Origin of the sequence: Desulfosalsimonas propionicica (assembly GCF_013761005.1) — a bacterium.
GTDB classification, from domain to species: domain Bacteria; phylum Desulfobacterota; class Desulfobacteria; order Desulfobacterales; family Desulfosalsimonadaceae; genus Desulfosalsimonas; species Desulfosalsimonas propionicica.
On the sequence record NZ_JACDUS010000011.1, the window covers coordinates 1 to 115,343 of the forward strand.

Genomic DNA, 115,343 nt, shown 5'->3' on the forward strand with positions numbered 1-115,343 from the left:
CCATTCTCGGGCCGCCGCCGGTCCGACCGATGTGCTTGAGTCTTCGATCAACTATCTGGGAATTTCAGTCTATCCCGGCATCTACCGGATGACCCTTTAAAAAGCTTTTTCGGATTGTTGTTTTGACTTGATTTATACCAGAATTCCATTCCTTGTGCATTCGGTTTTGTCATATCTGATAAAAGTTATAGGAAGGAAGGCCTGCGGTCGGGGTCAGTTTTTTCGCTCCTGACCGTTTTTACGGATTCATCAAATGCCTTCGCTGAAATTTCAAAAACTCGGCCTATCGGCCTCAAACAGTTTGAAATTTTCACGCTTCGGCATTTGCTGAATTTTTCCGTAAAAACGCTCAATGTCGCTTCAAAAACCGACTCCGACCGCAGGCCTTCCTTGGCAGCGGTTTTCCCTGGCCGAACCCGGGACCAATAAGGTAATAGGGAAATAAAAACTTTAAAAATTTGAAACTCCCGGTTTATTGCTTGAAAAACCGGACAGGGGTGGTTTTTGCTGGCGATTTCTGCCCGGCGGGATTATTTTATGGGTTTGCTGGCAGCGGTTTTGGAAAGCAACCAAGGATTGACGCAAAGGGGAGAAGAAAATGAAAATTGGCAGGATTGTGGGGATAGCAGTTCTGGTCTTGTTTTGGGTGACATTGACAACGGCTTTTGCAAACGAGTCTGCGGTGCGCATCGAGGCCCCGGAGTCGGCGCAGCCCGGCCAGGAGGTGGAGATACTGGTGCATGTGTCGCATTCCGGCAATAATTTCATGCATTACACCGAGCTGGTGGAGCTGGAAATCAACGGTGAACTGGTTGAAAAGTGGGAGTATTCCAATTTCAGCAAGCCTCCTGAGGAAGAGTTTACCGTGCGCTATTTTCACGCCGCAGACCAGGATTTTACGATCAGCGCCCGTGCCGTGTGCAACATGCACGGCAGTCGCAACACAGATGTCGTGAACGTGACCGTGGCATCTGATGCGGCCCCAACCGAAGCAGCCGAATAGATATGAACCCAAACCGAGCGTTTCAAATTTTTACGGCACCATCTGAAATCAGACTTTTTACGGGGCCATCAATTTTTAACAATTGAAACGTTTAGGACAAGATTTTGGAGAGGTGGAAATGATCCTGGCTTTGGGAATTGTCAACCTGGTGCTGGTGGCCTGGCAGCTGACAACCGGACTGCATATCATCCGAATATCGCCGCGCACCCACCGGAAAACCGGGATTCTGCTTGCGGTGACAGCGGTTTTGCACGCGTCTCTGGCCCTGCTGGTTTAAATAGTGCCTGAACGAAAACCGTCTTTTTCGCCAATCTCTGCGTCCGGCTCAAATTTTAATCCTCAAAATACGTCGCGTATTCCTGCGGTTAAAATTTTCGCCGTCCTTGCCCTTGACGAAAAATCATGGTTTTCGTTCGGGCACTAAGGGTTCGTCACAAAATAAGTTGGGCAAATTTGGCGCCGGAATTTTTTCCGTCTTCGAGGCGCGAGGAGGGAGAATAGCAAGCTATTTGACCGACGCAGCAACAAAGAAGACGGGAAAAAGGACAAGCCAACTGTTCAAGTTATTTTGTGACGAACCCTAAATACGGAAAAAAAGTTTACGGCTTCTGGTGCGGATCTATCGTTTCACCGGCCGGCCGAATGCCTGGTCGATCAGGTTGCGGTCCCTGGGCTGAAACGTGCCGCTTGCCTTTTCCTTGCGCATAACCTTTTGGAAAAGCTCAAACATGCGCATCTGCTGGGGTTTGCCGGCGTAAAAGGTATCCCAGGCGTAAAACAGCAGTTCCTGCAGGCGCTCGGCGCTCATCTGCTTTGGGTGATAAACCACCTTGTCTGCGGTGTAATCGTCCCAGTCATAGGAGAAAATCCGGTTTTCTCCGTGGAGCCGGTCCCAGGCCCGGGTGTGGGGAAACGGGGTGAGCACGGTAAATTCGGCCAGGTCCAGTTCAATTTCCAGCAGAAAATCCACCAGTTCCTTGATAAAATCCTCGGTATGCCGGTCAAGGCCCAGCAAAATGGTGCCTTCCACGGCAATGCCGTGATCGTGATAGCGCCGGATGCGCTCCCGGATGTAATCCGAGGTGTCAAACACCGCCTGGTAAACAAACCAGGCCCCGGCTTGGGCAGCCAGGTCCAGGACTGCGGGGTCGTCCTCGATGGGATGGCTGCACCAGTTTTTTTTCAAAGGGATCATTTCGGCAAACAAGTCCTTTTCCCATTGGGTGTCCTGGGCAAGGGAGTTGTCCACCAGAAACAGGCGGTTGTTGTCAATGCCGGCGATTTCCCCGATTGTCCGGTCAACGGGCCGCGGCCGGAAACGGCGGCCGCCCAGGTAGGCAACCGCGCATGGATAGCAGTTAAACCGGCAGCCCCGGGAGGCGTGCACCAGGTCCACCATCTGGATGCCCCGGTAATTGTAGAGGCTCTTGTTTAAAATATCCCTTCGGGCCGGGCCCACGTTTTCAATGGCCGGGGGCGCTTCCAGGGCGTTGTAGAATTTCTGCAGCCGGTTGTTGCGGAAATCATCAAAGACCTGGTCCATTTTTCCTTCGGCCTCGCCCAGAAACACGGCATCCGCGCGCTGCGCGGTTTCCTCGGCATGAAGGGTTGCGGCAATGCCGCCGAAAATCACACAAATTCCCTTTTTCCGGTAATGGTCGGCGATCTGCCATCCCCGTTTGACCTGGATGGTCAGCATCATGGAAATGCCCACCATGTCCACGGATTCATCAAAATCAATGTCTTGGAGGTTTTCATCCACGAATGTGACTTCCACGTCGTCGGGAAGGCTTGCGGCAAAGACCACCGGCCCGTGGGGGGGAAGGTGAAATTCGGTCTGACGGGCCAGCTTGGCCCATTTGGGATAGATAAGTTTGAATTTCATGGCTTGGTTATCCGGTGATGTCTGCTGTCTGAGGCCGGTTGTCCCGGATATATTCGGCCAGGGCGGCAACAGAGGCAAAAACTTTTTCCCCGACCTCCTTGTTGTCAATGACAACGCCGTAGTCCTGCTCCACCATCATTACCAGTTCCAGAATGTCAATGGAGTCAATGCCCAGATCGCCGCCTACCAGGGGCGCTTTTTCGTCGATTTCTCCGGGCGTGATATCCTCTAGATACAGTGTATCAACAATCTTTGTCTTGAGTTCGTCAATGAGCTGCTGCATTGAAATGACCTTGTCAAACCAGTAAATTTATTTTATGTTGAAAAATCAGGCGAGTCTAAAATATCACTTATTACCGTATTCTGAATTTCTCCGGAACCCTGAAATGACCAAAAATACCAGCCGTCCCCTGCAAAGTCAATCTTCTTTCACATATGAATGGTTTCTGCCCGTGCATCCATGCCCGTGCCGTGTCATTGGTGCCTGTCCATGAGCCAGGATTTGTCAGATACCGAAAAATATTTGATCCAGCGCGATGCCATGAAGCTCGTGGACAGCATCGTGGCCGCAGACGCGCAAAAGGCAGTGGCCAGGTCCAAAATTTCCGCGGGGTGGCCCATGCAAATGGACGGTTATGTTCATCCGGTGGTGTTAATTGAGCTGGTGGCCCAGACCTCGGGTATCCAGATCCGGTGGAGGGAGCTGGAAAAAGACCCGGCGAGCCATTCCGGCGGCGGGTTTATCGTTGGCATCAAGGATGCGGAATTCTTCTGCCCGCAAATCCCCCTGAATGCGGAGGTTGAAACCTGCGCGGTCAAAGTGGCCAAGCACATGAACTATGCGGAATTTGAAGGCACCTGCACAATGAACGGACAAACTCTGGGCAGGTCCTTTATCCAGGTGCTGCGCACCGGGTGATAGTGTTAAGTGTTAAGTTTTAAGTGTTAAGTAAAGTCAGGAAGTTATTTCTTTATTTGAAACGCTCAGTTTAGGAGAAAGCAGATATATGGATCAGCAAACAGCGATTGTAACCGGCGGCGGACGCGGCATCGGGCGGGCGATTGGCCTGGAACTGGCTGCCTGCGGCTATTTTGTGATCCTCAATTACCGATCCGGTCGGGATGCGGCCGAGCAGACCAGGGATGAAATCCGCAGCGCCGGCGGGTCCGCGGAAATAATGGGTTTTGATATCACGGATGCCGCTGCCGCCAAAGAGGCGGTGGCAGAGATTGCCGCAGGCCATGACATCGGGGTGCTGGTCAACAATGCCGGGATTACTGCAGACGGGCTGTTTGTGATGATGCCGGAAAAAGACTGGCATGACGTGATCACCACGGCCCTTTCAGGATTCTACAATGTCACAAAGCCGGTGTTAAAGCAGATGATGCGCAAAAAACGGGGATCGGTGGTGACCCTTTCCTCGGTTTCCGGCATCCGGGGCAACCGGGGCCAGGCCAATTACTCGGCGGCCAAGGCCGGACTGATCGGGGCGAGCAAGGCGGTTTCGGCCGAAGTGGCACGCCTGGGCATCCGGGTTAACGTGGTAGCCCCGGGCCTTATTGAAACTGAAATGATCCAGGAGGCGCCCGTGGATTTTATCAAGCAGATGATTCCCATGGCCCGCATCGGCCGGCCCGGGGAAGTGGCAAAGGTGGTGCGGTTTTTGTGCTCAGAGGATGCCTCTTATATCACCGGCGCGGTGATCAGTGTGGACGGGGGGATGGGCTGATGGCCGGCATTGTCTTCGCGCGCAGGATTTTTTCCCGGTTTGGACTTTTTGCTGCGCTGATGTGTGCCGTGCCGTTTTTTACCGGCTGGGCCGACACCATGGAGGAGATCGGAGATCAGGCAGCCGGTATCCGGGCGGTCAAAGCGCGGTTTGTCCAGGAAAAGCATTTGGAAATGCTCGACAATCCCCTGATATCCAAAGGCGAGCTGTATTTCCGGGCCCCGGATTCGCTGCGCTGGGAATACACCGATCCCGTAAAAAGCATCCTGCTGATGAACCGGGACCGGATCCGGCAGTACGCCATGGGCGAAGACGGCATGGCCGCCCGGCAGGGCAGGGATCTGGAGGCCATGCGCGTTTTTCTGGAGCAGGTGGGCCAGTGGCTCCGGGGCGGGTTTGACAAAAACACTGCTTTTGCCGCGGAACTCAAAAAAGGGCAAAGGGTGGTGCTGACCCCTGTGGACAAAAACATTTCCGGGGTAATTGAAAAGATCGAACTTCAGCTTACAGATACCCCGGGTGTGATCGAGTCGGCTTTTATTTACGAGGATGAAACCTCTTATACCCGCATTGTGTTCCATGACACAAGGATCAACCCGAAGATTGCCGACAGCGTGTTTGAACAGGCCCCATAGGGGCCGGCGGACAAATCGCTTGCACCCGGCTGATTTGGAATAATATTTTATTTCAGCAGTCCGTGCGAACTTTTTGTTTGCAACAGGCAATACTTCAATTTATCCGCAAAAGGGGGTTGATGATGAAACATTGGATTTACAGCGGTTTTCTGGTGTTGATGGCCGCGGCACTGATTTCCTGTGCCGCAGGTTTGACAAGAGACGGCATTGATCCCTGGCTGGCCGATATTTCCGGGGACAGGGCGCCTGCCATAAACGTGGAAGGCAAATGGCAGGACGCGGATGTGGATCCCAATACCCCGTTTGGATGGGGCAAGGGCGTGCTTGAGCAAACAAACGGCAGAATCGAGGGCCACATCGGCCATTACAACGTTACCGGAAGGGTCAGCGGCAACGAGGTTTACCTGGTGTTTCTCTCCGGGGGATCGGTCTATTACACGGCCCGGCTGGAAATGAAGGAAAAGGGCCTGCTGCGGGGTGATTATTTCTATGACGACGATCTGGAACAGGAAAGCGGTATGCCCATGAGTCTGGAAAAAGTTGAATAACGGAAAATATCCCCATTGCAGGGGCTTTCGGCCTGTCCGGCCGGCATTTATCCTGGTTTTCCTGGTTTTCATGGCAGCCGGATGTGCCGGGCTGCCGGAAATCAGGCTGGAAGGCCCTGTTTTTCAATCCCGTGTGAAAGCGGGCTGCCGGCAGGTATTTGCAGACACCCCCCGGCAGATGGTGCATTCCATGACCGCCCGGATGCCCAATAATGAGACTTACCACGGCATTTCCGTCACCCGGGTGATGCCGCAATCCGCCCGCATCAAGTGCGTGATCATGAGCATCCAGGGCCTGGTGCTGTTTTCAGGGCAGGCCAATGGCGAGATCCGGGTTGAGCGCGCCATTGGGCCATTTGACAGTGAACAATTCGCCAAGCGCCTGTTTGCCGATATCCGGCAGGTGTTTTTACCCCCACGGGGCCTGATGGTCGCTGCCGGGAAAAACTCCGACAACCACCCGGTGTGCCGCTATTTTCTCGATGAGGGGGGTTTTCTGGACGTGGTGCAGGTTGCCGCAAACCATGCCCAAATCATTGAATACAGTCAGGGCAAAAAAAAGCGCCAGAGCGTTTCCCTGACATGGGAGCAGATGCCGGAGGCATCGGGCAGTCCGCTCAAAAACGGGCCGCCGGATAAAATTGTTCTCCGGCGGCACGGAGCCTTTGGCTATCGGCTGGAGCTGGAGCGCATTGAGCAGAATCCGGATTTCGCAAATTTGCCGTGACCGGGGGTTTTTCAGATCCGGGTTTCTTGGGGGGCTTTGTCCTCGGTGTCTTCCAGCGACCGCTGAAAATCGCGCCATGCCCTGGAAAATCCCTGCTTGGTTTTTTCCCAGGTTTCCTCTGAACTGTTTTTGAATTTTTCCGCCCATTTTTGAAGATCTTCGCGTTTTTGTCGAAGGGTTTCGAGGGTGGATTTGCTTTTTTCCTTCATCTCTTTGCTCATTTCCGATTTTTCCTTTTCATACCGGCGCTCCAGCTCATTGATGCGCTCGTCCATCCGCTGGATTTCCTCTTTTGCCTTTTTGGCCATTTCTTCCTGTTTGGCGGCTGAGTACTGTTTCAGGCTTTCAATGGCCTCGGCAATGTCCTGCTTGACTTTTTCGCCGGAAGTTTGATCGTTGGATTCAGCAGCGGCCGGCCCGGCGCCGATCAGAAATGCCAGGATCAGGAGCAGGGCGGCGGGCAGACATTTGAGACGATTGTTCGGGTTCATGGCAAAGTCCTTTCATTTGTTTTGTGGTGGCCGGCTTTTTTCAGCCGGCTGGATTGGTGCATCACGGGCAGGCCCGTGAGTCCGGAGACCGATCGGATCACAAGGCCTTGTTTAGAAAGGATGATAAGAATTTTCTCCATTTCAGCAAGCCATTGCCGCGGATCAAACCGTGCGGTTCCCGGGTGGCCGTCATGGAGCAGGAGAATGTCTCCGCTTTGTACCTTTCTGCCGATGCGTGCGGCCAAGCCGTTGATTTTCCGGTTTCCCATGTCCGGTCCCCGGCATGAATAAAGAATACAGGACATTTTGTATTTTTCAAGTATGGTCTTGAGCTTCGGATTGACCACCCCGGCCGGGGGCCGGAACGCAGTTGGCCGGATATTGAACCGGGCCAGGATGTTTTGGGTTTTGGCGATTTCCGCGTCCAGTTTTCCGGCGGGCTTGAGCATGACAAACACGTCGTGGCTGTAAGTGTGATTGCCGATGCAGTGGCCGGCGGCAAGGATTTGCTGGATAATTTCAGGATGTTTTTCCGCCTTTTGGCCGGTGACAAAAAATGTGGCTGAAGCATTCCAGCGCCCCAGCAGTTCCAGCAGGGCCGGGGTGGTTTCCGGGTGCGGGCCGTCGTCAAATGTGAGGGCAACGCTGCTGCTGGTTTTGGGTCCTTTGCAGATCACCGGCAGAAAAAACCTGGACTGGCCGTAAACCGCCCCAGCCGCGCACATGATCACAAAGGCGGCAAGCACGGCCGCGCAAAAATACGGGTGGAGGAAAAAGCCAGCGCCGGCCGCGGCAAAGGCCACACCTGCGGCAAGCCAGGCAGGGACTATGCCAAAGCCGGCCTTCATCTGATCAGGTACTCCCACAGGGGGCCGGTATGGCCCCGGGCATGGAGCCGGGAGATGATCTGCGCGCTTTTGTCCCCACCACTGCCAACAATCCAGTTAATGCGGTTTTGGGCCTTTTCCAGCACCCGGGCCTGTATCTGTTCGGCGCTGATGTGTGCAGGCGGGTAAAACACAGGTTCAAGCAGATCTGCATCTGTCTGGATCAGTCCCCGTTCCACGGCTATTCGCCGTACCCGGGTGCCCGGATAAATGCGGATACCGGTGAAAAAAAAGCAGGCGGTTTTCTCCAGGGCTGCGGCGTTGTCCAGCGTGATTTCCAGTGTATTTTCGGATTCGTCCGGGGCGCCCAGCAGAAAAAAATGGGCGGCATGGATTCCCGCATCCAGGGCGGCCTGGTGGGCGGCAAAAATATCTGTGCAGGTAAAGGGTTTGCGGTATTGGGACAGGATGGAATCGCAGAACGCGTCTGTGCCGAATTCTGCATGGGTCATGCCGGCTTTTGCAAGGGCGGCAAAATAGCCTGCCGGCATCCGGGCCGGTGCGATGTAGGCGCCCCAGGGAATGGTGATCTGCGCGCGCTCAAAGGCCCGGGCCACGGCCAGGCTGTGATCCGGGTCTGCATTGAAGGCCGAATCCGTGATAAACAAAAATGCGGCCCCGGCATCCTGGAGCTGTCGGGCCTGTCTGGCCACTTCTGCGGGGTCAAACAGGCGCATGCGCCTGCCCTCGATGTCGGGATAGGTGCAGTAGATGCACTGAAAACAGCAGCCCCGCTTGGTCTGCAGGTTAAGCATCCCCCCGTGGCGCAGATAATAATCCACGTGCGGACGATCGGCCAGAAACGAGCGTTTCGTTAAGTTATCCAGGGGCCTCGGCGGCGTGAGGGCCCCGGCCGGGCTGTTTGGGCTGATCACCCCGGGCAGATCGGTTACGGGTTTGTTTTGGGAAAGCCGGTCCAGAAACGCGGCCAGGCGCTCGCCTTCGCCGGTCAGGGCGTAATCCGCCCCCAGGTGCGTCAAAATGGCCCTGGGAAACATGTTCAGCCCGCTGCCGCCGATAATGATCGGCGCCCGGGAAATTTTGCGGATTCGGTCCACAAGTTCCCGGCTCTGCCAGAGATAGGTGCCCGGGTTGACCGCATCAGTGGTGTCCACGTTGCGGATGGAAATCCCGATGATATCCGGATCGGTTTGGACCACCCGGGCCAGAACGGTGTCTGCACCGCCGGGCTCATTGATGTCTGCAATCCATACCTGATGGCGGTCTTTGACAGCCCCGGCCACGTAATCCAGGCCCAGGGGGTAGACCGGGTAGGGTCGGGTTTCAGTGTTGGGCGAAATCAGCAGGACCTTCATGTGTGAACCATTTCCACTGCCGTAACGGTTTTTCCGGCATTGATCATCAAAATTCCCCTGGAGCGCAGATCGATTTTTGTGTCTCCGGCCGGCCCGGCCGGGAGAAATCCTTTTTCCATGGACCCGGCAGCAATGCCTGCTGCTGCGGCAGAGGCCGTGGCAAACTCGCCGGTATATTTCCGGTAATCCACCATTGGCAGGTCAATGTCAATGGCTTGGCAAAAGGCGTTGATCACCTGGCGGGAAAAGTCCGCCCGGGCCGCAGGCATACCGGCAAAGATCACACCGATTCTTTCGGCCGCGGCCTTGGCCCCGCCCAGCTTTTCCACCAGGGCACTGGCGGTTTCGGCCGGATCGCCGCTGCCAAGAACCAATACCCGGCCGATGCCGATGCCGGTGTTGGCGGAGGTGAGCATCAGTCCGCCCCCGCCGTCGGCCGGGGTGGCGGCCAGGGCCGAGGACGGGTCAAACAGGCGGACCAGCGGATCATGGGCTTCGTCTGCGCCCATGACCAGACACGGCCCCTGGTTTTTGGCCATGAGCCTTGCTGCGATCAGGGCCTGCTCAAAAGCGTCGTCCTGTCCTGTCAATGTCATGTTTGCGCCCCTGGCCCCGAGCATGAGCGCAGCCTGGCCGGCAGGGGCGTTGTGTACGGATCCGGCAAAATCCATGGGGCTGGAAAGCTGCTCCTGGTTGGCAAACAGCCGGGTGAGAAAGTCATGGGTTTCTGTGAGCGCCCCCCAGCCGGTGCCGAAAAACAGATCCGAGATCTGATTTTCCATATTTGTGCGGCAGACCGCCTGGCCGGCCATGTTAACTGCCATTCTCGAAAGCCGCTTTAACCGCCGCACCGCTTTTGGATCCAGGCCTGCAGAAAGATCTTTGCCGGACAGCACCCCGGCGCAGGAAAGATTGTTGTAAAATGCCTGCAGACTGGCTTCTGTGTCCCCTGCGCCGGTGACGCACACGCCGGTCAAAACGCCCATGGCATCGGGGTATTCTGTAAAATGACCCGGGTTTTTCCGGATGTCGCTCCGGATGCCGCCAATGACCAGTGCGGCATTGTTGCCCCCGAACCCGAAAGAATTGGACAGCACCGTGTTGATTTTTCTGTGCTGCGGCCGGGTCAGGGGGTGGATGTCGAGATCCGGGTCCGGGGTGCGCATGCCGGCGTTTGCGGGCAAAAAGCCGTCTGCCGCGGACCGGGCGCAGATGCCCGCTTCCATGGCCCCGGCCGCTGCAAGGCTGTGGCCGCAAGCGCCCTTGATTGAGGAGAGCGCCGGTGGGTTGTCTCCGAAAACAGCGTGCACGGCCCGGGCTTCGGCCGCGTCATTGCCGATGGTGCCGGTGCCGTGCAGATTGATGTAGTCAATGTCTTCAGAACCCAGCCCGGCATCTTTTAAGGCGGCTTTTATGGCCCGGGCCGCGCCCAGGCCTTCCGGATGCGGGGAAGTGGCGTGATGGGCGTCACAGGAAAGACCGGCGCCCAGAATTTGGGCAACTGCATTTTTTGGGGGTGTTTGACCGCCTTTGAGCAGAACCAGGGACGCGGCCTCGGAAAGGTGCATGCCCTTTCTGTTTGCGTCAAAGGGCCGGGAGCCCTCCGGGTCGATGAGCTGAAGGGCGGCAAACCCGTGGCAGGTAAGTCGGCACAGGGCATCAGCTCCCCCGGCCAGCACGGTTTGGGCCATGCCGCTGCAAATCATCCGGGCGGCCAGGGCAATGGCCGCAGCCCCTGAGGAGCAGGCAGTGGAGACCGTCAAAACCGGGCCGGTGCACCCGCAGAGACCGGCCGCATGCCGGGCCACCGTGTCCAGACCGTGGTCGGCATAGGCCCGGGGGTCTGTGACCTGGTTTTTGATCAGCACCTCGGATTCCGGCATTCCGCCGGTGGTCACACCCATGACCACTGCGTCGGGAACCTCTCCCGGACATTGGTCCATGATTTGTCTGACCGCCGCATCTGTGAGCGCATGGGTCCGGCCGGCATCAATGACAGGCAAGTCCATGCTCACCTGTCCGGCCACGGGCGGGTCTGGATGGGAAAACAGGGTCAGGGGGGCGGCGCAAATCCGGTTTTCTTCCAAAGCGGCCATGGTTTGTCCGGTATCTCCCATGGGCGTGATCATTGCAATGCCGGTGATGTAAATGCCTGTCAAAATCCCGGGTCCTTAGCGGATAAAGGGTTCAAAATGATGCCACTGGCAGGGGTGTGCCAGTACCGCCTGCTCCAGCAGGCGGGTGTATTGCCGGGCGGCATCCGCTATCTGCCGGTCGCGCCCGGGGCCTTTTTTCCCGGCCGGCGCAATGGGCGGGTGGATGATAAAGCTGTAATGGTGCTCGCCCGTGCGAACGGCAAAAAACACGTAAATCGGTGCTTTGGTGGCCGCAGCGAGGGCAAAGGGCGCCCTGGGCAGCCGTACCGGCCGGTTGAAAAACGTGGTTTCCACATATGCCTGGATTGCGTCCCGGAACCGGTCGCCGGCCATGGACAAAATCCAGCCCTTTCGCAAATATGCCATGGCCTCGATGATTTCCATGGGCGAGCCCTGGCGGTTTTGGCCCGCAATCACCCTTACCCCGCTTTTTCGCAGGCTTTGTTTCTGTGTGCCCTCGATTTGTTCGTTCTGTTTTTCCCCCATGACCAGAAGCAGGGGCACGCCCTGCTCTTTTAGCAGCCGGGCGGCCACCTCCCAGTTGCCCACATGGCTCATGAGCAAAATCCCGCCGGTGCCGGCTTTTATGCAGGCCTTCAGATGCTCCAGGCCTTGGGCGGTGTAGGTGATACGGTTTTTATGTTCCAGCAGGTAGCGGTCCACGTAAAGATGGGTAAAGCTGTGAAACTGCCGCCACGCACACCAGATATGATACCATGCCGGCCGGCCGGGAAAAAGGGTTCTGTAAAAGCGCACGCTAACGGCCACCCGGGGCGGGAAAAACAGAAAATAGCCGGCTGCAATGGTGCGCACGGCTGCATAAAAGACCCAAAGCCCGTATTTTTCAGAGCAGTATACCAAAATCCGATAAAACAGGCGGATCATCGGGTTTCACCATAACTTTGGGGTTTTCGGGCGGCAAACCATTTTTCTTCCCGCCCCTGGCCCGAGTCCTGCACATGGCGGATTTCAAAGCCCGTAGATGTCAACAGATCCCGGATTTGGGCCTCGGTTCGGTCATGGCGCGCAATTCCCCGGATTTTTAAGCGCAGGATTTCAACCCGCCGCAGAAATGAATCTTTTGCTTCTCTGAGCACGGCCGCGCGCATGATCAGCCGGCCGCCCGGCTCCAGGCGGTCTTTTGCAGCGGCCAGGGTTTGGGCGGCGGCGTGGTCTGAAAGGTAATGGAGCATGTCGATCATCAGGGCGGTGTCTGCGGGATGGTCCGGTGCCGGCAGGTCCGGGGCTGCAGCCTGCCATATGGTTCCCTGATCAGCCGTGATGCGGCGGGCAAACCTTACCCGTTCAGCATCCGGGTCCATGCCGGTTATCCGGATTTTCGGGTCCATGGCCAGCAGCCACCCGGCGGTGATGCCATAGCCGCACCCGATATCCAAAACTGTTCCGGGCTTGTCCAGAAACCCGGGCAGCTCGGTAAACATGGGATCCACCCGGCGCTTGATTGCCGCAAAAATCCGGGGAAAGACCTCGGTGTGCCGGTATATGCGGGCAAGGCGCTGTTTGTGTTCTGCAGACCCGGGCGCTGCCACACCCTGGCCCAGGACCGCGGGCTGAAACAGGAAATCCAGAATGGCCGGCAGCAGGCAGAAAGTGCCGGCCACCACGAACAAAACCGCAGGGGCCAGAATCAGGCCCAGGCTTTTCATGAGCAGGTGTTCTCCCGTGGCCAGGGCGGCAAACCCGATAAACGTGGATGCCGCAGCCAGAAACACGGCCATGCGGATATGGGCGAAATGCGGATGGGCAGGTGTGCCGTAGCGCTGGTAAGCCCGGACGAAATAAAGGGAATAATCCAGGCCCATGCCGAAAACCACCACCGAGAGCATCAGCCCGGGGATGTTTAACGGCTGGCCCAGCAGGTGCAGGAGGCCCAAAGTGCAGACCATGGCAAATCCCAGGGGCAGAAGCGAGACCGCTGCAAGGGTGAGATCGGCAAAAAACAGCACCAGCAGCACGGCTACGCCCGCGGCCACAACGGCAAACATCCGCACAAAGGTATCCGATAGCAGCACGCCCAGGTTTTGGGCGTAATAATTGGGGTCCAGCACGGAGATCTCCGGCCGGCCCGATGAAATCGTGTCAAAAAACCGGGCCGGGTCATAGTTTTCTCCGGGCACAAGGGAGGCAAACAGGATGCGGCCGTCTCCGGTCTTTTCAGAATAAATGCTTAGAAAATCAAAAAAACGTTCATCAAAGCGCATCTGCCCGGAATCGCAGTCCGTGGTTTGGCTTTCATAAACCTCGGCAAAATTCTCCGGGTTTATCCCCAGGGCCGCGGCCTGATCCATGATGCGGGAAACCACTTGCTTTTGTCCGGCATCCTGCCAGAATTGCCGCCATGCTTCCAGGTTGGTGCGGCAGCGCTTTGGGCCGGGAAACAGCATGGAGGGCAAAAATGCCTCTGAAATGCGGTTTTCAGCCATCTGGTCTTCGATTTCGGCGGCAAGCCGGTCGCTTGTCTGCTGGAGCTTTTTTTTGTTTTCCGCCCGGGCCATGACATGAACCCGGTCAAACATTTGGTTTCCCCAAGTGTCTGCGATCTTTTGTTCTGCGGCAAGGGTGTCTTTGCTCACGGTATTGATGGCGGAAATATCCACGCAGAAATCCGGCCGGGCAAAAAAGGCCAAAACTCCGGCCGCCAGAACGGCCAAAACCAGCTTGGGTTTTTTTCCGGACAGCACCGCATGGTCCACTGCGGTTTGCAGCAGCAGCCGGTGCTTGCGGCGGGCGCCTTTAAGCCCGGGCATCAGCAGGGGAAATCCGGTATGCACGAACAAAAAGGAAAACAAAATGCCCAAAGCGGCAAACTGCCCGATTTCCGCCAGTATGGGAAATCCGCTGAAAACCAGCAGGAAAAAGGCCCCCGCCGAGGTCAGCGCCGCTGCAAGGGCTACTGCCCATACCTCCCTGGAGGCGTGTTTGCCGGTTGTTTCATGTGGGCGGTCTGCAAACAGCAGATAGGAAATGCCGTGGTCAACTGTAATGGCCATGATGGCCCCGCCGAAACCCAGGGCCATGATGGTGATGGATTCGTGCCACAGGGCGTAAAACATCAGTGCGGCCAGGGTGCCGAACACCGCGGGCACAAATGCCAGAAGCCCGATTACGGGTCTGGGAAAGGCCATTATGAGCAGCACGGCAATGCCCAGGGCCGAAAGAAAAACAGCCTGCCTGGCGTCGTTTTTGGCCGCGGTTTCATTGTCGATCACCGCCCGGTAAGCGCCGGCTGCGGTCAGTGTCAGGTCCGCGCCCCGGGTGTCAACGTCCCGGGAAAGCGCCTGCCGGGCCTGGCTGATGGCCGTTGCGATTTCTTTGGCGGCTTCAGATCCGGTTGCGGCCCGGCCGGGATCGGCAATAATTAAGACATGGCCCAGGTCCCTGGAAAATAGCCGGCCCTTGTGAAATTCGATGTTTTTTGCCGGCATCAGGGCCCGGGTTTTTTCCAGGACCACGTCGCGCAGGCCAGCGGGATCAGCCAGGATGGCCCGGGCCCGGCCGGTGCTTTCCATGGTGTATAACCGGGACAGGTTTTGCCTGACCCGTTTTTCCAGCACCCCTTTTTCCAGCAAAGGGGCCGCCTTTTTTTCCAGGTCCCGGTCAGTGAGCAGGGCCGGCAGGTGTTGTGCCGCATAAAGATCCAGGGCGGAAAAAATCTGCCCGGCGTCTTTGAAACCCACGGCATCAAACAGCCCGGTGGCCTCCAGATACGCTTCCAGCCGGCCGGCAGCTGCAGAAAGCACCTCCGGGTCTGCGGGTTCAAGGCCCAGGTCGATCAATACCCGGTTCTGGTAGGGGTGGTTTAAAATGACTTCATGGCCGTCTGCCATGACCGGGTTGCCAGCGGGCAGGGAATGCAGGATGTTGGTTTCAATGCGGAGATCTGAGGCAAAAAATGCGAAAAGGGCCATTGCCGAAGCCAAGGCAAGGAGAAAAACACCCCGGAGCAGTGTTGATTTTTTTGTCAGCCCCGCTTGTGTCAATTTAGACCTTCCTTTGCGGACTTTCGCAGAAAATCCGCAAACCGTCGTGCCATTAGCCGGGTGAAAATTTTTGCGTTTCGAAGAAAGTCCAGTCCGGGGCGGAAATGGGAGATGCGCTGGTCAGCCGGCAGATAATGGACGCGAACCGGCACTTCAATTATGGCAACATCCTGGCAGCGGGCCCGCACCAGGATTTCCACCTCAAAGTCAAACCGGGTGCACACCGCCCCCCAGTGCAGGACCCCGGGCAGGGGATAGGCCCGGAATCCGCTCTGGGAATCGGACAGTTTGGGCCCGCCGCACACCCAAACCCAGAAGTTGGAAAACCGGCGGCCCATCCGGGAGCCGTATCGGATATGGGATTGCTCCATTCCCGTGCGGCAGCCAACGATCAGGGCGCGGCCGGAATCAGCCGCAGCCGCCATCAGGGCCGGGGCGTCGGCCGGATCATGCTGGCCGTCAGCGTCTATGGTCACGGCATAGTCGGCCAGTTGCGCCGCCGCTGCCAGACCGGTTTGCATGGCCGCCCCTTTGCCGGCATTGCGGGCATGGGTGATCACACAGATATCCGCAATCTGCCCGAGCCGGGCGGCGGTGTCATCTGTTGATCCGTCGTTGACCACGATAATATCTGCATCAAGCCCTTTGGCCCGGGATATGACCGCTTCTACGGAAGTGCCGTGATTGTAGACCGGGATCACGATGGCAAACCGGTGCTTTTGCGGCCCATTGTGCGCCGGGTCGGTTTTGGGGCCGGGTTTAGGATTCATGGACATGCAGGGGGTTTTGGGGGTTGTCCGCCCGCGGGTTGTCCCGGCACCAGGAAATAGCCCAGGCCCCCGGGCCGATGTGGACCCCGGAGGTCATGGACATGGGCTGGAGCAGGATTTCGGCTTCCGGAAAAAGTGCGGCGATCCGTTCCTTGACCGGGCCGGCCACCCATTGCCGGTTATCGGAATATTCCAGCAGCAAAAGCGGGTGTCGGGCGTGGTTTATGTCCTGCTGCAGCCTTTGTTCGGCAAATTTGATCTGGGCTTCGGCGTTGCGCACGATGCCGACTTTCTCCGCCCCGTGGGAAAGGGGGCTGATGACCGGTTTCATGTGGAGCATGTCGCCGAAAAAGGCCCCGGTTTTCGACATTCGGCCCCCTGCGGCCAGGTATTTGAGCTCGTCAAGAAAGATGTATTCCCCGCAGCGCTCAATAATGTGTTTTGCAAATGCGGGCACCCGGTCTGCGCTTTGAGCGCCGGCTGCATAGCGTGCAGTGGCCGCGGCTATGGCTGCCAGCCGGCCCGAGGCAGCGCCGGTGTCAATGACCCAAAACCGGTCTTCCGGGTCGTTTTCCGCCTTCCAGTCCATGGCCGCCTGGTAATTGCCCGTGTAGACCGAGCCCACGCACAGGTAAAGCACGCGGTCGTGCTGGGACAAAAGCCGGGCGTAATGCTGATGGCGCTCAAAATCAGAGGCCTGGGAAGTGGAGGCCCGCACGCCCCGGCGCATTGCTTTGTAAAGTTCCTCCGGGTCCAGGCATGTTTCCGGGATGCAGCGCTCACCCACGGTGACATAGCTTTCCAGCAGGGTAATGCCGAGCAGGCCGGCCAGGTGACGGGATATGGAGCCGGCCGCATCTGTGACAACATGCACCGGCGCAGCGGCGGCAGGAAGCCGGAAGGCGGCGGCCTGCTCGGCCATGTCGTCTTCGTTCCAGGAAACAATGCGGCCCATCTGCCCGAGCTGTTTTCGCGCAGCACTGCGGTCTGCGGTGTGCAGGTGAATTTTGGCGTACCCGCCGGTGTGAAAAACCGTCAGACTGTCGTGGTCTTCTGCGGCCGACGGCTCCTGTGCCCCGGCCCCGGGCTCCTTGTTTACTTCCACCACTGCATCCACACAGAAGCCGTTTTCCGCGGCCGCAGCATAATCCGGATCAATTTTGAGCCGGCCGGTAAATATTTCGTGGATGGGGAGAAAGCGGCGGCCTTGTCCGCAAAAATCCGTAAAAAAGCTTTCCAGAAACACGAACATGCCAAGGGCCCCGGCATCCACCACTTTGGCGGCGCTCAGTTCCCGGATTTGCCCGGTGCTGCTGTCAACTGCGGCCTGCATGGCATCTGTGACGGTTTTCAGGCCGCTTTGGGGGTTTTTCGGGTCTGGAAGATCAGCTATGGCTTCGGCAAAAGCGTCAATGACGGTGAGCATGGTGCCGGCCCGGGGCCTGGAAATTGCGCTGCGGGCATTCTGCGCCCCGGTTTGTGCGCACTGGTAAAGGGTTTTTACGCCGTTTGCGGCCAGAAGATCATAGACAAAACGGGCTGCGATGTTTCCGGAATTGCCCCTTGCAGCAAACAGAATCTGGTGCCCGGTTTTCTCCGGGCCCTGGTCTGCAACATTTCTGAGCGGGGCCAGGGTGATCATGAGGTTTCGGCCCGTATCCCCGTCTGCCACGGGAAACACATTGATCCGGTCAAGTACCGCCGACCATGCGGCCAGCCGCTCATAGCCGGTTAAAAGCGCATGGTGAAAGTCTGCTGTCATGTTATTCAAATCCAAGTGCATGCCGGATGGGATCCGGGATTTTAAACAAGGTCTCCATCTCCGGGATTTTTACGGCCGCCTGCTGGCTTTTGCCCTTGGCAATAACCCGGTTGTCTTCTGTGAGGCGGATGATAAAATCCACGCCGATTTTGTAGTCCACTGCCGTGAGTTTGGCCCGGCAGACAAACTCGTCGCGGAACCGCAGGGGAAACACGTGCTTGATGCTGGTGCGGATGATGGGGAAAATGTGTTGGGTGTCTGTGTAGACCCGGTAGAGGTCCACGCCCAGTTTCCGGAACAGGGCATCGCGGGTGATGTCAAAGTATTTGAAGTAATTCCCGTGCCACACCACTTCCATGGGGTCCAGGTCATGGAAGGGGACCGTGAATTTCACTTCACAGATTCTGTCGGTGTTTTCTGATTTCATAAATCCTGTCCGGCTGCATAAAAATCCCGTCTCCGGTCAAACGCCCGAGAGTGCGGGGATTGCTGTTACGGCGATTTGGCCAATTTACCGGCACAGGGGGCGGCTGTCAAGAAAGACGTTTACAAAGGTTACTGATCATTTCTTCGGCTTCGGCTGCAGGGCTTTCTTCCTTTAGGCCACCATGATTTTCAACCTGGAACAAGCCACAGCCGCATTATCCCAACGTCGGCATAAGCAGGGCATAATCAGCTTGGGGCGGTTTTCGCATGGGGTCGGGGCGGGGTGTGGTTTGTTTGTCTGCGGCGTGCTTTCGGCGATCGTCCCGGGGCTTTGGCTGGAATTTTAAAAACTCGGGCTGGTCGCCCTCAGACAGTTTAAAATTCCGGACGCCAAAGCCCTGGTCCGATCTTTGCCGAAACCGCGCCAATGCAGCCAAACAAACCACCCCCGCCCCTCCCCATGGCCAGGGATCTGGAAATATGCGTCAGCCAATATCTTCGGAAACCGGCCGCAGGGCTTTCTTCCTCCAGGCTGCCACCAATTTCAAGCTGGAACAAGCCACAGCCGCATTATCGCGAGGTCGGCATAAGCAGGGCATAATCAGGTTGTGGCGGTTTTCGCATGGGGTCGGGGCGGGGTGTGGTTTGTTTGTCTGCGGCGTGCTTTCGGCGATCGTCCCGGGACTTTGGCTGGAATTTTAAAAACTCGGGCGGATCGCCCTCAGACAGTTTAAAATTCCGGACGCCAAAGCCCTGGTCCGATCTTTGCCGAAACCGCGCCAATGCAGCCAAACAAACCACACCCCGCCCCGCCACATGGCCAGGGATCTGGAAATATGCGTCAGCAAATATCTTCGGAAACCGGTCTGGGGTTGATAGATTTGGAAAGGGGTCTCCATTGTGTTTTACTGAGCTGTCGAATTTGGGCGTGGGCCCCAAGGAAGCCCGAAGGGCGGGGGCGGGTTTTTGAAGCGACATTGAGAATTTTTGCGGGAAAATTCAACCGATGCCGGAGCCAAAGAAATTTCAAACTGTTTGAGGCCGACAGGCCGAGTTTTTGAAATTTCGGCGAAGGCATCGGCTGAATCCGCAAAAAGGCTCAGGAGCGAAAAACCCGGCCCCGGCCGCAGGGCTTTCTTCCTGACGGGGCTGTTAGTCCTGTTGGAAAGAGAAAAAAGAGCTTTATCAACTTTATTTGCGGTTTTTCAGGCGCATGACAGGTATTGGACAGGCTCGGCATCCGTGTCTTTTCCCCTTGATTTTTTCGGCCTGTTTTTCCTATAAAATAATTTGGAAAGCGAGTTGATGACAAATCCAAACAGGGATAAAGGAGATCCGTCCATGGCTGTATTCGCAGATGAACTCAAGCGGTTGAGACAGGCAAAACAGGTGAGCACCGCAGAGGCGGCCCGGGCTGTGGGAATCCCTCAGTCACGCTACAGTGAACTGGAAAGAGGCGTGCGCGTGGCCGGCGAGGGCCAGATTGAGCGGCTTGAAAAATACTATGAAGTGGATGCCGGAACCCTGGCAGCCCTGATGCAAAAGCAGTGGGACGAGCTGATGCAGGCAGTGGCGGCTTAACTGCCGTCTGCTGTTTGCTGTTTTTCTATATCGTCCAGTTCATGGATGATTTTTTCCCGCACCATTTGAGCGGTTTCCTCAGGGGAGAGGCCGGCGAATTCTTCATAGGCGATTTCGGGCATGACTCGCACCCGGATGTCGCATTTTCCGTGAAAATTGATGCTGTGCTTGGGCAGGGCTTTGTTGGTGCCAGAGATCACGATGGGCTGAATCGGGGCCTGATGTTCTGTAGCCAGGATAAAGGCGCCCGGCTTGAAATTTCGGATATTGCCGTCCGGCGACCGGGTGCCTTCCGGGAAAATCAGCACCGAACTTCCTTCATCCAGGGCTTTCTTGCAGTCCTTCATCATCCTGGCAATGCTTCGCTTGTCCCCGCGTTTTAATTCAATGTAGCGGTTAAACCGCATGTTCCACCCGATCAGGGGAACCTTGAAAATTTCGCTTTTGGACACAAACTTGAAGTGGCAAAACAGGTTAAACAGCACCAGGATATCGAGCAGGGACTGATGGTTGGAAACCACCACCCGGGCCTTTTTGGAATCGATGTGCTGCCGGCCTTCAATGCGGATTTTCCATGCCGGGATAATCCAGGTGTAGAGCGCCCCCCAGAAACAGGTAAACTGCTGGAGAATCACCAGCCGCCGGTCAAAGGCCACGGTGGCGACCTTGATGACAAGCGCGGCCAGAAAAAAGATCACAGAGGTGATGCCCACAAAGCTGAACCAGGCAATTGCAATCAAACGGTTTTTCATAAAAATTTCCGCCGGATTTAGGGTTCAAAGGAGGAAAATCATTTGGATGAGGTTATAAACGCGGATCAGCGGTCATTTCAAGGAAAAAATAGGGGCGGGAAATGGAAATAGCCGGCATGATGGCGCTTTTTGTGCTGATTTTGTGCTGCATTGCCGGCATTGTGCTTGTGCCGCTGGGCATGCCCGGCACCTTTGTGATTCTGGCCGGGGCGGTTTTCTACAACCTGATCCAAGGTGCCATGGTGTTTTCCCTGCTAGTTCTGGCACTGCTGCTGGGTCTGGCCATAGTCGGAGAAGTGCTGGAATATATCCTGGGGGTGAGCATGGCCACCAAGCGGGGGGCTTCCCGGCGGGCCGCATTTGGCGGCATTGTCGGCGGCATTGTCGGGGCTTTTGCAGGGGTCCCGGTTTTTTTGATCGGACCGGTCATTGGTTTGTTTGCCGGGGTTTTTATCGGTGCCTTTGTTGTGGAGCTGGCGGTGAAAAAAGATGCGGCCGCATCTTTTCGTTCGGCCACGGGCGCATTTTACGGGCGGGTAGGGGCCACGCTGGTCAAAACCCTGATCGGCATCACCATGGTTGTGGTTCTGTGCATGCAGGTGTTTTGATGGTTTTGCCGGAAAATCCACAGGTATTTTTTTTGGGGTTGACAGGCGCAGATAATAGGCATAATGATTTGAATATAATTTTTTGATAAAGGATTTTTTTCATGCAGCTGCATCATTGTACCGGCCATCAAAATAAATTTTTTACCGGACGCTTCTTTTTTGGTTTTAGAAGCGTCCATCCGGCGGTGTAGCTTGCAGTAAAAATCAACAGGCGCACACAACCCCGGGTGGACAGATCATGTCCGCCCGGGGTTTTTTGTTTAAAAGACCCCGGGGGATGCTCCCCCGGGGTCTTTTCGTCTGGCACCAGCCCGGGGCCCCGGCCAATAAAAATGTCATGTTTGAAACACAGGAGGTCAAAGATGTTAATCGTACTGGAGCCCGACATCACGCAGAAACAGAAAAATCACATTTACCGGATTTTGCGCGAAGGCGGCTGCATTTCCCGTGAAATTACCGAGGCGGGCCGGCAGATTATCGGCTCCACCGGTGATGCCGGCCGATCGCCTGATTTTTTTGAATCCCTGGAGGGCGTGGCCCGGGTGGTGCCGGTCAATACGGCCTTTAAGCTCGTCAGCCGGCAGATGCACCCGGAAGACACCCGCGTGCAGGTGGGTGATGTGTCTGTGGGCGGCGAGCGCATCGTGGTCATTGCCGGGCCCTGTGCGGTGGAAAACCGGGAACGGAGTCTGGCCATTGCCGGGCAGGTGCGTAAGTACGGGGCCGTGTTGTTCCGGGGCGGGGCGTTTAAACCCAGGACCTCGCCCTATGCCTTCCAGGGCCTGGGCGAAGAGGGGTTGAAAATCCTGGCCGAGGTGCGCCAGACCTTTGGCATGCCGGTGGTCACGGAGATCACCACCCCGGCCCAGGCCGACCTGGTGATGAAATACGTGGACGTGATCCAGATCGGTGCGCGCAACATGCAGAACTTTGAGCTTTTAAAGTGCGTGGGCCGGTTGGGAAAGCCGGTACTGCTAAAGCGGGGGCTTGCGGCCACCATCGAGGAGTGGCTTATGTCGGCCGAATATATTGTTTCCGAGGGAAACGATAACGTGATTCTCTGCGAGCGCGGCATCCGTACCTTTGAGCCCTATACCCGCAACACGCTGGATCTTTCAGCCATTCCGGTGATCAAAAACCTCACCCACCTGCCCGTGATCATTGACCCCAGCCACGCCACCGGAATCCGGGAAAAGGTCAGTCCCATGGCCCGGGCCGCCATTGCCGCAGGTGCAGACGGCCTGATGATCGAGGTCCACGATGATCCGGACCACGCCCTGTCAGACGGGGCCCAGAGCCTTTATCCGGAGCAGTTTTCCCGGCTCATGCGGGATTTGTACGTGATCTCCCCGGTGGTGGACAAGCAGCTGGATTTTGGATATCTTGACAAGGCCCGGGCCGTGGACCGCATGAAAAAAGCCGGCAACGGCCAGGGCCGGCGGGCAGCTTTTCTCGGCGAACCGGGCACCTACAGCCACAAGGCCTGCATGCAGTACTTCGGCGGCCAGGTTCAGCCCGTTCCCATGAACTCCTTTAAGGAAATCTACGAAACCGTCAGGGAAGGCGGGGCGGATTTCGGTGTGATCCCCCTGGAAAACTCCCTGGCCGGAAGCGTTCATGAAAATTATGATCTGCTGCTTGAATATGATCTGCGGATTGTGGGTGAAATCCTGCTGAGAATCGAACATCACCTCATCGGCCATCCCGGCGCACGGGTGGAAGACATCCGGCGAGTTTATTCCCATCCCCAGGTGTTTCAGCAGTGCCGCAGCTATATTGACCGTCATCAATGGGAATGGATTCCGGTTTCAGACACGGCCCGGGCGGTCCGGCTCGTCAAAGAGCAGAACAATCCGGCTGAAGGTGCCCTTGCCGGCCGGGACGCGGCCCGGATCCATGAAATGCAGATCCTGGAGCAGGGCATTGAAGCCAACGCCCGCAATTACACCCGGTTTGTGGTGATCGCCAGAGAGCCCATATCCGGCGGACAAAAAAACAAGTCATCGCTGATCTTTTCCACTGGAAACCAGCCCGGGGCCCTGTTTGAGGCCCTGAAAGTGTTTGCCGACAACGGCATCAACCTGGTCAAGCTTGAATCCCGGCCCATTCACGGCAAGCCCTGGGAGTACATGTTTTACGTGGACCTTGAAGCGGATGTGGACAGTGATGAACTGGCGCCGGTGATAAGGCAGCTGGCGCAAAAGATTGATTACTTAAAGATCCTGGGCAGCTATTGACGCGCACAAAAAAAAGCGGGAGCCCGGGGGTGAATCGGGCTCCCGCAGTGCCAAAGGGAGGGTGTCTCATGGCAAAAGCTGGAAAGAAATGGCCTGCTTTTCCGCTTTTGATCAGGAGTTGAAATAGCCCCTGATGAATTTACAATAACCACGAAAATCGCCGGTGCAATCCCCGAAGACCTACTTTCCAAACGGGCACTTGGGAAAGGTGCAGGCCTTGCAACTCAGGCAGAATCCACCCTGGGCATAGGCGGCCATGTCCTTTCGGGTCAGGTGCTGGCCGGCCAGCAGTCTCGGCAGAATCAGGTCCAGGCTCGTGGTTTTGTGAAACAGGGCGCACGCCGGAACGCCCAGAACCCGGGCGTGATTGATCCGGCCCACCAGGGTCATGGCCCCGGGCAGGATGGGCGCGCCGTAAAGCACATCTTCCAGGCCCGCGCGGATCAGGCCCGTGTGGGTCTGGTCATCCGGGTCCACGGACAATCCTGCGGTGGTGATGATCAGGTCCGCGCCGCAGGCAAGCAGGTTGGAGACCTCTTGTGCGATCTGGTCTGCCTCGTCTGCTGAAACCGCCGCATGCACCACCTGGCAGTTGAAGTATTCCACCTTGCGCCGGATCACCGGCTCGAATTTGTCTTCAATCAGGCCCCTGTACACCTCGGTTCCCGTGACCAGAATGCCCACTTTTGCCGGTTTGATGGGAAGAACCGTAAACAGGGGCGGTTTTTCAATGGTTTCCAGGGCATGTTCGAAATGGCTGCGGTCCAGATATAGGGGGATGGCCCGGGAGCCGGCAAAGGGCTTGTCCTTTTCCACCAGGATGTTGTTTTGCCGGCTGGTGCACATGACATTGGGCACCAGGTTGAAATTCTCCAGTGCGGCTGTGTCAATGGAAAGAAGCCCGGTCACCGAGGCGTGGAAATTGATTTTGCCTTCAGCAGGAGGGGCCGGGTAATAGACATTGGGCCCGGCCATTTTTTCGGCAAAGGCCAGCACAGCGTCGTTTTCATGGATCCAGCGATCTGAGGAAACCGGCGCGTCCTCGACGTAAACCCTGGACCGGCCCATCTGCTGGAGGCGGCACAGATCCCCGGCGCTGATTTCCTGGCCCGCCTTGAATTCCGGTCCTTTGGAAACCCCGGGCACGATCCGGGTCATGTCATGCAGGGCTTTTTTCCCCACGGCTTCCTCCACGGGAACAGCTGCGATTTCCGGTGCCGGCTGTTCGGCCAGGCAGTCATGATCCAGCACATGGCGGTACGGGGCCTCTCCCTGGCATCCCCGGCAGATGGAGCCGTCTTTTTTGGGATAGGCCTCCCCGCAGGCGGCGCATACGGCAATATCCCCCATTTCAGGCTTTTTGACCAGCCGCTGGCGGACATTGACCGGCATCACTGACAGGTATTGGTCCCCGGCTGCCTCGATTTCGGCAAAAAGCCGGTCTGTGTCCTGCTCCTGCTTGGTTGTGCGCTTTAAAAACCAGTCCCGGATTTCCTGGAAATCTTCAAGCTTGTCAAGCTCAATGCTCACCCGCCAGCCCGCAAAGGTGTACTTGTCATACAGGCTCAGGGCGTATCTGCCCAGGTTGATAACTTTCATCCAGCTGTTTCCGGTGCTGCACAGGGTCAGCAGCTGCACTGCGTCTGGCAGGCATTTGCCGGTTTCCACAACAGCTTCAAACAGGGTGCCTTCAGGCAGCTTCTCTTTGGCCGCCTCCACCATGTAGCCGCCGATGAGCAGGCCCGGGGCCGGGTATCCGTGAAACCGCCGGGCCAGTTCCATAAATTCCGAAAATGAGTATTGGCCGATGTTCATGATATAAAAGCCTTTCTTTGAGTATAAGTTCATTTGCCGGAATCGTTTATACTCCTGAAAGGCGCAGAGATAAAGTCAAAAATCAGGACCCGGCTTTTTCCCAGTCCTCAACCGCCTCTGGTTCCTCAAGATCCTCCCATCCCGTGATCATGGCCTTGAGATGCGCAAACACGGTTGCCCCGGTGGTGGTCATGTACACGTGAATGATGACAAAAACCAATATCGCATACGCCATGGCCGTATGAACAAAGGCCACCTGGGAAAGGGTCAGAAAATCCAGTCCCCAGGCCGCCCATGAATTGTAACTCCAGTACAAAAATCCGGAGATCATCTGTATGGGAAGCATCACCGCGGCCAGCGACAAATAGGTCAGCCGCTGGAGCGGGTTATGCTTGGCTTTTTTGCTTTTTGGCACCGGGTGGGTTTCGCCCCTGAAAATGCCGTAGCTGTAATAGCGGATCACAGTGAGCATCTTGCGCGTCGTGGGTATGTATTGTTTCCATTCCCCGGTGGTAAACATCCAGAAGGTGAAAAAGAAAAAAGCGATCAGCCATGCCAGGCCGGTAAAGTTGTGGATGTTCACCGCATCCTGAAACCCGCTCAGGACAAACATGCCGTGTACTTCCAGCCCGGTGGCCAGCAGCACCGCAATCAGTGCCATTTGCAGCCAGTGCCAGAAACGCTCGTAACGTGAATACAGGTAAATGCGCTTTGGTTGCCCGGTCATTTTATCAGTTCTCCTTTCTGCTGCCGTTTGCCACTATGCGGCCGATGGCGTGCAGGCCCACGGCCGCCAGCGCGCCAATGGCCAGAATCCATGCCGCAAAGTCCATTAAGGCAAAATGGTCCCTTCCAGGCATGTAGAAACCGGCCAGATTGGACAGACGCCCGTTTTCAGGGCGGTGGCAGGCGCGGCAGGAAAGCGTGTTTTCCTTTGGGGCCACCATGTGGGTTGTGGGAAACACGTAAGTGGTTTCCACAAATCCCATTTCCCCGGAATAGGGCAGATCCATCAGGGCCATGCCCCGGGTGTTGGCGTTCTGCCAGTCAAAGGTTTTCCAGTACCCGTTGTTTTCCTCTGAAAGAAGGGGGGTGATCAGGGTGTTGTGTACCTTGTCATAGGGCTGCATGGCCCAATGGACCTTGAACGGAAAAATCCGTGACTGACCCTCTCCGCGCTCGCCTACAGGATGGCTGACCCGAACAACCCCGGAGGGATCGATGACATCTTTTGCGGTCAATGCGGCAACCGAGCCGTTGTACCAGAAATATTGCGGCTCCACGTTTTTCTCCCAGCCGAACTCGCCCTTGATGGATTTGTATACCGGCCGGCCAAATTCTCCTTTTTCGATATAGGGCTTGCCGTCTTTGAGTTTGCCGGCCTTGGACCAGTCCCATGTCATTTCCGTGGCATGGGCCCGGGCAAATTCAGGAATATGGCAGCTCTGGCAGGCCACCATGTCGGTGTGGTCGTTGAGTTTGCCCTCCTTGTGCGGGCTTGCTGTGTGACAGGATTCACAGGAGATTTTCGGGGCCAGGTCATCTTCCACAAGGCTTTTGCGCTCCGAGACCGCAGGCGTGGAATAGACCCGGCCGGCCACCTGATGTTTGCTGGTGGTATGGCAGCGGGTGCAGGAAAAATTTTCGCCGTCGATTCCCATATGCACATCCAGGGTTCGCCTGGGGTTGATCAGGGAGGCATCCAGATCCCCGTGCTTGACTGCTTCACCGCCGCCGCCGTTGAAGTGGCAGGAGCCGCAGTTCTGTCGGTCCGGCCGTATGATCCGGGTGACGGCCGATGAAATATCGTCCTGGATTTCCGCCACCAGTTCGGTCTCTCCCATTTCCTTGAAAAACTGGTAATCCTTGAACTGGGCCTTCCAGTCCATATCTTCTCCGCCGTGGCACACCAGGCAGTTAATGCCGTCTTCCTTGCCGTTCCAGCCGATATGGCAGCTGCTGCATTTTTTGTCGTTCATCTTGTTGGTGGAAATGCAGAAGTTGTTGATGGAATAACCCGCCTTGCCCACCAGGTCGCCGTCTTCGTAGGGCGAAAGCCATTTCCAGTGGATGGTGTGAAACAGCTGATCATCTGCCAGGGAATGGCAGGACAGGCAGGTTTCAGTGATCTGCTGTCCGGATTCAAATGTTTTTTTCATGGCCTCCATTTTGGAATGATCGGCTGTTGTCCAGTCCCCGGACAGGACACCGGCCTGCCGGGCCATGGCCCGGCCCGGGGCGGGAGGCGTGTCCCGGGCTACGGCCCCGGCCGGTAAAAAAGCAAGGCATGCGGTTATTGCCAGCAGGAAAAAAATTTTCGTCCTTTTTTGCAAAACAACCTCCCTCGGGGTTGATTGGGTTTGTGCTGTCAGGGCCTTGCACGGCCCGGTTTTTTATTCACAGGTTGCCGGAGACGGTGAGTCAAAGGCATGGTTATAGAGATAAGTCAGTATGTCGTTTTTGTCTGATTCAGCAAGGTCCTCCCACTGATCCGCGCACTCGAAGCGTTCATATCGTTGAAAGGCGCGTTCCCATTGGGCCTGGGTTTTGGAGACCGGGTTTAACGGTTCGGCGGATGCGCCTTCTGTGTGACAGGACCGGCAGTTTTTCCGGAACATGTATTTGCCTTTTCTCTCATTGCCCTGTTCAAATGCCGCAGCCGTTCCCGCAAGGGCCACAACAAATCCGGCTGTGAGAAATAAACACAATAGTTTTCGAAACATGGCTGTCTCCTTAATGGTTATATTTAAAATTGTACGGTTGCAGACAGATAATAATTCCAGACGTCGTCGACCACCGGGTTGATGGTGTCAAGCGCGGTGGTGTCGGCAATTTTGACAGGTTTTCCCAGCGGATTGCCGCTGCCGGTGTACTTGTAATCATAGAATTGCCCGCCGAGCTTGACAAAGAAGTTGTTTCCAAAAATCGGCTGAATGTAATAGGCCTCGTAAACCTCGCCCCGGGCGGCCAGTTTGCTGCCGATCAGCGAATCTTCAGCGCCGGTAAAGTTAAACCAGTACTTGGATCCCCAGTTGTACTCCAGCCCCAGACGCCCGCTGACAATCGGCACCGGGAAAATGGCGCCCGCATATATGCTGTATCCGTCCCGGTCTTCGAGCTCGCCGTTGGAACTCAGCAACCCCATGCCCATCAGCTCGTAAAAGGGATTCTGCGAAATCCGGGAAGGGTTGGTATGGGTCCAGGAACCGGCCAGAAACCAGTCGATGCGGTCGTTTTCGGTGGGGATCTGCGATCTGATCAACAGGGATGCCGCATCCCAGTCGCCGATATTGGTTTGGGGCTCCAGGCGGGAAATAAAGCCGCCGTTGTTTTGTTCAAATGTATATGTGCCATCATTGTTTTTCGAAACAATAAAGGGCATGACCGCCAGGCCCGTAAAGCCGTCTGTGACATCCCAGGCGTGGGCATAACTGAATTTGAAACTGGTGGTGCCGTTGTCGTATAAATCCGAAATAATGCCCAGCATGTGAACATCATCGAGTTCGGCCTGGCTGTAATTCAGCGACGCGGCATTTCCCCAGTCGCTTTCATAGCCCACACCATAGCAGAGTTTAAACGATGCCCCGGGTATGCCGGTGACGTCCTCTAAACCAAAGCTAAGCGATGCGCCGTCAAATTGCCAGTTAATGATGGTGGCCAGCGGAGATCCCCCCTCGAGGCTGTAATTGCGGTATTCCAGCGGAGGTCCGTCCGTGGACGGCCTTCTTCCGGCAGAAAAGCTGTAAGGGATATCCCCGAGCTGATTTTTATAAACAAAATAGGCCCGCTCTACCCGGAGCGTGTCCCCGTGGGGCAGGCTTGCGCTGTTGCCGTCAAAGGTGACATCCCCGAGGCTTCCCTGGTTGAACTTCACACCTGTGCTGTCGCCGAATACCTTGTATGCGGCCAGCCGGCCCCGGAATTCCAGGTGCTGGTTATACCGGCCCATCATGTTTAAGCGGATGCGGTTGGTGTAGATAATATCATTGTCTGCGTCATATTTTTCCGGTTCGGGGATCGTCCCGGCGGCTGCCATGCCGGCCACGGTGTCTTGGAACTGCTGTTTTGTGGCCCCGTTGAAGCCGCCGGGCTCAGTCACAGTCGTGAAAAAACTCTGGATCATCGAAGATGGGGCCATACGGATGTCGTTGTAATGGATGGATTCGGCCCGGGTCCTGAAATCCACGCCCCAGGAAATCTTATCAGTGGCCGTGTGCAGTTCGGTCTTGTCCACCCGGTCCATTAACATATCAATATCCTCTGTGTTCCAGTCCTGGCTTTTCTCCATTTTCTCAATTTTTTCCTGAAGTGCTTCCACCTGTTTTTTCAGGTCGCTCAGACTTTCCTGGGCGCATAATACAGGGGGCAGAAATAAGGTGAATGCCGCCAGCACCGCAAGGATTGCTGGAAAGCATAAAAAATTGGTTTTTTGCCGCATGTTGGCCTCCGTGGGTTAAGGGTGAATTGTGCGCATTCCAGTCCGGTGCAGCATGATATGGCAATGTTTGTGCCAGTTTTTTATTTTGATATAACGCATTGATAAAACGTTTAATTTAAAATTTTTCATGGCGTTTTCCGGATAAAATTGTTATTATCTTATTAACATGTGTTAATTAACCATTAACAATTGCGGTAAACAGGATAAGCAGGATAAGCAGGAAAAGTGCTGTGAAATGAATATCGGGGACCACTGGAAAACCATTTTTGACACCCTCCACGACGGGTTGATTGTCGTGGACACCTCCGGCTGCATTGTTGCGCTCAACCCCGCGGCCGAGGAGATTACCGGTTTTGCTGCAGAGGAGCTTCAGGGCCGCTCCTGCAGGATACTGAACTGCACAGGATGTAAGTTTGTGGGCAAGGGCAGCGGGGATAAGTGGTGCAGGCTGTTTGCCGTGGGCGGGGTGAGGGACAAGCAGTGCATGATCACCAAAAAAGATCGCCGGACCGTGCATATTCTAAAAAGCGCCAGGGTCCTGCGCGATGCATCCGGGGAGATGATCGGGGCCGTGGAGACCCTTACTGATATTTCCCAGCTCGTTCGGCAGCAGGAGGAAATCAAATCCCTGAAACAGACCTGCCAGCCCGGGGATTCTTTTTACGGAATCCTGGGACAGGCTCCGGTAATGCTCAATCTGTATGGAATGATAGACAACGTGGCCCGTTCGGATGCACCGGTGATGATCACCGGGCAAAGCGGAACAGGCAAGGAAATGGTCGCCCGGGCGGTCCACCAGGCGGGCGGGCGCAGGGAAAAACCCTTTATCAAGGTCAACTGTGCGGCTTTAAACGAAAGTCTTCTGGAAAGCGAGCTTTTCGGTCATGTCAAGGGGGCGTTTACAGGTGCGGACCGCTCCCGGATCGGGCGGTTTGAAGCCGCCGACCAGGGCACCATCTTCCTTGACGAAATCGGCGATATCCCGCCTTCCACACAGGTGAAGCTGCTTCGTGTGCTGGAGGAAAAAAAGATCGAACGGGTGGGGGATCACAATCCCATATCCGTGGATGTGCGCATTGTCACGGCAACCAATAAGGATTTGGAAAACCTGGTCCGGCAGGGGACATTTCGGGAAGACCTGTATTTCCGGATCAACGTGTTTCCCCTCCAATGCCCGCCCCTGGCCGCGCATCCCGAGGATATTCCACTTCTGACGAGCCATTTCATCAGCCGCAACATGATCCATTCAGATAAGGATATTGCCGGCATCAGCCCGGCGGCCCTGGATCGGCTTATGGCTTATGACTGGCCCGGCAACGTCCGGGAACTGCGCAATACCGTCGAGTATGCCTTTGTCCTGTGCCCGGGCGGCACAATTGATGAAATTCATCTCCCCGCCCGGGTCAGGGGTTTTGTCCGGCCGCCTTCGGCCCCGCCGGCTGTCAATGGCGATGAGACCGGGCAGCGGGGGTTGCTGGAACAGACCCTGCGGCAAACCGGCTGGAACCAGTCCGAAACCGCCCGGATTCTGGGCGTCAGCCGGGTGACTGTCTGGAAGAGAATCCGGAAATTCGGAATTGAGCGTCCCTGGGCAGCCGGTTCCAGGTAACGGCATCAATTGCGGGCAATTGATGCCGCCCTCAACGATTTTTTATCTGTGCACGGTCATGGCCACGGCTTCGCCGCCGCCCAGGCACAAAGAGGCGATGCCGTTTTGAAGATCCCTGCGGATCATTTCATAGAGCAGGGTGGTCAGCACCCGGGCCCCGCTTGCGCCGATGGGATGGCCCAGAGAAACGCTGCCGCCATTGACGTTGACCTTGTCGGTGTCCAGGCCCAGTTCCTTGATCACCGCCACGGTGGAGCCGGAAAACGCCTCGTTGATTTCAAGCAGATCCATGTCTTTTGCGGTCATGCCGATTTTGTTCAGGCACTTGGGAATGGCCAGAATCGGGGCCACCAGTACGTATTTCATGTCAATGCCGGCAGAGGCCTGGGCGCCAATGCGGGCCATGGGGGTCAAGCCCAGTTCCTTTGCCCGGGTGTCGCTCATGACAACCACGGCCGATGCCCCGTCGCTGATAATCGACGCGTTTCCGGCCGTTCCCTTGCCGTCTTTGCGGAAAGCCGGCTTCATTTTCGACAGGGTTTCAAACGGGGTGGGCTTGGGGTTTTCATCCACGGCAAATTCCGTTGTGTTGCCCTTGCGGTCCCGGATGGGCACCGGTGCGATTTCCTGCTTGAAACGGCCCGATTCCACAGCCTCTATTGCCCGGTTATAGGACATTTCTGCGTACCGGTCCTGGTCTTCGCGCGAAACATTGTATTTTTCAGAGCACAGCTCGTTTGAAACCCCCATGTGAAAATCATTGACAATATCCCACAGACCGTCGTGGATCATGTGGTCCTGGAGAGTGCCCGCACCCATGCGGTAGCCGAATCTGGCTTTTTCCAGGTAATAGGGGGCCATACTCATGTTTTCCATCCCGCCGGCCACCACCACCTCGGCATCTCCGGCGCCAATGGCCTGGGCGGCGAGCATCACGGATTTTAATGCAGATCCGCATACTTTGTTAAGGGTCAGGCATTCCACCTCCCAGGGCAGTCCGGCCCTGACTGCGGCTTGGCGGGCCGGGTTCTGGCCGTAGCCGCAGGGAAGCACCTGGCCCATGATGACCTCGTTGACCGATTCTTTGGAAATGCCCGCCCGCTGGATGGCTTCGGTGATCACATGGGCGCCCAGATCTGTTGCGCCGGTGTTGCCCAGGCTGCCGTTAAAGGCGCCCAGGGGGGTTCTTGCTGCACTGACGATAACGGCTTGCGGCATATTGCCTCCTTATTGGTTAAATTTTTTTTACGGTTCAACTTAGGGCGGTGTATCTGAAAACCAGAAATCGTTTGCGGAAACCGGATCATAATATCTCCACTTTCCGTTAACTGGAATTTTAGGGGCGTAATCCAGCTCGCTGCGGCCGCATCTGATCAACCGGTCGCAGGCAAGCATGGCGCCCACAGCCGGCCCGTGTTTTTCCACGGCCTGGCTGGCGTATTGCGAGCAGGACGGATACATGGGGCATTGGCCCGTGCGCACCGCATTCAAATGGTCCAGGGGGCCCTGGTAAAAATCAATCACCCATTGGACCGGTCCTGCGTCGTTAGCGTCCGCCGGGTTGTGCAAAACCCTGCCCGAGCCGCACCCGCCTGCGATGAAAAAAACAGCGGCCAGCAATAAAAAAGATAACTTTTTGATTTTACTTAACACTTAATCACTTAAAACTTAACACTGCCTGTAAAAAAGATTTTTTACAGGCGCACCATAATATATTTTACCCAAAAAAGCGATCATATTTTTGACCGTTGTTTTTTATGCCGTACGCTGATGATTGTGTCAATGAAAAGGGAGATGAAAAACCCGGCCGCAGCCACCAGAATAATGCTGGCCCCGGAACTTAAATCAAAGTGATAGGCCATCCACAGTCCGGCAACATTGAAAACCGCTGAAAGGCCCACGGCAAAAATCATCATCATCCCCAGGGAGGGGGCGTATTTTTCGGCAATATAAGGCGGGATCGACAGCAGGGCAATGACCAGAAGCAAGCCCACCACCCGTATGATCAACACGATGGCCACGGCCACCATGGCCATGAACAGAAAATAGAGAAAATTGACCCGCACTCCTTGCAGCTGTGCAAATTCCATGTCATAGGAAATGGCGATCAGGTCCCGGTAAAAATACAGGGTCAGCGCCAGGGTCACCGCACCCAGGGCGAGCATCCACCAGATATCCGAGGCCGGAACGGCAAGGATGCTGCCAAACAGGTAGCTCATGAGATCCACGTTGTAGCCCGGGGTCAGGTCCACCAGGATCACGCCCAGGGCCATGCCAACGGCCCAGAGCACGCCGATGAAGGTATCAGAGCGGTGGGGGACCCTGAGGGTGACTGCCGTCATGATCAGGGCCGCGGCCAGGGAAAAGCCCATGGTTCCGTAAATATAAGGGATTCCGAAAAACAGGGCCGCACCGATGCCCCCGTAGGCGGCATGGGCAATGCCGCCGGTTAAAAATACCATCCGGTTGACAACCACGAATGTGCCGATGATTCCGCATATCAGGGAGGCAAAAAGCCCCGCATACAGGGCGTTTTGCATGAATTCAAACTGCAGGGCCTCGATCATGGGCCTTCCTCGTGGGTTTTCAGGATCCGGTGGGGCTGGCCGTGGGCAATGAGTTCCACAGGACATTGGTATCCCATGTCAAGCATCTCATTTGTGATTTCATTTTTGTCGTGGTAGTAAACCTGCTGGTTGACGCAGGCAACAGCGGTTACGTAAGAAGACATGACCATCAGGTCATGGCTGACCACGATAATGGTCTTGGTGCGGTTTAAATCCCGCAAAAGGGCATAGAGTTCGGTGCGGCCTGCTGTATCCACGCTCGCGGTGGGCTCGTCGAGAATCAGGATGTCCGGATCCGTGGTCAGGGCCCGTGCGATAAAAACCCGCTCCCGCTGGCCGCCGGACAGGTCATCGATTCTGCGCTCCTTGTATTGGGCCACGCCCAGCAGTTCGAGAAAATGGCAGGCCGCCTCATAATCCTGCTGCCGGATGCGCACGCCTTTGTGCCGCCGGAGCCGGCCCATCAGGACAACGTCTAAAACCGATATGGGAAATGATCGGTTGATGGACACGTCCTGGGGAACGTAACCGAAGCAGTGGGATACTTTTTTGGGCCGCTTGCCCAAAACCCGGATCCGGCCGGCATCCGGCTTCAAAAGGCCCAGCATCAGCTTGACCAGGGTGGACTTGCCGCCGCCGTTGGGCCCGATAATGGCCAGAAATTCCTTTTGTGCCACGGTGAACGAGGCGTTTTGGACCACGGGAACGCCGTCATAGGAAAAACTGACATTGCTGAGTTCAATAACGGGATCATCCATGGTTATCTGGCTGCCTCCAGGATTTTGCCGGCCACCTCGACAAGGTTTTCCGGCCAGTTTTCCGCCAGGGGATCGGCGGATACCACCTGGCCGTCAATGGCCCTGGCAATGGTTTCGGCTGATTTCGAGGAAACCTGTGGCTGAATGAGAACGGTTTGAATGTCATTTTTCCGGGCAAGAGTGATCAGCCGTTGGATGTCCGCGGCTTTCGGGGCTTTGCCGGATATTTCCACCGGGATTTGCTCCAGGCCGTAGGCGCCTGCAAAATAACCCCAGGAGGGGTGAAACACCAGAAATCTGCGGCCCCCGGAGTGTTGTGCAAACATCTGCCGAAGCCTTGTGTCAAGTTGCGCCAGTTCAGAAATAAATTTTTGGCCATTGGCCTCATAGGTATCTGCATTCTCCGGGTCCGTCCGGCTCAGGGCGGCCATGATGTGTCTGGCCTGGACCATCACCAGGGGCGGGGATAGCCATATATGGGGATCTTTATTGCCATGCGCATGGCCGTGATCCCCATCCCTACTGGCGTTTCTGTCAATGGGCTGCTTTTGGATCCAGTCGTCTGTGTGCACGATTTTCAGATCCGGATTTGCGGCCCGGATTTTTTTCAGCCACGCGTCTTCAAACGGCACGCCTGCGGTAAAATACAGATTGGCTTTGGAAAGGGCGGCCATCTGCCGGGGTGAGGGCTCATATACGGCCGGGTGCGCTCCCGGGGCCACCATCACTTTTACATCCACGGCGTCGCCGCCGATGCGCTCCACAAAATATTTCTGGGGTTGAATGCTGACAAAGGCGGACGGGCCGGCCGCAGCCGCCAAAGCCGTTGTCAGCAGCAAAACCAGTGCCAAAAAAACAGCTGTCCCGGGGATTGGAAAACGGGTTTTTGCTGAGGGTTTCATGAAAGTTCTTCCTTTTGGGTTGCCGGTGTTTTTTGAAATTATGCACCTGAGGGGCCAATTGTCAAGCATGGCCGCCCGGGTTGTCTTTAAACAGGGAGTAAACCTGCACCGGGGCTTCAATACCTTTGAGCCCGACTTTGCCCCGGTCGTAGACGGGCCAGAGGTTTTCGATCATGCTCCGGGTGCGCTCGCCAAACAGGATGTCGCCGCCCTGGGCGTATTCGGCCAGGCGGGCGGCCAGGTTGGTCACCGTGCCCGAGGCGGTATAGGTCATGCGCGTGTCCAGGGCCCCTTTCATGCGGGTCATGCCCACCAGGGCCTCGCCGGTGTTAATGCCCATGTTGACGTTGACCGGGCCGCGGGCGAGGTTTAGTTCCCGGTTGACCTCGTGGTTGCGCTCCCGGATGTCAATGGCTGCCTTGACCGCGTTTACGGCATTGACCCGGGGATCGTCATCCTTGAAAATGATCATGAGTCCGTCGCCTGCGGTTTCATTGATATCGCCGTGGGAGCGGTGGATGGGATCCACGAAGCTGGAAAATATCTTTTCCACCAGTGCGTTGACCTCGTCTTCGGGCCGGTCGATGGAGAGCCTGGTGTATCCTTCCAGGTCCAGAAACAGGATGCTCACATCCCTTTTTTCCTTTTCCCGCTCCAGCATTTGCGGGTCGTCTTCAACGATTTTGCGAACTGATTGGGGAACGAAAGGCGACAGGTGGGCGAGCATCTGGTTGATGCGGATTTTTTCCTGGGTCATGGCCCAGTGCTTTTTTGCGCTGACAAGCAAATAACCAACGGTTTCGGCAAAATCCTGGAGAAGGAAAAATTCCTTGCTGGAAAAACGGGTTTCGGGCATGGCCACTACGCTGACAACCGCCAGCAGCTGGTTTTCCGCAAACACGGGCACTGCGGCTTCCGGGCCGATGGGCACCGAGGTGCCGTCATGCCGGACCACGGGCTGACTGCCGGTTACCACCACGGCTTTTTTCCGGGCAATGGCCTGCTGGATGGCCGGCCGGTGGCGTTTGCATTTCAGGCAGTTGATCGGCCTGTCATACAGGGCGCACTGCAGGGGGCGGGTGTATTTGCCGGCCTCGGGATCCAGCAGCAGAATGCAGGCCTCCATGGACCCGGAGATGATCTCGCGCAATTCAGAGCGCATCTTTTCCAGGATTTCGTTTGCCTCCATAAACGGCGCAACTTTTTGCGCAAGCCGGCGCTGGGCCTCGAAACGCTGCTTGTAATATCTTTCCATCCCTCAGGGCCTTTTTTGGATTGCAGCGGCGCACCACCCGTTTTCCTCCAGGGTGCGCAGCAGGTCAAAGCGAGGGGAATCATATGTTTTTAAAAGCTCCGGCTGCTCACGGGGCCGGAATCCCGAAAAAATCATCACTGCCCCGGGCGCGGAAATTTCCGTGACCGCCTTGTGCATCCGGACAAGGGTGGGGTAACGGAGGTTGGCCAAAACCAGATGAAAGGGCGGCAGTCCCGGGCTGTTTTTTTCAAGCGCTGTGATGCTGTCAAAAATCTCCATGCGGTCTGTCAGACCGTTTAAGGCGGCGTTTCCGGCCGCCTCGGCCCGGGCGCAAGGGTCAATATCAGTGCCTGCGGCCCGTGCCGCGCCCATGAGGCAGGCCGCGGCTGCCAGCACCCCGGAACCGGTGCCGATATCCAGTACCCGGCAGTTTTGCGCCGGTTTGGGTAAAATATGGTCATGAAACGTCCAGGCCGCAAGTTTTAAGGCCATGCGCGTGGTGGGGTGATCGCCGGCGCCGAATGCCGCCCCGGCCTCAATACGCACCACAATCTGTTCCGGCCGGGGGGTGACCACTGCGTCCGGCGGAGCCAGAATTACGCCGCCCCCGGTTTCAACAGGGCGCTTATAAGAAATTTCCACAAACGTGTGGCCCAGAAACTGGGTATAGGTCAGCCGGTTTTCGGCCATCAAGGTGTTTACAGCCCGTCGCACCGCTTTTCTGGAGATATTTTGCCGGGCACAGATTTCCCGTTCAAGGTCCATGGGGGTGTATTTGCTGCCGGCATGGCCCACCATGTCCAGGATGTTTTGCCTGATGATGTCTTCATCGGCCCGGGGGGGTGTCATGTGCGTGAAATCTCTTTTAACAGGTCCCGGATCATGGCTGAAAATTCCCGCACCGCTTGTTGTCCCGCGGCTGTGCCCTTTTGCCGGACTTCTTTGAAAAACCGCTGGCTGATTTTTTTTTGCTCCCGGCTCCATTTGGCGCTTAAAAAATTTGATACACCGGCATCCGAATCATTACCCGTCTCCGGCCGTTCGCGCCGGCTGTGGGCCCAGTTGATTACGTGCCAGAAATAAATCAGGCTCCGGTCAATGATCACGTAAAGCAGCTGATCGTTTTTCACAGGACCGGCGTAGATCCGTATGCCGCCCAATGCCTGGCCCTTGATTTTGGCCCGGGAGATTTTCCGGGTTCCCCATGCCGCTGATCCCGCCCCCAGGGCTCCGCCCAGGGCGGTAAACACCCCAAAGGTCAGTCCGGCCAGGGCCAGATCCCCCTTGGCACCGAGGCCCGCACCGATGCCGGCTCCCGCCCAGGCCATCTGATTGCGGGTCAGGCCCAGGGCCTTTAATGTTTTTTCGGAAAACAGGTCCTGGCCGGCAAGGGACTGGGCGGGCAGGTCATAGGAGAAAATGTTGTGCTTGAATCTTTTTTTGATCCGGTGATGGGCTTTTTTTTCCATATCCGCCACCTGCTGCCGGTATTTGACAACCAATTGTTTTTCAGCCGCTTCTGTGGCCGAAGCATCATGTATGGTTTTTTTTGCCCGATACTGCAGCACCGATGCCAGCAGGTCCGTTATAATGGCTGCGGTTTGCTCCAGGCGCATATGCCAGTCGGTTTCAAATGCCTCAGTGACGCGCTGCAGGGCCTCATCCCAGTCCGGGTCAATGGCCCTGAGGCTTTTGAGCAAGTCCATGCGTTCGGCAAAGCTTGCCCGCTGGGCGTCAAAAATGCGAATGATGTTAAAGTGTATGCGCGCAGCGGTTTTCCAGTCCTCGATGTAGTCGCCGTGCTCCCGGTCCTTGGTGTTGATGACAGCCATGCGGGGGGCGCCGGTCAATCGCAAAATGTCCATTTCCAGCCGGTCGGCCGTGCGCACCGGCCGGGTGCCGTCGACCACGAAGATCACCCCTGCGCCTGCGGCCAGCGGGGTGAACAGCCGGCACTCGTGTACAAATTCGGCATCGGTTTCATGGGCCCGGATAAAGTCGTCAAGCCAGGGTTTTTCCGGATCCGCGTTTTGGGTGATCCATTTGTGCGCGGCCCTGGGATTTTGAAATCCCGGGGTGTCGACAAACCGGATGACTTCCGCATCATCGATGAAAACCGGATAATCCCGGCATTGGCGGGTTTCGCCCGGGGTCGGGCTCACGGGCACGGCGTCGTTTTCCGCAAGGGTGGCCACCACCGAGGACTTGCCCTCGTTGGGGTGGCCCAGTACGGCAAAAACCGGGATGTCTGAGCGTTTGGTCAATTTATCCTCCCGGCATTTCCAACCGGATGTAGGGATCAGCCAGGCCGTTGACCGCCTGCTGCCAGGTGGCCTGTTCGGTTTTGGTCGGCACGCCGGGCAGGGCGCTTGTTTTGTCCGGCTTTCCAACCAAAAAAAGAATCAGGGATGCGGTCGGGCCGGCGGCATTGCGGATGCGGCGTATCCAGGCCAGGTTTTCCCGGATGGGCGGCTGCCAGGCCTCGATGACCACGGCCACGCGTACCTGGTTCATGCCCGCGTTTTCCAGGGCCCGGGACAGTTGTTTAACGTCTTGGTCCGCATCCCCTGTGGCCGATATGCCGGCAGCGGTTTCCAGTCCTGTTTGGCGGCGGATTTTTTCAGCCATGGCAGAGATGTCCATTCCAGCTTCTTCAGGCACCATGAGCACAACAGAGCACCCCGAGTCTGGCGGGGAGTTATGGGTCTGCTGCGGTGTTTCCGGGCCGCTACCGGTTTTAGTCCTGCCGCCGGGCTTTTGTGCGTCTGTCTGCGGGCTCCGGGTTTCCACGTTCGGGGCCGTCATCTGAAGCCAGAGCCGGTCGCAGGGCCCGTGGGTGAAATGGAGCCGGGCCAGGTGCCTGCGCTGCTGCCACCATCCGAGGCCCAGCAGCACAACCCTTGGGACCAGGCCGTAAAATAAAACGCTGAAACACAAAAACGGCCACCATGAGGCCAGGTCAGCAGAGGCCAGGCCATAAATGCCTTCCTTTAAAACCATTTTGCTGCCGGCAATCTGGGCTGCGGTGGGGTGCGCAACAGGCGGCTCCAGAAACCATGCCCAGGGAGCGGCCAGAAATTCCATAATGGCATAAACCGTCTGAGGGTCGGGCCGGAGGGTAGACTGCCACCCAAAGGCCACATCCGTTAATGTGATGCGCATGAGCATGGCGGCCAGAACCCCGAGATTAAAGGAGATGCCCGCGAGTTGGGCCGTGTTGAACACCGGCCAGAAGAAAATGTTTCCGTACACGGTTCGGCTTCGTCCCACCATGCCGACAACCTCCTGGAACCGGTTTTGCTGCTGCACAGACAGGCGCGGGGCGATCCAGTCAATGAGCCGGAGGGCAAGACGCCGGAGCAAAGCGCTGATGAGAAAATACAGGCCGTTTTTGCCAAAAGACGGCCGGATGCGGGATAGCACGGATGCGGCCGCCAGCAATGCCAAAAGCAGGATCTGGGGGACAAGCAGTACCCACAGGCAGGTAAATACGTTGACCGGGGTGGTGCCGCCATAGGAAAGAAGTGATCCGGCCAGTGCAGCGCCGGCAAAAAATGCGGCTAAAAAAATGATCCATCCGGCCATGCGCATGGCCTGGGCATAGACCCGGCCGGGCAGTATCTCTTGGTTGTCATCAGCCGTCCGGCTTTGTCTCCGGGTCTGAAGCCAGTGTTTGAGCACGGATCTGCGGTCTGCGGTTTGCGGATGCCGGCTGACATATTCCAGGTAAATTCTGCGATCCATGGCTGCATCCCGGCCGTTGTCCGCATCAGCGCGCAGCCTGAGCAGATATTCCAGGTCCATGAGATCATGAATTTGCCACAAAGGGGCCATGGTTCCCAATGAAGTTTTAAGTGTTAAGTTTTGATGGCACCTTAAAAAGTCCAATATCTGCGTTACGCGCGATTTCTCAGAATTTCACGTACGGATAAGTACGCTGCATTCTTCGAAATCGCGCAAGCCTTGATCTTGAACTTTTTACGGCGCCATCTGAAAATCGACTTTTTACAAAGGCATCAAGTTTTAAGTGTTAAGTACAATCAGTGCGTTATTTTTTTTGAGCCTTGAACCTTGAACGAAGTTAGAAGCGATTTATCAAGGTTTGATGCTCTCGTAAAAGTCCTAAAAGTGATATAATCGCTAAACAATAAAAAAACAACCTCTTGATTTTACTTAACACTTAACCACTTAAAACTTAACACTGCCTGTAAAAATGACTTTTTACAGCCTCATCAAGTTTTAAGGGTTCCGGCCTGGCAGCCAATGTAGCACAAACCCGGCACCGGCACAACGCAGGGAACACAGCAGAAAAAACGGCCTTGTTTGTATGGGTGAAAACTGTTTTGAATCCGGCATTGTGTTTTATCAAACGCTGTATTATAATAAATATGTTAATCTGATAAAGGAGATGTTATCCATTGGGATCTGCAAATCGTGCATCCGCCTGTGATGCTGCACAATCGTTAAATCCACATCGTGTTCATTTTGCCCGGCCGGATCTTGATCGTCTCAGGGAAAGTGCCGCGGTGGTGGACATGCATTTTCACAGCCGGTATTCAGACGGTTCCAATGATATTGAAGCCATTGCCGGCCGGGTCCGAAAGATGGGCATCGGCATTGCCGTCACAGACCACAACGCCATTGGCGGCGCCCTGGAAATGGCCCGCCACAGGGATATTTTCAGCATTCCGGGCATCGAGGTCACCTCCCGGGAAGGGGCCCATCTGCTGGTTTATTTTTATGAGATCCATGATCTGATTCGGTTTTACGAAAAGGACCTGCGGCCCTTTCTGGGAAAAGAGGTCATGTCTTCGTGCGCCCTGTCCATGGAATCGCTGATTGCCTGCGCCCGGCAGTACAAGTGCGTGATTGTGTTTCCCCATCCTTTCTCGGCGGCCTACGTGGGGGTATGCAACCCCATGTTCTCCAGTATTCGCCAGCAGTACCTGCTGGCCTCTGCAGACGGCATCGAGGCCATTAATGCCGGCAACCTGCACAAGTGGAACATGGACAGCACCTTGCTGGGATTTAACCTGGATGCCGGGCTGACCGGGGGCAGCGACGGCCACAACCTGTTTCAGTTCGGCCGGGCCGTGACCTGCGCGGCGTGCGCAAAAGACCGGGCCGCGTTTCTCGATTCGGTGCGCGACCGCGCCACCCGGGTGGTGGGCAAGGAAATCAATATCCTGCGCAAGGTCACCTCCAACGGCATGAAGCTGCGCAGCAACTTCCGCAATTCATCCGAATTGTTCGGCAAAAATATCCGCTACGGATATGCCCTGATCCACAGCCGTTCCAGGCAGGTGCGCGATCGGATGCGCAGGCGCGGCAAATCCGCTTACAGGTAAGGGGAAAACAGCCACATCAGGGCATCGCGGGTTTTGGCGGCAAAGGATCGGTTGTTGATATCCGTCAGATAAATTTGCCGGGAGCGCTGGATTTTTTCTTCCACATAGCCGGCAATGTCTTCCACCATGTTTGCGTCAAAAATCTCCACGTTGAGTTCAAAATTTAATTTCAGGCTGCGCGGATCCATGTTGGCCGATCCGATCTGGGCGTAATGGCCGTCTGCCACAAAAAGCTTTGAATGCACAAAAGGCGGGGGCTGAAAATAGATATTGGCGCCCCAGAACAAAAGCTCATAGAGCATATTGTTGGTCGCCCACTGGATAAAGGGCAGGTTGTTGACAGAAGGCAGCACAATGTCCACCCGGGTGCCGCGCAGCACGGTGGTCTGGATGGCTGAGATCATCTCCACGGAAGGCAGGAAATAGGGTGTCATGATCATCACGTGCTTTCTGGCCGTGGCCACCGCCCCCACCAGGACGGCGGAAAGCTTGTCCACGGGTTCGCTGGGCCCGTCGGCAATGGCGCGGCACACGGCCTTTCCCCTTGATACCGTGGGCGTGGCCGTGGGCTCCAGGGCCTGGCCCGTGCAAAACGACCAGTCCTCGATAAAGCTTTGCTCCAGCTGGCGAACAATGGGGCCGGTTAGGCGGAAGTGGGTATCGACCACCCGTTTGCTGTTGTCTTTGACTTCTGCCATGTGCCTGTCACCGATGTTCATGCCGCCTGTAAATCCCACGTCCCCGTCGACCACCAGGGTTTTTCTGTGGGTGCTTAGGTTGATATGCAGCATGGGCAGGGGAACAAGGCGCGGGGGCAGAAACCGGGTGCAGGTGATGCCGGCTTTTTCCAGAAGGGCGCTGGCCCTGGGACGGGAATAAAGCTCTCCAAACCCGTCGACAATTACCCGAACCTCCACGCCCCGGGCTGCGGCTGCGGCCAGGGCCCCGATCATCTGTCTGCCGGATGAATCCGTGTCAAAAATATAGGTACACAGAAAAATCCGGTGCTCAGCGTTTTCCATGGCCTGGATCATGGCCGGATAGGTTTGCTCGCCGTTGTGGAGCAGATCAATGCGGTTGCCGCCCACAAGGGGCATCCGCGAAACATTGTCGGAGATCCGGGCGATATCGGACACCGCCCGGGAAACCTCCAGGTCCGCGGGCAGATGTTTTGCGGTTTCAAAGGAATCGCCGCCCCCGGGTTCCACCCGGTGTGACGGGCGCTTGATTTCCAGTCTCCGGGCCCGGTTCCGGACCCGATTGATGCCGAAAAGGAAATAAACCAGGGGGCCCACAAAAGGAAATGTCAGGCATACCGCCACCCAGACCAGGGCTGACTGGGGGGTGCGCTTGAAAAACAGGGCATGACCGGCAGACAGCAAAGAAAGGGGGATGTTTAAACCAACAATGATCCAGTTGAAAACAGACATTGGTTTTTATTCGGCTTCGAGTGCCGGGACCACCGGGTCCCTCAGGATTTGCTCCATGGCGGTTTTCGCGCTCTGAGCGGCTTCCGGAAACACAGTTTTTAAATTGCGGATATGGCGCAGGTTGTCCGCAGTGCGCATGATCAGCATGGCCAGATCCCCTTCGGCGCTGTCCCACAGGGCAAGCACCGATTCCCAGTCCCGGCCCGCAGTCCAGTGATAAACGGTCATGGCCGGGCGCATGAATAAAAATGGCGCTGTAAAGCCTTTTGCGATCATTTCCTTTGCAAAGGGCCGCAGGCCCTCCCGGATGCCCAGGTAGGCCTCTTCCAGGGCTTCGGGCACGTCCTTTGGATGAATGCTGTCTTCATCGGTTTCCCGCTCGTTGACAAACGCGGCCATGATGGCCGCCAGAAGGGCTGGGTCGGATTGGGGAAACAGGTTTTGGCGGAATCCCTCGGCCACCATCAGGGGATGGTCAATGCGCAGCTGGGAGGCCCAGATGCCGTCTTCGGTGAGCCGGTTGTCTTCTGCCACGTAATCTTTCTGCTTTAAAAAATCAAGATGCCGGACAAATTCCGCCCATAAATGATCCATGTCCCGGATGCTGCCGGTCTGCTTTTTCTTTTTTTTGCGCCGGCTTTGGAACTGGAAATTGGCAAAGGACTTGTCCAGCAGTTCCCGCACCTGTTTGGGGCTATGGGAGAGAAGAAGGTTTAAGGTCATGGAGAAATTGATCTGAATCTGGCTGTCCACATCCGTGGGCTGGGCGTAAACAAGCCGGCCAACATAGCGCGTGTCCATGAACCGGCCCGGGATGACCACGGCAAAGCCGATGTTGTCCATGCCCCGGCGGCCGGCCCGGCCGGTCATCTGGTGAAATTCCGTGGGATTGAGGGAAATAAATTCCCGGCCGTTGAATCGGTCCGAGTTGAGAAAGGCAATGGTGCGGGCGGGAAAATTCACGCCCGCGGCCACAGTGGAGGTGGCAAACACCGCATCCAGATAGCCTTCTGTCATCAATGTTTCGATCACCAGTTTCCATGCCGGCAGCTGGCCGCTGTGATGGGCGGCCACCGCCTTGTGCACCAGATCGGGCACCTGCTTGTGATCGGCCAGGTGGGGCGCCTTTTCAATGAGTTCAGTGACCCGCTGTCTTCTGCCGGCTTTGCGTTCCGGGTCTTCGGTTACCTTGTAGTCGGCGCACAAAAGCAGGGCATTGTCGCAGTCCGCCCGGGATTTCAGGAAAAAAATGGCCGGCAGGAGGTTGTATTTGCGAAACACGGCCAGCACATCGCCCATTTTTGGAAGGCTTGCGCCGAAACCGCCGCGCCTGGCATTGTTGGTGTTTTTTAAAAACTGGAGAACCTTCTTGTACAGCCTGGCCCCGCCGCCTTTCTTGTCTTTTTTGTCCAGCAGGGGAAACAGGGTGCCGGAAGGATGGAGAAAAAGCGGGTACAAGGGCACGGGTCGCTTTTTTTCCTCCACCACAAGGCATTTGCGGCCACGGATGGATTCCAGCCAGGCCGCGATCTGGCCGGCGTTTCCCACGGTGGCCGACAGCATCAGCAGCGGGATTCTCGCCGGCAGGTAAATCATGGTTTCCTCCCAGACCACCCCCCGGTTTTCGTCACCCAGAAAATGGGCCTCATCCAGGACCACAAGGTCTGTGCCCAGATCCTCGCCCCGGTGCATGGCATCATAGAGCTGATTCCGCAGAATTTCAGTGGTGCCCACGATAATCGGCGCATCAGTGTTTTCCTTGCGGTCTCCCGTGAGAATGCCCAGGTTGTCTGCACCGAAGATTTCGGCAAATTCGCAGTACTTGGAGTTGGTCAGGGCCTTTAATGGCGATGCATACCAAGCCCGTCCGCCGGCATCAAAGATTTTGCGGATGGCTTCCACGGCAATCCATGTCTTGCCGGAACCCGTGGGCGCGGTCACCAGGCAGTCGCCCTTGTCCATGGCTTTAAGCGCCTGGGTCTGGAACGGATCGGGTTTAAACGGTCGCTTTTCCGGCCGGCCGATTTCGGCAAACACCTTTTTGAGTTTGGCGTCAGAGCCGGCCTTCAACGGCTGGCGCTTTGCCTTGGCCGGCCCGCGCCGTTTTTTGGGATAAGGGCGCTTTTCTGCCATCAGAGCTTTTCAATCATTTTGATGATTTCGGACTTGGCCGCAGAGTCTGCTTCATACGGGGACATGCCGCTTAGGTCCGCTTCGATCAGGGCGTCGTCAAAGGGCAGAAATCCCAGAAAGTCGAAATCCGGCAGGTGCTGCTCCAGAAACTGCCGGTCTTTTTCCCCCCGGATCTTGTTGCCCACCAGCGAAATCTTGTCCAGGCCGATTTCTCCGGCCAGCTGCTTGATGTGCATGGCCGTGTCAATGCTTCTTCGGCCCGGCTCCACCACCACGATCAGCCGGTCAACGGCCCTGGCCGTGGCCCGGCCCAAATGCTCGATTCCCGCTTCCATGTCCATGATGACGACTTCATCCCGTGCCAGCACAATATGGGTGATCAGGGCTTTGAGCAGAGTGCTTTCCGGGCAGATGCATCCGGCGCCGCCTTTTTTCACGCCGCCCAGGCGCATGAGCTTGATGTTGTCCAGCGTTGCTGAAAGCGCGTCCGGAAGATCATCCACCTTGGGATTCATTTTGAAAAATCCGCCAATGCTGCCGGGTTTGGCTTCAGTGCGCTCATAGACCAGGTCCTTCATCTCCGAAATCGGTACGATCCCCTCTGCGCCTTCAATGCCCACGGCTGCCGCAAGGTTGGCATCCGGGTCCGCGTCAATGGCCAGGACCCGCTTTTTCTGCTCGCTCAATGCCCGGATTAACAGGGCTGAAAACGTGGTTTTGCCCACTCCGCCTTTTCCGCTTACTGCCAGTTTCATTTTATTGTCCTTTTATTGATAAAGATGAATTCATTTTTTAATTATAAATTGCGATTCCATACGTTTTTTAATATCATTAAACGATTTTGCAAACAAGTCCAGTCTGAAGGCCCGGCCTGCAGGCATCTGCAGGCCGGGCCGAGACATGCTCATTCCAATTGAATTGAAATTTTCCTATGACATCTGAAAAAACGGCTTTGGATACAAAAAAATCACCCAAAAAACCTGAAATTCTTTCCCCGGCAGGCAACCAGGAGTCCTTTCTTGCGGCCCTGGCCGCGGGTGCGGATGCGGTTTACTGCGGGCTCAAGGATTTTAACGCGCGCATGGCCGCAGACAACTTCACCATCGGGGAAATGGCCAGGCTCACCCGGCTGGCCCATGAGCACGGCAAAAGGGTCTATGTGGCCCTCAATACCCTGATCAAGCCAGACGAACTGGCAGATGCGGGCAAACTGGCTGACCAGCTTTGCCGGCATGTCAGACCCGATGCGCTGATCATCCAGGACCCGGCCATGGTGGCCATTGCCGGGCAGGCCGGATTTAAGGGCGAGCTTCATCTGTCCACCATGGCCAATGTCTCCTTTCCCGCAGCCCTGGATGTGGTGCGCGCCTTGCCCTCGGTCAGCCGGGTGGTGCTGCCCAGGGAGTTTTCCATCGACGAGATCAAGGCGGCTGCAGAAAACTGCCCTGATGAACTTTCCCTTGAGGTATTTGTCCACGGCGCCCTTTGTTACGGGGTTTCGGGCCGGTGCTACTGGAGCAGCTTTCTGGGCGGCAAAAGCGGGCTGCGGGGCAGTTGCGTGCAGCCCTGCAGGCGGATTTACAACCAGGGCAAAAACCGCAGCCGGTTTTTCTCCTGCCAGGACCTGTGGCTCGATGTGCTCACCAAGCTGCTGTTGGAAGTGCCAGCCGTATCCGGCCTGAAAATCGAGGGGCGCAAAAAGGGGCCCCATTACGTGTATTATACCACCGCCGCCTACAAGATGCTGCGCGATCACCCGGGTGACAGCGCTGCCCGCAAGACCGCCCTGTCGTTTCTGGACCAGGCCCTGGGAAGAAAGCCCACCCATTACCGGTTTCTGCCCCAGCGGCCCTGGAATCCGGTTGACATAGACACCCAGACCGGTTCCGGCATGCTCATCGGCAAGGTCCAGGGCCCGAAAACCAAACCCTACATGGATCCCAGAGACGCTCTGCTGCCCGGCGATCTTTTGCGCATCGGCTACGAGGATCAGTCCTGGCACCGCACCCTTCGCATTGCCAGACACGTGCCCAAAAAGGGCCGGTTTTACTTAAATCTCACTGAAAAGGAACGGCCCGCCAATGATACGCCCGTGTTTCTCATTGACCGGCGCGAACCGGAACTGACAGCCGAAATCAAACCCTTTGCCGACCGGCTCGAAACCCTGCCGGAAATAGGGGCTTCCCCGTCCCGGTTTCAAACTAGGCTGCCGGCCAAAACTTTACACCGCCATCCTGTCGTGGAAATGGGGCTGCAGCGGGAGCTGCCCGAAGAAATGCCTGCAAGCGCCAATACCGGCATCTGGCTGAGCCCGGAGATGAAGCCGGGCAAGCTGCCCCTTACCAACCGGATCTGGTGGTGGCTGCCGCCGGTGGTCTGGCCGGATGCCGAAGCCGGCCTCCGGGCAGCGGTGACTGCGGCCGTGGACAAGGGATTTAAGCAGTTCGTGCTCAACTCGCCCTGGCAGATGGCACTTTTTCCCCCAAAAAAGGGCCTGCGCATCTGGGCCGGGCCGTTTTGCAACATTGCCAACGCGCTTGCCATGGAAACCCTGGCGTCAATGGGCTTTTCCGGGGTGATTGTCAGCCCGGAATTGGGGAAAAATGACTACACCCACCTGCCGGCCAGGGCCCCGCTGCCCCTGGGTATTGTGATTTACGGAAACTGGCCCTTGTGCATTTCCCGGGTGAAGGCAGAATCCATGGCCGAACAAAGCCTTTTTAAAAGCCCCAGGGGCGAGCATGCCTGGGTGGCCCGCATGGATGACAATTACTGGGTGTTTCCCGACTGGGCCGTGGATTTGACCGGTCACGGCCAGACCCTGGAGAACCTGGGCTACCGGGTTTTCGTGCACATGCACGAGCCCCTGCCGGCCGGGGTGCATTTAAAAAAGCGGCCGGGCAAGTGGAACTGGGATCACGGCCTGAAATAGGCCGGGGCCAAATTTGCATCCGCCAGGCAGGGGCCTGATGCCCCGGGTTGGCTGCTATAGCAGATTTTCTTCGCGCAGCCTGTCGATAATGGCGCTGGTGGATTTGCTGCGGTTCATGGTGTAGAAATGCAGCCCGGCCGGGTTGTGTTTTAACAGATCCCGGCACTGGTCCACGGCAAAATCAATTCCTGCCTGCAGCACGGTTTCCTTGTCCTTGTCTGCCACTTCATCGAGTGTTTTCTGCAGCGCATCGGTGATGGTGGCCCCGCATACCCTGCACAGGATATTGGTGAGCTTGACGGTGTAGACCGGCATGATGCCGGGAATAATGGGAATGGTGACCCCGGCAGCCCGGCATTTGTCCGCGTAATCGAAAAAAAATTGGTTGTCATAGCAATATTGGGCCACGACATACTCCGCACCCTGGTCCTGCTTGAGCTTGAGGTATTCAATATCCTTGTCCAGGCTTTGGCATTCCAGGTGTCCTTCTGGATATCCGGCACATCCCAGGGTGAAATCATAGCGGTTTTTGATAAAGCCGATCAGATCCGAGGCATGGGCAAAGCTTTCCGGATGGGGGGTGAAATTTTCATCCTTTGGCTTGTCCCCGCGGATCACAAAAATGGTTTCCACCCCAAGGGCCTTGTAGTTGTCCAGCACCTCTGTGATTTCATCCGGCCCCAGCCCGTATCCGGCAATATAGGCCACAGTGGGCAGTTGCTTGTCCTTGATGAGTTTTTTCACCGTCTGGTAGGAACCGTCACGGTTGGAGCCGCCGGCCCCGAAGGTAACGCTCATGTAATCCGGATTTCGGTCTGCCAGGGTATCCACAATATTGTCGAATTTTTCAGCAGCAGCTTCATCCCTGGGCGGGAAAAATTCCATGGAAACAACCGGTGCCTTGCCTGCATAAAAATCTGTAACGCGCATGAGTCTGTCCTTTCCTTTTTAAGATAATGCTCAAAATTGATGTACCCAAAACATTACAGTATCTCTTATAGCATTATATATGTCAAGGAATTTCTGAAGCTGGCAGCAATTCCCGGTGCTTCAAAGGTGAGGTGTAACTTTTAGTTACCTGCGTTCCCACCAGGCAATCAGCCCACTGACGGGCTTGTTGCCGCCCGGTATGTGTTAAATCGACTTCGCGCTTCGTGTGGCCGTGACGCAGCAGCAAGAGGGTATGGTTTTCTTTTATAGAAGGCTTGTCATCCTGCAGTTGATGGATTTCTCGATGCGCTCGGATATCATTTTCGCCTGCCGCCATCTGCGCAGCACAGACTGACGGGCCTCTTTATTTCCAGCAAACCGGTCATACCTGGTCTGGAAACGTGTATCCAGGCCTACCGTCTTTGTTTTCTGGACCAGCTTATCGGCCAGGTAAACCAGTTCTGCTTCATTGACGGCAGTGCCGGCAACCGGCTCGTAATCCGCGTGACAGGCCACGATTTCAGCCAGTTGATCTGAAAAACCCAGGGCCTTCAGACGCGAAGCCCCGGCGCGGCAATGGTCAGCCTGCCCCTTGGCAATGTCGTGCAGCAGGGCCGCAGCCACCACAAGCTGCGTATCAATGGTCGAAGCCCCACTTTCATTGACAGCCTCGGCCAGCCTTTTTGCCACTTGCGCCACAGAGCGGCCGTGCAGGACATTGTCCTCGTTGTCCCGGCATTCCCGGAGCAGAAGGATTTCGGCTTCATCCGGTGTCGGAATATCCCGGCGCTGCCAGAAATTCACTATTTTGATGTATTGCTCGGGTGTATCCATATCCTCCAGAATATGGCGATCCGGCACGGATACAACAGTTGTCCTGCATCGTTCCAGCACCCCCCGGAGTCCTTTTTCGCCGTCATAAGCGGCAATATCACGGCGCAGGTTTTCCCGAAGCAGCGGCGGATGTCCGGTCCGGCCGGCAAACCCGGGCAGAAAAGCTTCGGTGTTTGGATTCCGGCTGAAACAATCCACCAGAATCTCCAGGGTGATCGGCCGGACAAGCGGAATATCAACAGGCAGAACAAAAAAGCCGGCGATATGGGCGGGCAGGGCCGCCAATCCGATCTGCACGGATGAAAACATGCCCCGGTCATAGTCCTGGTTGATAACCGGATGGGCCCCTGTTTTTTCAACGATTGGCAGCAGTTCTTCTGCCCGGTGACCCAGCACCACCTGAACAGCGCCAATGCCGCTTTCGGTAAACAGGTGAATGCAGTGCTCAAGAACCGTCATGGGACCGATGGGAAGAATCGGCTTGAAACCGTTCTGCCGACTGGAGCGCCCTGCGGACAAAATCAATGCGCCGATTTTTAAGCCATGCATTTCAAGCATTTTTGGCCCTTTTCTGAATCAGTTCCGCCAGGATGCTGACGCCGATTTCCTGCGGCGTATCCGCGTTGATGGAAAGACCGATCGGGCAGTGAACCCGTTTGAGGGCCGCCTGGGAAACGCCCTGATCGCGCAAATTCTGATATATGGCGTCCCGCTTTTTCCGGCTGCCGATCATGCCGATATAGCCGGCCTCGGTTTCAAGCGCCTGGGCCAGCACTGTCTGGTCATGGATATGGCCGCGGGTGACAATGACGATCAAGCTGTCGGTCCCGACAGTCAGGTTTTTGAAACAGTCGGCAAAATCATTTACCTGCTGGATCCGGCAGGCAGGGGGAAAGTTTTCCGGTGCCAGAAACTCGGCCCGATCGTCTAAAATAAGGGTTTGAAACCCCGTAAATGCCGCCAGGATGGCTGTTGCCTGCCCGACATGTCCGGCACCGGCAATGATGACCCGGCCCCGGGAGCGCATGGGTTCAATGAGCACGGTGTATCCGTTTTGCCTTTCGGAAAACGGAAGACTGGATTTGCCGGCCCGGTTCTGCGCCTTGCTTTGCAGGGCTGCCGGCAGTTCAGAGGGCAGCCGGTCCGGTGCCAGGCTCCGTGACAGTATCTGCACCTGCCCGCCATATTCCCGAAACACAGTGCACAGCACAAGGCCTGCACCGTTGTCCCAGTTGTTGAGCAAATCCTTGAAAATCCGGGTATTTTCCATAGTCGGCGCAATGTATTCGATCAGGACATCAATCTGCCCCCCGCAGATCATGCCCGCTTCAGCCGCATCTTTGCCGGTGAAATCAAGTCTTAATAACTTGCTGTGTTTGGTCTTGCCGGCGTCCAGGGCCTCGCGCCGGGCCATGGCCTCGCCGGGTCCGCCGCCGACGGTGCCGCAGGTCCGGCCGTCTGCAGTCACGGCCATTCGGCTGCCGGTTGTCCGCGGTGTAGAGCCGCTGCTGGCTGTGATGACCGCACTGGTTACCGGGCGGCCCGCGGAAAGTTCAGCAGTGATGAAATCAAGCAGTTTTCGCATAAGCGGATCCATGTAAGCGGTTTCGATTGTTGTGTATCTGCCGTTAATGGATATGCGGCCTGGATTAAAGTGGTTATTATCAGTTCTCCTTCTTAGACGGCAAACAAAAATTGATGGCACCGTAAAAGTCCAATATCTGCGTTACGCGCGATTTCTCAGAATTTCATGTACGGCTAACTACTCTGCATTCTTCGAAATCGCGCAAGCCTTGATCTTGAACTTTTACGGCGCCATCTGAAAACCGATTTTTACGAGTGTGTCAAAATTGCTTTAACAAAGCATCAAAATGAACGCACCACAACAAACACGAAGATTTAAACCGGGCGGGACAGACCAGCACCCACCGGGTGACAAAATAAACCCCTCAGAGGCCGCAGGCGAAATGATTTTTTTTAAGTAATAGGTGGGCATGTTTAAAGCCGGGATCGGTTAAATGGAAGGTAACGTCCCGAATCTTTTTTGAAGCCCCTGCATTTTCCCAAGCAAGAAAAATATGGCTCCCCGAGTGGCCCCTTAAGCGAAAAAGGGCACAAAAAAAGGGCTATGGAAAATCCATAACCCTTTGATTGGCTTTATTTGGTCGGGGCGGCAGGATTTGAACCTGCGACTCCTTGCACCCCATGCAAGTGCGCTTCCAGGCTGCGCTACGCCCCGACAAAAAGACGCATCATCATTAGCATGCAGTTTTTGTCCTGTCAAGCACTGTTGTTTTTGTTGCCGGTATTTTCCGGATCTTCCTTTTTCTCTGCTTCTTCCTGATCGATAGTGGCCTGGTGGTGCCGGATATCGCCCTGGATTCCTTTGCGGCGTTCATCCAGATCCTGAAGGGAGCCGGTCCGGCCATAGAGCACGAGAACATCGCCAGCCCGGATTTTCGTCTGGCCCTCGGGTATCCCGGTAAAGGTGCCGTCGTTTCGTTCAATGCCCAGCACGATCACGCCTTCATCTTTGAGGCGGGCTTCAATCATGGTTTTGCCGGCCAGCCAGTCTTCCGGGTTGACCAGCAGTTCAGCCAGCCGGTAGTCGCCGGCCAGATGCAGGAGGCTGGCATAATCGCGGACATCCAGCGTCGTGAAGCGTTTCAGGGATTTGTCGATGATTTTCGACAGTCGCCGGTCCACCCAGGGGCTGGCGGCCAGGGCCCAGAGCGCCACCAAACCGGTGATCAGCAGGACAATTTTTAACGCCAGGCCGGCCCCGCCGCCATTCTGCTGCACAAAGGACAGAATCAGAGACGACATGGCCGTGACAATGCCGGCGTTTCCCAACAGCATCAACAGCAGTACGATCTTGCGCCGGATGGGATGGCCGACCACCATTTCCGATTCTTTGGTTGTGAATCCGGCACCGGTAAAAGCCGATCGTGCCTGGAACCGGGCTGCCTGCCGGCTGAGCCCGGTATGGGTTAGCGCGATGGTGGCAACCCGGGTAATAAGGATGGAAAAAAAAACAATGACCAGCAAAGAAACAATGGCAATCATTGAAGATCCTGTATATTTTTTCCGGCGTTGGGATTGGCACATTCAAGCCGGTTTTGCCCCGGGCTTATTCCGCCCCTGCCAGTGCCTGGTCAATATCCTCGACAATATCCTCAGGGTCTTCTATGCCAACGGCCAGGCGGATCAGCCCGTCCTTGATGCCCAGTTCCATGCGTTCTTCCGGGGTGTGCATATAATAGCTGATAGTGGCCGGGTGCGTGATCAGCGATTCCACCCCACCCAGGCTCGGGCCGATGCTTAAGATTTTTAGCCGGCTTAAGAAATTGAGCACGTATTCGGCATCGTCTTTGACCTCAAAAGTAACCACTGCGCCAAATCCTTTCATCTGGCGTTTTGCCACGTCATGATGGGGATGGCTGGAAAGCCCGGGGTAATAGACCCGGTTGATCTTGGCGTTGGCTTCGAGGTGCTCGGCCACCACCTGGGCGTTGCTGTTTAGCCGCTCCATGCGCAAAGGGAATGTTTTGAGCCCGCGGATCAGCAAATACGATGAGTTGGGGTCGATCACGCCGCCGGTGATTTTGAGAAATTCCCGGATGGGATCGGTGAGTTCCTTTTTGCCGAGCAAAACCCCGGAGAGCAGGTCGTTGTGGCCGGCCAGGTACTTAGTGGCGCTGTGGATCACCAGGTGCACACCGTATTCCAGGGGCTTTTGGTTAAACGGTGTGGCGAAGGTGGAATCCGAGATCACGGTGATATCCCGTTTGCCGAAGATTTCCGTGAGCCGTTCCAGGTCCATGATGTTTAAATACGGGTTGGTGGGCGACTCGGAGAAAAACACTTTGGTGTTGGGTTGAATGGCGTTTTCCATGGCCTCGTAGTCGCACATCCGGACTACGGTGCACTCGATATTGTAACGCCCCAGATAGGACTTGCAGAAGTCCAGGGTGCGCTTGTAGGCGTCATCGGTTATGATCAGGTGATCGCCGGCTTTGAGCAGCATGAAAAGGGAGGTGGTGATGGCGCTCATGCCCGAGGAAAAAAGAATGGCATCCTCGGCCTCCTCAAGAGCTGCCAGCTTGCGCTCGGCCGCAAGCTGGGTGGGATGTCCGTACCGGCCGTATTCAAAGCGTTCCATGTCGCCGTCTGCGAGTTTCCGGATTTCTTCCACGTTTCTGAAGATAAACGTTGAGGTCTGCACTATGGGTGTGGTCACAGACCCGTATTCGTTGAACCGGACCTCGCCGGAATGAACCGCGCGGGTGGCAATTTTGTTTTTATTGTAGTCATCCATTTAAAAAACTCCTTGTTCAGGCACTATTTATGCCATGTTAAAACTGATTTCCACATCCCGCCGGTGTTCGGGCTCAATCTGCCAGAGCTGCCTGGGTACAAGCTTCATCATGTTGGCCACAAACACGTCCGGAAACTGCTCGATCCGGATATTAAACAGATTCACGCTGTCGTTGTAAAGCTCCCTGCGGTCGGCTATCTGGTCCTCGAGCTGGGAAACCCGGCTCTGGAGCTGCCGGAAAGCCTGATCCGCCTTGAGATCCGGATAGTTTTCCACAACGGCAAAAAGCGAGCGCAGGGCCTGGGAAATGGCATTGTTGGCCTCGATCACCTCCGTGCCGCTGCCGGCATTGTCCAACTGCGCCCGCGCCCGGGTGACGTTTTCCAGCACCGCCCGCTCGTGCTGCATATAACCCTCGCATACCCGGACGAGCTTGGGCAGTTCATCGTAGCGCTGTTTAAGCAAAACGTCAATGTTGCTCCATGCCCGGTCAATGTTATGCTTCAGCCGCACAAGGCCGTTGAAGATGACAACCAGGTAAATGATCAGTGCGACAATCACCCCTAGAAGAATCAACAGGATAATAGTGCTCATGGGTTTTGTTCCTTTTCAGGTTCAAGGTTCTGGATTTAAGGTTTTTCATCCGTGGTAAAGACGGATGAGCAGCTGCAGGCCGAGCCCGGCAACCGCAAGACCGCCCGGCAGCAGAAGCCAGGTGCGCAGGGCCAGTTTTCGGATGATGGCCGATTCAGAGTCTGCGATGATAAACGGCATCATGGCCAGTTTGTGTTTTTTGATCACCGGCCGCTCGCCGGGGCTTGTGCCGCCGGCCAAAGATTCGGCATGCAGCCGGGTTTCCATGTCCGTGCGGGCGGCCTCCCATTCATGTTCGTCAATTCGGCCGTCGTTGTTGGTGTCGTATTGGGCAAGGGCGTCGGGATTAGATTTGAGCGCCCGAAGGCGGGCGATGAGCCGCTGCCTGAAGGCCGGGCCGGTGCGTTCGGTTCCGGCGGCGCCCAGCACATAGATCCGGGCGCCTTCAGCAATCAGGGTTTCGATGATTTTTGTGCCCCTGTCCCGGAGATCCGGGGCCAGCCACATTCCCTGTCCGCCCCAAAACTCCTGGCGGCTTTTGTCCGCAAGCATGAGCGCGCCCCTGGGCCGCACCAGAATCCGGCCGGTTTCATCCTCCAGGTAAAAGGGCAGGGCCCCGGAGCGGGCAATTTTTTCCACCCGCCACTTGTTTCCCTTTGAAGTGCGCACCCGCCGCAGGTAGGTGCACCAGTAATAAATGCACTTGGTTTTGCTGTGGGGCGAGCGCAGATCATAATATTGGCGGGCCCGGCCCTCGAGCTCGGCCGTGCCCATGGCCATCGAACGAACCCGGGAAGTGGGAGTGTTTTCAACCATTCGTTTGTAGTGCAGCATCACAAGAGAATAGAAGAAAAGCCACAGGCCGGCGGTGATCAGACCGACGCCGGCCAAAGTGTTCCAGAAAACCGGGTGGTCAAAGCGCTGGAGGTTGAAAAAACACCATAAAACCCCCATCACCACGAAAACCCCGCCCATGATGAACTCGTGAGGCGCGTTTGCGAAATAGCCCCTGATACCCGAAGAATCGGCCTCCGGCGGCGGTTTGGGTTTGGCCTCCCGGGGTGAAGACGAATCGTGCGGGGTCGAAAAATCCTGCTCATTTTCGGATGCTTGCGCAGCCCTGCCAGACCGTGTGAGCCCTGGGATGCCGGCAAAACCGGCAATACCAGCGGGTTTGCGGGTCTGCCGGAAAACGCCGGCCCGGGCTGCGGCCACCATGTAGCGGGTATAGCGGTTTAAGGCGGTCAGGATTTTTTTTTGTCCGCTTTGATAATCGGGCACGGCCCCGGGCAGGCGGGCGGCGCCAAAAAAATGATCCGTGACTGCTGAGCCGGCGGGTTTTGTGGCAATGGCCATCAGGTTGCGAAAATTGACGGCTGCACTAAGGTCCATATGGTTTTGCATGCTGGGGTAGGAAAACCTTGTATGATCCACAAACACCCCTGCAGGGGGTTCCTCCTGGTTGATTTTGCAGATCACGGCTACTGGCGCGGCCGCTGATATGCGTTTCAATGCCTGGTCAAAATTTCTGCCGGCTGACCCGGCCTCCATAAAAAGAGACAGATTTGGCTTTTCCACGGCTTTTCCCGAAAGATCGGCAACAATCACGAGAAGATCGGTCTTTTTGTCGATTGTGAGCACCGCATTGTCCTGCCGGTCGTAAAACACCACAGCGGAGTCGGCAATGCTGACTTTTCTGGCAGTGGGCAGCCGCAATCGGCTCCTCACGGCCGATTCGGGCACCTGTACCGCTGCAAGGCCCATGTTCTGGATTTGCCGGACGCACTGGCTTATTTTTTCCGGCCCCGGGTCCGGACTCAGCCGGGTAAGGCCCCGGCCTGCAAGCCTGTAGCGCAGATCTCCGGCCTGAATGCCCGAGATCTCCGATAATCGCCCGAGCAGATCATTGGCGTTTTCAGGCAGGTTTTCAAAGGGGAAAAAAAGCAGAATGGGGTGGCCTGAATCGGCATTTTTGAGGTTTTCAGGGCTGGTTTTTGGATCAGGCGTTGGCATCGGAGTTGCGGTCAAAGGCTTCGAGGGCGGTTTTGCGGTTTTCGTGGATTCCAACCAGTGTGTCGAGGCGAACCAGTTTAAACAATTGATACAGGTTGGGCTTCACCGAGAAAAGCCTCAGTTCGCCGCTGTTTTGATGAATGGCCCGAAGGCAGGAAAGCATTGCCCCCACCCCGGAGCTGTCCATGAATTTTACCTTGCCCATGTCTATGGCCACTTTCCGGTGTTTTTCCACCAGGGGCAGCAGGTCTGCCTTGAGTTCAAGGGCATTGCCGGCGTCAACTGCGCTGTCCAGCACTTTGACAACCAGCAGATCATTGATGGTTTCACTTTTAAGCCGCATGGATAAACACGTCCTGTAGGCAGCAGGTATGGTTTTGTTTCCGGTTTTTTTAAACAATTCGAAATCGCCAGCCTTGCTTATATCATATTTCATATGCGATGCAAAAGGGGCAATGTCAATGATGTTCTTGCATGCCAACGGGTTTATGGATATGATATGCCCGTATTTCAGCAAACCAGGGAAGATGGCACCGTAAAAAGTTTGATTTCAGATGGCGCCGTAAAAACTTTAAGATCAAGGCTTGCGCAATTTCAAAGAATGCAGAGTACTTAGCCGTACGTGAAATTCTGAGAAGTTGCGCGTAACGCAGATGTTGGACTTTTACGGCGCCATCAAGGAAAGGAAACCGGAATATATGCTTCAGCAGATTACTTCCTGCGATGAAACCCAGTGTTTTGTGGTGGCCGAACATTTTTTGGATTTTTTTTCAGATGATCCCGAGGTTAACAAATTTGACCGGGTGATCCTCGACGTGTCCCGGGTCTATGATACGGCCATCCTGGTGGGCGCCATGGCTGCGTCTAAGTATATTCAGCCGCCTGTGCAGCCCCGGGTGACATTTGATGTGGACGTGCTGCTGGAGGAAGCTGATTTTGAGGCATTTCTCGAAGATGACATTGCTTCGGAAAAATCGGTCGTGCTTGATCAATGCTTTGAGACCTCCGATTCTGCCGGCCACAGCCTGCGTCATCGAAAAACCCGGCTTTATGTGGATTTTTTGTCTGCTGAAAGCCGCCCGGTTTCCGGAAAGCTCATGCGCTGGATTCTGGAAAACCGGGAGAAATCCACCAATATTCTCAGTTTTGGCGGCCGGGGCATCAGTATCTTAAAGCCCGAGTATATCATTGCCATGAAGCTGCACCGCTACACCAAGGATCCCCGGTCTGAAAAGGGGCTTTCAGATCGCCTGGATATTGTAAAAATGTTAAAAACCCATCACGGATACCCCCACGTCATTGATACGGAAAAGATCCCGACGTTGCTCAGGCGGCGGGAGATTCCGCATTTTGAGGAAATGATGGCGGACGTGGAGCAGGAAATGCGGGCTGCATAAAAATTGACGAACCGGTTTGGATTGTTTATATTTTTTATAAATTCTGGCTGATCCAATGAAAGGAAAATTTTACAAGGTGCATCAGGAGGGTATGGATTATGGCAAGGAGTTATTACGCCATTCTCGGCATCCCTGCCGATGCCAGCCATGAAGAGGTCAAGACCGCCTACCGCCGCCTGGCCAAACAGTATCACCCCGATCACGCCGGCGGCGACAGCCGCAAATTCAGAGATGTTCAGGAAGCCTATTCGGTGCTGGCCGATTCAGCAAAGCGCAGGGAGTATGAGCGGCACCGGGAGACCGGAGAGGTCCGGGTGCGCACGGCTTCATCCCAAAGATCCGGCCCTGCACGCTTTGATGCCGAACCGCTGATACCGGAGCGCGGGTCACAGCATGCCCGCAACCCGGGAAAAGTAAGGATGTACGGCACGTTTCAACCCGCCGGGGATGATTTGTTTGAATGGATTTTGCGAAATTTTTTTTAAGGCTTGGCAGCTGTTGCCGCCGTTTTATTCAAAACAAGGGGAGAATGCAGATGAAACAGGTATTGACGGGATATGCAGGCTGGATCATGGCGGCTGTGACCGTGTGTGTGCTGATCGCCGGAAGCACGGCTGTGGCGGGCAACAGCCGGGAGGTGAAAATTCTTCAAAACAGCATTGAGGTTCTTGAAGATCTCCGTGCCATTCCGGAAAATAGGATTCCGCCGGCTCTTCTTAACGAGGCCGAGGCCATTGCCGTAATTCCAAGCGTCTACAAGCTTGGTTTTATCATCGGCGGCCGCTACGGCAGCGGAGTGGTTGCGGTGCGCGATGATGCGGGCAACTGGAAAAATCCCTTTTTCATCAAACTTTACGGAGGCAGCATTGGTTGGCAGATCGGGGCCCAGTCCACGGATTTGGTTCTGGTGTTTAAAAGCCGCAAGGCCGTTGATCAGATCAAAAACGGGCGATTTACCGTGGGAGCGGACGCTTCCGTGGCGGCCGGGCCCGTGGGCCGGCAGGCGGGTGCGGCAACGGATGTGACCTTGAAATCCGAGATTTATTCCTACAGCCGGAGCCGGGGGGCATTTGCAGGCCTGTCCCTGGAAGGGGCCGCACTCCAGGTCGACCACACGGCCACCTGGAATCTGTATGAGGAAACCGTGGACCGCATTGATGCGCTCCGGGAAGTCCCGGAGCCGGCCCGGTTGTATAAGGATGTGCTGGAAAAGCATGTCACCGGATAGTTTCCGGGTTTGAGAAACGGGATTGTCCGGCAAAGGTGTATTTGTCCTGCCGGGATGTCCATGGTTTTAAACATTGACATAAACGTTGATTTCTGTCATACATATAATGTTGTGGTAAAGAGCATTTTTGCGGCGGGTCTTTGTGATTTTTTTTCAGGCCCGCCTTTCCTGTTTGCTTGCCCTTCAAGGACCGGGCCCGGTCCGACGCTTTTCCGCTGATTGTGTGGCGGATTAACGGAAACAGCGCCATTGCCATAAATGCCACCCAAGCAGAGGAGAATTCTTATATGAACATGTACATCGGCAACCTTGCCTATAATGTGACCGAAGAAGACTTAAAAGGCGCTTTTGCCGAATTCGGCACCATTGAAAGTGTCAATGTTGTAAAAGACCGCTTTTCAGGCCAGTCCAAGGGATTTGGTTTTGTGGACATGCCGGACAATTCAGAGGCGGACCGCGCCATCAAGGCACTAAACGGCATCCAGATCAAAGGCCGTTCCATCAAGATCAGCCAGTCCAACCAGAAAACCCGCGGCCGCAAAAAACAGCGCCGCAGATAGTGAGCATCCGTCCATGCCGGCCCCGGCCCTTGCCCCTGCATCCCTGTTTATGCGTCTGAACCTGCCGCGCCTGCTGGCCCGTTACCGAATCCGGTGCGCGGCAGAGGGAGACTGCATGGCATATTTCATTGTCAGCCGGGCCAGCGGCAGGGAAATCTCCCGGGACCTGATGATTTCCCTGAACCGCTTTTCCCGGCGAATCGAAATCATCCGGTTTTATCCCCAGTTTTACACCCGGCCGGACACCAAATTTTTTTCCGCCGCCAGTCTTTATCTGATGATTCATCATTTTGCGCAGTTTTTCAGGATTGCCGAAGCGCATCAGGTTTTTGTCCGCACGCGGCCGGAGATCTACGCCCGGTTTTACCGATCCCTCCTGGATTTCAATTTCCATCCCGTCTTTGAGATGGCCGGCACCATCGATCTGGCTGCTGATTACGTCAGATCCGATATTGACACCTCCATGGTGGCGTCAGTGCCTTCTGCAGACCAGCACGCTGCATTCATGGTCGCCTGAACCCACGGACACCGGATCAGATATTTTTTGCAGCTGGTCTCCCGAGCCCTTGCGCATTGTGGCATCATGGTATGGAACCATGCCATTTATCTGGATAAGAAAGGTTTGTCGTATGACCCTGTCACCGGAGAAAAACCCGAGCCCGATTTTTCCGGAGAATTTGCTTGAAAATGCGGATGCGTCGCCGGCAGATTCCATTTGCTGGCGTATCGCCCATGTGAAAAGCCGCAGGGAAAAAGCCCTGGCCGGCTACCTGGCCGATCGCGGCATCGGCTATTTTCTTCCCATGGTCCGGCGCCGGCAGTCTTCGGCCAAACGGGAGCGCTACAGCCTGTTGCCATTGTTTCCGGGTTATTTGTTTTTTACGGCAGATGAGCCCGGCCGGTACACGGCCCTGCGCTCCAATCAGATCGCCCGGGTCATTGATGTTTCAGACCCGGTTACCCTGGTGCAGGAACTCCGCGGTATCCACCAGGCCCTTTGCTCGGGGCTTCCGGTTTTTCCGGCGGATTTTCTGCATCCGGGCAGGCGCGTGCGTGTCATCAAGGGCCCGTTAAAGGATGTTGAAGGCGTGGTGGTGCGCACGGACAAACACTTTCGCCTTGTGCTTTCGGTGACCAGCATCATGCAGTCGGTCTCGGTTGAGTTGGATTCGGACATGGTTGAGCCGGTTTAGGACGGCTCAAACCTTGATGACGCCGTAAAAAATTCAATATCTGCGTTACACGCAATTTCTCAGAATTTCACGTACGGATAAGTACGCTGTATTCTTTGAAATTGCGCAAGCCTTGATCTTGAATTTTCTACAGCGCCATCTGAAATCAGACTTTTTACAGGCGCATCAAACCTTGATTTTTGAATTTAAGTTGATGGCGGCACTAAAGACCCGTTTTTTTCATCCGAAAGGCAATAATTAAAGTTTGATCCCGGCTTGCCGGTCTTGATTTACCTCTGTGGCTGTGGTATTTATTACGATTGATGAAACGGTTTTGCACCCACTACTGCAAGACAAATCTGCCAACTGGACCGTGTAATTGAAAATCCGGGTTTCCAAAAACTTTTTTATCATTTTCTGCCTTGATATTTTATTGCTGATGGCCGCGCATTATGGCGCCTACCTTGTGCGTTTTGACTTCAGTGTTTCAAGCCGGGAGTTTGCGCCGTTTTTTACTCTTCTGCCCTATGTACTGCTCATAAAGATCGCCGCGTTTTATTGTTTTGATCTTTACAGCGGTATGTGGCGATATACCAGCTTAAATGATCTTTTCAACGTCATTAAGGCTTCCACTGCCGCCAGTGTTGCCCTGATCTTGTTTGTGCTGGCCAGATACCGCTTTGAAGGCTTTTCCAGGTCAGTTTTTTTGATTGATTACTGCTTTACTTTGATTGCCATTGCCGGGGTTCGCGTGGCCGCCCGGGTGATTTTTGAGCAGTCGGCGCGCCGGGCCGGGACAAAGGCGCTGTTTCAAAATCTGGTCAGGGTCTTGAGAGAAAAAAAGAGTGCGCCGCACAGAATCCTGATCATTGGTGCGGGCGACTGCGGGGAAAAAATTCTGCGCGAAATCAAGGACAATGCCTCGATTCGATACGAGGTGGTGGGTTTTCTTGATGATGATCGGGTTAAAAAGGGCAGAAAAATTCACGGGGTGCCGGTTTTGGACAAGATTTCCCGGCTTCCCAGGGTTGTTGACCGGCTGGGGGTTTCTGATGTGGTCATTGCCATTCCCTCGGCGGACGCGGCAAGAATCCGCTCCATTGTTGAGCTGTGCAAGTACTGCAGTATCAAGTTCAAAACCGTGCCGGGCATGGGCGAGCTCATCGACGGCCGGGTCACGGTCAACGCCATCCGGGATGTGGAGTTCCGGGATTTGCTCGGCAGAAAGCCTGTGGAACTGGATCAGGAACAAATCGGGGCGTTTTTAAAGGGCAAGACCGTTTTTGTCTCCGGAGCCGGCGGTTCCATCGGCAGGGGGTTGTGCCGGCAGATCTGCCGGTTTGCGCCGTCAAAGATCATTCTTTTTGAATGGGCGGAAAGCCCGTTGTATGAAATCGACCTTGAATTGCGGCGCAATTATCCCAATGTTTCCGTAATTGCCCATCTTGGCGATGTTCAGCACATCAGGGAGATAGAAAACGTATTTGACCGGTTTTCCCCGGAGATTGTTTTTCACGCCGCCGCCTACAAGCATGTCCCCATGCTCGAGGCCCATCCGTGGAAGGCTGTGGAAAACAATATCATGGGCACTGAAAACATGGTGGATGTGGCAGACCGTTATGGATGCGAAAAATTTGTTTTTGTCTCCACGGACAAGGCCGTGAACCCGGCCAATATCATGGGGGCCAGCAAGCGGGTCTCTGAGATGATCGTGCAGCACAAAAGCATGGCCGGAAATTCAGCCACCCGGTTTGTCACGGTACGATTCGGCAACGTGATCGGCAGCGCCGGCAGCGTGATTCCCTTGTTTAAAAAACAGATCAAAAACGGCGGTCCGGTCACGGTGACCCATCCGGAGGTGGTGCGCTATTTCATGCTCATCCCCGAGGCCTGCCAGTTGATTCTCCAGGCCGGGGCCATGGGCAAGGGCGGTGAGATTTTTATCCTGGAAATGGGCGCGCCGGTCAAAATCGCCGAAATGGCGAGGGATTTGATCCGGTTTTCCGGGTTTGAACCGGATGTGGACATCAAGATCGAATATGTGGGCTTAAGGCCGGGCGAAAAGCTTTACGAAGAGCTGATGACCGATCATGAAAATGTGGTGGCAACGGATCACGCCAAGATCATGGTTTTAAACTGCGCCAGTGTGGATGTGGAAATCCTGGATCCGTATTTTGCCATGTTAAAGCAGGCAGCCAGACAGAGAAACCAGTCCGCCATCCGCCAATACCTCCAATCCATTCTGCCCGAGTACAGCTGCTCCGGGCAGGCGTCCATGTTTTCGGCTGAACCAAAAAAACCCCATGAAATAACAACATAATCACCCATTTCAAACAGCATTCAGGAGCGCTGCATGGCTGGCGACGAACAAGCAAAGAACCAGAGCAATCCGCAACTTCAAGGCTATCCGCCCACTGCCGGTTATGGCCCTGCAGAAGATGAAATTGACCTGGCCGACCTGGCTGCGGTGCTGTTTCGCTGGAAATGGGTCATTATCGGATTGACCCTGATTTTTGGATGTGCTGCTTTTGGTGCCACCTCTGTGATGACCGAGAAGTACCGTGCAGAGACAATCCTTCAGATCGGTCAGGTTCCGGTGCCGGAAAGGTCTGTCAGTCAGATTAAACAAGGGACAATCAATATTGAAATGAAAACCAGGGAAGAGGCTGCTGCAGAAAAGCTGCGCGGCTTTGCCCGGCAGGTCTTTGCCAACCCGCCATTTAAAGGAAGCACCGGATTTTCTCTGCAAAACGATCTTGCTGTTTCAGCTTCCGAAGACGGCGGCGGCATTGTGGAAATCCGCCTGAAAGCGCCCCGTTCTGCAGACCCGCTTGATTTTTTGACCCGATTGAATGAAAAGCTGATCAAGGATCATGAGCAGATGATCCATATGGATCGCGCGTCGCTGAATTCCCGGATAACGGAGACAAAAAACCGGATCAAAGAACATCAGGCGAAAAAATCCAGTTTTTTAAAACGCATTGAAAGACTCAAAAAAGAGGCGTCTTTTCTGAAACAGGAGCTTGAAACCGTCAGGGAACAGCTTTCCCGGCTGGTTCAGGCCGTCCATAATGCCGGCGCAGCCGCTGCCGGAGAACCATTGGAAACGTTTTTGCTGGGCACTGAACTGCACCGACCGCCAGGATCAGATTTATGAGCGGCTGACAACACAATTTCTGGAAAAAAGGGAAGACCTTTTCCTTGAGGCCGGCCGGGCAGATTCGGCGATCCGGGAAATGCAAAATGATCTGGAAATACTAACGCTGCAGAAAGACAATGTAAATCACACCAAAGTGCTTGTGCCGCCCTTTCTTTCAAAACAACCCGTCTCCCCCAACCTGGGATTAAACGTGATCCTGGCCCTGATGGCCGGGTTTTTCATGTCCGTGTTTCTGGCCTTTCTGCTTGAGTTCTGGCAGAGAAACAAAGACAGGATCAAAAGCTTGTCCGCACACCCATAGAAAAGCGCCCGGATTCGGTGGAAATACCTGATTCTTTGGTTTCGGCCCTTGCTTTTGCGGCCTTGTGTTTCGGCCTGTCATGTTTTTCACGTTATCCAGAAAGTCCTCGTTTCCCAGTGGGCGGCCGGTTTTGTCGTGCATTTTGATGCTGTCTTTGAATTCCGGAGACACAATACTTATTTTTTTGGCTTCGGGCCAGGTTTTCGCGGCCGGACCGTCTGGCCTGACAGTTTCTCGATGGTTTCAAGGAAAAGATCGTCTCCCAGTGGACGTCTAATCCGCATCCCCGAAAAAGGCCTTCTGCCGGCGGTTGCCCCGCTGGATCACATGATGAGGGTAGCCGGGTATAACGATTCGGGATAAACGTGCCATAGTCTGACCATGCCCCTGGAAGGAATAAATTTCAAGATAATTCCGTATTATGTCCCTGGAATTCCAAATTCGTTAATTGCAAAAAGGATTGTCTCCTGTTAAATTAAATCAATATGCAAAATGTTTATATGTATTTAAAATGATGAACAAAGACAAAAGATTCAAAAGAGGAGGGGGTGTTGACATGAAAATCAAAGAGCAGACGATCAAAGCACTGGATGATTTGTCTGAAGCAGACCTCATGCTTGTAAACGAATGGATTTATCAGCTAAGAACTTCCCGTTATTCCCTCAGCCCGCAGGAGGGCTACAAGATAACTTATGAACAGCTTCATGCAGCCACACAGAAATGTAAAACAAGCCTCAGCAACGAGATTCAAAGACAGCGTGAGGATCGGCTGTGAATCTTTTTCTCGATACTTCAGTGCTGGTGAAACTGTTTCAGGCGGAAAACGGTACAAAGGCGGTTATGGACTGGGTAAGTACTGCCCGGAAAATCACACTTCTTGACCTTGCCAGACTCGAGTTTCAAAGTGCATTGCAACGGCTGCTGCGAAATCAGGAGTTAAACAAGGATGACTATAACCTGCTTCAGCAGGGCTTCCGGGAAAGATGGGATTCTTTTAACATTCAACCGCTCAACCGCAAAGTCATTGATGAAGCGGAACAGCTGCTTAAGAATTACGGCAGTCGAAATGGCCTGAGATCACTTGATGCTTTGCATGCTGCAGCATTTATATTGGTTGCGGAGAAAGACTGGTATTTTGCAGCGTCGGATAAAAATTTATGCGCAGTGGTATCTGATCTCGGATTTCAAGTCCTCAATCCTCTTGAAGAATAGAATTTTCCACTAAGATTGCCGGCTTGTTGTAAATGTCCGGACCCATTCTTACCCCCAGTCTCTGAAATCCGCAGCGCCCCCGAATAGAACCCGTAATTCCGGGGACACAATACTACCCGTAATTCCGGGGACACAATACTTATTTTTTTGGCTTCGGGCCAGGTTTTCGCGGCCGGACTTCCCGGCCCGTCAGTTTCCCGATGGTTTCAAGGAAAAGATCGTCTCCCAGTGGACGTCCTGTTTTGCTGTGCCGCTTGATGCTGTCTGCTTCCGCGGCCGGCATCCCGGAAGCCAGAAATTTTTCCCAGTTTTGGATGATGTTAAGCAGCGGGGCTGCTTTGACCAGGTCGTCATCCTGATTTGACAGATGGGCATTGGCGCTGCTCCATGGATAATCCTCCGGATATTTAACTATTCCGGCCCTTACCGGGTTTAATTCCACATACCGGGCGGTTGCGATGAGATAGTGCTGGTCCATGGCATAGGAAGCAAAACGACCCTGCCAGAGATAGCCCCGCCAGCCCTCTCGGAAATTGATGTAGCGGGTATAGCGCCGGTGCGCTTCTCCAATGGCCTTTGCCAGTCCTGATTCATCGCCTGGGACCGCAATGAGATGAACATGATTGGGCATGAGGCAATAAGCCCATATTTGTAGACCGAGTTTATCGCACCACTCCGCCATCAGGCGAATATACTGCCGGTAATCCGCATCTCTGAAAAAGGTCTTCTGGCGGCGGTTGCCCCGCTGGATCACATGATGAGGATAGCCGGGTATGACGATTCGGGATAAACGTGCCATGATTAGATCATGGCCCATGACTGGATGAAGTTCAAGAGAATTCTGTATTGTGTCCCCGTAATTGGACCAATAGAAAAGCCTGCGGATTCCGATTATCCTCTTCACTGGCTAAAGAGATGAAGAGCAGCGGCCGATAGGAGACGCAGAGACAAAATTCTATGGCATGAAAAAGGAGTCAGTGATGACGGTTTTAGAAGCGCCCCCGGAAGCCGCGGCAGAAGAAAATCCGTGTGCGGCATACAGTGAAACGTTAAAGCAGGTGTTTGCCCATATTCTGGCTGCAGATGACGCACCCCTGGCTGCCCGGCTGTTTTCCGCGGCCGCATTTGCTTTTGAGGTGGATGGGCTTAGGGGCCCAGACGGCCCGGATTTCACCGAGGACCGGCTGGCGGCGGAAATCGACCGGGTGGCCGAGCGGACCTATGAACGGCTCTGGATGGAGCAGTTTGCTGTCCAGGAGCCGGACCTTGAGCTGCCCATGTCCATGGTCCAGTCTTTTCTGCTGGGCCGGATCAAGCATTTTGCCCCTGAGTTTCGGGATCGCATAGAGGCGGCCTGGTCTGCCTGCGCGCCTGAATCCGCAGATGTTTCAGAGGGCGCGTTTCTGCAGGTGGCGCGCACAGACGGCCGGGCCCGTGTGCGCTGCCCGGAGCTGGCCGCAAAATACCGTAAGCACCGGGAGTATCTCTATGATGCGTTCGAGTCCCGGGTGGAGGCTCATTTGACCGATTTTGCCACGGGTTTTATGGCCGCGCGCAGCCCGGAAAACTATCGCAGCCTAACCTCTTTGGTCCAGGACCTGGTGCTGCACGTGATGATCCTGAAGTTTTTCCTGGCCTGCGACCCTGTGCTTTCGGATCTGCACCCGGATACAAAGCAAGCTGATGAGCGGATAAAGGATGTGATTGACCACACCCGGACGGCCCTGGCGGATCAGCAGCCGGCCATGGAGAATCTTGAAAACATGGTTTTTGATCAGGGGCTGCAGGAATTGACCCACACCGGGCTTTTGATTTTGTTTTAAGTTCCGGGAAGTTCCGGGGACACATATTGAATTCCATTGAATCCAATATTGTGGCACTGTAATTTCCCTTTTGCCGTGTGAATGATAACTTGTCTATAGATGGCGGTTCTCAATCCTATCCGCGAAACAGACGTTTCCGCAATTCTAATTCCAGATTGTGTGTCCCCGGAATTCTCGGAATTCTTTATTTATTGCCCCCACCCATTCTTTGAATTCCATATTGCGTCCCCGGAACTCCGGAATTTAAATACAGCTTGTAGTTTATGGCCTAAGAAGTTATAATTTAAAAAAATCTATTTAAAAGGAGCACAAGATGATCAAAGAAATTATCAGGCCCCAATCACAGCAATATATGATTGAAATTCCAAAAGAATATTTGAATACAGATGTTGTTGTTTCCGTAGTGCCGCTTACTGAAAATACAGCACAAAGTGATGATCGCTTGAGTATCATAAAAAGAACTGCGGGAATATTGGCAGAGAGAAAAATAGATCCCGTGAAATGGCAGAAAGAAATAAGAAGTGAATGGGAAGGGTAGGCGATGAAGCACCTTCTGGACTCCAACATTATTATTTACCATTTAAACGGGGAAAAGATAGCGTCAGATTTTCTTTCTGACAATATTAGCAAATGCGCTATTTCCTGAATTACATATGTTGAGGTTCTTTCTTTTGATTTTTCGGAGGAAGAGATATCGGAAGTCAAAGAATTGCTGGAGAATTTTGTTGTTTGTGACACGAATGCGGCCATAGGCATCCAGTGTCTTAAAAATCGAAGATGTAAAAAGATCAAAATACCGGACAATTTTATTGCGGCCACCGCTCAGATCAATGATTTAATTCTTGTAACCCGTAATGTGGAAGATTTCCGACACTTGGATATAAAAGTATTAAATATTTTTGATTGACATATCTTCAGTATTAAAGTCCTCAATCCCCTTGCGCACTAGAATTTTTCAATAAAAATGCCGGCTGGTTGCGACGATCCGGCGCCATTATTGCCCCGCAGCTTTTGAATTCCGTATTGTGTCCCCATAATTCATGTGTCCCTGTAATTCACGTGGGAGGGGTTTTTTCTCTTGACCTGGCCTTTTAATGGGTGACCCCGTGAAACGGAATTCGGTTCGTGTTTCCGGAATTTTCGCGGAATTAAAGTGCCATCAAAAAATTAAAGAAATCTCCGGTCCTGGTCGATAAGCCAGATCAGGAAACAGAAAAAAAGAGACTGAAGGCACGATCGTTTATTTCAACCTGAAACCCATGTTTGATTTATTTGTTTAAAATTCATCAAGGAGGTGATGCCCGGGAAAAAAGATTTGAAGGAGAAAGCGAGTTCAGAGATTAAAAAGCATGAAAAAGCAGCAGAGAAAACAATTTTTTTAGCGGAAGGCCTTTTTACAGGCTTCCATTTCAAACAAGGGCACGGACGCCCGAATGAAAATTTTCAAGGAGGAAACAAATGGCTTTAACAATTAATACCAATGTCGCATCCCTTAATGCCCAGAGAAACCTGAACAATTCCCAGGGCGCTTTGAACAACGCCATGCAGCGTCTGTCTTCTGGACTTCGCATCAACAGCGCAAAAGACGACGCAGCCGGTCTGGCCATCTCCGACCGCATGACCTCCCAGGTCAAGGGGCTGAACCAGGCGGCCAGAAACGCCAATGACGGCATTTCGCTTGCCCAGACCGCTGAGGGGGCGCTCCAGGAGTCCACCAACCTGCTCCAGCGCATGCGCGAGCTGGCGGTTCAGTCCGCAAATGATACCAACAGCGCAAGCGACCGGGCCTCGCTGCAGTCCGAGGTCAATCAGCTCAAGCAGGAGATCACTCGTATTGCCGAAACCACTACTTTCAACGGCAAGAACCTCCTCGATGGAACCCTGAACAGCGCTCAGTTCCAGGTAGGGGCGAATGCCAATGAAACCATCAGCTTCGGCGTCAGCTCAGCCAAAGCCGCCGATCTGGGGAATAATGCCCTTGCAACAGATAACGATGCCGGTATTGAGGCAGCTACTGCAGTGTATACCTTTACCGCAGACGGGGCTGAAATGGGCAAAGCTGTAACCGGGTCAGACAATGGGATTACCGCAGAAGATATTACGGTAACCGATTCCGCTGGCAATAGCCAATCTTACTCCATCTCGGCTAATGAAGAATCCAGCTCTGTTGCTACCGAACTTTCCAAGCTCGACGGGGTAACCGCCACGGCGACTAACTCAGTTGTATTGAGTGGTGGAAGCACAGGCTCTGCATCTAACGATCAAACTCTTACCTTTACTAATGGGAGTGGTGATAGCGTAACTCTGACCGCAGGGGTAGATATAAGTGATGCAGACGCCATGCTGGCAGATATAAACGACAATCATTCTGCAGATGCGGAAACAGCTGGTTTAACTTTTACTTCTGACGGAACCAATCTCACGGCAACCAGTGCCACCGGTGAGGATATAACTGTAGCACTTACCGACAATAGTGATGGTGACGCATCAATCGATATGATGGGTCTTGATGAAACAACTACACAGGGGTTGGCAGCCGGCAACTTGACAGGAACTGCAGGCGGCGCAGTCACCGTTGCGCTGGATCAGGGGTATGAAATCGAGTCAAGCGCTTCTGACGGATATTTTACCTCCGGCGATGCTGATACTGCTGTTGATACGGTAAAAACCGGCCAGGCCGATACCACAGGTGGCAACAATGTAGGCGCCCAGACCCTTACCATTGTTGGGCCGGATGGTTCTTCCACTGCGGATATCGATGAAGGCGCATCAGCCAAGGCTGTTGCCACTGCGGTAAACGGTGAATCAGCTGATACCGGAGTAAGTGCCGAGGCACGCACCGTGGCAACCTTGTCTGATCTGACCGAGGACGGGACTTTATCCTTCACTCTGCAGGGAGATACCACCGTTGATGCGGTAGAGATCCAGGCCACGGTAACCAAGGGCGATCTGTCTGCGCTGGCAAAAGCGATCAACGACAAGGCCGGCGCTACCGGCATCAGTGCCGAGCTCTCAGGCAGCGACAACGAAATTATCCTGACTCAGGACAGCGGCTATAATATTGCCATCGCTGATTTTAATAACACCACTGAAAACTCATCTATGAACATCAGTGGTAGCCAGGGCGGGGCAACCAAACTAGTGGATGATGGCAGCGGCAGCTATGATTCTGCCGTAGTCGGTGGCGAGGTGACTTTCAGCGCTGCTGATGACTTCAACATCACCAGCGATATTGCTGCCGATGCCACGGGCGGAACTTCACTGTTTAACGCGGATGGCAATGAGGCCAATGTCAGTGACCTGGAATCCGTAGCTGATGTTGACATTACCACAGTAGAAGGAGCAGCTTCGGCAATCTCTTCTATCGATGGCGCCATCGGCCAGATCGATACCTACCGCGGGGACATGGGCGCGGTGCAGAACCGGTTTGAGTCCACCATCGCCAACCTGCAGAATGTCTCCGAGAACCTCACGGCTGCCCGCTCCCGGATTCTGGATGCGGACATCGCCCAGGAGACCTCTGCCATGACCAAGAACAACATCCTTCAGCAGGCGGGTGTTTCCATCCTCGCCCAGGCCAACCAGGCCCCGCAGCTGGCACTTTCGCTGCTGCAGTAAGCGGGATGAGACATTAACCCTTGTACAGGGGCCGGATTCCTTCCGGCCCCTGTTTTTAAAGGAGGAAAGCTGTCATGAAGATTGAATCTTTGGCGGCGAATGTGGCAAATGCCCAGTCCATCCGGGCGGTTAACGGCTCTTCAGCGAAGCGGGTCCCGCAGCAGGAAAATTTCCAGCAGCAGGGCAGGGGGCAAAACGCAGTTTCAAATGGCGGCCGGTCTTTTGAGAATAAGGTTGCACCGGAAGAGATTCTGGACAAGATAAAGGAGATCTCTGAGGACGGCCTCTACAGTGTGCGGTTTGAGAAAAACGATGAGATCGACCAGCTGGTGGTCAAGCTCGTGGACCGCCAGACCGACGAGGTGATCCGGCAGATTCCGCCGGAGGCGATTCTGGGCGTTAAGGCCAATCTGCAGGAGTATGCCACAGGCAATATCTTCCACCAGATGAGCTGACCTTCGCACTTGTGTAAACGCAAGCAACCGGGAATTCAATAATATGTCTGCCATCAATTTCACCGGTCTGGCCTCCGGACTGGATACGGATTCCATTATCAAGAGCCTGATGGAAGCTGAAAAGCAGCCCCTGAGCCGTCTGGAGGGGGACAAGGAGTACTTTAGCCGCCGCCTGGAGGCGTATAAGGCCTTTGACCAAAAACTCGCGGCCTTAAACGCCACCGTGGATGCACTGGATTTAAACAGTGATCTGCGCGAGAGCCAGGTGAGCCTTTCGGGTGAAAATGTGGTCTCCGCCAGTGTGACCAGCGCCCCTGAGGGCTCTTATGATCTGGCGGTGGAGCAGCTCGCCCAGGTGCAGAAAAGCGTTTCGGACAGCGCCTATGCATCCAGAACAGAGCACGTCTTTGGCACGGGTGAGCTTACCCTAACGGTTGGTGACGGGGTGGTCAGTGAAGGGGCTGCGGGGACGGATCATGCCATAACGATTGATGAAAACAACAATTCGCTTTCCGGCATCCAGAATGCCATCAACAAAGGAACGCAGGAGCACGGCATATCGGCAACCATTATTGACAATGGAAACGAGGGCGGGGATCGCTACCACCTGATGCTCACGGGTGCGGATTCATCCACTGAATTCACCCTGACAAGCGGATTGAGCGGCGGCACCGAGACAATATCATTGGATCCGCCCACTCAATCCGCCCAGGATGCGATAGCCTACCTGGACGGGGTGCAGCTCAACAGCGATACCAACACCATCAAAAACGCGCTGAACGGAGTGACATTGAACCTGGAGGGTGTCAGCGCGGATGACGGTTCGGGCGGGCTTTTGTCCACCACCATGACGATTTCCACCAACACGGATTCGGTGGCGGAGAAGATGAATGCTTTTGTCGAGGCCTACAACGATACCGTATCGTTTGTTACGGGTCAGTCAAAGACAGAGGAGAGCGACTCGGGCATCCTGGCGGGCGATTCCGGCTTAAACGGCGTGAAACGCAGGCTCCAGGGGCTGCTTACCACCCAGGTGGGGGGAAATGACGCTTATTCCGCCCTGAGCCAGCTCGGCCTTTCCACGAACCGGGACGGGACAATCAGTTTTGACGCGACCGCTTTTTCCGGGGCGCTGGAATCGGATTTTGAGGAAGTCAGCCGGGTTATTGCCGGCGATGATGATGTGGGGGGGGTGTTTAAACAGTACCGGAGCTATTTGAACGCCATGACCAGCTCCAGAAACGGGTTCTATGCCACCAAGCAGGACAATATCGAGCGGACTATTGACCGCATTGACGATGATATCGTCAAAATGGAGGACCGTCTGGAAAGGCGCGAGCAGATGTATCTGGATAAGTTCACTGCGCTGGAGCAGATGGTGGCCGTGATGAATTCCCAGAGCGAATATTTAACACAGCAAATGGACAAGATGCCATCCTTAGGAGGTGGAGATTGATGAATAATCCGTATCAGAACTATTTTGCCAATCAGATTCAAACGGCATCACCCGAGCAGGTGCTTGTCATGCTCTATGACGGGGCCATCCGGTTTCTGCGCCAGGCCCGGCAGGCCCTGGAAAACGGCGACCGCGTGGGCAAGCTCAAAAAAATCAGCCGGACCGTGGCCATTTTAACCGAGCTGTCCAACAGCCTGGATTTTGAAAAAGGCGGCGAGATCGCAGAAAATTTAGACGGGCTTTACGCCTACATGGTCCGGGAGCTGACCCGGCCCAATGCAGAAGATGAATTCAAGGCTATGGAGGTGTCTGAAAATATCCTGCTGGAGCTGCGGGGCGCCTGGGCCGAGGCCATTGAAAAAAACCGGTCCAAAGAGGAGCAATCCCCGGCCGCGGCATACGGGGACAGCAGCGATGCCGAGCCTCCGCGCAAATCCATGAATGCGGCTGTATAAGGGGGGCTGTTAATGACCTTTATGCATCATAAGGCAGGCCCTGAATCGGATCGGGCGCCGGATCCGCTGCCGGATCCGGCGCCGGCGGCAGCGCTTGACCGGGAGCTCGACCAAGCCGCGGCCTGCTTTCGGGATCTGCTGGCGCAATACAGCCGGATCCGAAAGGCTGTGGCCGGCGGCGCATCCGGGGCGTGTCTGCGAGAGTGCATTTCGCAGATGCGCGGAATTGATGCCCGGGCGGCCGGGTGCGGGGAAAAAATTCTGGCTGCGGCTGAGCATGCCGGGATTTCTTTGAAAGATTACCCGGGATATGCGGCCTGGCGGGATTTGGCCGATCAGGTGCTGGCGGAAAACAGGCGCATTAAGGCCTATCTAAAGGCCGCCATGGCTGTGGCCAAAGACGAACTCGACCGGATGCGCACCGGCAAACAGGCCCTTGGCGGTTATCACAGCAAGGGCAGCGCCCGGGGGCAAAACGCAGGTGCACGGATTAACTGCGGGGCGTGAAGCGGCAATATTTGCCATTACATGCAATCTTCTGGTTTACTTTAAAGCGGTTTTCTGGTAGGGCCACGGGCTATGGATGTAAACGACTACCTGTCCAATTTTCCGGAAAAAATACCCGTGGCCGTCAATGTCCCCATCCGGGGCGGAGAGGTGCAAAAATACAGTGCCATTGCCCTGGTGACCGATCCGCCGGAGGTGGAGCTGTATTTTGATCCAAACGCCCTGCCGGATCCCGGACGCATTGACACGGAAGCCGACTGTCTGGTGTTTGTTGAAACCGGCGAGATCGTCACCCTGATATCAAGCATTGAAGAGGCGGCGGGCCGGGATTTGTTGCGCATCACGGTGCACAATGTGATCCAGCACGAGGAAAAACGCGAGTTTTTCCGCGGGCCGGCCGGGCGGCTGAGCCTGTCGTGCCGCCGCAAGGGACCCGGCGGCGGAAAGCCCTTTGCCGGAAAAGGAGTCAATATCAGCTGCGGCGGAGTGCTCATGATGGTATATCAGCAGGTGCAGAAAAAAGAAAAGCTTGCCATGGAGATCCGGGTGCCGGAGCCTGTCAGCAAAACCCTGGAAGCAGATGCCGTTGTGCTGCGCATTAACCAGGTGAGAAAGGGCTTTTTTTCTGTGGCCGTTCGGTTTACCAACATGGATTCCGAGACCTGTGACGATATCATGGCTTTCTGTTTTGCCGAACAGCGCCGCATGTTAAGAGAACAGGTCCTGACCCGGGATCTCTGAGACCCGACATTGCTTTCGGCGCTTTTCCTCCGCCACCCGTCTTCCGCCCTCTGTTCCTCAGCCCTCTGTCTTCCGCCTTCTGACCACTGACTACTGACTACCGACCCCCGACCACTGACAACTGACCACTGACAACCGCCTGCCGACATCCCCTAAACTTTCAAATCCCCCCGCCGATAAGCAGCATATGTACATCAATGCCCAACCACCTCCGATATTGAGCCTTGCGGCCCCTGCAGACATTTCCATGCACCGGGTCGGCGAGAGCCAGACATTGAAACTGGCGCCCTACCAGATCGTTCAGGCAACGGTTGCAGAAGGGGGTATGGAGCGGGTTGTGCTCAAAATCAAGGATCACCAGCTAAGTGCTGAGACAAAGGTGCCCCTGCGCACGGGCCAGAAACTCAACCTGCAGGTGATGGCCACCTCTCCCCAGACCCATCTGCGGATCATGGAGGAGGCTGAACTGCGTCACCTGTTTCGGCTGCTGCATTCATTCGGCCGCAGCATCCGGATTATGCCCATGTTAGAAAACATGGGACCTGAGGCAAAGGCCATGGTGTCTAATCTCATGAACGTGCTGGGATCGGATCCAAACACGGTGAGCGGAGGCGATATTTCCCGGCTGTGGCAGGATATGGGGTTGAACCTGGAGGCGCTGCTGGCCCAGGGCCGGAGCCAGGAGGCGTTTTCCGGGTTCAAGGCGCTTTTGCTCATGCAGGCCGCAGGCGGGCAGGGGGGCGGTGCCGGGGCAGAGGAGGCTTCTGCCATGCTTGAGCACCTGAATTTGTTTCAGCTCTGCCGGTACCGCCTGGCCCAGGACAATACGGTGTTTCTGCCCCTTCCCTTTGAATTTTTGGAACAGGGGTATCTGCTGGCCCAAAAACAGGAGCCCCGGCAGGGCGAGGATCCGGATGCGGATGATCCCGGAGAGCCGCCGGATGAAACGCCTGCATGGAAGATGAACCTGAATTTGAAATTATCGGTTCTGGGCAGTCTTGAAATTCTTTTGCTGTTTGAGGATCCGGGTCTGCGCATGCGGGTTTTGTGCGAAACCCAAAAAAGCGCCAAAACCCTTTCACAGGCCATGCCGCAGCTTGCAGACCGCCTGACCACGGTGTCTTTGCTGGGTTATTCCGTGGATACCGGGGCCAGAGATCCGGTGATGACGCTGTTGGAGCGCCTGGTGCCCGAAGGCGATCATTTCCTGGAGGCCAGGGCATGACAGCGGATTTCGGCAAACCCAGAAAGGCCGTTGCCCTGAAATACGACCGGGACCGTGACAATGCACCCGTGGTGGCCGCCGGCGGCCAGGGGCAGGTGGCGGAAAAGATCCTGGAACTGGGCCGGCAGGCCGGCATTGCCATCCAGGCGGATCCCGATTTGGTGGAGGTCCTGGCCCGGGTGCCGGTGGGAGATGAGATTCCGGTGGAGCTGTACCAGGCCGTGGCCGAGATTCTGGCGTTTGTGTATGGCCTGAATAAGACGGAGGGCGGAGGGCGGTAGTCGGTGGTCAGTGGGCGGAATAAATTTTGGCCCTGATCTTGCATGGAGTTATTGCAATTTCAATCAGGTCAAATAATTGACAGTCATTCGGGGTTTTAACCAATAGGAAAAAGAGGAGACAGCAAATGGGAAAAATAATCTTAATTGTCGATGATTCCAGCACCATGAGAAAAATCGTCAACCGGTCCCTGCGGCAGGCCGGCCTGGAGTTTGACACGGTTCTGGAAGCTGGCGACGGCCAGGAGGCCATGGATCTGCTGGCCAATGAAAAGCCGGATATCATTTTATCTGATATCAACATGCCCAACATGGATGGTATCGAGTTCTTAAAAAACAAGGCCAATGACGATTCCATCAAGGACATTCCCGTGGTCATGGTTACCACAGAGGGCGGCTCCCAGGACATGGTGGATCAGTCCATGACTCTTGGCGCATCCGGATGCGTGAAAAAACCCTTCACCCCCGACCAGGTTAACGAAGTGCTCGGTCCCCTGCTGTAACGCCAGACAAGGAGCTGTTTTTATCATGAATTTTGCTGAAAAAATCGTGGATGTCACCCAGGAAATCTTTGAGACCATGATCATGGTCGATGTCACGGCCGGTGAGCCGCTTTCCGAGCACAAATCGCGCTTTCAGTGCAGCCTTAGCGCCATGGTGGGCTTTGCGGGGTTCAAGCAGGGCAACCTGACCCTTCATGCCCCGGATGCGGTGGCCCGGGGCCTGACCCAGGATTTTCTGGGTATGGAGGTTGAAAGCATCAACGAGGACGTGGAGGATGCCATGGGCGAATTGGCCAACATGCTGGCCGGTTCCCTAAAACCGTTTATCTCTTCTGAAAACGGCAAGGTGGAGCTCTCCCTGCCGTCAGTGGTCCACGGCGAGGAATACACCCTGACCGTTGTCAACAAGGCGGACTGGGTGATTGTGCCCTTTACCGTGTCCCACGGCGATTTTCTGGTGGGCCTGGAAATCAAGAAACAATAAGCATTTCAATATGATTACGGAAAAAGCGGATTTGTAATGAGCGGGGATAATCCCATAGAACAGATGCATCCGGAGCTTCTGGAAAACAGTCTCCAGGAAGTGGGCGATCTCATCGGCGAGCCCCTGGAAACGGCCGAGCCGGTCGTGTCCCGGGGGACTTTGCAGGAGGTGTTTGCCCGGCCGAAGAAAAAGGCCGCCCTGGCCGGTTTCCGGGCCAAGGGTGAAGACGTTGACCGGGTGCATTTGTTAATGGATCTGGACGCAGCCATTGAGCTGGCCGGAAAGCTCATCATGCTGCCCACAGACGAGATCCGGGCCAGCCAGAAACAGGCAAAACTCGACGGCGAACTCGAGGATGCGTTCTCCGAGATCGCCAACATTATCACCGGTGTGATCAATTCGGTCTGGCAGGATTCGGTTTCGGCCAAAAAGCTTCATTTTGTCAAGGGTGATATTGCCGTGCTGGGTCCCAAAGACAAGGGACTGCCACTGGCAGACGAGGCCCAGAGCGTTTTTGGCGCAAAAATCATGCGCAAGGAAAAATCCCTGGGCGGGGTGCAGTTTTTTTTCCCGCACAGCCTGGTGGCCGAGCCGGAAGCGGCCCAACAGCCGGCCGAAGTTGAGCAGGAGGCCCCACAGGTTGCTGACCCGGCCCCGGCCGGAGAACAGCAGCAGCCCGGGGCCGCAGCAGAGCAAGACCAAGTCGCAGCACCGGAGCCGGAGTCCGAAGCTGCATCCGACCCCCCCGGCAGCCTCATGAGCCAGGAGGCCGTGGATGCCATGCTGCTGCAGGGCCTGGAGCCGGCAGCCGGGGAACTCGAAGCCCTGCTTGGCGATTCCGTTTCTTTTTCCGACCCGAAAACCGCGGCACGAAAAAAGGCGGACTTGCTTTCCCAGACCCGCGGCAAGCAGGTGCTCACCCGGATTCGTGTCACCGGTGACCACGAGGGTTGGGCATTCATGCTCCTGCCGCTCAAGGACGCCATCTATTTTGGCGGCCTGCTGCTGATGATGCCCATGGAATCCATCACTCAGGTGATCAAGCAGGGCAAGTTCGAAGGCGAGGTGGCAGATGCCTTTGGCGAGGTCGCCAATATCCTGGTCAGTTCTTATTCCAATCAGTTTAAGGCGGAACTGCCCTTTGCCCTCAAGCTTCAGAAGGACCAGGTGGAAACCCTGGTGCCCGGCCAGGCGGATCTGGCCGGAAATGAGCCGTTTTCTGCAGACGATTATTACCTGGTGTCCGCCGGCATCCAAATGGGGGACAAGGCCTATGGCCCGATAGAACTGCTGTTTCCTTCAAAACTGCTGGGGTTGGCTGTGCCGGGGGCATCGGCAGAGGCGGCTGCGGGAAAGGCAAAATCGGGGCAAGCCGGCACAACGGCCGCGCAGAAAAAGGCGGGTGCCGGCGTCCACGGTCAAAAAACAGGCGTGGGACAAAAACCCGACACAACCGCCGAAAATCAGCCGGCTGCAGCCAAACCGTCTGGTACAGGGGACAAATCCGCCCGGATCGTCTCGGTTATCGGCGATGATCCCGATCAGCTCAACCTCGTGGAAGAAAGCATCGCCCAGGAGGACGTGGCCCTGGCCAGACATTCCATGGACAGTGATTTCAAGCAGGAATTCAGCCGGGAAAATCCCGACTGCGTTTTTCTTTTCATCAACCGGGTCAACGACCAGGGACTGGCCAAGGCCATAAAGGTGCGTTCGGCTCTTGAAAAAAATTGCCCCTTGATCGTGGGCGGTCCCCAGTGGACCAAAAGTCTTGTTCTCAAGGCCAGAAAATACGGGGCCAGTGATATTCTGGTCACGCCCGCGGACAAGGATATGATTCGCAGCAAATACCGGAAATATCTGTAAGCAGGAAAACACATGACAAAAAATCAGATGCAAACGGCAAAAGAAAAGATTGGTCCACTTGTGGAAAAGGCTGCAGAAGCGCTGGTAATGGGTGATCTCTCCGATGCCTCCGCAGCCGGGGACCTGGCAGTGGCGTTTACGGAAGTTGCCGTGGCGCTGGATGAAGACTTTCCCCGTGCCTCCAGGGCCGCCCGGAGTGCCGGCGAACTGCTGGAAAAAATGGCTGCCGCAGGCAGACCTCCGTCCGGAGATGAGGTGGAGGCCCTGGAAGGGGTCATTTCCGGGCTCCAGGACATTTCCGAACGCAACCTGGCCGATGACCAGCCGGTCTTCCCAGAAGGCTTTGCCCCTGCGGCCGGGGCCAAAGCCGATGAAGCTTCCAATGCTGCGGCAGGCGAGGCGGCCAATCCGGCCTCTGCCGTGGACCAGGAAATTCTGGACGAGTACCTGGCCCAGCAGGATACCGTGGTCTCCGAGATCGAGGATCTGGTGCTGTCATTTGAACACCAGGCAGACGCCCGGGTTTTAACGGCATTAAAGCGCATTTTGCACACGGCCAAGGGTGAAGCGGGCGTTCTTGGGTTAAATCCCATTGAGCGGGTATGCCATCGGGTGGAGGATTATATTCAAAAAGATGAGCAGCACCTGCAGGCGGACTTGCTCCTGGAGTTCAAGGACTGGTTTGAGCAAAGCATTTCCGCGCTAAAGCAGGGCCAGGAAATTCTTTTGGCAGACAACCTGCTTGAGGCCCTGGACACAGCCATCTATTCACCGCCTGGCCCAGCAGAAAAAGATCAGGCCCCAAAATCCGCTCCTGATCCCGCGCCGGAACCGGAACCGGAACAGGAATCCGACCCGGTCCCTGAATCTCCTCAGGAGCCGGAGCCGCAGACGTCATGTACCCAACCGGAGCAAAACAGGCCGGAACAGGACAGTGAAATGGCGTCCCTGATGTCTGCGGTGGAAATCGAGGATCCGGAAATCACGGCGGATTTTATCTCAGAGGCCAACGAGCATTTTGAAATTTCAGATGAAAACCTGCTGACCCTGGAAAATGATCCGGAAAACGAGGAGGCCATTGCTTCAATTTTCCGGGCCTTTCACACCATCAAGGGCACAACCTCCTTTCTCGGGCTCACCCCGGTTTCCACCCTTGCCCACAAGGCGGAAAACCTGCTCGACGAGGTGCGCAAAAAGCGCATCGCCTTTGACGGCCAGGTGGTGGATGCCACGTTTAACGCCCTGGACCTGCTGAAAAAAATGAACAAGGACCTGGAGACCGCCCTGGGAGCAGACGGGATGTACACCCCCCCGCCTGAACTGCCCGACGTGTTTGTCCAGCTCAAGGCTGCTCTGGGAAACGGGGATGCATCTCCCAAAGCCAAGCCATCCCCGGAGGCCGCGCCACTGGAAAACAAAAAATCTGAGCCGTTGGCCGCAGATCCCTTGTTGGATACCGGCCGCGAGGCTGCTGCGGATACCGTAACCGAGGCTGCACCGCCGGCCGCCGAGGCTGCGGCTGCCGGCGGTGCTTCGGCTTATGCCGGCAAAACCGTCCGCCAGACCATGAAAATCGATGCTGACCGCATTGATCTGCTGCTGGAAACCATCGGTGAGTTGGTGATCGTGGAATCCATTGTCAGCCAGGAGGCCGGCGAGCGCCGAACCGAGGCCCGCGAACTGGAAAGAAACCTTGCCCAGTTAAAAAAGATCACCCGCAGCCTCCAGGACATCGGCATGTCCATGCGGCTGATCCCCATTGACAACACCTTCCGCAAAATGGGCCGCCTGGTGCGGGATCTGGCCAAAAAATCCGGCAAAAAAATCGAGCTGACCATGGAGGGCCGGGAAACCGAGCTGGACAAGGGCATGGTGGAAAAGCTCGGCGATCCTTTGGTGCACATGATCCGAAACGCGGTGGATCACGGCATTGAGCCCACGGCAGACGACCGGGTGGCAGCGGGCAAGCCCGCCACGGGCACCATCGTGTTAAAGGCCTATCACCAGGGCGGCAATATCCATATTGACATTACAGATGACGGCCGGGGCCTGGACCGGGACGCCATTTCCGCCAAGGCCAAAGAGCGGGGGCTGATCACAAGCGACGAGAACATGACCGACGAGGAAATCTATGCCCTGATCTTTGAGCCCGGATTTTCTACGGCCAAGCAGATCACTGATGTTTCGGGCCGGGGCGTGGGCATGGATGTTGTCAAAAGCAACATCGAAAGTATGCGGGGCAACGTGCGCATCCGGTCGCAAAAGGGCGTGGGCAGCACCTTTACCCTGGTTCTGCCCCTGACCATGGCCATTATCGACGGCATGATCGTCCGGGCGGGATCAGAGCGCTATATCCTGCCGCTTTTGTCGATTATTGAATCGTTTCAGCCCACCCGGAAGATGATCACCAAGGTGTCGGGCAAGGGTGAAACCGTGCCCTTCCGCCAGCGCCTGCTGCCCCTGTTCCGGCTGGCCACCATGTTTGACATCCATGATGCCCAGAGCGATCCCACCCAGGCACTGGTGGTGGTGCTCGAGGACGCGGGCCGGCAGATCGCGCTTTTGGTCGACGAACTGCTGGGCCAGAACCAGACCGTTATCAAGAACCTGGGCCAGGGGCTCAAGCACGTGGACGGCATTGCCGGGGCCAGCATCATGCCCGACGGCACCCCGGGGCTGATCGTGGATGTCAACGGACTGGTCAAGCTGGCCACGGCATAAAAAAATAAACGCGGGCAGGCAATCCAATAAAAAACAAGCATAACCGCAGGAGAGGAAAAAATGACGCAAACTGCTCAAAAAAACAATGAAACCAATGAAAGCCTGGCGAACCTGGCCGGCAAATACCTGACATTTCTGCTGGGCGACGAATCCTACGGCATCGAGATTTTAAAAGTCCAGGAGATCATCGGCATGCAGTCCATCACCCGGATTCCGCGCACGCCCGAATACGTCAAGGGCGTGATCAACCTGCGGGGCAAGGTGATCCCGGTCATTGACCTGCGCCTGCGCTTCGGCATGGAAGCCGCCGAAGTCTCGCGCAAGACCTGTATCATCGTGGTGCAGGTGGCCAAGGCCGATATCAACGTGACCATGGGCATCGTGGTCGATGAGGTTTCGGAAGTGCTTGAAATTGCGGCAGCGGAAATCGAGCCGGCCCCGGGATTCGGCACCCGGGTGGAGACCTCGTTTATCATGGGCATGGCCAAGACCGAAAGCGCGGTTAAGATTTTGCTCGATATCGACAAGATCATGTCTGAAAACGAAATGGAAGCCCTGGCCAAGAGCACCGGCTGAAGCGGAAACAAAAGAAAGGCAAAGATCATGAAACTGAGTCTGAAAAACAAAATTTTACTGCCCGTGCTGGTCCTTGTTGTTCTGGGCATGGGCGTATCCACACTGGTATCCTATGTGCAGTCCAAAAATGCCGTGGAAACGGAACTCAACCGGCAGCTGGAGCAGATTACCACCTCCAGCATCCAGACCCTGAGCGGCTGGGTCCAGGACCGCAAACTGGATATCAGTTCCTGGAGTACAGAGCAGCTTTATCCCAAGGCCATGACCCAGGGGCTTATGGGGCAGGCTGCCCGCAAGACGGCCAACGAACGCATGGCCCATCTCCAGGCGGCATATGATTATTATGCCAATATTTTTCTGGCAGACAAAAGCGGGGATATAGTTGCTGCATCGGCTCCGGATTCAGTTGGCAAAGTCAGTGTGGGCGACCGGGATTACTTTAAAACTTCCATGCAGGGACAGGAAACCATATCCGAGGCCATTGTGAGCCGGGCTACCGGGGAGCCGGTATTTGTGATTTCCGCGCCTGTTGTCATGCAGGAAGAGGTTCAGGGCGTTTTGCTGGCCACGGTACGCATCGAGGCCTTTGCCTCCCAGTTTATTGATCCCATCAAGGTCGGAGAAAAGGGCTATGCCTTTGTCTATGATGATGATGGCGATGTGCTGGCCCACCCGGACCGCAGCCAGATCATGAAAACCAACATGAAGGATCTGGATTTTGGCGGCCGGATGCTGCAGCAGGGAAACGGCCTTATGGAATACAGCTACGATGATACGGAGAAAATGGTCAGTTTTGACAGCGAGCCGGTCACCGGCTGGACCGTGGCGGCTTCCGCCAGCCAGCATGAGCTCATGGCCCCGGTGCGGCGCCTGAGTTACATCAACCTGGGCCTGGCCGGCGCCATCATTGCAGCAGCACTTGTGATCGTGTTTTTCCTGGCCCGTTCCATTGCCAATCCCCTGCAGGCCATGACCGAAAGCCTGACCCGCAATTCCGAGCAGGTGGCATCGGCTTCGTCCCAGGTATCATCGTCGAGCCAGTCCCTGGCAGAAGGGGCCAGCGAGCAGGCCTCCAGCCTGGAGCAGACATCGGCGTCTTTGGAGGAGATCGCCTCCCAGACCAAGATGAATATGGAAAACAGCAAATCCATGGACAACATGATGAAAAACGAGGCTGGCCCCAGCTTTCAGCTCATGGAAGAGAAGATGGCGGTCATGGACGGCAATCTCAAGGAAAACGTCAAGCTCAGCGAGGAAAGCGCCAAGATCATCAAGACCATCGATGACATTGCTTTTCAGACCAATCTGCTGGCCCTGAATGCCGCTGTTGAGGCTGCCCGGGCCGGCGAGGCGGGCAAGGGATTTGCCGTGGTGGCAGAAGAAGTGCGCAATCTTGCCGGCAGAAGCGCCGAGGCCGCCAAGACCACCCAGGAGTTGATTGAAAATTCCCAGACCAAGATCCATGAGACATCTGCGGTGTACAAGGAGATCTCCGAGGCTTTGGGCAGCACCAACCAGATCGCCCAGAAGGTCATGGCCATGGCCGGGGAAGTGGCCTCTGCATCTGAAGAGCAGTCCCAGGGCATTGACCAGGTCAATGGCGGTGTTTCGGAAATGGACAAGGTGGTCCAGCAAAACGCCTCCAATGCCGAGGAAACCGCTTCGGCCTCGGAAGAGCTCACCGCCCAGGCAAGTGAACTCGAGGAAGTGGTGATCCGGTTAAACCGGCTGATTCATGGCCAGGCGGAAAACGGCCATGCAACGGTGCAGCGGAAACCGGGTTCTGCAAAGCAAATTTCCCGGGGCGCCTCTTCGGGCAGACAGACAAATGCCGTGCAATCCCGGCGCCAGCAGGATCGGAAACAGGTGCAGAACAACAGGCAGCCGGGTCAGCAGACAAAGCAGAAGGCTGTTGAAGGCCGGGCTGGCAAAAAACCGGCCCAGGCTTCGGCCCAGCAGGCGAAAAAACGGCCCGAAGAAGTCATTCCCCTGGATGAGGATGATTTCAAGGATTTCTAAACAGATAAGGATTTCCGGATGAACGGGTACGGTTCTTTAAATGAAAAAACATTCCGCCAGTTTTCGGAACTGATCTACAATGAGGCCGGTATTCACCTGGCAGAGCACAAGCAGGCGCTGGTTTCGGCCCGGCTGGGCAAGCGGATGAGAAAACTCAGAATCAATGATTTTGAAGATTATTACCGCTATGTCCAGGAAGATCAGTCCCGGGCCGAACTCAGCCAACTGCTGGATGCCATTTCCACGAATGTCACGTTTTTCTACCGCGAGCCGGATCATTTCGAGGTGCTCGGGTCGATGGTCAAAAAATGGCATTCGGAAGGTCAGCGAAGGTTCCGGGTTTGGTGTGCGGCGGCCTCCACGGGGGAGGAGCCCTACACCATCGCCCTGACCCTGGCAGAAGCCCTGGATGATCTGCGGGATGTCAAGATTCTGGGCACGGATATTTCCACCACTGTGCTGGAAACCGCGCGCAGGGGGGAATACAGCTCCAAAAAACTGCAGAAGATTTCAAAGAAGCTGGCAGGCAGGTATTTCACGCCCATGGGCGGCAAGGGAGACGACCGGATCTTTCGGGTCAGAGATGAGATCAAAAACATGATCACCTTTTCCTGGCTCAACCTGTCGACTCCCCCGTTTCCCATGCGCGGGCCTCTGGACGTGATTTTCTGCAGAAATGTGATGATATATTTTGACAATGCCGTCCGCCAGCGGCTGCTCGATGAGATGCACCGGCTGCTCAAGCCGGGCGGATATCTGATGGTTGGCCATGCCGAAAGCCTTTCCGGCCTGCTGGGCGGGTTTCGCTCTGTGCGGCCTTCTGTTTATATCAAACAATAACCGGGAAAGAAAATGGCGCAAATCGTTGTTGACATAGCAGATATGCGGATTTCAAAAAATCCCGGCGACACCCTGATCACCTATTCCCTGGGTTCGTGTGTCGGTGTGGCCATATATGATCCGGTCATCGGGCTGGGCGGGATGATCCACTGCATGCTGCCCTTGTCCAAGGTGGACCGGGAAAAGGCGCAGGTGCGGCCGTATATGTTCGTGGATACGGGCATGCAGCAGATGCTCACCCGGCTTTATGAAGGCGGACTGAGAAAGGCCCGGGCGGTGATCCATGTGGCCGGCGGCTCCCAGGTTCTCGACAGCCAGGGGGTGTTTAAGATCGGGGAGCGCAATTTCACGGTGCTCAGGAAAATTCTCTGGAAAAACGGGCTGCTTATGGAAACCCAGGAAGTGGGGGGCAACCGCTCCCGCACCATCAGTCTGGACATCGGCACAGGCCGGTTTACCATCAAATCAGGAGGCAGGATAACCCATTATGACCTTCCGTGACCAAATCGAGCAGCACATCGACCATTTTGCCGAGATGCCGCCTCTGTGTCAGCGTCTTTTGGGGTATCTCGAAGATCCGGACGTGGACTTTAAAGTCATCCGCGACACCATTCAGTATGATCCCGGTCTGACCGCCAACGTGCTCAAGCTGGCCAATTCGGTTTATTTCGGCGCAGTACAGGAGGTGGCCTCTCTTCAGGCGGCCCTGGTGCGGCTGGGCACCCGGCGGATTTTTGAGCTGGTGCTTTCCCTCAACGTTTCCGGGCGCCTGGTGCCGGCCCTGCCCGGATACGGCCTGGAAGCAAATGAACTGCTTCGGCACTCCATCTGGACGGCTGTGGCCGCCCAGGAACTGGCGGGGCTTTTGGGCATGAAAGATGTGGACACGGTTTTTACCGCCGGGCTGCTCCACGATATTGGCCTGCTTTTGCTCGATCCCTTTATTGCAGAGCAGCACGAGCGTTTCGGGCAGGTCATGGACGAGCAGTCCATGGCTTTTGATCAGGCCGAAAAAGAGGTCCTGGGCATGGATCATGCCGAGGCCGGGGCCCGCATCCTGGAGCGATGGAATCTGGGGGCGGCAATGGCTGCGGCCGTGCGCTGGCATCACGCCCCGGACGCGGCAGAGGAAAACCACTCCCTTGTTTATCTGGTTCATCTGGGTGATATGCTCGCGCTTTCAGAAGGAGTGGGCACGGGCATATACGGCCTGCAATTCAGCGTATCTCCCGAATCGGTCAGGGCGCTGGGTTTGAAGAAGCATCATCTGGAATATACCGCCAGCAAGACCCTTGATAAAATGCGGGAGCTGGAAAACATTTTAACGTAACAAACCAGAGAGTCAACAGTATGGGCTATAATGTGCTGATTGTCGACAATTCCGTGATCATCCGGAAGATGGTGGCCAAAACCCTGGGCATATCAGACCTGGATATCTCCGGGTATTATTATGCCGAAAACGGCCGGCAGGCCCTGGAGCAGCTCGATGAAAACTGGATTGATATTGTTTTTGCCGATATCAATATGCCTGTGATGAACGGCATCGAGATGATCGAGGAAATGAACAAAAAGGATCTGCTTACCACCATCCCGGTGGTGGTGATTTCCACGGAGCGCAGCCGGGAGAGAATCGACCGTCTCAAATCCATGGGAATCGGGGCGTATCTGCAAAAGCCTTTTGTACCCGAGGAATTTGCCCGGGTGGTCAAGGACTTGCTGCAATAACCGCTAATATCGGAGCGTAAACTATGGATACCAATGACAGCGCAATGTTGCTGCAGGTGTTTTCCTCGGTGTTTGAGGATTTTGCCTTCATGTTCGTGGATGCCGACGACGATCCGCCTGAGCCGGACTCGGATTGTTGCCCGTGTCTGTTTGCGCAGATTTCGTTTTCCGGACGGGATCACCAGGGTCGGCTGGAAGCCGGGGCACCCGCGGACCTTTGCGGGGAGCTGGCGGAAAATATTCTGGGCACAGGTCCCGAGGATCTGCCTGAGGATGCGGCGGAACAGGCGATTACAGAGGTCTTGAATGTGGCCTGCGGCTATCTGCTGGCGGAAAAATTCGGTACGGACGAGGTATTTGACTTGTCCATTCCCGACACCCGAACCCTGTCGGAACCGGAATGGAACGAGCTGGCAGCAGGCGGCCGTCACTTGTTTTTGCGGGTGGATGAATCGCCCATGCTGGTGCGGCTGGTCCTGGACGCGTAAGCGGACTTCAACAAAAACTGTAATGTTTGCGGATAAACCAATATGATCAGGGTAATTATCGTGGATGACTCGGCCATTGTCCGCCAGGTCCTGTCCCGGGAACTGTCCCGGGCCGAAGATATTGACGTGGTGGCAACGGCGCCGGATCCTTACGTGGCAAGGGACAAGATCGTGGAATTGCGGCCCGACGTGGTGCTGCTGGATATGGAAATGCCGCGAATGGACGGTCTTTCCTTTTTAAAAAAACTCATGAAGCATTTGCCCATCCCGGTGATCATCGTCTCATCACTGACCCCCAGGGGCGGGGAACTGGCAGTGGAAGCCATGAATGCCGGGGCCGTGGATGTGATGTGCAAGCCGGGCTCGGCCCTTTCGGTCAACAACATGTCCGAGGCGCTGATCGAAAAAATCCGGGCCGCAGCCAAAGCAGAGGTGAAAAACACGGGGGTGCGCCACGCCGAAACCGGCGCCGGCCGTCCCCAGATCCGGATCACCCAGGCGAAAATGACAGACACGGTCATTGCCATTGGTGCCTCCACCGGCGGTACCCAGGCCATCCAGGAAGTTTTGACGCGAATGCCCGGAAACGCCCCGGGCATCGTGATCGTTCAGCACATGCCGGAGCAGTTCACCGCTTCCCTTGCCCAGCGGTTAAATCAGCTGTGCGCAGTGGAGGTGCGCGAGGCGAAAAACAACGATTCAGTGCTGCCCGGAACGGCCCTGATTGCCCCGGGCAATTATCATCTGCTTTTGCAGCGCAGCGGGGCACGGTTTTATGTGCAGACCCGCAGCGGCCCATTGGTATGCGGACATCGGCCGAGTGTTGAAGTTTTGTTTAAATCCGTGGCCCGGGCGGCTGGCAGAAACGCCGTGGGCGTGATTTTAACCGGCATGGGAAAGGACGGGGCTTCGGGCTTGCTGGAGATGCGCAACAATCACGCCCGCACCATTGCTCAGGACGAGCAGAGCTGCGTGGTCTTTGGAATGCCAAAGGAAGCCATTGCCCTGGGTGCGGCCGAAACCGTGCTGCCCTTGAGCCGGATTCCGGAAAAGATCATCCAGAGTATTAACGAAAAACATTGATGGCGACGTAAAAAGTCCAATATCTGCGTTACGCGCGATTCCTCAGAATTTCACGTACGGAGAAGTACGCTGCATTCTTCGAAATTGCGCAAGCCTTGATCTTGAACTTTTTACGGCACCATCTGAAATCAGACTTTTTACGGTGCCATCAACATTGAATTAAACATTTTTATCTATCATCCGGGAGGCAGTATGACCAGCAGCCGGCGATCTGAGGACAGATACCAATTTTTGGGGGTGGATCTCAGCGCAATCCGAAACCGCAATGAATTCCGGGTGATCCGGCATTTACCGGAAATTTTAAGTGAATATCCCGAAGTGGAGCAGAACCTGGTCAATATCCAGGATATCTATGCACTGGCCTTAAATCTGCTGCCCGCCCGATACACTCAGCAATTTTCCATTGTGTTAAAGGATCCGGTTTCTTCTGATCGGGTCAGGGATGCACTGCGGCAGGCCGTTGAAAGGGTTCGGGACAATCCCACCGGACCGGCACGACAATACGAAATGGAATAACGCCATGCAGCGACATTTGATCAAGCGGCTCGAATCCATCCGGAATCTGCCGACTCTGCCGGCGGTCATCGAGAACCTGGGCACCGCGCTGCAGGATCCGGAAGTCGATGCCGGCCAGATCGCGGCCATTATCGAGGATGATCCGGCCATCACGGCGCGTATCATGAAAGTGGTGAATTCCTCCATGTACCTCGGCGTGGATGAAACCGTTTCGCTTCGCCCGGCCATTGTCCGGCTGGGTTTCCGGGCGGTGAGCAATATTGCCATGTCTGCTGCGGTATTTTCCACATTTGCCCCGAACAGGAGGTCGGCCCTGGATCGCGCCGGGTTCTGGCGGCACTGCATTGCCGCCGGCATTGCCGCAGAAGTTTTGTGCAACTCGATTCCACAGTTTGCCAGGGTGCATATTGCCGCGGATGTGCTTCATGTGTGTGGTCTGCTCCATGACATGGGCAAGATCGTTTTTGAGCAGCATTTTCATGATCAGTTTTCCGAAGCCATTGAAATCAGTAAAAAAGAAGGAATTTGCCTGTCTGTGGCAGAGCACCGGGTGATGGGAGTGGATCATTGCCAGGCCGGGGCCTGGCTGGCCCGGAAATGGAATCTGGCCCACAGCCTGATTTCAGTGATCCGGTGGCATCATGATCCATCTATGGCAGAGGAAAGGTACAGGGACCTGGTTCGGATCTGCGGGCTGTCGGACAGGGTGGTCAATGCCGGGGGACTGGGGCAGGGGGGAAATTACAGGATGAATCAGGCCCCTGAAATTGAAGAAGAAATTGACCTGGACCCGGAGGATCTGGTAAAAATGATTCATCTGATCGAAACCCGGGCCGCTCAATCGCCCCTGCTTGATGTGCTGGGCGCTTGAACCGGCCCGGGAACAATCAACCCAGAAATCGCGCAAACCTTGATCTTGAACTTTTACGGTGCCATCTGAAAACCGACTTTTACGAGTGTGTCAAGCAATGAATTGCCCTGATGACGAGATCCTGACCGAGATCGCCATAGACAACTACAATTTCAGGGTCACCTGGAGCGCGGCCAGCCGGGATTGCTGTATTCTTTGGATACGGGATGCGGATACCATGGATCAGTTCGAGGCCCTGGGCCGTTTCAGCCGGTTTGACAAACGCAGCATTCTGGAATTTGTGGTCCGGTATGTGACCAGCCAGTCTCTTCGGGAGGAAATCAGCAAGCGGCGGTTTGCCCGTTATATTGAAAGTCTGCCGCCCACCTTTTTTCAGCAGGTCCAGTACATGGGCTATCATGAAAAGGCGGCTGCGTTTAAAAACCTCTACAACCTCGATTCGGTCATTGATGAAGCCGCGGACCTGGGATGGAAGCGCCGGTGCATGGCCAAAAAGTTCCACCCGGACAAAGGCGGCGACAAACGGGCCATGGCCCTGATAAACGAAGGCTACGAGCTGTTAAACGCCAAAAAGGATGATTGTTCTTCCAAAGATGGAAAAAACAAGCCCTCATAAACTGGTGCCGGGAATGATACTCGCCCGGGACGTCAAGGATGCGGCCGGCCGGCTGCTTGCACCCTCGGGGCAGAAGGTCAATGACAAACTCATCCGGATTTTTAAGATCTGGGGGGTGGGTGATGTGCATGTGCGCCTTCCGGATGAGGCTTCCGGCTCCCAACCGGACGCAGACACGTATGTACCGGAGGAAATCCGGCAGAAGGCCGAAGATGTTGTCCGGTACCGATTTCAGTTTAATGACTTAAATGATCCCTTTGTGGCCGCTTTGTTTCAGCTCAGCGTGGATCGAAAAGCCCGGCGGCTGTTTAACAATCCAAATGCCGGGGCCGGATACAAGCACCTGCAGGACCGGCCGGATTCAGGAAGAAAGCCTGTGCGCACACGCCCGCAGAAGGTCAACGTGGAAAGCCTGATCCACAGAACCCTGCGCCTGGGGACTCTGCCGGATATTTACTACAAGACCATTTCGGCCATCAATAACCCGGATGCCTCTTTGGATGACATTGCCGGCATTGTGAGCAAGGATACCACCCTTTCGGCCAAGGTGCTGCAGCTGGTTAACAGCAGTTTCTACAGTCTTCGTCAAAAAGTTGATACCCTGACATGGGCCCTGGCACTGATCGGGACCAACCAGCTGATGACCATTGTCAGCGGGGTTTCAGCCGTTTCGCTGTTTAAAAACATCCCTTCCCGGCTGATTAACATGGCCTCTTTCTGGGAGCACAGCATTGCCTGCGGAACCGCAGCGCGGCTGATATCCGGCTACTTTCCCCAGCGCATCGAGGCGGAGCGCTTTTTTGTGGCCGGGCTGCTCCATGACATCGGCCGCCTGATTCTGGTTCAGAACCTGCCGGAGCAGTATTTTCAGATATTCAGACAGGTAAAATGCGAGGAGTTGTTTCTTTTTACAGCCGAAGAAGAGGTTTTCGGCTCGGATCATTCCCATATCGGAGCAGCCCTTGCACGGCACTGGAACCTTCCGGACCGGCTGGTCAACATGATCCAGTACCACCATTTTCCCGCAACCCAGAAATCCTTTTTTGAAGCCGCCATTGTCAATCTGGCCGATATCATAGTCAATGCCCTGGAGATCGGAAACAGCGGCGAGTTTTTTGTCCCTGTCATGGAACCGGAGGTATCTGAGAACCTGAACCTCGATCCTGAGATCCTGCATTCCATGGCCCATGAGATTGATTTTCAACTCGCTGACATATTTGAGATTATTTATGGACGAATTGAGTAAGGCAATGGATTTGACCGCTGGTGACCGGCTTGAAGCCATTTCCGGCAATGCCATGGCGGCGCTGGAATTGTGCGCTTCCCTGGGCGACTATCAGACCTCCGTGACCAAGTTCAAAAACCGCAAGGATATTCTTGAACGCTCCTTGCAGGGCTTGCGGCAGATGGTGGCCATAGAGTTTTATGCCTTTTACGCTGTTGATGAAGCCCATTTTGACATTGCGCTGGAACATCTCGATGATCCGGGCCGGGCGGATTACGTCGGCCGGACAGTGGAGGATTTAATTGACCGCGGGGCGCTGGCCCTGGCGTTTCGGGAAAAACGGACCCAGACCGTCCGCAGCCATGACGGCAAATACCAGGTATTGATTCATGCCGCTGCCACAACCTCGAAAATTTACGGTGTTTTTTTCTGTTTTGTCAAAACCAGTGTCCTGGAAAAAGGTATTGTCGACAAGATCACCACGATTATTATCAAGGCTACGGGATATGCCCTGGAAAATTTTGAGCTCTACCAATTGATCCGGCAGAAAAACGAAGAACTGCTGGAAAAAAACCTTCAGGTGTCCAAGTCTGAAATCCTTTACCGAAATACATTTGAAAACACCGGCAATCCAACCATTGTGGTTGACCAGAAGGGAACCATTGTTTATGTGAACAGCGAGTTTGCGGCTTTCTCGGGATGGGAGCGGGAAGACCTGGCAGGCAGGCGAAACATTGCCGAGTTTCTGGCCTGCGAAGGCCGCACCGGTTTTGCAGGGATTTTGTCTGCAGCGGAAAAAGACCCTTTGGACACCCCCACCGAATACCAGTTTGAAAGCCGCACCCGGGAAAAAAGAACTGTTTTTCTCAAGATTTCCCCTCTGGGCCTGGAAAACCAATACATTGTTTCCTTTACCGATATTACGCCCATCAAGGAAGCGGAAAAACAGCTGCAGTTCCAGGCTTTTCACGATCCGCTCACCCATCTGCCCAACCGGGTTTTGTTTCAGGACCGGCTCAAGCAGGCGATCAAGAAAAAAAAGCGGTATCAGGGTTATAATTTCGCCGTGGTGTTTGTTGATCTGGACCGATTTAAGTCGGTCAACGATACCCTAGGTCATAATGTGGGCGATGACCTGCTGATTCAGGTGGGAGAGCGCATTTTGTCAAGCGTGCGCGAAGTCGATACCGTGGCCCGGTTCGGGGGCGATGAGTTTTTGATCCTTTTAGAAGACATCCGGGACAAGGAGTGCTGCGACATGGTCACTCGGCGAATCCTGGAGCAGTTTGCCGATCCCCTGGCGGTTGCCGGCCATGAAATTGTCATGACCCTGAGCATGGGGATTTTAATCAGCAGCGAGAGCCAGGCCGGTCATGCCGATGCCATCCGGCTGGCGGACATGAGCATGTATGAGGCCAAGCGCCAGGGCCGAAACCAGGTGGTCTACGCCCACCAGATTCAGGACCGGGAGATCGAGCGCCGCCTGGTCCTGGAAACTCACCTTCAGGCCGGCATCCAGAAAGACGAATTTTTCGTTCAGTATCAGCCTCTTATGGATCTTGCCACAAACCGTCTTTACGGGGTGGAGGCCCTGGTGCGGTGGCGGCACCCGGAGTTGGGCATTATCCCGCCCAACAGCTTTATCCCCATTGCAGAGGAATCCGGGCTGATCATTCCCCTGGGCCGGAAAATATTTGAAATGGCATTTGCCGATTTTGCAGCATGGAAGACCAACTTTGCTTCAGCAAGAGATCTGTGCCTGAGCATCAACCTCTCGGTTAAGCAGATGCTGCAAAGCAATCTGGCGGCCGATATTCAGGCCATGGCCCGCGACGCCGGGCTTTCGCTGGAAAACATTAACCTGGAGATCACTGAAAGCCTGTTTATTGACGATATGGAGCGGGCGGTTAAAACCATTCGTGAATTAAAGACCCTTGGGATATGCATCTCCATTGATGATTTCGGTACCGGCTATTCTTCTTTGAAATACCTGAATCAGTTTTCCATCGATTTGGTGAAAATCGACAAGATTCTCATTGATAACATCAACGGCAACCTGACCAATTACAACATCGTGGCCTCCATGCTGGAGTTGTGCGCCAAGCTCAATCTCAAGGCCATGGCCGAAGGCATCGAGGATATCGACCAACTGGAAAAGCTCCAGGGCATGAACTGCCCCTTCGGGCAGGGCTACTACTTTGCCCCGCCCCGGGACAGAAACATAATCGAAGAAATGCTCGCCGGGAATATGGGGTCAAACCTTGATGAAAGTCTTGCGATAAATGATGGCAGCAAAATCTCTTTTTGACTCGTGCAAAAGACCATAATCAAGGATAACCCCCCATCTGTTTTTATTGGGTATCGGGCATCCCCCCGCCGATCGCAGCAAATACCAGGGCCAACAGCAGGATCTGGACCAGCCAGCCGATGAGGCAGACGCCAACGGCCCGCCAGGTGCTGTGATAATCCAGGGCCTGGCGCACGGCAATGACCATGGCAACCAGCATCCAGATGCCGGCCGCCAGAAAGACAATGCTCTGCAGGCCGGGTATGATCCCCAGTACCCGGATCAGGCCAGGGGAACTGGAAAACCCGATGGTGCGCAGCAGTTCTCCGTAATCCGCCCGGGTCTGCGGCTCGGGCAGCAGTTTTGTGCCGATGACATAGGTTAAAAACGCCCAGATGAACCAGCCGATCAGGGCAAAAATGGTGCCCACAATAACTCCGCTGGCGCCCTGAACGCTGATGGCCCCGATGCCGGCTGCCAGGCTGGAGAGCACCACAACGCCTATCGCTTGTCCCATGGCGCTTTTGTCTGCTTCCACTTCCTCATATAGATGAATGTCGAGCTTGGCTGCCCGGATCATTCGATCCACGAAAAGATTCATATGCTCCTCCTTTTTTCTGCAGGGTCTATAATCAGACTTTTTATAGGCTTATCAAGGTTTGATCTCCTCTATGAATATCTCGACCACCGCAGGGTCAAACTGGGTGCCGGCTGCCCGCCGCAGTTCTTCCATTGCCTGTTGCCCGGATCGGCTGTCCTGGTAAGGTCGCTGGTTGGTCATGATGTCATAGGCCTCGGCCACCGCAAGAATCCGGCATTCAATGGGGATTTCCCCGCCTTTTAAGCGCAGGGGATATCCCCTGCCGTTCCACCATTCATGGTGTTTTAGGATCAAATCGGCAATCGGTGCCAGATCCGGAGACGACAGGGCAATGCGATGGCCGATTTCACAGTGGCGTTTCATCTCCTGGTATTCCTCTGCAGTGAGTGTTTCGGATTTAAACAGGATACGGTCGGAGATGCCCACTTTGCCAAGGTCATGGAATTGGGCGAGCAACTGCAGGTTGCGGGATTTTTCACTGGAAAGCCCCATCTTTTCAGCTATTTTTGATACGTAAAATTTGAGCTGCTGAGTATGGCCTTCCCGGATATAGTCTTTTTCCTTCAGTGCCTGCAGAAGGCTTTGCAGTATCCGGGTGCTGCCGGTCCGGAGATGTTTGAGTTTTTCTTTGTACATGTTGTCGTCGGCTTCCTTGAACAGGGCCTGCATGTCAATGGGAAGGCTCGTGCGTACGGCATGGCCGATGGAAAACGAGAGGTGTCGGTCCGGATTGGCGGCATTGTGCTTTTCAATTTCCCTGGCAATGCGCTGGATGCGGTCTTGGACCACTTTTTGTTCACTGCCGGGCAGAAGAACAGCAAATTCGTCTCCGCCTATGCGCGCAAGGATATCGCTGGAACGAAACGCGGCTTTGAGGGTGCCGGCAGCGACCCGCAGCAGTTCATCGCCCTTTTGATGGCCAAGTGTATCGTTGATCAGTTTTAATCCATTGATGTCACAGACAATGATGCCCAGCGGCAGGTGCCGCTGACGGGCCAGCCGGTTCATTTCCTCCTCAAAAAAGGCCCGGTTATAAAGGTCGGTCAGGGAGTCATGAAAGCTTAAGTATCGCAGTTCTTCTTCCGCCTGTTTCTGTTCGGTGATGTCGTGGAGCATCACCAGAAAGGATCGGCTCTGGTTTTCCCGGGGTACGGGGATGATTTTCACCGAAACCCGCCTCTGGTTGATGGCAAGATCTTCAGAGAAAATGATTTCTTTTTCCCGGCGCGCGGCTTCTGCGAGCTGCTTGCGTACAATGGGCTGGTCAGCATCCCGGAAAAGGGTGATAAAGTCGCAGGACAGCAGGTCCTGTTCCTTTCTGCCCATAATACTGACAGCCGCCGGGTTGGCGTAGACGATTTTGCCTTCGCCAACAAGCTCGAGCAGGCCCTCGGACATGTGCTGCAGTGTTGTTTCGGAATGCTGTTTGGATGCCAGCAGTTCTTTGCTGATTTGGCGTTCAAAGAGTTCATCCCGGCCCATGACCTGCCCCCTGAGCTGCAGGCCCCCGTCGGTTTCGATCTGTTCCAGGATAAATTCCACATTGGCGGTCAGCCGGTCAAAGGGCCCCTTGGCAAGGATCATGTCTGCATCCAGGTTTTCCGGATGCATTTCCTGCTCCATGGCAATGGCCGAAAGCATCACGATAAAACTCTGTTCATGATCCGGGTTCCGGCGGAGCAGCCGGCAAAGCTTGTCCCCGCTGATGTTGGGCATGATCAGGTCAATGAAGAAAATATCCGGGCGCAGATTTTCCAGCATCTGGATGGCCGACAGCCCGTCTGCGGCAGCAATGACCTCATGGCCTTTTCTGCCGAGCAGATTGCTCATAAACTGCTGCATAACCGGATGGTTGTCTACCACCATGATCTTTTTCATTCACGCGTAATCCTTTTTGCCGATAGACTGCTTTAACAATACATTCTGTCCCTTAATTGATGTCAAATCAACAATTTTATATCATTGTTTTCAAAAAGGCAAAATCTCTTCGTCAGCGACGGCACTTTTGGGGGCTGCACTTTTCGGTGAAAGCCGTGGTGGAATTCATTGGTTTTGATTATATATCAGACAGCCGGCCGGTTTTGCGATCACTTACGGCCACTGCAAGGACAAACGGCCGGATTTTAAACAGTTTTTGATCTCAATGCCCTGCGTGGACCGAAATATCCCGGTCATTGGTTCCCCAAAAGACGGCAACGCATCGGATAAAACCATAAACAACGAACTGCTGACATATATCTCCCGCCACATGGCCCGTCACCATCTTGAGCCGGGAGCTTTTGTGTATGTGGCCGATTCAGCCTTTGACACCGGCACCCAATTTGTCAGCAGGCTTCCTGCAACTTACGCCGAATGCAGCCGGGCAATCAAAGAAGCCGTCAAATCCGACCAGTGGCACGATATCGGTGCAATCTCAGAATCAACAGGCACAACCAAGCGCCCGCCTGCCCATTATCAAATATATGAAACCACCATCACCATCAACGGCCGGGACTATCGAGCCATCGTGGTTCACTCCAGTGCCCATGACAAAAGACGGCATAAACGCATTGATCGCTTGCTGACTGAAAAGCGCAAAGAACTGGAGGCCATTTGCAAAGAGGCATCCACTTCATATTTTTGCCAACCCGACGCCCAGGCTGCAGCAGACAAGCTTGCCGGGGCTGCCATCGGCAGCTATCACCGAGTGGAAACGCAAATCAAAAAAGTCGCCAAATATGCCCGGGGCCGACCCCCAAAAGACCAATCCCGCCAGCCCAGGGGCTACGAATACCGCCCGGAAATCCAAATCAGGCAAGATCCTGATGCCATTGCCCCTCTGCGCCTGGAGGCCGGGTGCTTTGTTTTGATCACCAACATGGCAGAAAAATCGGAACTTGGACAATGGTCAGCAAAACGCCTGCTTCAACTCTACAAGAACCAACATGGCATTGAGCAAAATTTCGGTTTTCTCAAGGACCCGGTGATCGTTAACAGCATCTTTTTAAAAAATCCCAAACGTATAGAAGTCCTCGGCCTGGTTCTTCTGATTGCCCTTCTGATCTGGCGACTGATTGAGCGCAGTATGCGCAAATACATCGAAAGCACGGGTCAGGCGATACCCGGTTGGGAGAACCGCCCAACGAAAAAAACAACAGCGTTTATGATGACTACAAAGTTTGCAAGCGTATCGGTAGTCAAAATAGGTGACAAAAGGCAGCTGGCTTATCCATTGCGCTCCATGCATTTGGAGTATCTCAGGGCGTTAAACGTTGACCCGGATATTTTTACTTATCCATAGCACCCCATGAGAAATTATTCGCTGTCCGGCAAAAAGGGGTGTGGAAAGTATGCCGCCGGTGAGCTTCGTCGTTACGTGAAAGGACTACGGCTATGCCCCGCCAGTAATGCGGCTCTCGGCCCCAAGAGGATTGCCAGAATCAAAATGCAAATTCCAGGGTGGCCGGGAATATTCTCTGGGTTGGCATCCCTGTTTCAAGGGTTCGAATCGGCCTCTGGTAAAGGAAAAAACCGCCTTTCGGGGCTGATGACCATAAAGGGCTTAAAACACAGCGTGAAAACCAATCAGATCCTATATAATAGCAAGTGCATCATTTCATGTCCCACTTGAGAAAAGCAAAGGGAAGAAGGTCCATAAATCCGGTTTCCGCCGCGACTTTACCGTTAAGAATGGCAATGTCGCCCTCCATGTAGGTTGCACCAAGCATTCTTACCACCTCCACCTCATGCCAGGGATCATAATTCGAAGCATTGAATGTAATCGTGCCCTCCCCGAGTTGGAGTTCCTTGGGCTTGGCGACCGTTATCTGAGAAACCAAGCGGGGGTCGTAATCAAAAGCAGAGCCTTCGGGGGCAGGGAAGTGTTTAAAATTATAAAAAATATTTTGAAAGGAACCATCTTTTTCTTGTCGGTTTTTTATAAGCCTGTCCTGAACGGCTGAATCACTGAAAGAACCTGTAAGCGTTACATTAATTTGCATTACTCGAACGCCGCGTCGCTCTGTCCATCCCAGACATCTATTGTCCATTTTTTCAAAATGAATTTCTGCCATTTTCTTGGGAAATCCGAATCGTTCCCGCCCTCCAGCCATGGCCATATCGTTTGTCACAGGCATAGACAGACAATAATACCCTTCCTCTCCTTCATATTCGGCATTTATAAACAAAGCGCTTTCTTTGTAGGTGACATCAAAATTGGTGGTTGGATAATCTCCCACAAACGCCATTGCAACAGGTGCCGTTGCAGGCTTAAGCGGAGGAGGCAAAAGGTTTGAGATGATTTCCGGCGTAGTTTCCCAAAATACTGTTATCATTTCCGCATTGTAAATTTCTCTGGCTTCCTTGGTGTTTGCCATGATTTCTTCAAATGATTTTACAAAGCCCATTATTCACCTCCTCTCTTTGGTTTCCTGTTTATGTCTATAATTTTAACTATCTGAATTCATATTTTTTATTTTTTATCGGAGCGAATCTGCATACCTGTAGCGCATAAAAAAAGCCGAACCACCAAAATATTGGCAGTCCGGCTATCTCAAAAACCGAAGCAGGGAAAAACCGTTACCGAAAAGACCCGTGACTTTCCGTCCCAATCTCACGATTGGTTTGGCTTTATCATAATTTTTATATGCTTCCAAAAAAACGGAGTGTCAAATATTTTTAACAGATCTTTAAAAAAAATTTCATTTCGTTGTGATAACTTGAAAGGGAAAATACGGCTATGCCCTGCCAGTATTTCGGAGTTGTCGGAAGAGAGTAATGACGGATTCAAGGTTCAGTTTCGTGGGTGCCCGGAAATGCTGTCCCCAATGGCAAGCATGGTGGGCTCACGGGGGTAGCCACTATTTGTCCTTGAGGGGGTGGATCGGAAAAGAAACTTATTCTTGCTTTACATAATTGTTTGCCTTAATTTTATGTGGTTTTAATTACTTATTCACAGCAGGTTCCAGAACCATTTGCCGCGGCAGGTTCTCATAAGAGTTAAAGTGCATGGGGATCTGCTTGCCGTCGGCCCACATTTGGGCGGTGTCGTCAAAATGCGGGCTCATGTAATGACCCGACTGTCCGGGCGGACTGATCATGGTTGAGTTCTCGATATCCGCGAAATCGACCACCATGCGAATTACCCCGCCCGAATCCATCCGAAAGGGTCTCCTGTTGTCCCAGAAGCCGGAATTGATTGTATGATGAGAGCCGTCGGTGGGTATGGGATCCAGATTCAAAAACCAGATTTTGCTGCCCAGAGGATGCTCGAAATGCATGGTATGCACCCGCTTCCACTGCCACTTCTGCGGGTTTTCCCCAAGCCTTGCCGATAACTGCTCCATGGCATCCCGCATGCTTTTTTGAATGATATCATTGCGGCTTTCTTTTTTGTCAGGCGTTCCGGCGTCATCATAAAATGCATGCGTGCCCGCATCATGGATTTTTGTCAAAAGAAGATCCGGTACATAGTAAAGGTAGGACAGGCGCAGATGCGCATCCCAGGTTTCCTGCCCTGTTTCGTCTGCCAAGGTGTTTTCCATCATTTTGGAATAAAAGGCATTAAACAGCGTTGCCGCGGCGCTGTTTCTGACGATGCGGAAATCCCACGATCGGAAAAGATCTGCTGCTTTCTGTAAATCTGGCGCCGTGCAGGCCTCAAGAATATGGGGCACCCATCTCCGGGCCACCGGTGAAACCGTATCAAGCTGCATTTGCCTGGCGTCTTCCAGGGAGACTTTTTCTCCGGACCGCTGATCCATTATATCCCGAAAACGAATCGCCCGCTCGAACAGGTAATAGTGGGTCAGAAAATCTTTTGAATTGCCGGGTTCATTGTTAAAAGAGGCCACGCAGCCGTTCTCTGGATTATAATCCCAGGGCAGGCGTTTATAGGGCACATACCCTGTCCAGTCATATTCACCGGTCCAGCCCGGCACAGGCACACTGCCCTGACCCTTTTTGCGGATGGGAACAGAAGCCGTAAACTGCCAGCCGATATTCCCCCTGCTGTCTGCATAGCCGATCCCCAGGTTGACCGTTTTGACAAGCTTCAGGGATTTTCTGAATTCACTGAAATTCTTTGCCCGGTTCATGGCAAGCAAACCCTCGATGTCCCTGGAAACCACGTCAAAAGCAGACCACTGCATGGCGCAATTCTCCGGCGCAGCAGGCATAACCCCGGAGATGACGGGTCCGTGCCGGGAGATTTTCACTTCAAGAGGCTCTTCACGGATGCCCTTATCTGTCTTAATTCTAAGGGTCTCCCAGATGATCCGGAAATCCTTATAACCGTTTTCAGTGAGGTATTTGCCGGTGTCGTCCGGATGGATCTTTTCCACGAAATAGTCCAGCTCGTCTCCCCGGCCGTTTACTGCACTCCAGGCTATATCGCCGTTAAATCCCAATGCGCTGATGCCCGGGGCTCCGGGCAGAGAGCCGCCGATTACGTCATATCTGCCGCCCTTGAGGTGCACGAGATAGAACAGGGCGGGCAGTGTCGGCTTGAGATCCGGGCTGCCGGTGAATATGGGCTTGCCTGAATCTGTCATGCTGCCGGAAAAAATCATCCAGTTGCTGGCGGCAAACTCCGGAAGTCCGGAGAAAAGGCCACCCCCGACGCCTGCTGTATTAGCAGAGAGCTCGCGCATGGCTTCGTCCGTGTCCTGTTTTGGCGGCGCCAGATCCTGGCCGGTTAAGGTGGGGGCAAAATCCGGGTACTGCGGGAGCAGTGCGGAAAGCACTTCAAGTCCTGCCTTCCGGCCCAACTGGTGCATCGCCAGGTCGATTCGTTTTGAACGGGTGAGACTGTAGGACATGAGCAAAACCGTGGTCACGCAGTCCTCGGGTTCCCACGGTTTTGGCCGAGCCCCGATGAATATATATTCCCTGGGCAGGCTGGCCATATTTTCGATATATGCATTGATCCCGGCTGTATAGGCCTCCACTGCACCCCTGGTTTCCTTTGACATGGCCTTCCAGCTTTTTTCGGCCATGCGATAGAATCCTACAGTTTTCAGGAATCGATCCTTATCCAAAGTCGCCTCACCAAACAGCGTGGACAGCTCCCCTCTTCCTGCCAAGCGCGTGGTGTCCATCTGGAACAGGCGTTCCCTCGCCGTTATATAGCCCTGGGCAAAAAACAGGTCGGCTTCATTCTCCGCAATAATATGAGGGACCCCGTATTCATCAGTTTTCACCTCCACCGGGGAAGACAACCCCGAGACCTTCAGGCTTCCGGAATAATCCGGTATAGCGGAGCGAAAGAAAATCTGGAACGATACAAAGCCGCCCACAACAAGCAGCAATAAAATAAAAATTCCCCCTTTCAATATTTTCATTTTCCCTACCTGCTCTCATTTAAATCGTGTTCATCCAAAAAACTGTTATTGAATTGGAAAATTGTGGTTTTAGAACTTCTATGAATGCGGATTCCGGGCACTGCGGAATAGCAGAATCAAGATACAGGCTCCAGAAGGTCCCGCAATGCAGCATTTCATGGCGAGAAGTGCTCATGCTGGACCCATTAAAATTCAAGATTATTTGAACGAAATATACGTCTGATCCGGAGTTACAGATATTTTCTTATACTGACCCAGTTGCCAGTTTTCCAGGTCCGAGCAGTACCATTTGGAAAATCTGCGGTCAGATGGTCCGCCGGCCATGTTGGTATAAACTTCCGCCTCTGCCATATCAATGACCATTCTGTAGGAAGGCGCGAAAGTGGTTTGCCGGCCGCCGCTTTCATAAATTTGCCCCTGGTGCGGCGTGGCCCGCCCACCGACAAGTGTGATCGGCCCGCGGTCAAATCCGAAAAATTTCGGCATTTTTGCGTCAAATACGATATTCTTCAAAAGAACCTTTCGCGTTTCGCCCCATTTCTTCGGCGGATTTGTCAGTGCATCTTCAACCGCCCGGCGATAAATCTCCTCCCTTGTCCTGCCGCCAAACCAGGCTGACTGAGCGGATAGCAGTATGCGGTCGAAATTGAGATAAAAATCGGTAAAGACGCCGGTATGTTCGTACATATAATCGACCGCATCGCTGCCGAAGCCGTTTTTGCCGAAAACTTCGCGATAGAGGTTTCGGTAGAATTCCTCGAAAATGAAGGCGCCTTTAGAATCCGCGTCATATTCGAAATTCCAGTTCTTCAGGATCTCAGCTTCCCGGGAGTCGGGAAGCAGCGGGGCCAGAATCTTCATGAATTCCTTTGCCTGGATGGAATAGACATCGAACTGCAGCCGGTACATGTCCTCGCGTGTCAACCTGTCATTTGCCGCCAGCACCTGTGCTATCCGATCGGAACGATAGGCTCCCATCCCCACATTGGTCGGATCCGCTTCACCATACTCATTTTTGTCCTGATTTGCCGCGACAAAGTATCCGCATTCCGGGTTATAAGAACGCGGCAGGTCTTCTGGCTTTTCAAAACCCTGCCAGGCATTTTCAGGCTTCCAACCGGGCAGGGCGACAAACCCGGAGATCCCGTCCCGCCGTTTGGGCACCAAGCCTGACATCTGGTATCCGATATTACCCCGGGTGTCGACAATCACCCAGTCAAAAGAAACCTCAAGTTCTCCTAAAAGTTTCATTCCCTGTTCAACGGTTTTTGCGTCAAAAATTTCGACAAATTTGTTGTTCGTGGCCGCGCCTGCAGATCCCGGGGCCCATGCTGTTGCAAGGTAGTAGCCTTCCTCGTTCGGATCCCCTTCGAGCGTACCGTGCGAATTTTCGTAGAAAGTAACCTTTACGGGATCTTTTTTCTTTCTTTTGACAATCTCTTCTCTTGCTTGAAAAGGCACCCATTCATCTGGTTCCCGGAAATACGCCCCGTCTTTGCATTTCTCTATCCAGGAATCCGTGCAATCCGAAAACGGATATGTGGCCCCCCATGCCAACTCCGGTGTTTTGCCGATCAAAAGCCCGGCCACGCCCGGCATGGTGGCGCCAATACCGTGCCTGTCACCTGCTTTCATTACAACTTCATACCAAACATTCGGCAGCCGGTTGATCTCCAGGTGCGGATCGTTTGCCAGAATCGGCTTGCCCGAAGCGGTTTTTTCCCCGGAAACCACCCAGCTGTTTGAAGCCATCATCACGGGAGCAGCGATATTCCAAAGAGATGCCGGAGGGACAAGCCGCTCTTCGAGGCGCACTTTCTTCATCAGATCCATGTCCATACCCCCGAGAATCCCCGGAAACAGTTCATTGAGCCGTTCTCTATCCATGCCCGCCTGGACCATTTCAATCAGCAGCCGTTCCATTTCGCCCTGGGACTGAGCTAGGGTGAGATAGCCGATCATGCGAAGAAACAGAATAGAATCTTCAACCCGCCAAGGCTCTGGTTTATAGCCAAACAACCGGCACTCCCAGGGGATTTTTTCAGAAAATGCCGCATTGACTCCTTGGCAATAGGCCTCATTGAGTTCTTTTGCCTCTGCGGTGAGCTTGCCGACTTCCTCTGCTACCGTACCCGCCCAGTTCATGCGACGGAAAAACTTGTCCACAGATAGCATCTCATCGCTGGAATCAAGAATTTCCGAAGCTCTTCCTTGGCCCAATATTCGCATGACAAGCATCTGCATACCCCTGTCTTTCGCGTGGGCATACCCCATAAGACGAAACGCCTCTGGCTTGTCCGCCCCGCCAATATGGCAAACCCCGTTTTGATCTCTCCATATTTTACCGCTATCGTCCATAATCCCTCCCTGTATTGGATTTTGAAATTTATGAGCCCCTCCACCGAAAAACGAAGAGCGCTTACTAAAATCGACCGCGGTTTAAAGGATTTTTTTTACCAGCGATTTCAATTCGTCAAAAACTTCCTTAATTTTGATGCGTTCAGGATGGACATTGGCTTGAATTACGATTCCGTTAAGCATTCCAAGCAGAATTACAGCTTGGTTCTCTGTTAAATTAAACTGCTCGCAAAATGTCTCCCGGTTCCATTCATAAATCTCTCGGATTTTATTATTTATTTTTTCTCGGAATTGATTGTTGAAAAGGAAGGAAAAAAAGATTCTTGGGGCTTCAGGGGTTGCATTGAGCATGTCTTCGTAGTTATTCAGAAAAAACGCAAAGCGTTCGCCGATGGACGAATCCGGGGGGCATTGTTCTATAAATAATTTTTCCAGATCACGGAATATGTTGTCCGCGACCTCCAGAAGGAGGGCTTCCTTGCTGCCGAAATGCCAGAGTATGCTGCTTTTCGATATTCCACAAACATCTGCAATTTGATCCAGCGTAACCTCTCTGCTGTCCGATTTTCCGATCAGCTGCCACGTGCTTTCCAAGATCCGTTGCCGACTATTTTCTCCTCGCGCTGTTTTCGCTTTATTCTGTACGGCCATGGTTACCCCTGAGGCTAAAAAATTATTCTGACTATTCAGTACAATTTCATATCTTTTTCGTCACGTCAATAAGCTTTTGACAGCATCTCAGAAACCTTGAGGGGGTGGAAATCTTAGCTTCTACATTTGCCTGCTATTGAAATGAGAATTTATGAAGCAAGGAAGACTTTCGAATTCTCAAAGTGATTGGAACATGCCATTCCAATCAGGCCCGGGCAGTATTCCGGAGTTGGCGGAACTGAAGAATGGTGAATACAGGGTGCAATTTCGTCGATGCCTGGGAATCCTGATACCGATGGCAAGAAGTGCTTCGGCGGGAATGGAACCCGAAGGCGGTCAAGCCTGTCGGTATGCGTTCAATTTGGTCCCGACGGAAAGAAAGACCCGGCCTTAATCAAAGTTTTTTTTAGCATTACCCACCACCTGGTGGATATCAGCAATGCATCAGCGACCCTTTGGATTTTTCGAAACACAATCACATCCGCCGGATTGTCTTTCCTTCCTTATTTTTTCCAGAATCGTGGATCTTCCATTAGCTCTGTAATCGTGTTCAATTTGTTTTTTTGTATAACGGAAGCAATAACAAACCGTGTCTTCGTCTTTGAAGTAGTTCTGATCAATGTGAACAAACCGCTTCACGATCTTTCTCCTGTTCGATATTCTGTGTTGTTGTCAATTTTTGGGTTACACCATTTGCCGTAACGTTGTAATAAAAAACCGGTTTATTGTTTCTTGTCTCCCGAGGACAGCCAAAACCAAGGTGCATTTCTCATAAGACCCAGGAATGTTGTATGGATGCAAGTTATGTCGTCACTCACCGGGAGAAGCTCTTCTTCGACGAGCTTCTATATGTGGCCCGTTATAGCCAAGCGTCCGGTACAACCAATGTGCTTTTTACCCTGATAAAAAAATATAGCCAAGCAAATGCCGTTTTTAAAGACACCGATATCCTGAAAGGGCTATTACAAATCCTTTTATTTCTTGTTGACATCCAAATTCATCCCGGGTATTAATATATATTATTACAAGTGCCTAACTGTGCTTGCTCATTTTTTTCCTGCTGATCCTTACTGCTCTTTGCTGCTCTCATTCTCCTCCTTATATGTTCTGCCACCGGGTTCCTTGCAACAATTATCAAAAGGAAATTTTCATGGAACCGGAGTCGACTTCCTTGGCCAAGATCACCAAGCCTCGTCTCCAGAAGGTTCTGCCACGCAAAAGACTTTTTGACCTACTGGATGACACGCGGGCCTATGCCGCCACTTGGATCTGCGGGCCGGGCGGCTCGGGTAAGACAACTTTTATTGCCAGCTACATAGAGGAAAACCAGCTTCCCTGCCTTTGGTATCAAATTGATGAAGGCGACTCGGACATCGCCGCATTTTTCTATTACCTGGGAGTGGCAGGCAAAGCGCTTGGCCGTGAGGAAAAAGATCTGCCCTTTCTGACCCCGGAATACGCACTTGGGATTTCCTCTTTCACACGGCGATTTTTCGAGCAGCTGTTTGAGCAATTGGGTAGACCGGGAGTTATTGTGTTGGACAACTATCAGGACGCCCCGCCTGAATCTCAGCTGCATGAGGTGGTACGCAACGCCCTGTCAATGATCCCCGAAGACATAAACCTCTTTATTTTAAGCCGAACTGAACCGCACTCGATCCTGGCAAGGGCAGCGGCAAGCAATTTCCTCGCCGAGATCGGATGGCCAGCGCTTCGCCTGCAACCACAGGAAACCAGGGACCTGGTCCGTTTATTGAGCCGCACCCCGCCATCTGAGGTGGTTATCGATTCACTGCACAAAAAGGTCGACGGCTGGTTGGCCGGTCTTCTCCTTCTGTTAAAGCGTGCAGAGACCGAAGACATTGATCCCGGAACTTTTACCCAATTCACGGGCAGCGAGGTATTTGATTATTTTACCAGCGAGATATTTGACAAAGCAGACAAAGAAACGCAGGAGTTTTTGCTCAGCACATCGGTTCTGCCAACCTTTAGCGCCACAATGGCGCAAAACCTTACCGGTACGGATAATGCAGAGGAAATTCTGTCCAGAATCAGGCAAAACCATTGGTTTACGGAAAGATTTCCCGGCAGGGAAACGAGATATCAATATCATCCATTGTTCCGGGAATATTTGCAGAGCCAGGCGGCGCAGACCTTTACAGGAAAGCACATGAAAAGGCTCAAGCAAGCGGCTGCGAGGCTGCTGGAAGCCGAGGGGCAGACAGAAGCTGCCATTGAGTTGTTTCTTGAATCCGGCCATCCGCATGAGGTGGTCCGGTTAATCCTCAGCCAGGCGGAAATGCTGGTAATTCAAGGGCGGAACCAGACGTTGGAACAATGGCTGCGGCGCCTTCCGGAGGAGGTTTTTTCTAAGTATCCCTATGCATTGTATTGGCTGGGTGTTTGCCGCCACCGCTTTGATCCGGACGAGGGCAGGGAGCTTTTTGAGAAAGCATTTTCCCTTTTTGCGGAGCAGAAAGATACAGAAGGGATATGGCTTTCATTGTGCGGGATTCTCTATTCGATAACCGTTGCCTGGGACAGCTTTAAACCCTTGGACCAGTGGATTCAGAAATTAACCCAATTTTCCCGGCAATATGAAGCCCTGGCTTCCCTGGATGTCCGGGGAAGACTCTCTGCCGTCGCTATTTTTTCCCTGACTTTCAGATCTCCGGATCACCCCGAATTCAAAACTTGGGAAAAGCGAGGCCAGGCAATACTTCAGGAAAATATTTCGGCAGAGATCAAGCTTCGTGTGATTGTGGCATTGGCTTGGCATCGGCTTTTCTCGGGCAATCTGGCCGAAGCCGAGCATTTTATTGAATTGTATCAGGAAATGGTTCAATCTCCGAATATTCCTCCCTTTTCATTGCTTGCTTTGATGAATGCAGAAGCTTTTTACTATTTTTTAAACAATAATTTTGAGGCCTGCAGCAACATTGTTACCAAATCTCTGGACCTGGCCTCGGCAACCGGAATTCACCTCATATCTCCTATTGTGCTGGGCCATGGCGCTGCCGGCGCCCTAGCCGCGGAAGATCTTGACAGCGCGCATAAACATCTGCGGAACATGGCGCAATATGCCCATTCTTCTGATTGGATTTTTATTTATTTCAAAATATTAAAAATCTGGCAGGCACTTTTGGAAAAGAATTTTTCAAAAGCATTGATTGAAGGCGAGTCTGCCGAAGCATATGTTGCAGAGTCAGGCATGCCGATGACCGATTCTATGTGGTATCAGGGGATGGCAATTGCATTGCACGCATCCGGTAAAACTGTTGAAGCTTCAAGATATCTTCAACAGGCGCTGTCTATTTCCAGCCGGGTCGGATTCCATCAGATTGAGTTTGGCTGCCATTTGACACAGGCTCAATTTGCCCTTGATGCCGGAGATGAAACCGCTGCGCGCAATTCGCTGCAAAAGGCAATGGCCATCGGAAAAGCACAGCAGTACGTAAACACTTGGCTGTGGCGATCAGATACAATGGCACGGCTTTGCTGCAAAGCGCTCGAGGAAAACATCGAGGTTGCCTATGTGCAGGATCTGATCCTGAGGAGAAATCTGATTCCACAAAGCCCGCCTCTGGAAATCGAGAACTGGCCATGGCCGATCCGGATATACACCTTGGGACGGTTTTCGCTGATCAAAGACGGAAGTCCGCTGTCATTTACAAAAAAAGCCCAGGAAAAGCCGCTTGCGATGCTTAAAACCATTATTGCCCTGGGAGGACGCAGTGTGAGTGAAAATCAGGTCGCAGATCTGCTCTGGCCCGACTCTGATGGAGATGCTGCCCATGGGGCCTTTAAAACCAACCTGCACCGGCTGCGCAAGTTAGTCGGCTATCATGAAGCCATTGAGCATAGGCACGGCAATATTAAACTTGATACAAGATACTGCTGGGTGGATGCCTGGATATTTGAACGTATGATTTCCAGAGCCACCAGTGCTTGGGGATCGGCAGCCGGCGAGACAGAGTTGCTCAACGCTGCAGCTTTAACCCAAAAGGCACTGGATCTTTATAAAGGGCCGCTTTTTCAATCCGAGGACCACCTATCCACTCACCTCCGCGAACACCTTCACCATCTGTTTATCCAAGGAGTCCAACAATTGGGGGAGTACAGGCAAAAAAGAAAACAATGGGAAGAGGCCATCTCCCTTTATGAAAGGGGCTTGAAAATAGATGGCTTGGTGGAGCCTTTTTACCGTGGGCTCATGGTCTCCAGGTATCAACTAGGCCAGAAAGCCAAGGCCATGGCAGCCTATGAGCGATGCAAAAAATCTCTGGCCGAAAACTTAAACACCTCCCCCTCTACAACAACCGATTCTTTAAAACATTCCCTATTTCCGGCCGATATGCATAAATAAAATATACCATAAGCCTGTCCTCCCTATTCTATAGCCTACTGCATCATTTTCCGGCAATCGGGATAAAAGCCATGTTAGATGCCTTTTGAAATGGGTTGCATAATGTGCACCTGTTTCATAATATACCGATTTATTCGTACCTGCCGGGGTGACAAGAAGAGACTCCGCCGCCCTGCGCTTAGCTTCCCAAGGCCGGGGCGCGTTTACCATGAAGTTTTTCCGTTTTGACCGAATATGAAGTTTTTGCCAGGCCTTCGGACCGGTTCTTCTCGTCTTGCCCCGGTTTTTTTGCCTGTTCGGCCTTCAGGCTTTTCTGCGCTTTGTGGATTTTTTCGGTAAGCACTGGTTGCCTGGTTTCGCGCAGGGCCCGTGTGAAGTGGAGCATGGCGTTTTCCGGTTCCCCGTTTTCCCGGTAATACTGCCCCAAATAATAATGGGCCTCTGCCAGCTTTCCCTGCTCTCTAAGGCTTTGTCCGAGAAATAAAAGGGCTCGCGGGTAGTCCGGAAAAGATTCGGCGAATTTTTTGAAATCTGCGACTGTTGCCTTGCTCCTGCTATCAGCCATGGGAGCCCGGCGCCTGAAAAACAACTCTTCCGGACCGTATTCCGAGAGATCTTCCATGAAAGCAATAATCACTTTTTGCATAACCTGATCCTCCCTTTTTTAAATCAAAAAGTGCCGGTGATTTCCAAAAGAAAACCAACACCGGCTTTACAGGGACTATACAGGGAGGGTGGTTACACGGGGGTTACTGTTTCAAAAAAAGGGTTTTATTTTTGACCATTTCATAAAAAGTTTGATTTTATATGGCGCCGTAAAAGTTCAAGATCAAAGCTTGCGCAATTTCAAAGAATGCAGAGCACCAGCAGTACATGAAATTCTAAAGAATTGCACGTAACACAGATATTGGACTCTTTACGGTGCCATCTATCTTTGCGACCAATTCGGCTTGTAAAATCAGAGCTCACCCTGAACGAGATGCAAATCTAATCTTGCAAACATTAGTAACCGGCCGCATGCTGGGGGAAATCGGCCATGCAGGGGCCAAGGGCCTTTATTGTTTCCGTAAACCCGCTGACCTTTTCTGCAAAACGCGGGGCCTCGGCTGACGAAACCCATTCAATGGCAAACCGCTGGGGATCAATGCCGGAATCCTCCAGGACCATTTTTACGGCTTCCCCCCTTGCCCGGGCTTTTTCATTACCCTCCAGGTAATGGCATTCCCCGGGATGTCACCCCATCACAAGGATACCGTCAGCCCCCCGGGAAAAGGCATCCAGCACCAGGTCCGGATGCACCATACCGGTGCACATCACCCGGATCGGGCGCAGGTTGGGCGGATACTGGATACGCATGACACCGGCCAAATCCCCGCCGGCATATGCACTCCAGTTGCAGAAAAACCCAATGATTGTCGGTTCAAAACTTTCGCTCATGGTCTTGCCCTCCGGTTTTCAGGTTTTAATCCGCCGCCTGCAGGGCGGCCTGCATCTGACTCAACTTTCTGGGAAACTTAAAGCTTGTTTAGCTTCCCAGAAAGTTGAGTTATTTATATATAAAGGAAAGATGGTTACACATAGGTTACAGTTTAAAAAAAACCCAAGGGGCTTTCGGCAAAGCTTAAAACCAGGATCCTAACCAGGTTGCTGCGGGGCGTGCATATTCCCGATGATTCCGGCCATCCATTCCGATTGATTATGCTGGACCCCAAAGTCAAGACAACTTTTCCGCTCAGCTTGGGTACTACCGCACAGCGTAGGGTGGCCCTCGCTGAGCGGAGCCCCGAGTAGCTAAAGCGAGGCGAGGGCCACCCGGCCATGCCCGCCTCGGCCTGGCTGTTATGCAGCCCTTTTCATCCTGTCGGCTCCGTGGTACACCTCAGCTGGCGTCAAGATGCCAAAGCTGTGATGGGGCCGCTCATCGTTGTAAAAGGCAAAATATGCCCTCAACCCCTCAATCAATTCCGGGACGCTTTCATAATCCTTCAGATAAATATCCTCATATTTCAGGGACCGCCAGAGCCGTTCGACCATTATGTTGTCCATTGCCCGACCCTTGCCATCCATGCTGATGCCGATACCATGTTCTTTCAATATCCCGGTAAAGGCTGTTCCTGTATATTGGGATCCCTGATCTGTATTGAAAATCTCAGGACATCCGTATTGTCTGATCGCCCGCTGCAAGCAGCTGGTACAAAAACCGTCGTCCATTGTAGTTGAGATCTCCCAGGAAAGTACATACTGGCTATACCAATCCATAACCACCGTGAGATAAACGAAGCCCCGCTTTAAACGAATATAGGTGATATCAGAGCACCACACCTGCCTGCTTCTGTTGATATCCATATTCTTGAGCAAATACGGATAAACCTTGTGGGCTTTGTTTGGCACAGTCAGCTTACGGGTCGGGGCCGCAGAAGCCAGGCCCATCAACCTCATCAGTCGCTGGATTCGTTTGCGGTTGACTCCGTAACCCTGGCGATTGAGATAATCCCGCATCTTTCTGGAACCGAAAAAAGGATACTTGGTGTATATTTCGTCAATCAGCTTCATGAGTTCCAGATTTTTTTCACTTTCAGGTGCTGGCTGCCTGTAATAGCTGGATCGAGACAAACCAACCAGCTCACATTGCCGATGAATACTCAGTTGTTTGTGGGACGGCTCTACGGCTGTCTGCTTTTCTGATAGTGTCAACTCAGATGTCCGAACTTTTTTTTAAGCCAGTCAATCTCAACCTGCAGCTGCCCGACTTTTCGGTATAATTGGTCCTTTTCCATCTCCATACGCTTTGCTTCACGTTCTTTATTCTGGCCAAAAACTTCGGGTGCCGATTCCAAAAGCTCTTTTTTCCACCTGTTAATCTGGCTGACATGAACACCAAACTCCTGGGCGAGTTCGTTGACCGTACGCTGACCCTTGAGAGCTTCTACGGCGACTTTGGCCTTGAATTCCTTGCTGAACTTTTTCCGCTTCATTGAACCCCCTTTCATTCGATCTCCTATACCTTAACATACTGTCCCATTTTGGGGGTCCACATTAGATATCGGCCACCTTGTAGAATTCATTTTCAGAGTAAAGATTGGCTGGTTTATTAACTTTTTTAACGGTAAGTTGTGCCTTCCTTCAATAACCATACTTGGGAGGTACTAATGCCAGAGGTGAGAATAACCATGCGCAAGAGCTGCGAGAAATTCCTGGCCCCTTGCCGATGATATGGACGACATGCAACTGGAGCGGCTTCTGTTCCGTTAAGTTTCTGCTGAAATCATGGACCAGCGGCCGCCATTGGATTTTTCCTTTATCCACAAGCAGCTCAGGCGTAAGGAGGGAGTGACCCTCATGCTTTTATGGCATGAGTATAAAGCCCAAAATCCCCAGAGCTATCAATACAGCCAGTTCTGGCATCTTTACCGTCAATGGTGCCACAGGATCGAGCCTGTAATGCGCCAGGATCACCGGGCGGGAGAAAAAATGTTTGTCGACTACCATACATGTTAACGAATCGGAGGGTGCTCTATATTTAAATGGCGAAAAAATCGATGAGACCAATAATCTTACTTCTGAGGATTTTTATTACAATGATAAAGTGATATCGATCGGAGGGTTCAATCCGGAAGACTACTATCACAATTTTCAAGGTTATTTGGATGAGATTAAGCTTTTCAACAGCGCCTTCAGCGAATCGGAAATTAAAGAATTGATTTAACAACTTGAAGATGACAGGCGTCATCCCCGATCCATAAAATCGGGGATGACACGGGGCCAATATCGCGGGTAAACACCACCAGAATGGTGTATAGAAGCCAATTAATATAATGAATCGTCATAGCCCCCGTTCAAATTCCACCATGCGGCTATGCCCAGCCAGTATTCCGGATTAGGGAGCTATGAAAAATGGCGGATTGAAGGTCCAAATTTGGGAAGACCCAGAAATACTGTCCAGGTTGGCATGCTGCATTCTTGGCACTTCAAAATAAAACAAGCATAGTCAGCCTTGATCAGAACTATCTCAATCTTCCCTCTTAACCCCGGATCGCTTGCAATAATTCAGCACTTGAGACAGATTTTGTCAGAAATGCCTCTGCCCCTGCTTCTATCATGGTCCGGGCAATCTGTTTATCTTGGTACATCGACAGAACAACCACTCGCACACTGGGTAACTCCGTCTTGATTTGGCGGGTTGCTTCCACGCCGTTCATTCCGGGCATTGATATGTCCATAACAATAAAGTCCGGATTGAATTTCCTTGCCAAATCAACAGCTTCTTCGCCATTGGATGCCTCCCCCACCAAGTGGATATCCGCCTGACCTTCAATTACACCGACGAGTGCCTGACGAAATATTTTATGGTCGTCAGCAAAAACCACTCGCGTCTTTGCACCAAGGGCGAAATTCGTTCCTATATTACCGTTTTCCGACTGAATTGCTGACAAGTTGCTTCCCTATCATCTTTGACAGGCGGCTGCACTTGGGAACGTCGTGGCAAGTGTGCATTTTTAATTCAGAACATATCAATTTGTATAAAATCAAAGAGGCAGGTCAATAACACTTCATTCAAAGCTATTGATTACAGGGGGTCGAACGGAGTCTAAAACCTGCCTGATTGCAACGCCGATCTGTCTTATGGTGGAAGTTTTGGGGATCACACACCAGAAAACGTTATGCTGGTAAGCCATTTCTGGATGCCCGGTAAATGCGATAACGGGTAGTTCAGGGCGGATACCGACTATAGTCGTAGCCAGTATACTGCCGTTAAGGGGCTCCATTTTATAATCGGTGACCAGAAGATCGAAGCAATAGGGTTGTTTCCTAAAATTGGCCAGAGCCGTTTTTGGGTCCATCGGGCTGTTGATCTTATAACCCATGGATTCCAGTAATACCTTGCAATACTGGGAGCTAGCCTTTTTATCGTCTACAAGCAGGATGTTTTCTGTTCCCCAGGGAACGTCTTGGTCCTTAAATATTTTCACAAGATCTTTATCATAAAATATTTTCATTTATCCGGCAGTTTTTTTGATTTTAAATGAAGCAAAAAGCATCCGCATAAATGAAAAAGTCTGCACGGTTCAAATACAATCCGATCCGAAGAACACCGCAACAAGTACCAGTATAATGCTTCATCTTTGATAAAAAATATAACGGTTGGGGTCTTTCCTGTCTGTAGGAGTTAACCGGATTCTTTTTTCAGGCAAAAACTTACAGCCTTCTATTCCGCCGGCCGACATTCCCGGGCTGAGCGCTGGTTTACACGA

Annotated in this window: 106 protein-coding genes, 1 tRNA gene, 3 pseudogenes and 1 riboswitch; of the genes and pseudogenes, 59 read left to right on the plus strand and 51 right to left on the minus strand. The window is 54.2% G+C overall.

Annotation, left to right across the window (positions count from 1 at the left end; all coding sequences use genetic code 11):
* Positions 1–598 precede the first annotated feature (598 nt).
* Both HNR65_RS14435 and HNR65_RS14440 read left to right on the plus strand, forming a co-directional pair.
* Positions 599–1,003, plus strand: coding sequence for a desulfoferrodoxin family protein (locus HNR65_RS14435; RefSeq protein ID WP_181552229.1), 405 nt, complete (start codon positions 599–601; stop codon positions 1,001–1,003).
* A 118-nt stretch (positions 1,004–1,121) separates the two neighbouring features.
* Positions 1,122–1,280 (plus strand): hypothetical protein, encoded by a 159-nt coding sequence (locus tag HNR65_RS14440; protein ID WP_181552230.1) that lies wholly within the window; start codon positions 1,122–1,124, stop codon positions 1,278–1,280.
* Between the two features lie 342 nt (positions 1,281–1,622).
* On the opposite strand, the gene HNR65_RS14445 is transcribed toward HNR65_RS14440, so the two are convergent.
* Positions 1,623–2,888, minus strand: a complete 1,266-nt coding sequence (locus tag HNR65_RS14445) for a B12-binding domain-containing radical SAM protein (protein WP_181552231.1) — start codon at positions 2,886–2,888, stop codon at positions 1,623–1,625.
* Positions 2,889–2,895: 7 nt separating this feature from the next.
* Positions 2,896–3,171 carry a phosphopantetheine-binding protein gene (locus tag HNR65_RS14450; protein ID WP_181552232.1) on the minus strand — a complete coding sequence of 92 codons (276 nt, stop codon included), beginning with the start codon at positions 3,169–3,171 and terminating at the stop codon, positions 2,896–2,898.
* 207 nt (positions 3,172–3,378) lie between these two features.
* Here HNR65_RS14450 and HNR65_RS14455 point away from each other — a divergent pair, with 207 nt between their 5' ends.
* The 5 genes from HNR65_RS14455 (at position 3,379) to HNR65_RS14475 (ending at position 6,528) form a co-directional block, all read left to right on the plus strand.
* The gene (locus tag HNR65_RS14455; RefSeq protein ID WP_181552233.1) at positions 3,379–3,807 is read left to right on the plus strand and encodes an ApeP family dehydratase; all 429 of its coding nucleotides are present in this window, start codon (positions 3,379–3,381) and stop codon (positions 3,805–3,807) included.
* Positions 3,808–3,895: 88 nt separating this feature from the next.
* A complete protein-coding gene (fabG, locus tag HNR65_RS14460; protein WP_181552234.1) occupies positions 3,896–4,618 on the plus strand; it encodes a 3-oxoacyl-ACP reductase FabG in 723 nt (240 codons plus the stop codon).
* The gene (locus HNR65_RS14465; protein WP_181552235.1) at positions 4,618–5,253 is read left to right on the plus strand and encodes a LolA family protein; all 636 of its coding nucleotides are present in this window, start codon (positions 4,618–4,620) and stop codon (positions 5,251–5,253) included. The genes fabG and HNR65_RS14465 overlap by 1 nt, the downstream gene beginning before the upstream one ends.
* Positions 5,254–5,372: 119 nt before the next feature.
* Positions 5,373–5,801 carry a hypothetical protein gene (locus HNR65_RS14470; protein ID WP_181552236.1) on the plus strand — a complete coding sequence of 143 codons (429 nt, stop codon included), beginning with the start codon at positions 5,373–5,375 and terminating at the stop codon, positions 5,799–5,801.
* Entirely contained in the window at positions 5,794–6,528 is a 735-nt protein-coding gene (locus HNR65_RS14475; RefSeq protein ID WP_181552237.1) for a hypothetical protein, read from the plus strand. The genes HNR65_RS14470 and HNR65_RS14475 overlap by 8 nt, the downstream gene beginning before the upstream one ends.
* An 11-nt stretch (positions 6,529–6,539) precedes the next feature.
* Here the strand turns inward: HNR65_RS14475 and HNR65_RS14480 are convergent, their stop codons facing one another.
* The 9 genes from HNR65_RS14480 to HNR65_RS14520 form a co-directional block, all read right to left on the minus strand.
* Positions 6,540–7,019, minus strand: coding sequence for a sll1863 family stress response protein (locus HNR65_RS14480; RefSeq protein ID WP_181552238.1), 480 nt, complete (start codon positions 7,017–7,019; stop codon positions 6,540–6,542).
* A complete protein-coding gene (locus HNR65_RS14485; RefSeq protein WP_181552239.1) occupies positions 7,016–7,867 on the minus strand; it encodes a polysaccharide deacetylase family protein in 852 nt (283 codons plus the stop codon). The genes HNR65_RS14480 and HNR65_RS14485 overlap by 4 nt, the downstream gene beginning before the upstream one ends.
* Positions 7,864–9,222 carry a lipid biosynthesis B12-binding/radical SAM protein gene (locus HNR65_RS14490; RefSeq protein ID WP_181552240.1) on the minus strand — a complete coding sequence of 453 codons (1,359 nt, stop codon included), beginning with the start codon at positions 9,220–9,222 and terminating at the stop codon, positions 7,864–7,866. Before HNR65_RS14490 ends, HNR65_RS14485 begins: the two co-directional genes overlap by 4 nt.
* On the minus strand, positions 9,219–11,381 hold the full coding sequence (locus HNR65_RS14495) for a beta-ketoacyl synthase N-terminal-like domain-containing protein (RefSeq protein ID WP_181552241.1): 2,163 nt from the start codon (positions 11,379–11,381) through the stop codon (positions 9,219–9,221). Before HNR65_RS14495 ends, HNR65_RS14490 begins: the two co-directional genes overlap by 4 nt.
* Before the next feature lie 12 nt (positions 11,382–11,393).
* Entirely contained in the window at positions 11,394–12,263 is an 870-nt protein-coding gene (locus HNR65_RS14500) for a lysophospholipid acyltransferase family protein (RefSeq protein WP_181552242.1), read from the minus strand.
* Positions 12,260–15,307 carry an MMPL family transporter gene (locus HNR65_RS14505; RefSeq protein WP_181552243.1) on the minus strand — a complete coding sequence of 1,016 codons (3,048 nt, stop codon included), beginning with the start codon at positions 15,305–15,307 and terminating at the stop codon, positions 12,260–12,262. The genes HNR65_RS14500 and HNR65_RS14505 overlap by 4 nt, the downstream gene beginning before the upstream one ends.
* A 68-nt stretch (positions 15,308–15,375) precedes the next feature.
* Complete coding sequence (locus HNR65_RS14510) at positions 15,376–16,149, minus strand: glycosyltransferase family 2 protein (RefSeq protein ID WP_181552244.1); 774 nt, start codon at positions 16,147–16,149, stop codon at positions 15,376–15,378.
* Entirely contained in the window at positions 16,139–17,911 is a 1,773-nt protein-coding gene (locus HNR65_RS14515) for a DegV family protein (protein WP_181552245.1), read from the minus strand. The genes HNR65_RS14510 and HNR65_RS14515 overlap by 11 nt, the downstream gene beginning before the upstream one ends.
* A 1-nt stretch (position 17,912) precedes the next feature.
* Positions 17,913–18,338 carry an acyl-CoA thioesterase gene (locus tag HNR65_RS14520; protein ID WP_181552246.1) on the minus strand — a complete coding sequence of 142 codons (426 nt, stop codon included), beginning with the start codon at positions 18,336–18,338 and terminating at the stop codon, positions 17,913–17,915.
* Between the two features lie 1,340 nt (positions 18,339–19,678).
* Here HNR65_RS14520 and HNR65_RS14525 point away from each other — a divergent pair.
* The gene (locus HNR65_RS14525) at positions 19,679–19,918 is read left to right on the plus strand and encodes a helix-turn-helix domain-containing protein (protein ID WP_181552247.1); all 240 of its coding nucleotides are present in this window, start codon (positions 19,679–19,681) and stop codon (positions 19,916–19,918) included.
* Here HNR65_RS14525 and HNR65_RS14530 read toward each other — a convergent pair.
* Positions 19,915–20,670, minus strand: a complete 756-nt coding sequence (locus tag HNR65_RS14530) for a lysophospholipid acyltransferase family protein (protein WP_181552248.1) — start codon at positions 20,668–20,670, stop codon at positions 19,915–19,917. The genes HNR65_RS14525 and HNR65_RS14530 overlap by 4 nt on opposite strands.
* A gap of 101 nt (positions 20,671–20,771) precedes the next feature.
* On the opposite strand from HNR65_RS14530, the gene HNR65_RS14535 reads away from it, so the two are divergent.
* Together HNR65_RS14535 and aroF are read left to right on the plus strand one after the other, a co-directional pair.
* Entirely contained in the window at positions 20,772–21,278 is a 507-nt protein-coding gene (locus HNR65_RS14535; protein ID WP_181552249.1) for a DUF456 family protein, read from the plus strand.
* A 362-nt stretch (positions 21,279–21,640) separates the two neighbouring features.
* The gene (aroF, locus tag HNR65_RS14540) at positions 21,641–23,515 is read left to right on the plus strand and encodes a 3-deoxy-7-phosphoheptulonate synthase (protein ID WP_181552250.1); all 1,875 of its coding nucleotides are present in this window, start codon (positions 21,641–21,643) and stop codon (positions 23,513–23,515) included.
* 180 nt (positions 23,516–23,695) lie between these two features.
* Here aroF and HNR65_RS14545 read toward each other — a convergent pair whose 3' ends face one another.
* The 5 genes from HNR65_RS14545 to HNR65_RS14565 form a co-directional block, all read right to left on the minus strand.
* On the minus strand, positions 23,696–25,330 hold the full coding sequence (locus HNR65_RS14545; protein ID WP_181552251.1) for an FmdE family protein: 1,635 nt from the start codon (positions 25,328–25,330) through the stop codon (positions 23,696–23,698).
* 82 nt (positions 25,331–25,412) lie between these two features.
* A complete protein-coding gene (locus tag HNR65_RS14550) occupies positions 25,413–26,057 on the minus strand; it encodes a cytochrome b/b6 domain-containing protein (protein ID WP_181552252.1) in 645 nt (214 codons plus the stop codon).
* A gap of 4 nt (positions 26,058–26,061) precedes the next feature.
* On the minus strand, positions 26,062–27,663 hold the full coding sequence (locus HNR65_RS14555) for a tetrathionate reductase family octaheme c-type cytochrome (RefSeq protein ID WP_220128405.1): 1,602 nt from the start codon (positions 27,661–27,663) through the stop codon (positions 26,062–26,064).
* 60 nt (positions 27,664–27,723) lie between these two features.
* Positions 27,724–28,053, minus strand: coding sequence for a c-type cytochrome (locus HNR65_RS14560; protein WP_181552253.1), 330 nt, complete (start codon positions 28,051–28,053; stop codon positions 27,724–27,726).
* A gap of 23 nt (positions 28,054–28,076) precedes the next feature.
* The gene (locus tag HNR65_RS14565) at positions 28,077–29,768 is read right to left on the minus strand and encodes a DUF3373 family protein (protein WP_181552254.1); all 1,692 of its coding nucleotides are present in this window, start codon (positions 29,766–29,768) and stop codon (positions 28,077–28,079) included.
* A 235-nt stretch (positions 29,769–30,003) separates the two neighbouring features.
* Here HNR65_RS14565 and HNR65_RS14570 point away from each other — a divergent pair, with 235 nt between their 5' ends.
* Complete coding sequence (locus HNR65_RS14570; protein ID WP_181552255.1) at positions 30,004–31,377, plus strand: sigma-54 interaction domain-containing protein; 1,374 nt, start codon at positions 30,004–30,006, stop codon at positions 31,375–31,377.
* A 42-nt stretch (positions 31,378–31,419) separates the two neighbouring features.
* Here the strand turns inward: HNR65_RS14570 and HNR65_RS14575 are convergent, their stop codons facing one another.
* The 9 genes from HNR65_RS14575 to HNR65_RS14615 form a co-directional block, all read right to left on the minus strand.
* Entirely contained in the window at positions 31,420–32,595 is a 1,176-nt protein-coding gene (locus HNR65_RS14575; protein ID WP_181552256.1) for an acetyl-CoA C-acetyltransferase, read from the minus strand.
* 39 nt (positions 32,596–32,634) lie between these two features.
* Complete coding sequence (gene yidD / locus HNR65_RS14580) at positions 32,635–32,901, minus strand: membrane protein insertion efficiency factor YidD (RefSeq protein ID WP_181552257.1); 267 nt, start codon at positions 32,899–32,901, stop codon at positions 32,635–32,637.
* A gap of 209 nt (positions 32,902–33,110) precedes the next feature.
* A complete protein-coding gene (locus HNR65_RS14585; RefSeq protein ID WP_181552258.1) occupies positions 33,111–33,944 on the minus strand; it encodes a metal ABC transporter permease in 834 nt (277 codons plus the stop codon).
* Positions 33,941–34,702, minus strand: a complete 762-nt coding sequence (locus HNR65_RS14590; RefSeq protein WP_181552259.1) for a metal ABC transporter ATP-binding protein — start codon at positions 34,700–34,702, stop codon at positions 33,941–33,943. The genes HNR65_RS14585 and HNR65_RS14590 overlap by 4 nt, the downstream gene beginning before the upstream one ends.
* 2 nt (positions 34,703–34,704) lie before the next feature.
* Positions 34,705–35,604 (minus strand): metal ABC transporter solute-binding protein, Zn/Mn family, encoded by a 900-nt coding sequence (locus HNR65_RS14595; protein WP_181552260.1) that lies wholly within the window; start codon positions 35,602–35,604, stop codon positions 34,705–34,707.
* A 61-nt stretch (positions 35,605–35,665) separates the two neighbouring features.
* Complete coding sequence (locus HNR65_RS14600) at positions 35,666–36,859, minus strand: adenylate/guanylate cyclase domain-containing protein (protein WP_181552261.1); 1,194 nt, start codon at positions 36,857–36,859, stop codon at positions 35,666–35,668.
* 3 nt (positions 36,860–36,862) lie between these two features.
* The gene (locus tag HNR65_RS14605) at positions 36,863–37,708 is read right to left on the minus strand and encodes a 50S ribosomal protein L11 methyltransferase (protein ID WP_181552262.1); all 846 of its coding nucleotides are present in this window, start codon (positions 37,706–37,708) and stop codon (positions 36,863–36,865) included.
* Positions 37,705–39,123, minus strand: a complete 1,419-nt coding sequence (locus tag HNR65_RS14610) for a GTPase/DUF3482 domain-containing protein (RefSeq protein ID WP_181552263.1) — start codon at positions 39,121–39,123, stop codon at positions 37,705–37,707. The genes HNR65_RS14605 and HNR65_RS14610 overlap by 4 nt, the downstream gene beginning before the upstream one ends.
* 1 nt (position 39,124) lies before the next feature.
* Positions 39,125–40,693 (minus strand): DUF2868 domain-containing protein, encoded by a 1,569-nt coding sequence (locus HNR65_RS14615; RefSeq protein ID WP_181552264.1) that lies wholly within the window; start codon positions 40,691–40,693, stop codon positions 39,125–39,127.
* A gap of 584 nt (positions 40,694–41,277) precedes the next feature.
* Here HNR65_RS14615 and HNR65_RS14620 point away from each other — a divergent pair.
* Positions 41,278–42,207: a PHP domain-containing protein gene (locus HNR65_RS14620; protein WP_181552265.1), complete on the plus strand. Its 930-nt coding sequence runs from the start codon at positions 41,278–41,280 to the stop codon at positions 42,205–42,207.
* Here the strand turns inward: HNR65_RS14620 and cls are convergent.
* From cls to HNR65_RS14635, 3 genes are read right to left on the minus strand one after another with little or no spacing between them, the layout of a single operon-like run.
* Complete coding sequence (gene cls, locus HNR65_RS14625; protein ID WP_181552266.1) at positions 42,198–43,637, minus strand: cardiolipin synthase; 1,440 nt, start codon at positions 43,635–43,637, stop codon at positions 42,198–42,200. The genes HNR65_RS14620 and cls overlap by 10 nt on opposite strands.
* 6 nt (positions 43,638–43,643) lie before the next feature.
* Positions 43,644–45,770, minus strand: a complete 2,127-nt coding sequence (locus tag HNR65_RS14630; RefSeq protein ID WP_181552267.1) for a DEAD/DEAH box helicase — start codon at positions 45,768–45,770, stop codon at positions 43,644–43,646.
* The gene (locus HNR65_RS14635) at positions 45,770–46,525 is read right to left on the minus strand and encodes an ATP-binding protein (RefSeq protein ID WP_181552268.1); all 756 of its coding nucleotides are present in this window, start codon (positions 46,523–46,525) and stop codon (positions 45,770–45,772) included. The genes HNR65_RS14630 and HNR65_RS14635 overlap by 1 nt, the downstream gene beginning before the upstream one ends.
* 176 nt (positions 46,526–46,701) lie before the next feature.
* On the opposite strand from HNR65_RS14635, the gene HNR65_RS14640 reads away from it, so the two are divergent.
* Complete coding sequence (locus HNR65_RS14640; RefSeq protein ID WP_181552269.1) at positions 46,702–48,702, plus strand: peptidase U32 family protein; 2,001 nt, start codon at positions 46,702–46,704, stop codon at positions 48,700–48,702.
* Between the two features lie 54 nt (positions 48,703–48,756).
* Here the strand turns inward: HNR65_RS14640 and HNR65_RS14645 are convergent, their stop codons facing one another.
* The 10 genes from HNR65_RS14645 to HNR65_RS14690 all read right to left on the minus strand — a co-directional run bounded on the left by HNR65_RS14645 (position 48,757) and on the right by HNR65_RS14690 (position 57,734).
* A complete protein-coding gene (locus HNR65_RS14645; RefSeq protein ID WP_181552270.1) occupies positions 48,757–49,632 on the minus strand; it encodes a methylenetetrahydrofolate reductase in 876 nt (291 codons plus the stop codon).
* Between the two features lie 82 nt (positions 49,633–49,714).
* Positions 49,715–49,969: a histidine phosphatase family protein gene (locus tag HNR65_RS18275; RefSeq protein ID WP_353740031.1), complete on the minus strand. Its 255-nt coding sequence runs from the start codon at positions 49,967–49,969 to the stop codon at positions 49,715–49,717.
* A complete protein-coding gene (locus tag HNR65_RS14655; protein WP_181552272.1) occupies positions 49,897–51,024 on the minus strand; it encodes a DVU_1551 family NTP transferase in 1,128 nt (375 codons plus the stop codon). Before HNR65_RS14655 ends, HNR65_RS18275 begins: the two co-directional genes overlap by 73 nt.
* Positions 51,017–52,051, minus strand: a complete 1,035-nt coding sequence (locus tag HNR65_RS14660; RefSeq protein ID WP_181552273.1) for an XdhC family aldehyde oxidoreductase maturation factor — start codon at positions 52,049–52,051, stop codon at positions 51,017–51,019. The genes HNR65_RS14655 and HNR65_RS14660 overlap by 8 nt, the downstream gene beginning before the upstream one ends.
* A gap of 577 nt (positions 52,052–52,628) precedes the next feature.
* A tRNA-Pro gene (locus HNR65_RS14665) sits at positions 52,629–52,705 on the minus strand.
* Between the two features lie 41 nt (positions 52,706–52,746).
* Positions 52,747–53,532, minus strand: a complete 786-nt coding sequence (locus HNR65_RS14670) for a TrkA C-terminal domain-containing protein (RefSeq protein ID WP_181552274.1) — start codon at positions 53,530–53,532, stop codon at positions 52,747–52,749.
* Between the two features lie 64 nt (positions 53,533–53,596).
* Entirely contained in the window at positions 53,597–54,784 is a 1,188-nt protein-coding gene (locus HNR65_RS14675) for a trans-sulfuration enzyme family protein (RefSeq protein ID WP_181552275.1), read from the minus strand.
* A 27-nt stretch (positions 54,785–54,811) separates the two neighbouring features.
* Positions 54,812–55,378, minus strand: a complete 567-nt coding sequence (locus tag HNR65_RS14680; protein WP_181552276.1) for a LemA family protein — start codon at positions 55,376–55,378, stop codon at positions 54,812–54,814.
* A gap of 45 nt (positions 55,379–55,423) precedes the next feature.
* Positions 55,424–57,391: a hypothetical protein gene (locus tag HNR65_RS14685; RefSeq protein WP_181552277.1), complete on the minus strand. Its 1,968-nt coding sequence runs from the start codon at positions 57,389–57,391 to the stop codon at positions 55,424–55,426.
* On the minus strand, positions 57,378–57,734 hold the full coding sequence (locus tag HNR65_RS14690; RefSeq protein WP_181552278.1) for an STAS domain-containing protein: 357 nt from the start codon (positions 57,732–57,734) through the stop codon (positions 57,378–57,380). The genes HNR65_RS14685 and HNR65_RS14690 overlap by 14 nt, the downstream gene beginning before the upstream one ends.
* Positions 57,735–58,089: 355 nt before the next feature.
* On the opposite strand from HNR65_RS14690, the gene HNR65_RS14695 reads away from it, so the two are divergent.
* The 11 genes from HNR65_RS14695 to HNR65_RS14750 all read left to right on the plus strand — a co-directional run bounded on the left by HNR65_RS14695 (position 58,090) and on the right by HNR65_RS14750 (position 66,421).
* The gene (locus HNR65_RS14695; RefSeq protein WP_181552279.1) at positions 58,090–58,788 is read left to right on the plus strand and encodes a hypothetical protein; all 699 of its coding nucleotides are present in this window, start codon (positions 58,090–58,092) and stop codon (positions 58,786–58,788) included.
* 98 nt (positions 58,789–58,886) lie between these two features.
* Entirely contained in the window at positions 58,887–59,273 is a 387-nt protein-coding gene (locus tag HNR65_RS14700) for a J domain-containing protein (RefSeq protein WP_181552280.1), read from the plus strand.
* A 50-nt stretch (positions 59,274–59,323) separates the two neighbouring features.
* Positions 59,324–60,016, plus strand: a complete 693-nt coding sequence (locus HNR65_RS14705; protein WP_220128406.1) for a lipid-binding SYLF domain-containing protein — start codon at positions 59,324–59,326, stop codon at positions 60,014–60,016.
* Between the two features lie 287 nt (positions 60,017–60,303).
* Positions 60,304–60,576: an RNA-binding regulator gene (rbp, locus tag HNR65_RS14710; protein WP_181552281.1), complete on the plus strand. Its 273-nt coding sequence runs from the start codon at positions 60,304–60,306 to the stop codon at positions 60,574–60,576.
* 13 nt (positions 60,577–60,589) lie between these two features.
* Positions 60,590–61,093, plus strand: coding sequence for a hypothetical protein (locus HNR65_RS14715; RefSeq protein ID WP_181552282.1), 504 nt, complete (start codon positions 60,590–60,592; stop codon positions 61,091–61,093).
* 112 nt (positions 61,094–61,205) lie between these two features.
* Positions 61,206–61,769, plus strand: a complete 564-nt coding sequence (locus tag HNR65_RS14720) for a transcription termination/antitermination NusG family protein (protein WP_181552283.1) — start codon at positions 61,206–61,208, stop codon at positions 61,767–61,769.
* 418 nt (positions 61,770–62,187) lie between these two features.
* Positions 62,188–64,068 (plus strand): polysaccharide biosynthesis protein, encoded by a 1,881-nt coding sequence (locus HNR65_RS14725; protein ID WP_232364794.1) that lies wholly within the window; start codon positions 62,188–62,190, stop codon positions 64,066–64,068.
* A gap of 33 nt (positions 64,069–64,101) precedes the next feature.
* Positions 64,102–64,905: a Wzz/FepE/Etk N-terminal domain-containing protein gene (locus HNR65_RS14730; protein WP_181552285.1), complete on the plus strand. Its 804-nt coding sequence runs from the start codon at positions 64,102–64,104 to the stop codon at positions 64,903–64,905.
* 79 nt (positions 64,906–64,984) lie between these two features.
* Complete coding sequence (locus tag HNR65_RS14735; RefSeq protein ID WP_181552286.1) at positions 64,985–65,209, plus strand: hypothetical protein; 225 nt, start codon at positions 64,985–64,987, stop codon at positions 65,207–65,209.
* 556 nt (positions 65,210–65,765) lie between these two features.
* On the plus strand, positions 65,766–65,984 hold the full coding sequence (locus HNR65_RS14745; protein WP_181552287.1) for a hypothetical protein: 219 nt from the start codon (positions 65,766–65,768) through the stop codon (positions 65,982–65,984).
* Positions 65,981–66,421 carry a type II toxin-antitoxin system VapC family toxin gene (locus tag HNR65_RS14750; protein WP_181552288.1) on the plus strand — a complete coding sequence of 147 codons (441 nt, stop codon included), beginning with the start codon at positions 65,981–65,983 and terminating at the stop codon, positions 66,419–66,421. The genes HNR65_RS14745 and HNR65_RS14750 overlap by 4 nt, the downstream gene beginning before the upstream one ends.
* Positions 66,422–66,560: 139 nt before the next feature.
* Here the strand turns inward: HNR65_RS14750 and HNR65_RS14755 are convergent, their stop codons facing one another.
* Positions 66,561–67,220 carry a transposase gene (locus HNR65_RS14755; RefSeq protein WP_181552289.1) on the minus strand — a complete coding sequence of 220 codons (660 nt, stop codon included), beginning with the start codon at positions 67,218–67,220 and terminating at the stop codon, positions 66,561–66,563.
* Positions 67,221–67,401: 181 nt separating this feature from the next.
* Here HNR65_RS14755 and HNR65_RS14760 point away from each other — a divergent pair, with 181 nt between their 5' ends.
* The 30 genes and pseudogenes from HNR65_RS14760 to HNR65_RS14895 all read left to right on the plus strand — a co-directional run bounded on the left by HNR65_RS14760 (position 67,402) and on the right by HNR65_RS14895 (position 94,817).
* Positions 67,402–68,244, plus strand: a complete 843-nt coding sequence (locus HNR65_RS14760) for a hypothetical protein (RefSeq protein ID WP_181552290.1) — start codon at positions 67,402–67,404, stop codon at positions 68,242–68,244.
* 313 nt (positions 68,245–68,557) lie between these two features.
* Positions 68,558–68,782 carry a hypothetical protein gene (locus HNR65_RS14765; protein WP_181552291.1) on the plus strand — a complete coding sequence of 75 codons (225 nt, stop codon included), beginning with the start codon at positions 68,558–68,560 and terminating at the stop codon, positions 68,780–68,782.
* 108 nt (positions 68,783–68,890) lie between these two features.
* Positions 68,891–69,151: a PIN domain-containing protein gene (locus HNR65_RS18280; RefSeq protein WP_353740032.1), complete on the plus strand. Its 261-nt coding sequence runs from the start codon at positions 68,891–68,893 to the stop codon at positions 69,149–69,151.
* 390 nt (positions 69,152–69,541) lie between these two features.
* On the plus strand, positions 69,542–69,712 hold the full coding sequence (locus tag HNR65_RS14770) for a hypothetical protein (protein WP_181552292.1): 171 nt from the start codon (positions 69,542–69,544) through the stop codon (positions 69,710–69,712).
* Positions 69,703–71,280 (plus strand): annotated as a pseudogene (locus tag HNR65_RS18185) (flagellin N-terminal helical domain-containing protein); the annotation flags it as partial. The gene HNR65_RS14770 and the pseudogene HNR65_RS18185, both read left to right, overlap by 10 nt.
* A 333-nt stretch (positions 71,281–71,613) precedes the next feature.
* Positions 71,614–71,862, plus strand: a pseudogene (locus HNR65_RS18315) (flagellin); the annotation flags it as partial.
* Positions 71,863–71,936: 74 nt separating this feature from the next.
* Positions 71,937–72,317, plus strand: a complete 381-nt coding sequence (locus tag HNR65_RS14780) for a flagellar protein FlaG (protein WP_181552294.1) — start codon at positions 71,937–71,939, stop codon at positions 72,315–72,317.
* 43 nt (positions 72,318–72,360) lie between these two features.
* Entirely contained in the window at positions 72,361–73,773 is a 1,413-nt protein-coding gene (gene fliD / locus HNR65_RS14785) for a flagellar filament capping protein FliD (RefSeq protein ID WP_181552295.1), read from the plus strand.
* Entirely contained in the window at positions 73,773–74,228 is a 456-nt protein-coding gene (gene fliS / locus HNR65_RS14790; RefSeq protein ID WP_181552296.1) for a flagellar export chaperone FliS, read from the plus strand. Before fliD ends, fliS begins: the two co-directional genes overlap by 1 nt.
* A gap of 12 nt (positions 74,229–74,240) precedes the next feature.
* Positions 74,241–74,735, plus strand: coding sequence for a hypothetical protein (locus tag HNR65_RS14795; RefSeq protein ID WP_181552297.1), 495 nt, complete (start codon positions 74,241–74,243; stop codon positions 74,733–74,735).
* Between the two features lie 72 nt (positions 74,736–74,807).
* Entirely contained in the window at positions 74,808–75,476 is a 669-nt protein-coding gene (locus HNR65_RS14800) for a PilZ domain-containing protein (protein WP_181552298.1), read from the plus strand.
* A 187-nt stretch (positions 75,477–75,663) separates the two neighbouring features.
* Positions 75,664–76,701 carry a hypothetical protein gene (locus HNR65_RS14805; protein WP_181552299.1) on the plus strand — a complete coding sequence of 346 codons (1,038 nt, stop codon included), beginning with the start codon at positions 75,664–75,666 and terminating at the stop codon, positions 76,699–76,701.
* Entirely contained in the window at positions 76,698–76,982 is a 285-nt protein-coding gene (locus tag HNR65_RS14810) for an EscU/YscU/HrcU family type III secretion system export apparatus switch protein (protein ID WP_181552300.1), read from the plus strand. The genes HNR65_RS14805 and HNR65_RS14810 overlap by 4 nt, the downstream gene beginning before the upstream one ends.
* A 125-nt stretch (positions 76,983–77,107) precedes the next feature.
* The gene (locus tag HNR65_RS14815; RefSeq protein WP_181552301.1) at positions 77,108–77,482 is read left to right on the plus strand and encodes a response regulator; all 375 of its coding nucleotides are present in this window, start codon (positions 77,108–77,110) and stop codon (positions 77,480–77,482) included.
* Between the two features lie 25 nt (positions 77,483–77,507).
* Positions 77,508–77,966, plus strand: coding sequence for a chemotaxis protein CheX (locus HNR65_RS14820; protein ID WP_181552302.1), 459 nt, complete (start codon positions 77,508–77,510; stop codon positions 77,964–77,966).
* A gap of 36 nt (positions 77,967–78,002) precedes the next feature.
* Complete coding sequence (locus tag HNR65_RS14825; RefSeq protein WP_181552303.1) at positions 78,003–79,829, plus strand: hypothetical protein; 1,827 nt, start codon at positions 78,003–78,005, stop codon at positions 79,827–79,829.
* Between the two features lie 12 nt (positions 79,830–79,841).
* Complete coding sequence (locus HNR65_RS14830) at positions 79,842–82,550, plus strand: Hpt domain-containing protein (RefSeq protein ID WP_181552304.1); 2,709 nt, start codon at positions 79,842–79,844, stop codon at positions 82,548–82,550.
* Positions 82,551–82,610: 60 nt separating this feature from the next.
* On the plus strand, positions 82,611–83,126 hold the full coding sequence (locus HNR65_RS14835) for a chemotaxis protein CheW (protein WP_181552305.1): 516 nt from the start codon (positions 82,611–82,613) through the stop codon (positions 83,124–83,126).
* A gap of 27 nt (positions 83,127–83,153) precedes the next feature.
* Positions 83,154–85,145, plus strand: a complete 1,992-nt coding sequence (locus HNR65_RS14840; protein ID WP_181552306.1) for a methyl-accepting chemotaxis protein — start codon at positions 83,154–83,156, stop codon at positions 85,143–85,145.
* An 18-nt stretch (positions 85,146–85,163) separates the two neighbouring features.
* A complete protein-coding gene (locus HNR65_RS14845) occupies positions 85,164–85,985 on the plus strand; it encodes a CheR family methyltransferase (protein ID WP_181552307.1) in 822 nt (273 codons plus the stop codon).
* A 12-nt stretch (positions 85,986–85,997) separates the two neighbouring features.
* The gene (locus HNR65_RS14850; protein WP_181552308.1) at positions 85,998–86,486 is read left to right on the plus strand and encodes a chemotaxis protein CheD; all 489 of its coding nucleotides are present in this window, start codon (positions 85,998–86,000) and stop codon (positions 86,484–86,486) included.
* The gene (locus HNR65_RS14855; RefSeq protein ID WP_181552309.1) at positions 86,473–87,315 is read left to right on the plus strand and encodes an HDOD domain-containing protein; all 843 of its coding nucleotides are present in this window, start codon (positions 86,473–86,475) and stop codon (positions 87,313–87,315) included. Before HNR65_RS14850 ends, HNR65_RS14855 begins: the two co-directional genes overlap by 14 nt.
* A gap of 20 nt (positions 87,316–87,335) precedes the next feature.
* On the plus strand, positions 87,336–87,710 hold the full coding sequence (locus HNR65_RS14860) for a response regulator (protein ID WP_181552310.1): 375 nt from the start codon (positions 87,336–87,338) through the stop codon (positions 87,708–87,710).
* A 23-nt stretch (positions 87,711–87,733) separates the two neighbouring features.
* Complete coding sequence (locus tag HNR65_RS14865; RefSeq protein ID WP_181552311.1) at positions 87,734–88,198, plus strand: chemotaxis protein CheX; 465 nt, start codon at positions 87,734–87,736, stop codon at positions 88,196–88,198.
* A 42-nt stretch (positions 88,199–88,240) separates the two neighbouring features.
* On the plus strand, positions 88,241–89,281 hold the full coding sequence (locus HNR65_RS14870) for a protein-glutamate methylesterase/protein-glutamine glutaminase (protein WP_181552312.1): 1,041 nt from the start codon (positions 88,241–88,243) through the stop codon (positions 89,279–89,281).
* 192 nt (positions 89,282–89,473) lie between these two features.
* Positions 89,474–89,797, plus strand: coding sequence for a late competence development ComFB family protein (locus HNR65_RS14875; RefSeq protein ID WP_181552313.1), 324 nt, complete (start codon positions 89,474–89,476; stop codon positions 89,795–89,797).
* 4 nt (positions 89,798–89,801) lie between these two features.
* A complete protein-coding gene (locus tag HNR65_RS14880) occupies positions 89,802–90,668 on the plus strand; it encodes an HDOD domain-containing protein (protein ID WP_181552314.1) in 867 nt (288 codons plus the stop codon).
* A gap of 97 nt (positions 90,669–90,765) precedes the next feature.
* On the plus strand, positions 90,766–91,284 hold the full coding sequence (locus HNR65_RS14885; RefSeq protein WP_181552315.1) for a hypothetical protein: 519 nt from the start codon (positions 90,766–90,768) through the stop codon (positions 91,282–91,284).
* A gap of 13 nt (positions 91,285–91,297) precedes the next feature.
* A complete protein-coding gene (locus HNR65_RS14890) occupies positions 91,298–92,530 on the plus strand; it encodes an HDOD domain-containing protein (protein ID WP_181552316.1) in 1,233 nt (410 codons plus the stop codon).
* Positions 92,514–94,817 (plus strand): sensor domain-containing protein, encoded by a 2,304-nt coding sequence (locus HNR65_RS14895; protein ID WP_181552317.1) that lies wholly within the window; start codon positions 92,514–92,516, stop codon positions 94,815–94,817. Before HNR65_RS14890 ends, HNR65_RS14895 begins: the two co-directional genes overlap by 17 nt.
* Before the next feature lie 43 nt (positions 94,818–94,860).
* Here the strand turns inward: HNR65_RS14895 and HNR65_RS14900 are convergent, their stop codons facing one another.
* Both HNR65_RS14900 and HNR65_RS14905 read right to left on the minus strand, forming a co-directional pair.
* Complete coding sequence (locus HNR65_RS14900; RefSeq protein ID WP_181552318.1) at positions 94,861–95,397, minus strand: YIP1 family protein; 537 nt, start codon at positions 95,395–95,397, stop codon at positions 94,861–94,863.
* A 51-nt stretch (positions 95,398–95,448) separates the two neighbouring features.
* Positions 95,449–97,275, minus strand: coding sequence for a diguanylate cyclase domain-containing protein (locus HNR65_RS14905; protein WP_181552319.1), 1,827 nt, complete (start codon positions 97,273–97,275; stop codon positions 95,449–95,451).
* Between the two features lie 208 nt (positions 97,276–97,483).
* On the opposite strand from HNR65_RS14905, the gene HNR65_RS14910 reads away from it, so the two are divergent.
* Positions 97,484–98,677 (plus strand): IS1634 family transposase, encoded by a 1,194-nt coding sequence (locus HNR65_RS14910; RefSeq protein ID WP_435051292.1) that lies wholly within the window; start codon positions 97,484–97,486, stop codon positions 98,675–98,677.
* Positions 98,678–98,987: 310 nt separating this feature from the next.
* Here HNR65_RS14910 and HNR65_RS14915 read toward each other — a convergent pair whose 3' ends face one another.
* From HNR65_RS14915 to HNR65_RS14930, 4 genes are all read right to left on the minus strand, one after another.
* Positions 98,988–99,782, minus strand: a complete 795-nt coding sequence (locus tag HNR65_RS14915; RefSeq protein WP_181552320.1) for an acetoacetate decarboxylase family protein — start codon at positions 99,780–99,782, stop codon at positions 98,988–98,990.
* 128 nt (positions 99,783–99,910) lie between these two features.
* Positions 99,911–100,014: riboswitch (cyclic di-GMP riboswitch) on the minus strand.
* Positions 100,015–100,319: 305 nt separating this feature from the next.
* Positions 100,320–102,716 (minus strand): penicillin acylase family protein, encoded by a 2,397-nt coding sequence (locus HNR65_RS14920; RefSeq protein ID WP_181552321.1) that lies wholly within the window; start codon positions 102,714–102,716, stop codon positions 100,320–100,322.
* Between the two features lie 198 nt (positions 102,717–102,914).
* Positions 102,915–105,074 carry a penicillin acylase family protein gene (locus tag HNR65_RS14925; RefSeq protein WP_181552322.1) on the minus strand — a complete coding sequence of 720 codons (2,160 nt, stop codon included), beginning with the start codon at positions 105,072–105,074 and terminating at the stop codon, positions 102,915–102,917.
* An 81-nt stretch (positions 105,075–105,155) separates the two neighbouring features.
* Complete coding sequence (locus HNR65_RS14930) at positions 105,156–105,725, minus strand: TetR/AcrR family transcriptional regulator (protein WP_181552323.1); 570 nt, start codon at positions 105,723–105,725, stop codon at positions 105,156–105,158.
* A 791-nt stretch (positions 105,726–106,516) separates the two neighbouring features.
* Here HNR65_RS14930 and HNR65_RS14935 point away from each other — a divergent pair.
* Both HNR65_RS14935 and HNR65_RS14940 read left to right on the plus strand, forming a co-directional pair.
* Complete coding sequence (locus tag HNR65_RS14935; protein ID WP_181552324.1) at positions 106,517–106,738, plus strand: hypothetical protein; 222 nt, start codon at positions 106,517–106,519, stop codon at positions 106,736–106,738.
* A gap of 137 nt (positions 106,739–106,875) precedes the next feature.
* Positions 106,876–110,091: a winged helix-turn-helix domain-containing protein gene (locus tag HNR65_RS14940; RefSeq protein WP_181552325.1), complete on the plus strand. Its 3,216-nt coding sequence runs from the start codon at positions 106,876–106,878 to the stop codon at positions 110,089–110,091.
* 178 nt (positions 110,092–110,269) lie between these two features.
* Here HNR65_RS14940 and HNR65_RS14945 read toward each other — a convergent pair whose 3' ends face one another.
* The 3 genes and pseudogenes from HNR65_RS14945 to HNR65_RS14955 form a co-directional block, all read right to left on the minus strand.
* Entirely contained in the window at positions 110,270–110,737 is a 468-nt protein-coding gene (locus tag HNR65_RS14945; protein WP_181552326.1) for a tetratricopeptide repeat protein, read from the minus strand.
* Positions 110,738–111,093: 356 nt separating this feature from the next.
* Positions 111,094–111,528, minus strand: a complete 435-nt coding sequence (locus tag HNR65_RS14950) for a hydrogenase iron-sulfur subunit (RefSeq protein WP_181552327.1) — start codon at positions 111,526–111,528, stop codon at positions 111,094–111,096.
* A gap of 402 nt (positions 111,529–111,930) precedes the next feature.
* Positions 111,931–113,081, minus strand: a pseudogene (locus HNR65_RS14955) (IS3 family transposase).
* A 277-nt stretch (positions 113,082–113,358) separates the two neighbouring features.
* On the opposite strand from HNR65_RS14955, the gene HNR65_RS14960 reads away from it, so the two are divergent.
* Both HNR65_RS14960 and HNR65_RS18285 read left to right on the plus strand, forming a co-directional pair.
* A complete protein-coding gene (locus tag HNR65_RS14960) occupies positions 113,359–113,589 on the plus strand; it encodes a hypothetical protein (RefSeq protein ID WP_181552328.1) in 231 nt (76 codons plus the stop codon).
* Positions 113,567–113,797 (plus strand): LamG-like jellyroll fold domain-containing protein, encoded by a 231-nt coding sequence (locus HNR65_RS18285; protein ID WP_181552329.1) that lies wholly within the window; start codon positions 113,567–113,569, stop codon positions 113,795–113,797. The genes HNR65_RS14960 and HNR65_RS18285 overlap by 23 nt, the downstream gene beginning before the upstream one ends.
* 316 nt (positions 113,798–114,113) lie before the next feature.
* On the opposite strand, the gene HNR65_RS14970 is transcribed toward HNR65_RS18285, so the two are convergent.
* The gene (locus tag HNR65_RS14970) at positions 114,114–114,524 is read right to left on the minus strand and encodes a response regulator (RefSeq protein WP_181552330.1); all 411 of its coding nucleotides are present in this window, start codon (positions 114,522–114,524) and stop codon (positions 114,114–114,116) included.
* Between the two features lie 117 nt (positions 114,525–114,641).
* Complete coding sequence (locus HNR65_RS14975) at positions 114,642–115,088, minus strand: response regulator (RefSeq protein ID WP_181552331.1); 447 nt, start codon at positions 115,086–115,088, stop codon at positions 114,642–114,644.
* Positions 115,089–115,343: the final 255 nt, after the last annotated feature.

Bases quoted from the DNA above. Each gene is read 5' to 3' on its own strand.
- HNR65_RS14960 (WP_181552328.1), top strand. From the start codon at position 113,359: ATGGACCAGCGGCCGCCATTGGATTTTTCCTTTATCCACAAGCAGCTC.
- HNR65_RS14645 (WP_181552270.1), bottom strand. From the start codon at position 49,632: ATGCGCGTTACAGATTTTTATGCAGGCAAGGCACCGGTTGTTTCCATG.
- HNR65_RS14485 (WP_181552239.1), bottom strand. From the start codon at position 7,867: ATGAAGGCCGGCTTTGGCATAGTCCCTGCCTGGCTTGCCGCAGGTGTG.
- HNR65_RS14530 (WP_181552248.1), bottom strand. From the start codon at position 20,670: ATGAAAAACCGTTTGATTGCAATTGCCTGGTTCAGCTTTGTGGGCATC.
- HNR65_RS14570 (WP_181552255.1), top strand. From the start codon at position 30,004: ATGAATATCGGGGACCACTGGAAAACCATTTTTGACACCCTCCACGAC.
- HNR65_RS14585 (WP_181552258.1), bottom strand. From the start codon at position 33,944: ATGATCGAGGCCCTGCAGTTTGAATTCATGCAAAACGCCCTGTATGCG.
- HNR65_RS14800 (WP_181552298.1), top strand. From the start codon at position 74,808: ATGGATGTAAACGACTACCTGTCCAATTTTCCGGAAAAAATACCCGTG.
- HNR65_RS14815 (WP_181552301.1), top strand. From the start codon at position 77,108: ATGGGAAAAATAATCTTAATTGTCGATGATTCCAGCACCATGAGAAAA.
- HNR65_RS14685 (WP_181552277.1), bottom strand. From the start codon at position 57,391: ATGCCAACGCCTGATCCAAAAACCAGCCCTGAAAACCTCAAAAATGCC.
- HNR65_RS14865 (WP_181552311.1), top strand. From the start codon at position 87,734: ATGGATACCAATGACAGCGCAATGTTGCTGCAGGTGTTTTCCTCGGTG.
- rbp (WP_181552281.1), top strand. From the start codon at position 60,304: ATGAACATGTACATCGGCAACCTTGCCTATAATGTGACCGAAGAAGAC.
- HNR65_RS14595 (WP_181552260.1), bottom strand. From the start codon at position 35,604: ATGAAACCCTCAGCAAAAACCCGTTTTCCAATCCCCGGGACAGCTGTT.
- HNR65_RS14900 (WP_181552318.1), bottom strand. From the start codon at position 95,397: ATGAATCTTTTCGTGGATCGAATGATCCGGGCAGCCAAGCTCGACATT.
- HNR65_RS14795 (WP_181552297.1), top strand. From the start codon at position 74,241: ATGACCTTTATGCATCATAAGGCAGGCCCTGAATCGGATCGGGCGCCG.
- HNR65_RS14725 (WP_232364794.1), top strand. From the start codon at position 62,188: ATGGCCGCGCATTATGGCGCCTACCTTGTGCGTTTTGACTTCAGTGTT.
- HNR65_RS14760 (WP_181552290.1), top strand. From the start codon at position 67,402: ATGACGGTTTTAGAAGCGCCCCCGGAAGCCGCGGCAGAAGAAAATCCG.
- HNR65_RS14500 (WP_181552242.1), bottom strand. From the start codon at position 12,263: ATGATCCGCCTGTTTTATCGGATTTTGGTATACTGCTCTGAAAAATAC.
- HNR65_RS14805 (WP_181552299.1), top strand. From the start codon at position 75,664: ATGTACATCAATGCCCAACCACCTCCGATATTGAGCCTTGCGGCCCCT.
- HNR65_RS14520 (WP_181552246.1), bottom strand. From the start codon at position 18,338: ATGAAATCAGAAAACACCGACAGAATCTGTGAAGTGAAATTCACGGTC.
- HNR65_RS14915 (WP_181552320.1), bottom strand. From the start codon at position 99,782: ATGGGCTTTGTAAAATCATTTGAAGAAATCATGGCAAACACCAAGGAA.
- HNR65_RS14490 (WP_181552240.1), bottom strand. From the start codon at position 9,222: ATGAAGGTCCTGCTGATTTCGCCCAACACTGAAACCCGACCCTACCCG.
- HNR65_RS14730 (WP_181552285.1), top strand. From the start codon at position 64,102: ATGGCTGGCGACGAACAAGCAAAGAACCAGAGCAATCCGCAACTTCAA.
- HNR65_RS14695 (WP_181552279.1), top strand. From the start codon at position 58,090: ATGCTTCAGCAGATTACTTCCTGCGATGAAACCCAGTGTTTTGTGGTG.
- HNR65_RS18275 (WP_353740031.1), bottom strand. From the start codon at position 49,969: ATGGCGGCAGGCGAAAATGATATCCGAGCGCATCGAGAAATCCATCAA.
- HNR65_RS14455 (WP_181552233.1), top strand. From the start codon at position 3,379: ATGAGCCAGGATTTGTCAGATACCGAAAAATATTTGATCCAGCGCGAT.
- HNR65_RS14895 (WP_181552317.1), top strand. From the start codon at position 92,514: ATGGACGAATTGAGTAAGGCAATGGATTTGACCGCTGGTGACCGGCTT.
- HNR65_RS14535 (WP_181552249.1), top strand. From the start codon at position 20,772: ATGGAAATAGCCGGCATGATGGCGCTTTTTGTGCTGATTTTGTGCTGC.
- HNR65_RS14765 (WP_181552291.1), top strand. From the start codon at position 68,558: ATGATCAAAGAAATTATCAGGCCCCAATCACAGCAATATATGATTGAA.
- HNR65_RS14440 (WP_181552230.1), top strand. From the start codon at position 1,122: ATGATCCTGGCTTTGGGAATTGTCAACCTGGTGCTGGTGGCCTGGCAG.
- HNR65_RS14675 (WP_181552275.1), bottom strand. From the start codon at position 54,784: ATGGATGACTACAATAAAAACAAAATTGCCACCCGCGCGGTTCATTCC.
- HNR65_RS14935 (WP_181552324.1), top strand. From the start codon at position 106,517: ATGGATGCAAGTTATGTCGTCACTCACCGGGAGAAGCTCTTCTTCGAC.
- HNR65_RS14875 (WP_181552313.1), top strand. From the start codon at position 89,474: ATGACCAGCAGCCGGCGATCTGAGGACAGATACCAATTTTTGGGGGTG.
- HNR65_RS14600 (WP_181552261.1), bottom strand. From the start codon at position 36,859: ATGGAAAGATATTACAAGCAGCGTTTCGAGGCCCAGCGCCGGCTTGCG.
- HNR65_RS14830 (WP_181552304.1), top strand. From the start codon at position 79,842: ATGACAAAAAATCAGATGCAAACGGCAAAAGAAAAGATTGGTCCACTT.
- fabG (WP_181552234.1), top strand. From the start codon at position 3,896: ATGGATCAGCAAACAGCGATTGTAACCGGCGGCGGACGCGGCATCGGG.
- HNR65_RS14860 (WP_181552310.1), top strand. From the start codon at position 87,336: ATGGGCTATAATGTGCTGATTGTCGACAATTCCGTGATCATCCGGAAG.
- HNR65_RS14550 (WP_181552252.1), bottom strand. From the start codon at position 26,057: ATGACCGGGCAACCAAAGCGCATTTACCTGTATTCACGTTACGAGCGT.
- HNR65_RS14920 (WP_181552321.1), bottom strand. From the start codon at position 102,716: ATGAAAATATTGAAAGGGGGAATTTTTATTTTATTGCTGCTTGTTGTG.
- HNR65_RS14655 (WP_181552272.1), bottom strand. From the start codon at position 51,024: ATGCTTGAAATGCATGGCTTAAAAATCGGCGCATTGATTTTGTCCGCA.
- HNR65_RS14820 (WP_181552302.1), top strand. From the start codon at position 77,508: ATGAATTTTGCTGAAAAAATCGTGGATGTCACCCAGGAAATCTTTGAG.
- HNR65_RS14720 (WP_181552283.1), top strand. From the start codon at position 61,206: ATGACCCTGTCACCGGAGAAAAACCCGAGCCCGATTTTTCCGGAGAAT.
- HNR65_RS14630 (WP_181552267.1), bottom strand. From the start codon at position 45,770: ATGGCAGAAAAGCGCCCTTATCCCAAAAAACGGCGCGGGCCGGCCAAG.
- HNR65_RS14560 (WP_181552253.1), bottom strand. From the start codon at position 28,053: ATGTTTCGAAAACTATTGTGTTTATTTCTCACAGCCGGATTTGTTGTG.
- HNR65_RS14850 (WP_181552308.1), top strand. From the start codon at position 85,998: ATGGCGCAAATCGTTGTTGACATAGCAGATATGCGGATTTCAAAAAAT.
- HNR65_RS14780 (WP_181552294.1), top strand. From the start codon at position 71,937: ATGAAGATTGAATCTTTGGCGGCGAATGTGGCAAATGCCCAGTCCATC.
- HNR65_RS14445 (WP_181552231.1), bottom strand. From the start codon at position 2,888: ATGAAATTCAAACTTATCTATCCCAAATGGGCCAAGCTGGCCCGTCAG.
- HNR65_RS14680 (WP_181552276.1), bottom strand. From the start codon at position 55,378: ATGAGCACTATTATCCTGTTGATTCTTCTAGGGGTGATTGTCGCACTG.
- HNR65_RS14845 (WP_181552307.1), top strand. From the start codon at position 85,164: ATGAACGGGTACGGTTCTTTAAATGAAAAAACATTCCGCCAGTTTTCG.
- HNR65_RS14545 (WP_181552251.1), bottom strand. From the start codon at position 25,330: ATGAACATCGGCCAATACTCATTTTCGGAATTTATGGAACTGGCCCGG.
- HNR65_RS14660 (WP_181552273.1), bottom strand. From the start codon at position 52,051: ATGCGAAAACTGCTTGATTTCATCACTGCTGAACTTTCCGCGGGCCGC.
- HNR65_RS14770 (WP_181552292.1), top strand. From the start codon at position 69,542: ATGCCCGGGAAAAAAGATTTGAAGGAGAAAGCGAGTTCAGAGATTAAA.
- aroF (WP_181552250.1), top strand. From the start codon at position 21,641: ATGTTAATCGTACTGGAGCCCGACATCACGCAGAAACAGAAAAATCAC.
- HNR65_RS14735 (WP_181552286.1), top strand. From the start codon at position 64,985: ATGCAAAATGATCTGGAAATACTAACGCTGCAGAAAGACAATGTAAAT.
- HNR65_RS14810 (WP_181552300.1), top strand. From the start codon at position 76,698: ATGACAGCGGATTTCGGCAAACCCAGAAAGGCCGTTGCCCTGAAATAC.
- HNR65_RS14480 (WP_181552238.1), bottom strand. From the start codon at position 7,019: ATGAACCCGAACAATCGTCTCAAATGTCTGCCCGCCGCCCTGCTCCTG.
- HNR65_RS14835 (WP_181552305.1), top strand. From the start codon at position 82,611: ATGACGCAAACTGCTCAAAAAAACAATGAAACCAATGAAAGCCTGGCG.
- HNR65_RS14755 (WP_181552289.1), bottom strand. From the start codon at position 67,220: ATGGCACGTTTATCCCGAATCGTCATACCCGGCTATCCTCATCATGTG.
- HNR65_RS14930 (WP_181552323.1), bottom strand. From the start codon at position 105,725: ATGGCCGTACAGAATAAAGCGAAAACAGCGCGAGGAGAAAATAGTCGG.
- HNR65_RS14975 (WP_181552331.1), bottom strand. From the start codon at position 115,088: ATGAAAATATTTTATGATAAAGATCTTGTGAAAATATTTAAGGACCAA.
- HNR65_RS14890 (WP_181552316.1), top strand. From the start codon at position 91,298: ATGATACTCGCCCGGGACGTCAAGGATGCGGCCGGCCGGCTGCTTGCA.
- HNR65_RS14905 (WP_181552319.1), bottom strand. From the start codon at position 97,275: ATGAAAAAGATCATGGTGGTAGACAACCATCCGGTTATGCAGCAGTTT.
- HNR65_RS14510 (WP_181552244.1), bottom strand. From the start codon at position 16,149: ATGAATCCTAAACCCGGCCCCAAAACCGACCCGGCGCACAATGGGCCG.
- HNR65_RS14450 (WP_181552232.1), bottom strand. From the start codon at position 3,171: ATGCAGCAGCTCATTGACGAACTCAAGACAAAGATTGTTGATACACTG.
- HNR65_RS14925 (WP_181552322.1), bottom strand. From the start codon at position 105,074: ATGGACGATAGCGGTAAAATATGGAGAGATCAAAACGGGGTTTGCCAT.
- HNR65_RS14945 (WP_181552326.1), bottom strand. From the start codon at position 110,737: ATGCAAAAAGTGATTATTGCTTTCATGGAAGATCTCTCGGAATACGGT.
- HNR65_RS14885 (WP_181552315.1), top strand. From the start codon at position 90,766: ATGAATTGCCCTGATGACGAGATCCTGACCGAGATCGCCATAGACAAC.
- HNR65_RS14515 (WP_181552245.1), bottom strand. From the start codon at position 17,911: ATGACAGCAGACTTTCACCATGCGCTTTTAACCGGCTATGAGCGGCTG.
- HNR65_RS14880 (WP_181552314.1), top strand. From the start codon at position 89,802: ATGCAGCGACATTTGATCAAGCGGCTCGAATCCATCCGGAATCTGCCG.
- HNR65_RS14635 (WP_181552268.1), bottom strand. From the start codon at position 46,525: ATGAAACTGGCAGTAAGCGGAAAAGGCGGAGTGGGCAAAACCACGTTT.
- HNR65_RS14615 (WP_181552264.1), bottom strand. From the start codon at position 40,693: ATGGCCCCTTTGTGGCAAATTCATGATCTCATGGACCTGGAATATCTG.
- HNR65_RS14640 (WP_181552269.1), top strand. From the start codon at position 46,702: ATGACATCTGAAAAAACGGCTTTGGATACAAAAAAATCACCCAAAAAA.
- HNR65_RS14525 (WP_181552247.1), top strand. From the start codon at position 19,679: ATGGCTGTATTCGCAGATGAACTCAAGCGGTTGAGACAGGCAAAACAG.
- HNR65_RS14825 (WP_181552303.1), top strand. From the start codon at position 78,003: ATGAGCGGGGATAATCCCATAGAACAGATGCATCCGGAGCTTCTGGAA.
- HNR65_RS14575 (WP_181552256.1), bottom strand. From the start codon at position 32,595: ATGCCGCAAGCCGTTATCGTCAGTGCAGCAAGAACCCCCCTGGGCGCC.
- HNR65_RS14840 (WP_181552306.1), top strand. From the start codon at position 83,154: ATGAAACTGAGTCTGAAAAACAAAATTTTACTGCCCGTGCTGGTCCTT.
- HNR65_RS14505 (WP_181552243.1), bottom strand. From the start codon at position 15,307: ATGGCCCTTTTCGCATTTTTTGCCTCAGATCTCCGCATTGAAACCAAC.
- HNR65_RS14705 (WP_220128406.1), top strand. From the start codon at position 59,324: ATGAAACAGGTATTGACGGGATATGCAGGCTGGATCATGGCGGCTGTG.
- HNR65_RS14690 (WP_181552278.1), bottom strand. From the start codon at position 57,734: ATGCGGCTTAAAAGTGAAACCATCAATGATCTGCTGGTTGTCAAAGTG.
- HNR65_RS14605 (WP_181552262.1), bottom strand. From the start codon at position 37,708: ATGACACCCCCCCGGGCCGATGAAGACATCATCAGGCAAAACATCCTG.
- HNR65_RS14745 (WP_181552287.1), top strand. From the start codon at position 65,766: ATGAAAATCAAAGAGCAGACGATCAAAGCACTGGATGATTTGTCTGAA.
- HNR65_RS14435 (WP_181552229.1), top strand. From the start codon at position 599: ATGAAAATTGGCAGGATTGTGGGGATAGCAGTTCTGGTCTTGTTTTGG.
- HNR65_RS14940 (WP_181552325.1), top strand. From the start codon at position 106,876: ATGGAACCGGAGTCGACTTCCTTGGCCAAGATCACCAAGCCTCGTCTC.
- HNR65_RS14470 (WP_181552236.1), top strand. From the start codon at position 5,373: ATGATGAAACATTGGATTTACAGCGGTTTTCTGGTGTTGATGGCCGCG.
- fliS (WP_181552296.1), top strand. From the start codon at position 73,773: ATGAATAATCCGTATCAGAACTATTTTGCCAATCAGATTCAAACGGCA.
- HNR65_RS14715 (WP_181552282.1), top strand. From the start codon at position 60,590: ATGCCGGCCCCGGCCCTTGCCCCTGCATCCCTGTTTATGCGTCTGAAC.
- HNR65_RS14870 (WP_181552312.1), top strand. From the start codon at position 88,241: ATGATCAGGGTAATTATCGTGGATGACTCGGCCATTGTCCGCCAGGTC.
- HNR65_RS14700 (WP_181552280.1), top strand. From the start codon at position 58,887: ATGGCAAGGAGTTATTACGCCATTCTCGGCATCCCTGCCGATGCCAGC.
- cls (WP_181552266.1), bottom strand. From the start codon at position 43,637: ATGTCTGTTTTCAACTGGATCATTGTTGGTTTAAACATCCCCCTTTCT.
- HNR65_RS14465 (WP_181552235.1), top strand. From the start codon at position 4,618: ATGGCCGGCATTGTCTTCGCGCGCAGGATTTTTTCCCGGTTTGGACTT.
- fliD (WP_181552295.1), top strand. From the start codon at position 72,361: ATGTCTGCCATCAATTTCACCGGTCTGGCCTCCGGACTGGATACGGAT.
- HNR65_RS14855 (WP_181552309.1), top strand. From the start codon at position 86,473: ATGACCTTCCGTGACCAAATCGAGCAGCACATCGACCATTTTGCCGAG.
- HNR65_RS14590 (WP_181552259.1), bottom strand. From the start codon at position 34,702: ATGGATGATCCCGTTATTGAACTCAGCAATGTCAGTTTTTCCTATGAC.
- HNR65_RS14670 (WP_181552274.1), bottom strand. From the start codon at position 53,532: ATGATTGCCATTGTTTCTTTGCTGGTCATTGTTTTTTTTTCCATCCTT.
- HNR65_RS14565 (WP_181552254.1), bottom strand. From the start codon at position 29,768: ATGCGGCAAAAAACCAATTTTTTATGCTTTCCAGCAATCCTTGCGGTG.